Origin of the sequence: Pseudomonas sp. PIC25 (assembly GCF_002286785.1) — a bacterium.
Taxonomy (GTDB): Bacteria; Pseudomonadota; Gammaproteobacteria; order Pseudomonadales; family Pseudomonadaceae; genus Pseudomonas_M.
Map to the genome: position 1 here is coordinate 1 of NZ_MUJY01000190.1, position 82,553 is coordinate 82,553.

70 protein-coding genes and 1 riboswitch are annotated in these 82,553 nt (G+C 65.5%); of the genes, 35 read left to right on the forward strand and 35 right to left on the reverse strand.

What is annotated here, in order from left to right; translation table 11 throughout:
* The first annotated feature begins 376 nt into the window (after positions 1–376).
* A complete protein-coding gene (locus BZL41_RS26515) occupies positions 377–670 on the forward strand; it encodes a DUF3077 domain-containing protein (protein ID WP_095602029.1) in 294 nt (97 codons plus the stop codon).
* Positions 671–725: 55 nt separating this feature from the next.
* Here the strand turns inward: BZL41_RS26515 and BZL41_RS26520 are convergent, their stop codons facing one another.
* The 7 genes from BZL41_RS26520 to glcD all read right to left on the reverse strand — a co-directional run bounded on the left by BZL41_RS26520 (position 726) and on the right by glcD (position 9,385).
* On the reverse strand, positions 726–893 hold the full coding sequence (locus BZL41_RS26520; RefSeq protein ID WP_084333521.1) for a rubredoxin: 168 nt from the start codon (positions 891–893) through the stop codon (positions 726–728).
* A gap of 124 nt (positions 894–1,017) precedes the next feature.
* The gene (locus BZL41_RS26525) at positions 1,018–2,721 is read right to left on the reverse strand and encodes an L-lactate permease (protein ID WP_095602030.1); all 1,704 of its coding nucleotides are present in this window, start codon (positions 2,719–2,721) and stop codon (positions 1,018–1,020) included.
* Positions 2,722–2,907: 186 nt separating this feature from the next.
* The gene (locus BZL41_RS26530) at positions 2,908–5,085 is read right to left on the reverse strand and encodes a malate synthase G (protein WP_095602031.1); all 2,178 of its coding nucleotides are present in this window, start codon (positions 5,083–5,085) and stop codon (positions 2,908–2,910) included.
* A 39-nt stretch (positions 5,086–5,124) separates the two neighbouring features.
* Positions 5,125–5,523, reverse strand: coding sequence for a heme-binding protein (locus BZL41_RS26535; RefSeq protein WP_095602032.1), 399 nt, complete (start codon positions 5,521–5,523; stop codon positions 5,125–5,127).
* A gap of 83 nt (positions 5,524–5,606) precedes the next feature.
* A complete protein-coding gene (gene glcF / locus BZL41_RS26540; RefSeq protein ID WP_095602033.1) occupies positions 5,607–6,824 on the reverse strand; it encodes a glycolate oxidase subunit GlcF in 1,218 nt (405 codons plus the stop codon).
* Positions 6,825–6,833: 9 nt separating this feature from the next.
* A complete protein-coding gene (glcE, locus tag BZL41_RS26545) occupies positions 6,834–7,886 on the reverse strand; it encodes a glycolate oxidase subunit GlcE (protein ID WP_168191076.1) in 1,053 nt (350 codons plus the stop codon).
* On the reverse strand, positions 7,886–9,385 hold the full coding sequence (gene glcD, locus BZL41_RS26550; RefSeq protein ID WP_095602035.1) for a glycolate oxidase subunit GlcD: 1,500 nt from the start codon (positions 9,383–9,385) through the stop codon (positions 7,886–7,888). The genes glcE and glcD overlap by 1 nt, the downstream gene beginning before the upstream one ends.
* Before the next feature lie 248 nt (positions 9,386–9,633).
* Here glcD and glcC point away from each other — a divergent pair, with 248 nt between their 5' ends.
* From glcC to BZL41_RS26580, 6 genes are all read left to right on the forward strand, one after another.
* Positions 9,634–10,410, forward strand: coding sequence for a transcriptional regulator GlcC (gene glcC, locus BZL41_RS26555; protein ID WP_095602036.1), 777 nt, complete (start codon positions 9,634–9,636; stop codon positions 10,408–10,410).
* Between the two features lie 95 nt (positions 10,411–10,505).
* Positions 10,506–11,057 (forward strand): chorismate lyase, encoded by a 552-nt coding sequence (locus tag BZL41_RS26560; protein WP_095602037.1) that lies wholly within the window; start codon positions 10,506–10,508, stop codon positions 11,055–11,057.
* Positions 11,058–11,235: 178 nt separating this feature from the next.
* Positions 11,236–12,126 carry a 4-hydroxybenzoate octaprenyltransferase gene (gene ubiA / locus BZL41_RS26565; protein ID WP_095602038.1) on the forward strand — a complete coding sequence of 297 codons (891 nt, stop codon included), beginning with the start codon at positions 11,236–11,238 and terminating at the stop codon, positions 12,124–12,126.
* Between the two features lie 159 nt (positions 12,127–12,285).
* Positions 12,286–12,975: a phosphate regulon transcriptional regulator PhoB gene (gene phoB, locus BZL41_RS26570; protein ID WP_084333540.1), complete on the forward strand. Its 690-nt coding sequence runs from the start codon at positions 12,286–12,288 to the stop codon at positions 12,973–12,975.
* A 36-nt stretch (positions 12,976–13,011) separates the two neighbouring features.
* Complete coding sequence (gene phoR / locus BZL41_RS26575; RefSeq protein WP_095602039.1) at positions 13,012–14,313, forward strand: phosphate regulon sensor histidine kinase PhoR; 1,302 nt, start codon at positions 13,012–13,014, stop codon at positions 14,311–14,313.
* Positions 14,314–14,424: 111 nt separating this feature from the next.
* A complete protein-coding gene (locus BZL41_RS26580) occupies positions 14,425–15,762 on the forward strand; it encodes a hemolysin family protein (protein ID WP_095602040.1) in 1,338 nt (445 codons plus the stop codon).
* An 81-nt stretch (positions 15,763–15,843) separates the two neighbouring features.
* On the opposite strand, the gene BZL41_RS26585 is transcribed toward BZL41_RS26580, so the two are convergent.
* Together BZL41_RS26585 and BZL41_RS26590 are read right to left on the reverse strand one after the other, a co-directional pair.
* Positions 15,844–16,740 carry a peptidoglycan DD-metalloendopeptidase family protein gene (locus BZL41_RS26585; protein ID WP_084333546.1) on the reverse strand — a complete coding sequence of 299 codons (897 nt, stop codon included), beginning with the start codon at positions 16,738–16,740 and terminating at the stop codon, positions 15,844–15,846.
* A gap of 127 nt (positions 16,741–16,867) precedes the next feature.
* A complete protein-coding gene (locus BZL41_RS26590; protein ID WP_095602041.1) occupies positions 16,868–17,488 on the reverse strand; it encodes a TetR/AcrR family transcriptional regulator in 621 nt (206 codons plus the stop codon).
* A gap of 80 nt (positions 17,489–17,568) precedes the next feature.
* On the opposite strand from BZL41_RS26590, the gene BZL41_RS26595 reads away from it, so the two are divergent.
* On the forward strand, positions 17,569–18,423 hold the full coding sequence (locus BZL41_RS26595) for an oxygenase MpaB family protein (RefSeq protein WP_095602042.1): 855 nt from the start codon (positions 17,569–17,571) through the stop codon (positions 18,421–18,423).
* Between the two features lie 40 nt (positions 18,424–18,463).
* Here the strand turns inward: BZL41_RS26595 and BZL41_RS26600 are convergent, their stop codons facing one another.
* The 6 genes from BZL41_RS26600 to BZL41_RS26625 all read right to left on the reverse strand — a co-directional run bounded on the left by BZL41_RS26600 (position 18,464) and on the right by BZL41_RS26625 (position 26,344).
* Positions 18,464–19,381, reverse strand: coding sequence for a response regulator (locus BZL41_RS26600; protein ID WP_095602043.1), 918 nt, complete (start codon positions 19,379–19,381; stop codon positions 18,464–18,466).
* Between the two features lie 109 nt (positions 19,382–19,490).
* The gene (gene phoU, locus BZL41_RS26605) at positions 19,491–20,213 is read right to left on the reverse strand and encodes a phosphate signaling complex protein PhoU (RefSeq protein ID WP_084333550.1); all 723 of its coding nucleotides are present in this window, start codon (positions 20,211–20,213) and stop codon (positions 19,491–19,493) included.
* A gap of 107 nt (positions 20,214–20,320) precedes the next feature.
* A complete protein-coding gene (pstB, locus tag BZL41_RS26610) occupies positions 20,321–21,154 on the reverse strand; it encodes a phosphate ABC transporter ATP-binding protein PstB (protein WP_095602044.1) in 834 nt (277 codons plus the stop codon).
* A gap of 102 nt (positions 21,155–21,256) precedes the next feature.
* Positions 21,257–22,927: a phosphate ABC transporter permease PstA gene (gene pstA, locus BZL41_RS26615; RefSeq protein ID WP_095602045.1), complete on the reverse strand. Its 1,671-nt coding sequence runs from the start codon at positions 22,925–22,927 to the stop codon at positions 21,257–21,259.
* Between the two features lie 22 nt (positions 22,928–22,949).
* Complete coding sequence (locus BZL41_RS26620; protein ID WP_095602046.1) at positions 22,950–25,235, reverse strand: ABC transporter permease subunit; 2,286 nt, start codon at positions 25,233–25,235, stop codon at positions 22,950–22,952.
* Between the two features lie 140 nt (positions 25,236–25,375).
* Positions 25,376–26,344 carry a phosphate ABC transporter substrate-binding protein PstS gene (locus BZL41_RS26625; RefSeq protein WP_095602047.1) on the reverse strand — a complete coding sequence of 323 codons (969 nt, stop codon included), beginning with the start codon at positions 26,342–26,344 and terminating at the stop codon, positions 25,376–25,378.
* A 253-nt stretch (positions 26,345–26,597) separates the two neighbouring features.
* Between BZL41_RS26625 and BZL41_RS26630 the strand changes: the two genes are divergently transcribed.
* Positions 26,598–27,002 carry an acyl-CoA thioesterase gene (locus BZL41_RS26630; protein ID WP_084333558.1) on the forward strand — a complete coding sequence of 135 codons (405 nt, stop codon included), beginning with the start codon at positions 26,598–26,600 and terminating at the stop codon, positions 27,000–27,002.
* Between the two features lie 195 nt (positions 27,003–27,197).
* Here the strand turns inward: BZL41_RS26630 and BZL41_RS26635 are convergent, their stop codons facing one another.
* Positions 27,198–28,295, reverse strand: a complete 1,098-nt coding sequence (locus BZL41_RS26635; protein ID WP_095602048.1) for a TRAP transporter substrate-binding protein — start codon at positions 28,293–28,295, stop codon at positions 27,198–27,200.
* Between the two features lie 347 nt (positions 28,296–28,642).
* Here BZL41_RS26635 and BZL41_RS26640 point away from each other — a divergent pair, with 347 nt between their 5' ends.
* Both BZL41_RS26640 and BZL41_RS26645 read left to right on the forward strand, forming a co-directional pair.
* Positions 28,643–29,188: a TRAP transporter small permease subunit gene (locus BZL41_RS26640; protein ID WP_095602049.1), complete on the forward strand. Its 546-nt coding sequence runs from the start codon at positions 28,643–28,645 to the stop codon at positions 29,186–29,188.
* Positions 29,181–30,557, forward strand: a complete 1,377-nt coding sequence (locus BZL41_RS26645) for a TRAP transporter large permease subunit (RefSeq protein WP_095602050.1) — start codon at positions 29,181–29,183, stop codon at positions 30,555–30,557. Before BZL41_RS26640 ends, BZL41_RS26645 begins: the two co-directional genes overlap by 8 nt.
* A 49-nt stretch (positions 30,558–30,606) precedes the next feature.
* On the opposite strand, the gene BZL41_RS26650 is transcribed toward BZL41_RS26645, so the two are convergent.
* Both BZL41_RS26650 and BZL41_RS26655 read right to left on the reverse strand, forming a co-directional pair.
* Complete coding sequence (locus tag BZL41_RS26650; protein WP_095602051.1) at positions 30,607–31,356, reverse strand: general secretion pathway protein GspB; 750 nt, start codon at positions 31,354–31,356, stop codon at positions 30,607–30,609.
* Between the two features lie 3 nt (positions 31,357–31,359).
* Positions 31,360–33,108 carry an ExeA family protein gene (locus BZL41_RS26655; RefSeq protein ID WP_095602052.1) on the reverse strand — a complete coding sequence of 583 codons (1,749 nt, stop codon included), beginning with the start codon at positions 33,106–33,108 and terminating at the stop codon, positions 31,360–31,362.
* Positions 33,109–33,453: 345 nt separating this feature from the next.
* On the opposite strand from BZL41_RS26655, the gene BZL41_RS26660 reads away from it, so the two are divergent.
* From BZL41_RS26660 to BZL41_RS26670, 3 genes are all read left to right on the forward strand, one after another.
* Positions 33,454–34,812 (forward strand): sigma-54 dependent transcriptional regulator, encoded by a 1,359-nt coding sequence (locus BZL41_RS26660; protein WP_218224649.1) that lies wholly within the window; start codon positions 33,454–33,456, stop codon positions 34,810–34,812.
* A 179-nt stretch (positions 34,813–34,991) separates the two neighbouring features.
* On the forward strand, positions 34,992–35,240 hold the full coding sequence (locus tag BZL41_RS26665; RefSeq protein ID WP_095602053.1) for a hypothetical protein: 249 nt from the start codon (positions 34,992–34,994) through the stop codon (positions 35,238–35,240).
* A gap of 396 nt (positions 35,241–35,636) precedes the next feature.
* A riboswitch (cyclic di-GMP riboswitch) is annotated at positions 35,637–35,711 on the forward strand.
* Positions 35,712–35,772: 61 nt separating this feature from the next.
* The gene (locus BZL41_RS26670) at positions 35,773–38,097 is read left to right on the forward strand and encodes an Ig-like domain-containing protein (RefSeq protein ID WP_095602054.1); all 2,325 of its coding nucleotides are present in this window, start codon (positions 35,773–35,775) and stop codon (positions 38,095–38,097) included.
* Between the two features lie 643 nt (positions 38,098–38,740).
* On the opposite strand, the gene BZL41_RS26680 is transcribed toward BZL41_RS26670, so the two are convergent.
* The 17 genes from BZL41_RS26680 to BZL41_RS26760 all read right to left on the reverse strand — a co-directional run bounded on the left by BZL41_RS26680 (position 38,741) and on the right by BZL41_RS26760 (position 57,783).
* Positions 38,741–41,443 (reverse strand): hypothetical protein, encoded by a 2,703-nt coding sequence (locus BZL41_RS26680; RefSeq protein ID WP_095602056.1) that lies wholly within the window; start codon positions 41,441–41,443, stop codon positions 38,741–38,743.
* A 489-nt stretch (positions 41,444–41,932) separates the two neighbouring features.
* A complete protein-coding gene (locus BZL41_RS26685) occupies positions 41,933–42,223 on the reverse strand; it encodes a hypothetical protein (RefSeq protein WP_095602057.1) in 291 nt (96 codons plus the stop codon).
* A gap of 361 nt (positions 42,224–42,584) precedes the next feature.
* Positions 42,585–44,756: a type II secretion system secretin GspD gene (gspD, locus tag BZL41_RS26690; RefSeq protein ID WP_218224647.1), complete on the reverse strand. Its 2,172-nt coding sequence runs from the start codon at positions 44,754–44,756 to the stop codon at positions 42,585–42,587.
* A gap of 13 nt (positions 44,757–44,769) precedes the next feature.
* Positions 44,770–45,327, reverse strand: coding sequence for a hypothetical protein (locus tag BZL41_RS26695; RefSeq protein ID WP_095602058.1), 558 nt, complete (start codon positions 45,325–45,327; stop codon positions 44,770–44,772).
* Complete coding sequence (gene gspM, locus BZL41_RS26700; RefSeq protein WP_095602059.1) at positions 45,324–45,917, reverse strand: type II secretion system protein GspM; 594 nt, start codon at positions 45,915–45,917, stop codon at positions 45,324–45,326. Before gspM ends, BZL41_RS26695 begins: the two co-directional genes overlap by 4 nt.
* The gene (locus BZL41_RS26705) at positions 45,914–47,044 is read right to left on the reverse strand and encodes a PilN domain-containing protein (protein ID WP_095602060.1); all 1,131 of its coding nucleotides are present in this window, start codon (positions 47,042–47,044) and stop codon (positions 45,914–45,916) included. Before BZL41_RS26705 ends, gspM begins: the two co-directional genes overlap by 4 nt.
* Positions 47,041–47,985, reverse strand: a complete 945-nt coding sequence (locus BZL41_RS26710; RefSeq protein WP_095602061.1) for a general secretion pathway protein GspK — start codon at positions 47,983–47,985, stop codon at positions 47,041–47,043. The genes BZL41_RS26705 and BZL41_RS26710 overlap by 4 nt, the downstream gene beginning before the upstream one ends.
* A complete protein-coding gene (locus tag BZL41_RS26715; protein WP_095602062.1) occupies positions 47,963–48,628 on the reverse strand; it encodes a prepilin-type N-terminal cleavage/methylation domain-containing protein in 666 nt (221 codons plus the stop codon). Before BZL41_RS26715 ends, BZL41_RS26710 begins: the two co-directional genes overlap by 23 nt.
* The gene (gspI, locus tag BZL41_RS26720; protein WP_095602063.1) at positions 48,625–49,017 is read right to left on the reverse strand and encodes a type II secretion system minor pseudopilin GspI; all 393 of its coding nucleotides are present in this window, start codon (positions 49,015–49,017) and stop codon (positions 48,625–48,627) included. Before gspI ends, BZL41_RS26715 begins: the two co-directional genes overlap by 4 nt.
* Positions 49,010–49,489, reverse strand: a complete 480-nt coding sequence (locus BZL41_RS26725) for a GspH/FimT family protein (protein WP_095602064.1) — start codon at positions 49,487–49,489, stop codon at positions 49,010–49,012. The genes gspI and BZL41_RS26725 overlap by 8 nt, the downstream gene beginning before the upstream one ends.
* Positions 49,470–49,913, reverse strand: a complete 444-nt coding sequence (gene gspG, locus BZL41_RS26730) for a type II secretion system major pseudopilin GspG (protein ID WP_095602065.1) — start codon at positions 49,911–49,913, stop codon at positions 49,470–49,472. The genes BZL41_RS26725 and gspG overlap by 20 nt, the downstream gene beginning before the upstream one ends.
* Before the next feature lie 12 nt (positions 49,914–49,925).
* Positions 49,926–51,146 (reverse strand): type II secretion system F family protein, encoded by a 1,221-nt coding sequence (locus BZL41_RS26735; RefSeq protein ID WP_095602066.1) that lies wholly within the window; start codon positions 51,144–51,146, stop codon positions 49,926–49,928.
* 1 nt (position 51,147) lies between these two features.
* A complete protein-coding gene (gspE, locus tag BZL41_RS26740; RefSeq protein ID WP_095602092.1) occupies positions 51,148–52,866 on the reverse strand; it encodes a type II secretion system ATPase GspE in 1,719 nt (572 codons plus the stop codon).
* A gap of 456 nt (positions 52,867–53,322) precedes the next feature.
* Entirely contained in the window at positions 53,323–54,519 is a 1,197-nt protein-coding gene (locus BZL41_RS26745; RefSeq protein ID WP_095602093.1) for an ABC transporter permease, read from the reverse strand.
* A gap of 222 nt (positions 54,520–54,741) precedes the next feature.
* Positions 54,742–55,953 carry an ABC transporter permease gene (locus BZL41_RS26750; protein ID WP_095602067.1) on the reverse strand — a complete coding sequence of 404 codons (1,212 nt, stop codon included), beginning with the start codon at positions 55,951–55,953 and terminating at the stop codon, positions 54,742–54,744.
* Positions 55,940–56,635, reverse strand: coding sequence for an ABC transporter ATP-binding protein (locus BZL41_RS26755; RefSeq protein ID WP_095602068.1), 696 nt, complete (start codon positions 56,633–56,635; stop codon positions 55,940–55,942). The genes BZL41_RS26750 and BZL41_RS26755 overlap by 14 nt, the downstream gene beginning before the upstream one ends.
* The gene (locus tag BZL41_RS26760) at positions 56,632–57,783 is read right to left on the reverse strand and encodes an efflux RND transporter periplasmic adaptor subunit (protein WP_095602069.1); all 1,152 of its coding nucleotides are present in this window, start codon (positions 57,781–57,783) and stop codon (positions 56,632–56,634) included. Before BZL41_RS26760 ends, BZL41_RS26755 begins: the two co-directional genes overlap by 4 nt.
* A gap of 277 nt (positions 57,784–58,060) precedes the next feature.
* Between BZL41_RS26760 and BZL41_RS26765 the strand changes: the two genes are divergently transcribed.
* The 21 genes from BZL41_RS26765 to BZL41_RS29245 form a co-directional block, all read left to right on the forward strand.
* A complete protein-coding gene (locus tag BZL41_RS26765; RefSeq protein ID WP_095602070.1) occupies positions 58,061–58,978 on the forward strand; it encodes a D-hexose-6-phosphate mutarotase in 918 nt (305 codons plus the stop codon).
* Positions 58,979–59,410: 432 nt separating this feature from the next.
* Positions 59,411–60,973 carry a type VI secretion system protein TssA gene (gene tssA, locus BZL41_RS26770; RefSeq protein WP_095602071.1) on the forward strand — a complete coding sequence of 521 codons (1,563 nt, stop codon included), beginning with the start codon at positions 59,411–59,413 and terminating at the stop codon, positions 60,971–60,973.
* A 33-nt stretch (positions 60,974–61,006) separates the two neighbouring features.
* A complete protein-coding gene (gene tssB / locus BZL41_RS26775; RefSeq protein WP_095602072.1) occupies positions 61,007–61,513 on the forward strand; it encodes a type VI secretion system contractile sheath small subunit in 507 nt (168 codons plus the stop codon).
* A 23-nt stretch (positions 61,514–61,536) separates the two neighbouring features.
* Positions 61,537–63,012: a type VI secretion system contractile sheath large subunit gene (tssC, locus tag BZL41_RS26780; protein ID WP_095602073.1), complete on the forward strand. Its 1,476-nt coding sequence runs from the start codon at positions 61,537–61,539 to the stop codon at positions 63,010–63,012.
* A 14-nt stretch (positions 63,013–63,026) separates the two neighbouring features.
* Complete coding sequence (gene tssE, locus BZL41_RS26785; protein ID WP_095602074.1) at positions 63,027–63,434, forward strand: type VI secretion system baseplate subunit TssE; 408 nt, start codon at positions 63,027–63,029, stop codon at positions 63,432–63,434.
* An 11-nt stretch (positions 63,435–63,445) separates the two neighbouring features.
* Entirely contained in the window at positions 63,446–63,952 is a 507-nt protein-coding gene (locus tag BZL41_RS26790; RefSeq protein WP_095602075.1) for a PAAR domain-containing protein, read from the forward strand.
* 1 nt (position 63,953) lies between these two features.
* A complete protein-coding gene (locus tag BZL41_RS26795) occupies positions 63,954–64,760 on the forward strand; it encodes a hypothetical protein (protein ID WP_095602076.1) in 807 nt (268 codons plus the stop codon).
* Between the two features lie 938 nt (positions 64,761–65,698).
* The gene (locus tag BZL41_RS26815; protein ID WP_095602080.1) at positions 65,699–66,097 is read left to right on the forward strand and encodes a hypothetical protein; all 399 of its coding nucleotides are present in this window, start codon (positions 65,699–65,701) and stop codon (positions 66,095–66,097) included.
* A 14-nt stretch (positions 66,098–66,111) separates the two neighbouring features.
* Positions 66,112–67,905, forward strand: coding sequence for a type VI secretion system baseplate subunit TssF (gene tssF / locus BZL41_RS26820; RefSeq protein ID WP_095602081.1), 1,794 nt, complete (start codon positions 66,112–66,114; stop codon positions 67,903–67,905).
* Positions 67,869–68,891, forward strand: coding sequence for a type VI secretion system baseplate subunit TssG (tssG, locus tag BZL41_RS26825; RefSeq protein WP_095602082.1), 1,023 nt, complete (start codon positions 67,869–67,871; stop codon positions 68,889–68,891). Before tssF ends, tssG begins: the two co-directional genes overlap by 37 nt.
* Entirely contained in the window at positions 68,888–71,506 is a 2,619-nt protein-coding gene (gene tssH, locus BZL41_RS26830; RefSeq protein WP_095602083.1) for a type VI secretion system ATPase TssH, read from the forward strand. The genes tssG and tssH overlap by 4 nt, the downstream gene beginning before the upstream one ends.
* Positions 71,507–71,516: 10 nt before the next feature.
* Entirely contained in the window at positions 71,517–73,034 is a 1,518-nt protein-coding gene (locus BZL41_RS26835) for a sigma-54-dependent Fis family transcriptional regulator (protein WP_095602084.1), read from the forward strand.
* Positions 73,035–73,080: 46 nt separating this feature from the next.
* Complete coding sequence (locus BZL41_RS26840) at positions 73,081–73,215, forward strand: type VI secretion protein (RefSeq protein WP_084339652.1); 135 nt, start codon at positions 73,081–73,083, stop codon at positions 73,213–73,215.
* A gap of 18 nt (positions 73,216–73,233) precedes the next feature.
* Positions 73,234–74,427: a type VI secretion system-associated FHA domain protein TagH gene (gene tagH / locus BZL41_RS26845; RefSeq protein ID WP_095602085.1), complete on the forward strand. Its 1,194-nt coding sequence runs from the start codon at positions 73,234–73,236 to the stop codon at positions 74,425–74,427.
* A gap of 5 nt (positions 74,428–74,432) precedes the next feature.
* Positions 74,433–74,915, forward strand: coding sequence for a type VI secretion system lipoprotein TssJ (tssJ, locus tag BZL41_RS26850; RefSeq protein ID WP_095602094.1), 483 nt, complete (start codon positions 74,433–74,435; stop codon positions 74,913–74,915).
* A gap of 3 nt (positions 74,916–74,918) precedes the next feature.
* Positions 74,919–76,244: a type VI secretion system baseplate subunit TssK gene (gene tssK / locus BZL41_RS26855; protein ID WP_095602086.1), complete on the forward strand. Its 1,326-nt coding sequence runs from the start codon at positions 74,919–74,921 to the stop codon at positions 76,242–76,244.
* A gap of 2 nt (positions 76,245–76,246) precedes the next feature.
* A complete protein-coding gene (gene icmH, locus BZL41_RS26860; RefSeq protein ID WP_095602087.1) occupies positions 76,247–77,122 on the forward strand; it encodes a type IVB secretion system protein IcmH/DotU in 876 nt (291 codons plus the stop codon).
* A gap of 15 nt (positions 77,123–77,137) precedes the next feature.
* A complete protein-coding gene (tssM, locus tag BZL41_RS26865; protein WP_095602088.1) occupies positions 77,138–80,680 on the forward strand; it encodes a type VI secretion system membrane subunit TssM in 3,543 nt (1,180 codons plus the stop codon).
* The gene (locus tag BZL41_RS26870) at positions 80,680–81,411 is read left to right on the forward strand and encodes a PP2C family serine/threonine-protein phosphatase (protein ID WP_095602089.1); all 732 of its coding nucleotides are present in this window, start codon (positions 80,680–80,682) and stop codon (positions 81,409–81,411) included. Before tssM ends, BZL41_RS26870 begins: the two co-directional genes overlap by 1 nt.
* Positions 81,412–81,421: 10 nt before the next feature.
* Positions 81,422–82,423, forward strand: a complete 1,002-nt coding sequence (locus BZL41_RS26875) for a serine/threonine-protein kinase (protein WP_174706207.1) — start codon at positions 81,422–81,424, stop codon at positions 82,421–82,423.
* A 21-nt stretch (positions 82,424–82,444) separates the two neighbouring features.
* Positions 82,445–82,553: hypothetical protein (locus BZL41_RS29245; RefSeq protein WP_256578260.1), on the forward strand; the 109-nt coding region annotated here is incomplete at its 3' end.

Sequence of the window (82,553 nt, forward strand, 5' to 3'; positions counted from 1 at the left end):
CCGAGGACTAAACATGAGCCTCTCAAATCGTCACAGGCAGAGCCGGTGACTCATGACCACGTCCTAAGGACGTGGTTTCCCAAGTTCAAATGAATTCGCTCCCACAGAAAGGCGCGCCGTGCTTGCCCGGCTTCCTGTGTACAGCCTATAGTGCCGCCGTCGCGCATTTGCGACCGACCTTGGCCGGTCGGATCTAGGGGTGCAGCTGTTCCACATTGCAGTGTTCATCACATGCGATGTGGCGCATGGCAGCTGTGCGCGGGACACCTTCGGGTGTGCCGGGGTCCCTATTGCCCGGTCGGCCAACCCGCGTACAGTTGCCTCCAGTCTTCGCTTGGCCGCGAATGGTGGTGGCTCTTCACAATAGGAGCTTCACATGCAACCCCTCACACCTATCCCTTCACCGCTAACCACCCTGACCCCCTTCGGCCGCTACAACGATGGCCACCCATCCCTGTTCGCCGTACAACCGGGCGTACCGATCCAGGCGGCGCTGGAACACATTTCCAATCTGCTGGATATCGCCGAATCGCTGGCGTCGCAGTCGGCCCATCTCGGTGCGCCGGATAGCCAACAGCTCGGTCATGCCTGTAGCTATCTGGTCGAGATGGCCAAGGCCACGGTGGAGGCGTGTCTGGAGGGGATCGAAGGCGCCCGCCGCACATTCTGAATTGCAGAAACAAAAACGGCGGCCCTTGGGCCGCCGTTCGCAATCCATCGCTGTATCAGGCGATTTCGATCATTTCGAAATCGGCCTTGCCTACGCCGCAGTCCGGGCACAGCCATTCTTCCGGCACGTCTTCCCAGCGCGTTCCGGCCTGGATGCCCTCGTCGGGCCAGCCCAGGCTCTCGTCATAGATCAGGCCGCAGACCACACATTGCCACTTCTTCATAACTAACCTCGGTGAATCCCCAACGGGCTTGCGCGGGCAACCTATACCAATTCGCCCGCGCTCGCCAAGCCGCCGCCCGGCGGAAGCCGGCCAACCAAAGACTGGCGGGCCGGCTACTGGAACCTCAGGGATTCGGCGCCACCAGCGGGTCGCTGATCCCCAGACCATACAGCGCCAGCATGGTCAGGCTGCCGGCGAGGATCAGGTAGTAGAGGGTCGGGAGGATGGTCTTGCGCAGGGTGATGCCCTCCCGACCGAGCATGCCCACGGTGGCCGAGGCCGCTACCACGTTGTGGATGGCAATCATGTTGCCCGCCGCCGCACCCACCGATTGCGCCGCCACCAGCATGGCGCCGGACACACCGAGCAGTGTCGCGGTGTTGAACTGGAACTGCGCGAGCATCAGGTTGGACACCGTGTTGGAGCCGGCGATGAAGGCGCCCAGGGCGCCCACCGACGGAGCGAAGAACGGATAGACCGCGCCCACGCTGTCCGCCACCAGCTTGGCCATGGCCACCGGCATCGACACCAGGTCGGCGTCGTTCACCCCCGAGTTGATCAGGATGCGCACCATGGGGATGGTGAAGATCAGCACGAAGCCCGCGCCGAGCAGGGTGCGGCTGGACTCGCTGACCGCCGCCTTGAGCTCGGCGAAGCGCATGCGGTGCAGGAAGTAGGTCAGCAGCACGACGATGCAGAGAATGCCACCGGGCAGGTAGATCGGCTCCAGCGTGCCGGAAATGCCGGTCTCGCCGAGGATGTCCTTCCAGCCGAAGCTGAATGCCATCAGCGTCGCCTTGACCTCGGGGAAGGCACGGGTGATCACCAGCAGCAGCGCCAGGATGAGGTACGGCGCCCAGGCCATGGGCACGGAAATCGGCGCCTTGCCGGCCACCTCGTCGAGCTTCATCTGGATGCTGCCCATCCACTCCGCCGGCCAGTCCTTCGGGTCGGCGAAATCCCACTGTTCGCGCGGCAGCAGGAAGCCGGCCTTGGCCGCCGGCACCACGATGGCCAGGCCGACCAGGGCACCGATCATGGAGGGGAATTCCGGGCCGAGAAACACGCCCGCCGCCATGTAGGGCACGACGAAGCTGACGCCGGTGAAGAGCGCGAAGGGCGCGATGGCCAAGCCCTCCTTCCACGACTGGTTCTTGCCGAAGAAACGCACCATCACCATGACCATCACCAGCGGCATGAGGATGCCGCACAGGCCGTGGACGATCGCCACCCGCGAGGTAATGAGCTGGAAGAAGGTCTCCCAGTCGCTGCCGACGCTGGCCAACTGGGCACTGAGGCCGGTCTTGTCCAGGCCGGCGCCGACGCCCACCAGGATCGGCGTGCCCACCGCACCGAAGGACACCGGGGTGGACTGCACCATCATGCCGACCACCACCGCCGCCAGGGCCGGAAAGCCCAGGGCCACCATCAGCGGCGCGGCCACCGCTGCCGGGGTGCCGAAGCCGGAAGCGCCTTCGATGAAGCAGCCGAACAGCCAGGCGACGATCAGCGCCTGTACCCGGCGATCCGGGCTGATGCCGGAGAAGCCGCGCCGGATCGCGCTGATCCCGCCGGAATGCTTGAGGGTATTGAGCAGCAGGATCGCGCCGAAGATGATCCAGAGGATCGCCGCCGTGAGGATCAGCCCTTGCAGACTGGAGGCGATCACCCGGGTCAGCGACATATCCCAGGCGAACAGGCCGATGGCCGCGGTGAGCAGGAAGACCACCGGCATCGCGTACTTGGCCGGCCAGCGGAAGCCGACCAGCAGCACGCCGGCCAGCACCAGTGGCGAGAAGGCCAGGAGAGAGAGCAGCGTCTGATTCATGTTGGGTCCCTTGTTGTTGTTGTGAACCACTTTCCCGGGAATGCCCCGGTGCCACGCACGGGAACGCGCCGACGGTCGCCGGCTGTTCCAGAGGCGCCGGTGCGGGGATCGACCCACGTCGGCGCCAATGCTCGAAAGCCCCGGAACACTTGCGTGACCGGGGCTCGATCTATCTAGCCGTCGCCTTCACCCCCGGGCCTTGAAGCGCTGCCGCCACTGGTGCAGCAGTGGCTCGGTGTAGCCACTGGGCTGTTCGCGGCCCTTGAAAATCAGGTCGCAGGCCGCCTGGAACGCGGCGGAACCGGCATAGTCCGCGGCCATCGGGCGGTAGGCCGGGTCGCCTTCGTTCTGCCGGTCGACCACCCTGGCCATGCGCTCCAGGGTTTCGCGTACCGCCGCCTCGCTGACCACACCGTGGTGCAACCAGTTGGCGATGTGCTGGCTGGAGATACGCAGGGTGGCGCGGTCTTCCATCAGGCCGATGTTGTGGATGTCCGGCACCTTGGAGCAGCCGACGCCCTGCTCGACCCAGCGCACCACGTAGCCGAGGATGCCCTGGCAGTTGTTGTCCAGCTCTTCCTGGATTTCCTGCGGGCTCCAGTGCCGCTGGGCCACCACCGGCACGCTGAGCAGGCCCTTCAGCAGCGCGTCGCGCTCGGCGGCGAGATCGACGGCCTCCAGCTCGCGCTGGACCGCCTGCACGTCGACCTGGTGGTAGTGCAGGGCATGCAGGGTGGCGGCGGTGGGCGACGGCACCCAGGCGGTGTTGGCGCCGGCGCGGGGGTGGGCGATTTTCTGTTCGAGCATGGCCGCCATCAGGTCCGGCATGGCCCACATCCCCTTGCCGATCTGCGCCTTGCCGCGCAGCCCGCAGGCCAGCCCGACCAGCACGTTGTTGCGCTCGTAGGCCTGAATCCAGGCGCTGTTCTTCATGTCGCCCTTGCGCAGCATCGGGCCGGCTTCCATGGCGCTGTGCATCTCGTCGCCGGTGCGGTCGAGGAAGCCGGTGTTGATGAACACCACCCGCGCCGAAGCGGCGGCGATGCAGGCCTGGAGGTTGACGCTGGTGCGCCGTTCCTCGTCCATGATGCCCATCTTCAGGGTGTGGCGCGGCAGTCCGAGCAGGTCTTCGACGCGGCCGAACAGTTCGTCGGCAAAGGCCACTTCGGCGGGCCCGTGCATCTTCGGCTTGACGATGTAGACGCTGCCGGTGCGCGAGTTGCCGCGGCGCTGCAGGTCATGCAGGGCGATCAGGCTGGTCAGCACGCCGTCAAGGATGCCTTCGGGGATTTCCCGACCATCACCATCGAGGATCGCCGGGTTGGTCATCAGGTGGCCGACGTTGCGCACGAACAGCAGCGAGCGGCCGTGCAGGGTCAGCAGCGCGCCGTCGGCACCGGTGTAGGTGCGGTCAGGATTGAGCCGGCGGATGATGCGCCGGTCGCCCTTGTCCAGCTCCTCCACCAGATCGCCGCGCATCAGGCCGAGCCAATTGCGGTAGACCAGCACCTTGTCGTCGGCATCGACGGCGGCCACCGAGTCTTCGCAGTCCATGATGGTGGTCAGCGCCGCTTCCAACAGCAGGTCCTTCACGCCAGCGGCGTCGGTCCGGCCAATGGGACTGGCCGGGTCGATCTGGATCTCGACGTGCAGGCCGTTGTTCTTCAGCAGCACGGCCACGGGCTGGGCGGCATCGCCCTGGTGGCCGGCGAACTTCTCTGGCTGGGCGAGGCCGGTGCGGCTGCCGTTGTTCAGGGCAACCTGCAGGCGTCCGTCCACCACCGTGTAACCCGTGGCATCGGCATGGCTGCCGTCGGCCAGGGGTGCGGCCTGGTCGAGGAAGGCACGGGCGAAGGCGATCACCTTGGCGCCGCGCACGTCGTTGTAGCCCGGCCCTTTCTGCGCACCACCCTCTTCGCTGATGGCGTCGGTGCCATAGAGCGCGTCGTACAGCGAACCCCAGCGGGCGTTGGCGGCGTTCAGCGCGTAGCGCGCGTTCATCACCGGCACCACCAGCTGCGGACCGGCCTGTTCGGTGATCTCGCGGTCGACGTTGGCGGTGCTGACCTGCACCGAAGCGGGCGTCGGCAGCAGGTAGCCGATGGATTCGAGGAAGGCACGATAGACCGGCATGTCAGCGATCGGCCCCGGATGTTCGCGATGCCAGGTATCCAGCTCGGCCTGCAGGCGGTCGCGTTCCAGCAGCAGTTGGCGGTTCTTCGGTGCCAAGTCGTGGACCAGGGCGTCGAAGCCCTGCCAGAAGCGCTCCGGGTCCACGCCGGAACCCGGCAGGGCTTCGTCCTCGATGAAACGCAGCAGGTTGGCGGCGATGTGCAGGCGGTGGCGTTGCAAGCGTTCGGTCATTTCAGCTCTCCGGTAAGGTGAAGGTCGGCGAAAGGGCGGTCAGAGCACCGCCGTTCCCGCTTTCGCCACCTGGGCATCCTGTTCGGCTTTGACACCGGAAACGCCGACGGCACCGATCACCTGGCCGTCGACCTTGATCGGCACACCGCCTTCCAGAGAGGTCAGCAGCGGCGCGGAGAGGAAGGCGCTGCGCCCGCCGTTGACCATCTCTTCGTAGCCTTTCGATTCGCGCCGGCCGAGGGCGGCGGTGCGGGCCTTCTCGGTAGCAATGTAGGCACCGATCGGCGCACACCCATCGAGGCGCTCCAGGGCCAGCGGATGGCCACCGTCATCGACCACGGCGATGGCCACGGCCCACTGGTTGCGCTCGGCCTCGGCCCGCGCGGCGGCGAGGATTCGGCTGACTTCCTGCTGGGTCAGGACGGCTTTGCTGTACATGCGGTCTCCTTCTTCATTGTTCGATCTGCCGGGGTTCGTTGCCGGCGGTATTTTTTCGGCGGCGATACGCGTTCCGCTCCCGCTCATCCCATCGCCTCGTCCACCAACTCGATCCAGTGCCGCACCGGCGTCCGGCCCGCGCCGTCGAGGTGGGTCTGGCAGCCGATGTTGGCGGTGGCGATCACGTCCGGGTTGCCGCTTTCCAGGGCATTGAGCTTGTTGTCGCGCAACTGCCGCGACAGCTCAGGCTGGGTGATCGAGTAAGTGCCGGCCGAGCCGCAGCAGAGGTGCGCGTCGGGCACGTCGGTCAGGTGGAAACCGAGGCGGCGCAGCACGTCCTCCACCGCGCCGCCCAGCTTCTGGGCGTGCTGCAGGGTGCAGGGGCAATGGAAGGCCAGGCGCAGGTCGCCGCGCGCGCCGAGGCGCTCCAACGGCTCGGCGCGCAACACTTCCACCAGGTCCTTGGCCAGAGCGCTGACCCGCGCCGCCTTGGCCGCATAGGCCGGGTCGCTGGCGAACAGGTGGCCGTAGTCCTTGACGAAGGCACCGCAGCCGCTGGCGGTCTGCACGATGGCTTCGGCACCGGCTTCGATGGCCGGCCACCAGGCGTCGATGTTACGCCGAGCCCGTTCGAGGCCGGCGTCCTGGGCATTCAGGTGGTAGTCCACCGCCCCGCAGCAGCCGGCCTCCCGGGCCGGCGTGACAGCGATGCCGAGACGGTCGAGCACGCGGGCGGTGGCAGCGTTGGTGTTCGGCGACAGGCCCGGCTGTACGCAGCCTTCCAGCATCAGCACGCGGCGCGGATGGTCCGTCTGCGGCCTCGGCCGCGCCGGTTTCACCGCGCGCGGCAGCTTGGCCTTGAGCGCGCCCGGCAGCAGCGGGCGGAACGCCTGGCCGGTGCGCAGCAGCGCAGCGAACAGGGTCGGATTCGGCACGATCCGGCGCAGCCCCTCGCGCAGGGCCCGTTCGCCCAGCGACCGGGGCACACGCGCCTCGACATAGACGCGTCCGATGTCCAGCAGGTTGTGGTACTGCACGCCGGAGGGGCAGGTGGTTTCGCAGTTGCGGCAGGTAAGGCAGCGGTCCAGGTGCGCCTGGGTGCTCTCGCTGATGTCGCTGCCTTCCAACGCCTGCTTGATTAGGTAGATGCGCCCACGCGGGCCATCCAGCTCGTCGCCCAGTACCTGGTAGGTCGGGCAGGTGGCATTGCAGAAGCCGCAATGCACGCAACTGCGCAGGATGCGCTCGGCCTCGTCGGCGCGTGGCAGTCGCTTGGCATGTTCACTCAGGTTGGTTTGCATGACTCGACCTCAGACCTCCGCGTACATCCGCCCGGGATTGAAGATTCCCAGCGGGTCGAGTTGTGCCTTGAGCTGGCGGTGATAACGCAGCAGCGCCGGCGAAAGGGGGTGGAGCGGGCTGGCGGCCCGGCCGGGGGTGAAGCAACTGGCATGGCCGCCGACTTCGGCGACGATGGCGCGGATGACGTCCGCCTCGGCCTCGGACTTCAACCAGCGCTGGGCGCCGCCCCAGTCGATCAGTTGCGCGCCGGGCAGCGTCAGCGCCGGTGTGTGGTTGGGCAGCGACAGCCGCCACAGCGGGCGCGGGTCGTGGAAAAAGTCCAGGCGCTGCTCGCGCAGGTCGTGCCAGTAGGCATCGGGCAGTTCGTCGCCCCCCAGCCGTTCGCGGGCGGCGGCCACCGAACCTTCGCCGCCTTCCAGGCGCAGGTGCAGTGCTTGGCCGTCATGGCTGGCGGCGGTGATCGGGATCGGCTGCTGACCCCACTCGGCCAGCTTGAGCAGGGCCCGTTCGACGTCCAGCTCCAGGCGCAGGCTGAGGCGACGGCGTGGCTTGGGCAGTACTTTGAGGGAGACTTCGGTGATCACGCCGAGGCAGCCAAAGCTGCCGGCCATCAACCGCGACAGGTCGTAGCCGGCGACGTTCTTCATCACCTCGCCGCCGAAGCGCAGGTGCTTGCCCTGGCCGGTGATGAGCCGGGTGCCGAGGACGAAATCGCGCACCGCGCCGTACCAGGGCCGGCGCGGGCCGGACAGCCCGGCGGCGACCATCCCGCCCACCGTGGCGTCCCCGAAGTGCGGCGGCTCGCAGCCGAGCAACTGGCCCTGGGCGTCCAGCGCCGCTTCCAGCTCGACCAAGGGCGTACCGGCGCGGACGGTAACCACCAGCTCGGTGGGGTCATAGGTGACAATGCCCCGATGGGCGCGCAGGTCGAGCGTCTCGCCGGCCATCTCGCGGCCGAGGAAAGCCTTGCTGTCGCCACCCCGGATGCGCAGCGGCGTGCGTGCGACCAGGGCGCGATTGACCTGTTCCAGCAGGGCTTCGCTGGCGTCGTGGGCAGTCATCAGAAACGCTCCAGGTCAGGGAACGGCAACTGGCCGTGGTGGACGTGCATGGCACCGAATTCGGCGCAGCGGTGCAGGGTCGGGATGTTCTTGCCGGGATTGAGCAGGCCGGTGGCGTCGAAGGCCGCCTTCACCGCGTGGAAGGTGGTCAGCTCGTCGGCGTTGAACTGGGCGCACATCTGGTTGATTTTCTCGCGGCCGACGCCGTGCTCGCCGGTGATGCTGCCGCCTACTTTCACGCAGAGTTCGAGAATCTTGCCGCCCAGGGCTTCGGCGCGCTCCAGCTCGCCGGGCTGGTTGGCGTCGAAGAGGATCAGCGGGTGCATGTTGCCGTCGCCGGCGTGGAACACGTTGGCCACGCGCAGGCCGTATTCGGCGGACAGCTCGGCGATGCCGCGCAGCACGCCGGGCAGCTCGCGGCGCGGGATGGTGCCGTCCATGCAGTAGTAGTCCGGGGAGATGCGCCCCACCGCCGGGAAGGCGTTCTTGCGCCCGGCCCAGAAGCGCACGCGCTCGGCCTCGTCGCGGGCCAGTCGCACCTCAGTGGCGCCGGCCGCTTCCAGCACCTGGCGCACCCGCTCGCAGTCGTCGTGGACGTCGGCTTCCACGCCGTCCAGCTCGCAGAGCAGGATGGCTTCGGCGTCCACCGGGTAGCCGGCGTGGATGAAGTCCTCGGCGGCGCGGATCGCCAGGTTGTCCATCATCTCCAGGCCGCCGGGAATAATGCCGGCGGCGATGATGTCGCCCACCGCACGGCCAGCCTTTTCCACCGAATCGAAGCTGGCCAGCAGTACCTTCGCCACCTGCGGCTTGGGCAGCAGCTTGACGGTGACCTCGGTGACCACGCCGAGCATGCCTTCGGAACCGGTGAACAACGCCAGCAGGTCGAAGCCGGGGCTGTCCAGCGCATCGGAGCCGAGGGTCAGGCGCTCGCCCTCGACGGTGACGATCTCCACGCTGAGCAGGTTGTGCACGGTCAGGCCGTATTTCAGGCAGTGCACGCCCCCGGCGTTCTCCGCCACGTTGCCGCCGATGGAGCAGGCGATCTGCGAGGACGGGTCGGGCGCGTAATAAAGGCCATGGGGCGCAGCAGCCTGGGAGATCGCCAGGTTGCGCACGCCGGGCTGGACCCGCGCCAGGCGGGCCTCCGGGTCCACGTCGAGAATCCGGTTGAAGCGCGCCATCACCAACAACACGCCCTGCTCCAGCGGCAGGGCGCCGCCGGACAGGCCGGTGCCGGCGCCACGGGCGACCACCGGAACCTTGCGCCGGTGGCAAAGTTTCATAATCGCCTCGACCTCTTCCACGTGGCGCGGCAACAGCACCAGCATGGGCGTGGTGCGGTAGGCGGACAGGCCATCGCACTCGTAGGGCTTGAGGTCTTCCCGGCGGTGCAGGATTTCCAGGTCAGGCAGTTGCTGCTGCAGCTCGGCGAGCAGCACCGCCTTGTCGACCTTCGGCAGCGCGCCATCGACGCGCTCGTCGTACAGAATGCTCATGGCAGGCTCGTGTCGGAATCATTGTTGTTGTGCGCACCGCGGCAAATCCGCACGGCGCGGGATGGCCGGCATGATTAGCCCGGGCGAAGCGCTCCGTCCACGACGCGAAACACTGGTCCGACCAGTTCTTTCGCCGGGCTTTTTCGCAAACTCCGACTAAAGCCCCATGGCACCGCCCATTCAGCGGGTTAAAGTGGGTTCTCACGAACCGCTTTCAAACTGGTCCTACCAGTTCAGGAGAAGCCCTCATGCCCTTGGAAACGACACCGGAACAACGCCGCCAGCTCGCCGACGTGGTGGCCGAGCGCATCGAACGGCTGATCCTCGACGGCGTGCTCAAGGTTGGCCAGGCGCTGCCGTCGGAGCGGCGCCTGTGCGAGAAGCTGGGCATTTCCCGCTCGGCACTGCGTGAGGGGCTGCGCGTGCTGCGCGGGCGCGGCATCGTCGAGACCGCCCAGGGGCGTGGCTCCTTCGTCGCCCGCCTGACCCAGCCGAGCGACGCCAGCCCGCTGATGCACCTGTTCAGCTCGCAGCCGCGTACTCTCTACGACCTGCTGGAGGTCCGCGCGCTGCTGGAGGGCGAGTCGGCGCGCCTGGCGGCGCTGCGCGGCACCGATGCGGATTTCATCCTGCTCACCCGTCGCTATGAAGAAATGCTCGCCGCGCACGCCGAACCGCACAGCCACGACCCGCATGAACATGCCCGTCTCGACCATGCCTTTCACCTGGCGATCTGCGAGGCCTCGCACAACCCGGTGCTGGTGCACACCCTGCAATCCTTGACCGACCTGATGCTGAGCACGGTGTTCGCCTCGGTGAACAACCTCTACCACCGCCCTCCCCGGATGAAGCAGATCGACCGCCAGCACGCCCGCCTCTACCACGCGGTGATCGAGCGCCTGCCGGAACAGGCCCAGCGCGCCGCCCGCGAACATATCCACAGCATTCGCGACAACCTCAAGGAGATCGAGCAGGAAGAGCAGCGCCTGGTCCGCGCCACCATGCGCCTGGAAGGGTGGGCATAGATGCAGCGGCAAGAGAAGCCTTCGGCCTGAAGCCTGTAGCTTGAGGCTTGCCGCTGCCTTAAACTCCCGGGCTCTTCATTTGGCCTTGTCCCGCCGTGCCTGACGCCGCCCTTGCTCATCCGCCCCGCTGGCTGACCGCCGCGCAATTGCATCCCGCGCCTTGCGCCGGTGTGCGCGACTGGCTGTTCGACCAGGGGTCGCTGACCCGCCGCCTGACCGCTCTGTCCCAGGGTGCCTTCGCCGTCGAACCGCTGCTGCAAGGCTGGCAGGTGCTGCGTGCCGACGAATGCGCCGCGCTCGGCGTGCCGACCGGCAGCCAGGGCTGGGTGCGCGAGGTCTACCTGCGCGGTCACGGTGACGCCTGGGTGTTCGCCCGCAGCGTGGCCGCCCGTGGCGCCCTGGAAGGCTCCGGTCTGGCGCTCGGCGAACTGGGCAGCCGCTCCCTGGGCGAACTGCTGTTCAGCGACCGCGCCTTCGTTCGCGGTCCTATCGAAGTCACCCGCTACCCCGCCGTCTGGCTGCCCGTCGAGGTCCGCGCGGAACGTCTGTGGGGCCGTCGTTCCTGCTTCCGCCGGGGCGACCTGGGTGTGCTGGTGGCGGAAGTCTTCCTGCCGGCGCTCTGGCACAAGGCCGAACTCGACGCCTGAGTCATCGCGGCGAATTCGCCCAATACCATCTTGTAGGAGCGAGCTTGCTCGCGAAAACGGCACCACGCAAAAGCTTCGCCAGCAGAGCTGGCTCCCTACAAAAGCAGGCCGGCATGATGCCCACCGCTCCCCCGCCCAGGCCACGTATAATCCGCCGCAGTCCGCCCGGAGAAGCCGCATGTACCTGAACCTGCTGCAACAGCTCAACCGCCTGCATCCCCGCGCCTGGGACTTCATCCAATTGACGCGCCTGGACAAGCCCATCGGCATCTACCTGTTGCTGTGGCCGACCCTGTGGGCGCTGTGGGTGGCGGCCGAGGGAGTGCCGAGCGCGAAGAACCTGTTCATCTTCGTCTTCGGCGTGATCCTGATGCGCGCCGCCGGCTGCGTGATCAACGACTACGCCGACCGCGACTTCGACGGCCACGTCAACCGCACCAAGGCCCGTCCCCTGGCCAGCGGCAAGGTTCGGCCGCGCGAGGCGCTGATCCTGTTCGCCGTGCTGGTGTCACTGAGCTTCGTACTGGTGCTGTTCACCAATATGGCCACCATCTGGCTGTCGTTCGGTGGCCTGGCCCTGGCCGCCACCTACCCGTTCATGAAGCGCTACACCTTCTATCCGCAGGTGGTGCTGGGCGCGGCCTTTTCCTGGGGCATGCCGATGGCCTTCACCGCCGAAACTGGCGGCCTGCCGGCCGAAGCCTGGCTGCTGTACATCGCCAACCTGCTGTGGACGGTGGCCTATGACACCTATTACGCCATGGCCGACCGCGAGGACGATCTGAAGATCGGGGTGAAGTCCACTGCCATCCTGTTCGGCGATGCCGACCGCCTGATCATCGCCACTCTCCAGGGCATGGCACTGTTCTGCCTGCTGATGGCCGGCAGCCGCTTCCACCTGGGCCTCTGGTTCCACGCCGGCCTGCTGGTCGCCGTGGCCTGCTTCGCCTGGGAGTTCCACAGCACGCGCGGCCGCGATCCGCAGAAGTGCTTCGCCGCCTTCCTGCACAACCACTGGGCCGGGCTGGCGATCTTCGTTGGCCTGGTACTGGATTACGCGCTGCGCTGATTGCCCGCCCGGCGCGCCGTTTGCCAAGCCGTTCCGGTTTCCGGCGCGCCCTGTCTACCGTCGGGCTTTCCAACCCCGCTTGCAGCCCGCCTGTCACATCGCTGCAATAATTCCGTTATCTAATGCGGCGCAACAGAGAAAACGACCCGAGGCTCTAGCATGGTTGGCAAGAACATCCTCATCGTTGACGACGAAGCCCCAATCCGCGAAATGATCGCGGTGGCCTTGGAAATGGCCGGCTACGAGTGCCTGGAAGCGGAGAACACCCAGCAGGCCCACGCCGTGATCGTCGACCGCAAGCCCGATCTGATCCTGCTCGACTGGATGCTGCCCGGCACCTCCGGCATCGAATTGGCGCGCCGTCTGAAGCGCGACGAACTGACCGCCGGCATCCCGATCATCATGCTCACCGCCAAGGGCGAAGAGGACAACAAGATCCAGGGCCTGGAGGTCGGCGCCGACGACTACATCACCAAGCCCTTCTCGCCGCGCGAACTGGTCGCTCGCCTCAAGGCCGTGCTGCGCCGCGCCGGCCCCAGCGACACCGAGGCACCCATCGAGGTCGGCGGCCTGCTGCTCGACCCCATCAGCCACCGGGTTACCATCGACGGCAAGCCAGCCGAAATGGGCCCCACGGAATACCGCCTGTTGCAGTTCTTCATGACCCACCAGGAGCGTGCCTATACCCGCGGCCAGTTGCTCGACCAGGTCTGGGGCGGCAACGTCTACGTCGAGGAGCGCACGGTAGACGTGCACATCCGCCGCCTGCGCAAGGCGCTCGGCGATGCCTACGAGAACCTGGTGCAGACGGTGCGCGGCACCGGCTATCGTTTCTCCACCAAAAGCTGAGACCGCCCCACCGGGCCGTCGACAAGGACGCGATAGGTGAATCAAAACTGGCGCGGCGCCGTGGTGCGCCGTCTGCTGCTTCTGTTGGGCGGCTGCCTGCTGCTCGGCCTGATCACGGGGCAATACGCCTGGGCGCTGGTGATCGGCCTCGGCGCCTATCTTGGCTGGACGCTGACGCAGCTCCTGCGGTTGCACAAATGGCTGCAGGAACACAAACCCGACGAGCCGCCACCGGACGGCTACGGCCTGTGGGGCGAGGTGTTCGACAGCATCTACCACCTGCAACGCCGCGACCAGAAGGTCCGCGGGCGCCTGCAGGCGGTGATCGACCGCGTGCAGGAATCCACCGCGGCCCTGCGCGATGCGGTGATCATGCTCGACAGCGACGGCAACCTGGAGTGGTGGAACCGCGCGGCGGAAACCCTCCTCGGGTTGAAGACGCCGCAGGACAGCGGCCAGCCGATCACCAACCTGGTCCGCCATCCGCGCTTCAAGGAATACTTCGAGCAGGGCAATTACCGCGAGCCGCTGGACCTGCCCTCGCCGATCAGCGACCGCCTGCGCCTGCAATTCCTCATCACCCGCTACGGCAACCGCGAGCACCTGATGCTGGTTCGCGACGTCACCCGGCTGTACCAGTTGGAGCAGATGCGCAAGGACTTCGTCGCCAACGTCTCCCATGAGCTGCGCACGCCACTGACGGTGATCGCCGGCTACCTGGAAACCCTGGTGGACAACGTCGAGGACGTGAATCCGCGCTGGCTGCGCGCATTGCAGCAGATGCAGCAGCAGGCCGGACGCATGCAGAACCTGCTCAACGACCTGCTCCTGCTGGCCAAGCTGGAGGCCACCGATTACCCGTCTGACAGCCAGCCGGTGGCCGTCGATCTACTGCTGCTCTCCATCAAGAACGATGCCCAGGCCCTGTCCGGCGAGCGTAACCACCGCATCAGCCTGGAGGCCGACCCGCACCTGCGCCTCAAGGGCAGCGAGGCGGAGCTGCGCAGCGCCTTCTCCAATCTGGTCTTCAATGCAGTGAAGTACACCCCGAGCGAAGGCGAGATCCGCATCCGCTGGTGGGGCGACGACCAGGGCGCGCACCTCGCCGTACAGGATTCCGGCATCGGCATCGAAGCCAAGCACCTGCCGCGCCTGACCGAGCGCTTCTACCGGGTCGACTCCAGCCGCGCCAGCAACACCGGCGGCACCGGGCTGGGACTGGCCATCGTCAAGCACGTGCTGATCCGCCATCGCGCGCGCCTGGACATCAGCAGCGTACTCGGCAAGGGCAGCACCTTCACCTGCCATTTTCCGGCGCAACAGGTGGTCAAGCGCTGACCGGCTCCCACTCGGGCCTGGGCAAGTCAGCCACCTGCGGTTAGTCTGCGGGGCTTGAGATACGTTTTCCCGTCCCCATCTATCTGGAATCACAAGACACAAACCGCCCCCATGGACCCTTCCGGTTTTAGCGCCAGCGCCTATTTCGCCGAATTCGGCCTGATTCTCTTCGCCCTCTTCCTCGTTCTGCTCAACGGTTTCTTCGTCGCCGCCGAGTTCGCCATGGTCAAGCTGCGCGGCACCCGCGTGGAGACCATCGCCGACCTGCACGGCTGGCGCGGCAGCCTGCTGCGCCGCGTGCACAGCCAGCTCGACGCCTACCTGTCGGCCTGCCAGTTGGGCATCACCCTCGCCTCCCTCGGCCTCGGCTGGGTCGGCGAACCGGCCTTCGCCCACCTGCTCGAACCCCTGCTGACTTCCCTCGGCATCGGCTCGCCGGCGCTGATCCACGGCATCGCCTTCTTCAGCGCCTTCTTCATCATTTCCTACCTGCACATCGTGATCGGCGAGCTGGCACCCAAGTCCTGGGCGATCCGCAAGCCCGAGTTGCTCTCGCTGTGGACGGCCGCACCGTTGTACGCCTTCTACTGGCTGATGTACCCGGCGATCTGGCTGCTCAACGCCAGTGCCAACGCCATCCTGCGCATCGCCGGCCAGGGCGAGCCCGGCCCGCACCACGAGCATCACTACAGCCGCGACGAGCTGAAGCTGATCCTGCACTCCAGCCGCGCCCGCGACCCCAGCGACCAAGACATGCGCGTGCTGGCCTCGGCCGTGGAGCTGGGCGAACTGGAAGTGGTGGACTGGGCCAACTCCCGCGAGGACTTGGTCTACCTCGAACGCAACGCGCCGCTGCACGAAGTGTTCAGCGTGTTCCGCCGGCACAAGTACAGCCGCTACCCGGTGTACGACGAGGAAGCCGGCCAGTTCATCGGCCTGCTGCACATCAAGGACCTGCTGCTGCAACTGTCGCTGCTGGAAATGCTGCCCTCGGCGCTCAAGCTCAGCGACCTGATCCACCCCATCGAGCACGTGTCCAAGCACATGCCGCTGTCGCGCCTGCTGGAGCAGTTCCGCAAGGGCGGTTCGCACTTCGCCCTGGTCGAGGAAGCCGACGGCAAGGTGATCGGCTACCTGACCATGGAAGACGTTCTGGAAGTGCTGGTCGGCGATATCCAGGACGAACACCGCAAGGCCGAGCGCGGCATCCTCGCCTACCAGCCGGGTCGCCTGCTGGTACGTGGCGACACCCCGCTGTTCAAGGTGGAACGCCTGCTCGGCCTCAACCTCGACCACATCGAAGCGGAAACCCTGGCCGGGCTGGTCTATGAGACCCTCAAGCGCATGCCGGAAGAAGAAGAAGTGGTGGAGACCGAAGGCCTGCGCATCGTCATCAAGAAGATGAAAGGCCCGAAGATCGTCCTGGCCAAGGTCCTCAAGCTAGCTTAAAGCGGCCGCAAGCGCCAAGCCTCAAGCGGCAAGTAAAGGCAGCACTGAGTCGCTTGCAGCTTATGGCTTGCCGCTGCTTTTTTATTCGCCGCCAACTGCAAAGTTGGGCAGGCTGTCCACCGGCTGAGCGAACTGGAAGGGGATAGACTCCAAGGCCAAGCCGACGTTGCGCTGGACCACGAAGTGCAGGTGTGGCCCGGTGCTGTTGCCGGTGTTGCCGGAGCGGGCGATGAAACTGCCGGCCTCCACTCGCTGGCCTTCGCGGACGCTGACCGAACCTTTCATCAGGTGCAGGTAGACGCCCATGGTGCCGTCGTCGTGGAGGATGCGCACGTAGTTGCCGGAAGGGTTGTTGCCGCGCCCGCTCTGCCCGTTCTCGATCTTCACCACCATCCCGCTGCGCGCGGCAACGATGGGCGTGCCTTCGGGCATGGCGATGTCCATGGCATAGCGGCCCTTCGGGGTGAAGTGGCTGTACTTGCCGTTGGCGCCCTGGGTCAGGCGGAACGGGCCGCCGCGCCAAGGCAGCGGATAACGGTGCAAGGAGGGTTTCAGGCGGGGGTCACCCATGGCGTAGCGCAGCTTGGGCGTATAGCGCATCGGCTTGTCGGCATCGCGGGGCGCCAGGGTGGCGAGGCGGATATTGCTGCGCGGCGGCAGCACCCAGCGAATCGGCTTCTCCGGCGCGCCGAGGGCGTTCTCCACGCCTTTGAGGCTCAACTCGACTTCCACCGGTGCATAGAGATCGTTACGCACCAGCAGCGTCTCGCCGGCGTCGTGCTTCTTGGTCTCCAGCTTCACCAGGTTGTCCAGCCGCTCGACCATGCGGTCGCGGAAGACGAACACCTCTGCCCCTGCCACGGCTTTGTCGCTATAAGTGACCACGCCGTTGGCATCGGTGTACTTGTAGATGGTCAGGGCCGCGACCGGCGCGGTCGCGGTCAACAAACCGCAGAGAAGAATCAGGCGCCCTAGCATAACGTCACGGATCTAGTACTTATGAGTATCCGGGCTGATAAGACTAGCAGCGCGCACACGGCCCCGCGAGGCACGCCCGTCGCGGTTGTGCGACAGTCCTCACTGGCACGAATTTTCCGACAGGCGGTCAGGATTCCGGAGCACGGCTGCCCGTTGCGGCAACCAGATAAGCGGCCAGCATATCGGCAAGGCCGTCGACCAACTCTTCTTCGCTCAACGGCGGCTCGTCCAGGGACAGGTAGCGAACCAGGGTCATCAGGGTAGCGTTGATCATGACGAACAGCATGGGGGTGGGGTTGTCGAGGGGAAACTGGTGCATGTGACGCAGCAGGTAACGGCGACAGGTTTCGGCCAAGTGTCGCTCCAATCGGTCGACCACGTGCAGGGCCTGTAATTGTTGCCAGTGACGAACCAGTACCCGGTAGCGGCCATCGCCCCTGCGGATGAACGCGAGCACCTCGGTGATCAGTATTTTCACTGCCGTCCTGGCGTCGGCTTCCAGCAATTGCGGCAGGCGACCATCGATCAGGCGCGTGATATCGAATGCCATGCGATCGAGCAGGGCTTCGAGCAGTTCCTGCTTATTGGCAAAGTACTGGTACAGAGAACCCACGCTCACGCCCGCCTCGGCCGCGACGCGGTTGGTGGTCAGACTGCCCAGGCCCTGACGCTCGATCACTCGGCCACTGGCCTCCAGGAGGATTTCCACCATCTGCTGCGAACGCTGCTGACTGGGGCGCTTGCGCATGACCGCTCCATTGCGAGTTTAATGCGAGCAGATACTCGCATTAGCATGGGTGGCAGGCAATCTTCCAGGAGCCACCAAACATGCAGGCAACGCATCCCGTTTCGGCCGAACAGCCAACACACCCACTGGGGCCGAATTCGCTGACCTGGCGCTATTTCGGCGATCTGCGTGGATTGCTGCTGATCAGCCGCGTTGGCCTGCTACAGAACTTGCATCCGGGCCTGGCAGCCGGCGTGCTGGAGCATTCCGATCTGTTCCGAAATCCTTGGAACCGCCTGCTCCGCTCCATCCCGCCGATTCTCGCGGTGGTTTACGGCGGCACACGGGCGCCAGGTATCGGTTTACAGATTCGCGACTGGCATCGCTCCATCAAAGGCCAGGACGCCCGGGGACGCCGCTACCATGCCCTGAGCCCGGAGCTTTTCTACTGGGCACACGCCACTTTCTTCGAAGGGCAGATCGCCGTGCAGGCCCTGTTCGGCACACCACTCGACGAGGCCAGGCAGGAGCGCCTGTACCAGGAGTCGATCCAGTGGTACTCCCTTTATGGACTGCCAATGACGGCGGTTCCGCCCGACTATGCGGCGTTCAGGGCCTACTGGCAGGAGATGTTGGAGAACCGGCTGGAGCTGACCGAGGTGGCGCGCTGGTACCTTGCCGGCAACAGGAACCTGCCGCCGCCCTATGCCTGGATGCGCGGTCCCCTATGGTGGTTATTGCGCCCGTTGTTCGATCGGGGCGGCCGCTGGTTGGCGGTGGGCACCCTGCCCGCGCCGCTACGTGAACGCCTGGGCCTGCCATGGACGCCGAAAGACCAACGCCGCCTGGATGGCCTGGCGCGGGTCGTCAGAGCGCTATGGAAAGTATTACCCCTGCGCTGGCGCTACTTCCCCCCGGCTTACGCCGCCATATGCCAGGAGCGAAAGCACGATTGAACCTTGAGGTCGGAGCGACGGGAAGCCAGTTCCCGGGCGATCAGGCGCCGGGCACGAAGTGCTTCTGCGCGGTGCCGCGGGCGATCAGGCGGGACAGGTAGTCGAGCTTTTGCGGATCGCGGTCGACGAAGCGGAAGGTCAGTTGCAGCCAGTCGCTGTCAGGCTTGGGCTCCAGCGCGGCAACGGCGTGGAGGTAGCCGTTCAAGCGCGCCACTTCGGCGCTTTCACCCTGCTCCAGGTCGAGTACGGCGCTTTCCAGTACCTGGGGCAGCGGATCGCCGCGGCGTACCACCAGCAGGGCTTCCTTGAGGCTGAGGGCCTTGATCACGCAGGCCATGTTGCCGCCCGGCAGGCGCAGTTGTCCCTGGCCACGACCGCCGGGCGCCTGTGCAGCCGGCTTGGCCGAAGCCGCCGGAACGGGGGCGGGGGCGGGGGCGGGGGCGGAACGGGGTGCGGGTTCCGGTGCCGTGGGCTTGATCACCTCGGCCTTGCCGCCGGTCAGCGCGGCCAGCGAATCGTTCGGCAGGCCGCCGGCGAGGCTGCGTGCCGGGGCGCTGGCAGCCAGGGCTTCGAGGCGCCCGGCGCGGTGCAGGGCCTTTTTCACCTTGGTGATCAACTGGTCATTGGAGAAGGGTTTGCCGATGTAATCGGAGACGCCCGCCTGGATGGCCTGGACCACGTTCTCCTTGTCGCCGCGGCTGGTGACCATGATGAAGGGAACGCCTTTCAGCTCGGCCTGTTCGCGGCACCAGACGAGCAATTCCAGACCCGACATCTCCGGCATTTCCCAGTCGCAGAGGATCAGGTCGACCGGCTGACGGGACAGCATCTGCTGGGCCTTGCGCCCATTGATCGCTTCTTCGATCTGGATGCCGGGAAAGTGGTCGCGCAGCCCTTTTTTCACCAGATCGCGAATAAAGGACGCGTCATCCACCACCAACACACGGACTTTAGTCATTGGCCACTCCTGAAGAATGGCCTAAGCATAGCCTTGGACACTGGCCAAAGGCCAACGGAAGCGGGACATCGATCTTGCCGGTATCGAGCACCGTTTCCGCCGCCGGGGCTTATTCCTTGCCCTGCACTTCTTCCTGCATGCGCGCCAGCCCCATGTGGCGGACGTCGGTACCACGCACCAGATAGATGACCAGTTCGGCGATGTTGCGCGCATGATCGCCGATGCGTTCCAGCGAACGCAGCACCCAGATCACGTTGAGTACGCGGGAGATCGAACGCGGGTCTTCCATCATGTAGGTGACCAGTTCGCGCAAGGCGGTCTTGTATTCGCGATCAACGGTCTTGTCGTACTGCGCCACCGACAGCGCCAGGTCGGCATCGAAGCGGGCGAAGGCATCCAGCGCCTCCTGCACCATCCTGCGCACCTGGTCGCCGATGTGGCGGACCTCGACGTAGCCGCGCGGAGATTCGCCTTCCTCGCAGAGCTGGATGGCGCGGCGGGCGATCTTCGAGGCTTCGTCGCCGATGCGCTCAAGATCGATCACCGACTTCGACACGCTGATGATCAGGCGCAGATCGGAAGCCGCCGGCTGGCGACGGGCGAGGATGCGGACGCACTCCTCGTCGATGTTGCGCTCCATCTGGTTGATCTGGTCGTCGATTTCGCGTACCTGCTGGGCCAGGCCGGAGTCGGCGTCGATCAGCGCGGTGACGGCGTCGTTGACCTGCTTCTCGACCAGCCCGCCCATGGCCAGGAGGTGGCTGCGCACTTCCTCCAGCTCGGCGTTGAATTGCTGGGAGATATGGTGGGTAAGGCTGTCTTTATCGATCATGTTCGCTCCGCGAAAGCCTCAAGCTGCAAGCCTTAAGCTGCAAGCTGAGTATCGTGCACTGGTTGCTCTTGCTTGCCGCTTGAAACTTGCGGCTTGTCGCTGTCTTTTTAGCCATAGCGCCCGGTGATGTAGTCTTCGGTCTGCTTCTTCGCCGGGTTGGTGAACAGCGTATCGGTGTCGCCGAACTCGATCAGCTTGCCCATGTACATGAACGCCGTGTAGTCGGACACCCGGGCGGCCTGTTGCATGTTATGGGTCACGATGACGATGGTGTACTTGGATTTCAGTTCGTAGATCAGCTCTTCCACCTTGAGGGTGGAGATCGGGTCCAGTGCCGAGCAGGGTTCGTCGAGCAGCAGGACTTCCGGCTCCACGGCGATGGTACGGGCGATCACCAGACGCTGCTGCTGGCCGCCGGAGAGGCCGAGGGCGGACTCGTGCAGGCGGTCCTTGACCTCGTCCCAGAGTGCAGCGCCCTTGAGGGCCCACTCGACCGCTTCGTCGAGCACGCGCTTCTTGTTGATGCCCTGGATGCGCAGGCCGTAGACCACGTTTTCATAGATGCTCTTGGGGAACGGGTTGGGCTTCTGGAACACCATGCCGACGCGGCGACGCAGCTCGGCGACGTCCTCACCCTTGCGGTAGATGTTGCGGCCGTCCAGGTTGATCTCGCCTTCCACTCGGCAGCCGTCCACCAGGTCATTCATTCGATTGAAGCAGCGCAGCAAGGTCGACTTACCGCAGCCGGACGGACCGATGAAGGCGGTGACACGCTGCTTCGGGATGTTCATCGACACGCCGTGCAGCGCCTGTTTGTCGCCGTAGAACAGGTTCAGGCCGGGCACTTCGATGGCCACGGTTTCTTCGGCCAGACGCAGGTTCTGCTTGTCGCGGCCAAGGGCGGCGATGTCGATGCCATGGCTGTGGGTTTCGTGTTGCATATGCTCACTCCGTTCGCAGCGGCAAGCTGCAAGCTATGAGCTGCAAGCCCATCGCCGCAGGCTTCCACTTGGAGCTTGCGGCTTGAGGCTTGCGGCTCAGATTCAATGGTCCAGGGCCTTGTATTTCTCGCGCAGGTGGTTGCGCATGTACACCGCGCTGAAGTTCAGCAGTGCGATCACCACCACCAGCAGCAGCGCGGTGGCGTATACCAGCGGCCGCGCGGCCTCGACGTTGGGGCTTTGGAAGCCGACGTCGTAGATATGGAAGCCCAGGTGCATGATCTTCTGGTCCAGGTGCAGGTACGGGTAGTTACCGTCCAGCGGCAGGCTCGGCGCCAGCTTGACCACACCGACCAGCATCAGCGGTGCCACTTCGCCGGCAGCACGCGCCACGGCGAGGATCAGGCCGGTCATCATCGCCGGGCTGGCCATGGGAATGACTACGTTCCACAGGGTTTCGATCTTGGTCGCGCCCAGGGCCAGGGAGCCTTCGCGCACCGCACGGGGAATCCGCGCCAGGCCTTCTTCGGTGGCGACGATCACCACCGGCAGGGTGAGGATGGCCAGGGTCAGCGAGGCCCACATCAGGCCGGGGGTGCCGAAGGTCGGCGCCGGCGCGGCCTCGGGGAAGAACAGCCGGTCCAGCGAGCCGCCCAGGACATAGACGAAGAAGCCCAGGCCGAATACGCCGTAGACGATCGACGGCACACCCGCGAGGTTGTTCACGGCGATGCGGATGACACGGGTCAGCGGGCCCTGACGGGCATATTCGCGCAGGTAGACCGCCGCGATCACACCGAACGGCGTCACCAGCACGGCCATCAGCAACACCATCATCACGGTGCCGAAAATCGCCGGAAAGATGCCGCCTTCGGTGTTTGCTTCACGCGGGTCGTCGCTGACGAACTCCCAGAGCTTGCCGAAGTAGAAGCCGAACTTTTGCAGCATGGACATCGCGTTCGGCCGGTAGGCACGGACCACCTTGCCCATGTTCAGCTCGATCTCGCGGCCATCGCTCACCTTCACGGTGACGCTGTCGCGCTGGAACTGCTGGTGCAGGTCGGCGAGCTGGCTCTCCAGCACCTTGTACCCGGCATCCAGTTCGGCGCGCTCGGCGTCCAGCTCGGCCTGCGCAACGGCGTCCAGGCGTCCTTGCAGTTCCAGCTTGCGGGTCTTCAGGCGCAGGCGTTCGAGGCCGGCGTTGATACGGCCGATGTCCTTCTTCTCCAGACGCTCGATTTGCGTATGCAGCAGGTCCACGCGCTCGATACGCTTCTGGAACTCGTCCCAGGCGCCCTCACCCTCGGCCACTACCTGGCCGCTTTCCTTGACGTTGACCAGATAGCCGTAGAAGTTGCCCCACTCGCGGCGCTCGATGGCCATCAGCTCGGCCGGGCGGCGCACGTCGCTCAGCCACTCGCCGATCACCCAGCTGAAGTCGGCACCGAAGATTTCGCGGTTGCCCACCTTGAGCAGCTCGCGGGTCATGAATTCGCCGCCTTCCACGTTCACCGGCAGACCCGAGGCCGCCAGGCGCGCACGCGGCACCTCTTCGGCCTGGACCACTTCACCGGCCAGGGTCTTCGCCGGTTCGCCGGGAATCTGGTAGGTGCCTTCGATGATATTGGCCGGCCAGAAGTGGCCCAGGCCGCGCACGGCGATCAGCGCCAGCAGCCCCAGAGTCATGATGATGGCGATCGACACCGCGCCGCCATTCAGCCAGACCCAGGGAGAGCCGCTCTTGAACCAGGTTTTCAGGGTTTGCTGTTTCACGGACGTCTACCTTTCCAAGCCGTTAGAGCGACGCATACTTGCCGCGCAACCGCTGACGAATCAGCTCGGCCAGCGTATTCATCACGAAGGTGAACAACAGCAGCACCAGCGCGGCGAGGAACAGCACGCGGTAGTGGGTGCTGCCCACCTCGGACTCCGGCATTTCCACCGCCACGTTGGCGGCGAGGGTACGCAGGCCCTCGAAGATGTTCGCTTCCATGATCGGCGTGTTGCCGGTGGCCATCAGCACGATCATGGTCTCGCCGACGGCACGGCCCATGCCGATCATCAGCGCTGAGAAGATGCCGGGGCTGGCGGTGAGGATCACCACGCGGGTGAGCGTCTGCCAGGGCGTGGCGCCCAAGGCCAGGGAGCCGAAGGTGAGGCTCTTCGGCACACTGAACACGGCGTCTTCGGCGATCGAATAGATGTTCGGGATCACCGCGAAGCCCATGGCCAGGCCGACCACCAGGGCGTTGCGCTGGTCGAAGGGAATGCCCAGGTCGTTGGACAGCCACAGGCGCATGTTGCCGTCGAACAGCCAGTTCTCCAGGTGTCCGCTCATGCCTAGGGCGAACCAGCCAACCGCCAATACCACCGGGATCAGCAGCGCCGCTTCCCAGCCGTCCGGCACGCGCAGGCGCACCGACTCGGGCAGGCGGCTCCAGACGTAGCCGGCGAGCAGGATGCCCAGCGGCGTCAGCAGCAGGAGACTGAAGATGCCGGGCAGGTGGTTCTCCAAGTAGGGCGCCAGGAACAGGCCGGCGAAGAAGCCGAGGATGACCGTCGGCAGCGCTTCCATCAGCTCAATTACCGGCTTGACCTTGCGGCGCATCGCCGGGGCCATGAAGTAAGCGGTGTAGATCGCCGCGGCAATTGCCAGCGGGGCCGCCAGCAGCATGGCGTAGAAGGCCGCCTTCAACGTGCCGAAGGCCAGCGGCGAAAGGCTCAGCTTGGGCTCGAAATCCGAGTTGGCTGCCGTGGACTGCCAGACGTACTTGGGCTCGTCGTAACTCTCGTACCAGACCTTGCCCCAGAGCGCGCTCCAGGAAATTTCCGGGTGTGGGTTATCGATCAGGAAACGCTGGAACTGCCCCTTGGACTCCACTATCAGGCGGTTCGCTCGCGGCGACAGCGCGGCGATGGCGGCACCTTCAGCCACCGGCTCGATGAGCAGGGTCCGGTGGGCGGTGCTATGGAAAATCCCCAGGGTGCCGGTGGCGTCCAGGGCGACGAAACCCTTGCGGCGCTCTTCCGGAAGCACTTGGGTGATGGCGGCGTTGCCCAGTTGGAAGCTGCGGATGCTCTTCAGCTCCGCCTTGCCGTTGGGGTCGCGGACCATGAACCACTGCTGGATACCGCCCTTGGAGTCGCCAACCATCAGGGAAATACCGCCCAGCAGCGCGGACACGCTGGAGACCTCGGCCTGGGGGTCCTGCAGCAGGGTATAGCGGCCGTTCAGCACCCGCTTGCGCAGGTCGAACACGTCGGCGGTGGCGCGGCCATTGAAGACATAGAGCCAGAGCTGGCGCGGGTCGATCAGCAGTTGCTTGATCGGATCGGCGATCTGCGGGAGCGCGATGCGCTCCTCTTCCAGGTTGACCTCGCCGGTCAGCAGGTTCTCTTCGCGGCTCAGGCTGATCAGATGCACTTCGCTGCCGGTGGAACCCGCCAGCATCAGACCGGAACTGCTCTCGCTGATGGCTACGTGATCGAGCGCATTGCCGCGCGGGTCCAGGACGATAGGCGTTTCGCCGTAGGGATATTCGATCTGCGGACTGATGGTTTTCTTGTTGTCCGGATAGGTCACCTTGTACACGTGCCGGAGCACCAGTACTTGGCCGTTGGACAGACCGAGAACGACACGGTTGCTGCCGGGAACGTCCTGGCCAACCGAGGCGACCTCTACGCCTTGCGGGATCGCCAATTCGATGCGAGTCAGCGGCGCGGCGCTCTTCACGTCGAAGAACTGAACCTGGCCGTTGCGGCTGAGGCGCATGGCGACTTGGTTCTGCTCCTCGATGGCCAGCAGCAGGGGCTCGCCCGCCTCGGCCAGCCAGGCCGCCGACTGCGGCTTGCGTGCGGTCATTTCGGCGCCCTGGAACATGGGCAGGACCACGTGGGCCAGATAGAAGAAGATCAGCGTGATGGCCCCGAGCACGGCCAGGCCACCGATCGACACGCACCAGCGGGCCAGACGGTCTTTCAGGGCACGGATGCGGCGCTTGCGCTGCAGGGCCGGGGTATTGAAGTCCAGCCGGTGCGAATTCGAGGAAGCGGTCATGGAAGCGTTAGCCAAGTCATTCATGCGCACACCCTAGCGGCCATGTGTGACAGAAAAGTTACAGCGTGGTGACGCAGCGACGCCCGCCCATCGAAAACGAGAGGCGGGCTACACTGTGGCGTCAGGCTTTCGCCCGCGGCGTCCCTGCCGCAGCCATTACCGGATCAGAGACCCAGTTCCTTCATGGTCTTGTCGATCACTTTCTTCGGCAGCGGGATGTAGCCATCCTTCACCACCACTTCCTGACCTTGCTTGGACAGGACCAGCTTGACGAACTCGGCGTCCAGCGGGCTCAGCGGCTTGTTCGGCGCCTTGTTGACGTAGACGTAGAAGAAGCGGGCCAGCGGGAACTTACCGGCCAGGGCGTTCTCTTCGTTGGCCTCGTAGGCTTCGCCGCCTTTCTTCGACAGCGGCACGGCGCGGACGCTGGAGGTCTTGTAGCCGATGCCCGAGTAACCGATGGCGTTCAGGGTGCTGGAGATGGACTGCACCACGGAAGCCGAACCCGGCTGCTCGTTGACGTTGGATTTGAAGTCACCTTTGCACAGGGCCTCTTCCTTGAAGTAGCCGTAGGTACCGGATACCGAGTTGCGACCGAACAGTTGAATCGGCTTGTTCGCCCACTCGCCGGTCAGGCCCAGGTCGCCCCAGGTCTTGATGTCCTTCTCGCCACCGCACAGGCGGGTGCTGGAGAAGATGGCGTCGACCTGGGCGATATCCAGGGACTTGATCGGGTTGTCCTTGTGCACGAACACAGCCAGGGCATCGATGGCCACCGGGATGGCGGTCGGCTTGTAGCCATACTTCTCTTCGAAGGCCTGCAGCTCGTTATCCTTCATGGCGCGGCTCATCGGGCCGAGGTTGGCGGTGCCTTCGGTCAGGGCCGGCGGCGCGGTGGAGGAGCCGGCAGCCTGAATCTGGATGTTGACGTTCGGGTAGTTACGCTTGAACTCTTCGGCCCAGAGCGTCATCAGGTTGGCCAGAGAGTCGGAGCCGACGCTGGACAGGTTACCGGAAACGCCGGAAGTCTTTTCGTAGTTCGGCAGGGCCGGATCGACAGAGGCGATCGCGGTTGCGGCACTCACGCCAGCGGCGACGAAAGTCAGGGCCGCCATCAAACGCTTCAGTTTCATGCCATGCTCCTAGCAAGGATTGTGATTGGTTGGCGCCGGCCAGTATCGGGAGGCCGTGTGACCACTCTATGAACTCAATGTGACAATTGCGTGACGTGCGAACGACGTCCTTTCCCCTAAGGGTGCGGCAACATATCCTGACGTTTTCGACGGCCTCGCAGTCGTCGGCCGACCTGCCAGTCGGTATAATCGCCGGCCCGCCACCACGCGGGTTCTGCGCACAGAACAACAACCGCGCCGCGAGCCTCCGACCATGAACGATTTAGAACAGGAAGACCCGATCCCCCAAGGCGATCTGGCCTTGCAGATCACCGCACTGCCGCGCGAAACCAACGGTTTCGGCGATATCTACGGTGGCTGGCTGGTATCTCAGATGGACCTGGCCGGCACCGCCATGGCCAGCAAGGTGGCCGGCGGTCGTGTCGCCACGGTGGCCATCGACCGCATGGCGTTCCTGGTTCCGGTGGCGGTGGGGGCGCAATTGTCCTTCTACACCCAGACCCTGGAGATCGGCCGCAGCTCGATCCAGATGCTGGTCGAGGTATGGAGCGACGACCCGCTCTCCAGCGAATGGCGCAAGGTCACCGAGGCGGTGTTCGTCTTCGTCGCCATCGACGGCAGTGGTCGTACCCGTCCGGTTCCGCCGCGGCGCAGCTGAGTCTGCGGGAACGCACCACACCAGACCGCCTTGTAGGAGCCAGCTCTGCTGGCGAAGCTTTTTTGTTACCCCATTCGCGAGCAGAGCTCGCTCCTACAGGGACCCAGGCCGCCGCATACGGATTCGCCCAACGATCCTCGACCCCGGAAAGCAGAACGCCGGCTTTGCGCCGGCGCTCCTTTCAACTACAGGGCATCAGCTGCGGCGGATGTTGTAGATATCCCGTTCGTTGACTTCCGCGTAGTCGGACAAGCGCTGGAGATAGGCCTTCTGCTGTTCCCAGACCTTGGTCGCCACCGGGTCGGCGGCGGCGGTGGCATCCACCACCTCGGCCGCGACTTCGCGCAGCTTGGCCAGCACTTCGTCGGGCAGGCGGCGCACATCCACGCCTTCCTTCTTCAACGTTTCCATCGCTTCCATGTTGCGCGCGTTGTAGTCATCCAGCATGTCGCCGTTGACGTCGCGGGCTGCCGCGCGAACGATGGCCTGCAGGTCCGCCGGCAGGGTTTCCCAGGCCTTGATGTTGACGTCCAGTTCGAAGGTGACGTTCGGCTCCTGCCAGCCCGGGGTGTAGTAGTACTTGGCAGCCTTGTGCAGGCCCAGGGCCAGGTCGTTGTACGGGCCGATCCACTCAGTGGCGTCGATGGCACCGGTCTGCAGGGCAGTGAAAATCTCGCCGGCCGGCATGTTGACCACGGTACCGCCCATGCGGGTCAGCACTTCGCCACCCAGGCCCGGGGTACGCATCTTCAGACCCTTGAAGTCGTCGACCGAGTTGATTTCCTTGTTGAACCAACCGGCGGTCTGCACGCCGGTGGCGCCACAGGCCATCGGCAGTACGCCGAACGGCTTGTACACCTCTTCCCACAGCTGGATGCCGCCGCCCTTATGCAGCCAGGCGTTCATTTCCTGGGCATTCGGACCGAACGGCAGGGCACAGAAGAACTGCGCGGCCGGGACCTTGCCTTTCCAGTAATAGGGAGCACCGTGCCCCATTTCGGCGGTGCCACGGGAAACCGCGTCGAAGACTTCAAGCGCCGGAACCAGTTCGCCAGCCGCGTAGACCTTGATCTTCAGGCGGCCGTTGCTCATTTCATCGACCAGCTTGGCGAAGCGTTCGGCCCCCACGCCGACACCGGGGAAGTTCTTCGGCCAGGAAGTGACCATCTTCCAGTTGAAGGTCTGACCAGTGCTTTGCTGTTCGCATGCGGTCTCGGTCTGCTTTTGGCAACCGGCCAGCGCAGTGGCGGCCAGACCGACCCCGGCGGCGGTGAGTATGTCGCGACGTTTCATGCAGTACTCCTTGTTGTTGTAGTGGTCTGACCAACGGGATCACCGATGGACAAACGTGGCATTGCTAGCATACGGGGGACGTGACTCTCAAGCGTAGCCGGTACGACTAAAGTTGCAGCGGCATTGCTGCGATCACTTCGCCATGCCTAGAATCCCGCGCCGGCCGCGCGAAGAACCTTACTCGTAATGGCGGGCCGAGTCGCGCAGACAGACAGGAAAATACGTGCCATCGCTCAGTATGCGTGCTGCGGACATGGCATTTTGGCGCCGCTGGATGCGGTACTACACCGTGGCGGCCCCACAAAGGCCGTCGTGTCCCCTTATCCATAAGAAAAAAAGGGCCCCCGATGTCCGATAAAGTCCCTCCCTTGCTCCGCGTCGCGCACGGGCTCGATGCGATCAACTCCCTGTTCGGCCGAGGCTGCGCCTGGCTGACCCTGTTCCTGGTCCTGGGCACGGCGGTAGTCGTGGTGTTGCGCTACGGCTTCGGCATCGGCGCGACCGCCCTCCAGGAGGCGGTGCTCTATGCCCATGCCCTGGTGTTCATGGGTGCCGCCGCCTGGACGCTGCAACGCGGCGCCCACGTGCGGGTGGACATCTTCTACCAGAAGTTTTCCGGACGCCGCCAGGCGCTGGTGGAGATCGTCGGCAACCTGCTGTTCCTGATCCCGGTGTGTCTGTTTCTCGGCTGGAACAGCTGGGACTACGTGACCACCTCCTGGGCGACCGCAGAGAAATCCAACGAGGCCGGCGGTCTCGCCTTCGTCTACCTGCAGAAGAGCATCATCCTGGTTCTGGTCGTCAGCCTGCTGCTGCAGAGCGTGGCCGAGCTGATCAAGGCCGGCTACCTGCTCACCGGCCGCCAGCCCGTCACGGAGGTGAAGCATGGCTGAGTTGATGGCGATCCTGCTGTTCGTCAGCATCTGCGTCGCGCTGATGGCAGGCTACCCGGTAGCCTTCACCCTTGGCGGCATGGCCCTGGCCTTCGCCGGTATCGGCGTCCTCACCGGCACCTTCGACGCCGGCTTCCTGCACGCCCTGCCGAACCGCCTGTTCGGCATCATGAACAACCAGACCATGCTGGCCGTGCCGCTGTTCGTGTTCATGGGGGTGATGCTGGAGAAATCACGGGTCGCGGAAGACCTGCTGGAATCCATGTCGCGGCTGTTCGGCACCCTGCGCGGCGGCCTGGCCATCTCCGTCTGCGTGGTCGGTGCGCTGCTCGCCGCCAGCACCGGCATTGTCGGCGCCACCGTGGTAACCATGGGCCTGCTGGCGCTGCCGACCATGCTGCGCCGCGGCTACGACCCGGCGGTGGCCACCGGCACCCTGGCGGCCACCGGTACCCTGGGCCAGATCATCCCGCCGTCGATCATCCTGGTCCTGCTCGGCGACGTGATGTCCAGCGCCTACCAGCAGGCCCAGTTGAAGATGGGCATCTACTCGCCGAAGACCGTTTCCGTGGGCGACCTGTTCGTCGGCGCGCTGATTCCCGGCCTGGTGCTGGTCGGCCTGTACATCCTCTACCTGATCTTCGTTGCCGTGACCCAGCCGAAGAAGCTGCCGGCCCTGCCCCAGGAAGAACTCGGCCCGATCGAATGGGGCAAGCTGTTCAGCGCCCTGATGCCGCCGCTGATCCTGATCGCCGCCGTGCTCGGCTCGATCCTCGCCGGCTACGCCACGCCCACCGAGGCAGCGGCGCTCGGCGCCCTCGGCGCGATGCTGCTGGCGCTGCTCAAGCGCAAGCTGAGCCTCACACAGCTTCGCGAAGTCGCCTATGGCACTACCGAGATCACCTCGATGGTGTTCCTGATCCTGATCGGCGCCTCGCTGTTCTCCCTGGTGTTCCGTGGTTTCGGCGGCGAAGTGCTGATCGAGGACGTGTTCGAGCAACTGCCCGGCGGCGTGTTCGGCGCCTTCTTCGTGGTGATGCTGGTGATCTTCCTGCTCGGCTTCATCCTCGACTTCATCGAGATCACCTTCGTCGTCGTGCCCATCGTCGGCCCGGTGCTGCTGGCCATGGGCCTGGACCCGGTATGGCTCGGCGTGATGATCGCGCTGAACCTGCAGACCTCGTTCCTCACGCCGCCCTTCGGCTTCTCGCTGTTCTACCTGCGCGGGGTCACGCCCAGCTCGGTGCCGACCAGCACCATGTACAAGGGCGTGGTGCCGTTCATCCTGATCCAGCTCGGCATGCTGGTGATCGCCTACCTCTGGCCGTCGATCATCACCTGGCTACCGAGTGTGGTGTACGCCAAGTGACACAAGAAAAGGGCCGCTCAGCGGCCCTTTTCATTTTCCGCTCCCCGCCTCAATTCAAACGCAGCCAGTAGCGCCCGTTCCGGTAGGTGAACACCAGGCCGTCGCGGGTGATCTGTTGCAGGTGCAGCTCGGCGTTCAACGCATCGCCCTCACGCAGCGTCCGGCCGCTGACGCGGATGAAACGCGACGACGGGTTCGCCGAATAGACATGGGCGTTGAATGCCATGTCGCGCAACTGTTTCTGAATCGCCGAGGGCAGCTTCTTCCAGTGCTGTGCATCGCCCAGCTCGTCCGCCGACGCTTCGACCGCATCCGCAGGAGGCGAGACGGCAACCGGCGGCGCTACCTGCCCTTGTGCCGGCGCAGATACGGCCGCCGGGACACGTCCGGCCCGCACCGGTAATTCGAGGGCCAGCGGCGCGGCCTGGGTTTCTTCGTCCTCGACCTGGATGCGCACCCCGACCATCCCTTGCAACGTGGCCGCTCCCGGTGCGGACTCTGCGGGCGAAGCGGGTTCGTCGATCACGGCTGTCGGAGCCAGAGGCGGAGCTTCCTTCGCGACGGACGCCATCGGCACGGGTGCGGGTGCAACCGGTTCATCCGGTGGGCTGCGCAACAACCATGCGGCCAGGCTCGCCAGCAGCGCGCCCGCGGCCAGCAGCGCCAGCCCTTTCCAATGGCGGTCCTCCATTCGCTGCTGGTGCAGCTCGACGAATTCCTGCTGGGTATCGATGTGCGGAACGTCACTGCGGGTCCGCAGGCTTTCCGAATGCTTGAGGGCGTTGAGGATGTAGGACATGGGTCACTCCCATTCTGACTCCGTGGCCGTCAGCCGCGGGATGTCCGGCTCGGTCAGGGCACTCAGCTGGATCAGCGTCTGCGGCCCCACCACCGCGTCGGTGACCAACTGGTAATGGTGCTGGAAGGACAGCACCAGCAATTGCAGTTCCTCGTCGTAGCGCTCGCCCTTCAAGGCGCGCGGCGGCCGCTTCTGCAACTGTGCGAAACGCTGGTCGAGCCACCCCACCAGGGGGCTGCTGGCCTCCGGACGCAACGGTGCCTGGTAACCCGGCGGCAAGCGCCAGAGCACCAGTTGACGATCGTTCAACCAGACGCGCAGCTCGGCCAGGTCGACCTCGCGGTTCTCCCCGGCGACCTCCAGGGTGGCGACACCGGTCTGGGTATCGATGCGCAGCAGGGTGGCGAAGAATCGCTGCCCCACCGAGTTGTTCAGGCTGACCACCGCCGGCTGGTTCAACTTGAGCAGTTCGTCCAGGTCCACTGGCTGCAACAGGCAACCGAGCTGATGGCTGCGGGCGAAGCGACAGACCACCGGTGCCGAGGTCGGGTCATAGGCGATCCCCCAGGCACGGAACAGCGCCTGATAAGCCATCGGCTCGGTGGCGGCGAGATCGGTGCCCTCGGGCCAGTGCCAGTCACCCGGGCCGCTGCGCGAAGGCATCGGTTCGGAGGACGCGGGCGTCAGTCCCTCGGCAGGTCCCGCCGCAGTCGGCTCCAGCGAGGCGACCAGCAGGTCCGGCTCGACCTCCGGTACGGAAACCGGCGCCACGCTCGCTTCCGGTACCGGGGCGGGCATGGCGGCCGGCGCGGGCGTCTCCTGGCCAGGCAGATGCACCAGGGCAGCGATGTCGCGCCCACCCGGATAGAGAAAGCCGGCCAGCAACAGCACCAGGAGAAACAGCGAAAACAGCGCCATCCGCCAGACCGGCATCGGCCTCGGACGGCTGCCCAGGACCTCACGCGCCGCCTGATTGACGATCCGCCAGCCGACCTTGTTGCGGCGCTCGACGAAAGCACCGAGCAAGGCGCGGTCGCAGAGAATGTTCACCATTCGCGGCACGCCACGGGTCAGCCGGTGCAACCGGCGCAGCGCGGCACGGCTGAACAGCGGCGCATCACTGCCGCCCACCGCCAGGCGGTGGCTGACGTAGGCATCCAGCTCGGCGCGGGTCAGCGCGTTGAGGTGATAGCGCGCGGTGATGCGCTGGTCGAGCTGGCGCAGTTCCGGCCGGGCCAGCTTGTCCAGCAGCTCCGGCTGGCCGATCAGGATGATTTGCAGGAGCTTCTGGCTGCTGGTTTCCAGGTTGGTCAGCAGGCGGATCTGCTCCAGCACGTCGAGGCCGAGGTTCTGAGCCTCGTCGATGATCAGCACGGTGTTCACACCACGGGCATGGGCCGCCAACAGGTGCGCATTGAGGGCGTCGATGTAGCCCTTGATGCGGTTGCGGCTGTGCTGGTAGTCGATCTTCAACTCGTCGCAGATCGCTTCCAGCAGCTCGGTGATGCCGTACTTCGGGTTGAGGATGAAGGCCACTTCGGTCGAGACCGGCAACTGTTCGAGCAGGCAGCGGCAGACAGTGGTCTTGCCTGTACCGACATCGCCGGTGAGCAGCACGAAACCACCGTTGCAATTGATGCCGTAGAGCAGGTTGGCCAGGGCTTCGCGGTGCTGTGCGCTGAGGTACAGGTAGCGTGGGTCCGGGGCGATGGTGAAGGGCAGTTCGGTGAAGCCGAAATAGTGACTGTACATGGCGATGTACCTCGCACGTCTATCAGGCCATTGAAAAACTACCTGCGTTGCCGATAAGGCGTTAAAAACAGCCTCGGATGCGAGCCCAGTCAAAATGCTCTTTTACAGCACGTAAACTGCGCTTTCTCGGCTGCCTCGCCTACGTTTTTCAACGGCCTGCTACAGCTGACTATAGAGGCCCGAGGTGCGGTTTCCAGTTCGTTACAGTGCATCCGATGAGTGGTGGCGCCGCGCCATACCTTTCGTCGTCAAGACAGGCGACTGTCACCGCTGATCTACACTCAAGCATGGGGCGCACCGGCTCGCATGAGCTTCTTTAGGCCAAGTGTTTCAAGGACTTAACAAATGTCCGCGACAGCCCGTCCATTGCCAGAATCACCCCGCCGCGCCCTTCTTCTCGATCTGCCCGGCGATGAACATCTGCATGCAGATTTGCAGATTCCAGATTGGGTCTTCGATCGCGCCAACGGCACCGCCATGGCCCAGTCGCTGCTCAAGCAGCACACCTACCGCGTGGGTGTCGCCCTGCTGCGCGGGGTCAACGAGGAACGCTACGAACAGCTCGAGGAACTCCTGGCCGCCGACGAGCATGTCTCCTGGCTCGCCCTGACCCGCCCGGAAGACCTGCAGAACCTCGACTTCCGCCGCCTGATCTACGAGCACTTCTACGACTATTTCACCCTGCCGCTGAGCGACAACACCCACCTCAAGTGCGCCCTCGGCCACCTGCACGGCATGTCCCGGCTCCGCGATCTGGAGCAGAACGTGCTGATGCCGGTGGAAGAGTTCCACATGGTCGGCGGCAGCAAGCAGTTCCTGGCGATCTTCGACCAGATCCGCCGGGTCTCCGCCGTCGATGCGCCGGTGCTGATCCGGGGCGAGACCGGCGTTGGCAAGGAAATGATCGCCCGTGCCATCCACCAGCGCTCCCAGCAACGTAGCGGGCCCTTCGTCGCGGTGAACTGCGGCGCGCTGCCGGAAACACTGATCCATGCCGAGTTGTTCGGCTACGAGAAGGGCTCCTTCACCGGCGCCTACAAGCGCAAGATCGGGCGCATCGAGGCCGCGCAGAACGGCACCATCTTCCTCGACGAGATCGGCGACCTGCCGCCGCAGTTGCAGGTCTACCTGTTGCGCTTTCTCGAACAGAAGACCATCGAGCGCCTCGGCGGCAACCAGAGTTTGACCAGCAACGCGCGGGTGATCGCCGCCACCCACGCCAACCTGGAACGCGCCGTCGACGAGGGACGCTTCCGCGAGGACCTCTACTACCGCCTCAACGTGCTCAATATCAATGTCCCGCGCCTGGCCGAACGCGGCAGCGACATCGAGCTGCTGGCGCTCTACTTCCTGCACAAGTTCGGCAAGGAATACGGCACCAGCGCACGCGGCTTCACCCGCCAGGCCATGTCCGCCATGCTGCAATACAAATGGCCGGGGAATGTCCGGGAAATGATCAACCGCATCCGCCGCGCCCTGGTGATGAGCGAAAACCGCATGATCACGCCGAAGGACCTCGGCCTGGAGGAAAGCAAGCCGGAGGAAAAGGTGGTCCCCCTCGAACAAGCACGCGCCCATGCCGAAGAACTCGCGGTGCGCAGTTGCCTGGGCCACGCCATGAACAATGTCTCGCAGGCCGCCAAGATGCTCGGCGTTTCCCGCGTCACGCTCTACCGCATGATGGAGAAGTACGGCATCCGCTAGTCAAGATGCCTGTAAGCCGGGTGCAACAAATCCACCGCCGCCTCTCCCCCGCTCTCGCCAAAAGCCTTGTCGATCAAGGCGATACGGCGATGGCGCGGCCTTTGCTATTCATTCTTCACCCCTGACTCGAACGATTCGGTCAGGTAATCGCGGCAGCGCTCTTTTCGGAGCAACCCGTCATGATCGAAAGCGGACGCAGGTCATCCGACCATCCACCGCCGGCCTCAACCGGTCGATGCGACGCCGGGTCGAACACCGGGAAAACGGACAACAACGGTCTGACCGTTTTTCCCCTGTTCGGCGACGCCCCCTTCCTCGCCTGGCAACATCTGCATCGCAAGACGCGGGTCCTGCAGCATATCCACCCCAGCGGCAAACCGGTGATCCTGCTGTGGGACGAAGTCGACGACACCGACCTGCTGCCCTGAGCGCAATGTGACCGCCCTCACGATCCCTGCATCGAGGGGATGAGCGGTCGTTTCCCCTTATCAACTGTTCATTTTTTAACCAGATGCTCTAGCGTCGCCGTTTCGCTTGTTCGACGAAAAAGTTCCAGATCATTTTTTAACCAAACGAAGCGGCACCTATGCCATATATGTATAAAAAATGATCAAACCCCATGATAGATTCCGCACCCATTACGCATGTACGCAAAACTGAACACCGCGAATGCGTATGTGAAACAGGAAATTCCCCGCTGCTTCGGCAGTGAACACTGAGGTTTTCAAGGTCGGATTTCGGGCGTCAAAGCCTGCACCCTGATCGAGGGGCTTTAACCGGGTAGTTCGCTACCCCTGTTGTAACAGCAAGACAGAAAGCTCCTCTCCCGACAAAGGCAAAGCCAGGGCAACCTGGCGACGCAAAGTCACGGGTCCCACCGGGATCGCCGAACTGCCGAAGGAGAACTCCTATGGACAGCCGTGAAGAGGACTTTCTTCTGACTCGATTCAGGAGAGACCCATGCGCCTGTCCCGGCCCTTCGCCGCGTCCCTGCTCTGCACCTGCGTGCTCGTCGCCAGCACGTCCCTCGCCGCAGCCGCTTCCCACACGGACCATGAGCACACCGCCACCGCGGCCCACGTCAGCGAGGCCCGCGAGGCCGCCAGCGCACGCACCACGGAACTCCTGACCCAGTACAAGCGCTGGCTGAAAGCCGATGCCAGCCAGCGCACCAGCCTGCGCCAGCAGCTCGCCGCCAAGGCCGAACAGCGTCGCCAACTGCTCGGCGAACTGGTCCAGAGCCATCCGGCCGAGGTGCTGCGCGTGGTTATTCCGGAAGACCGCCAGGGCGGCATGCCGGCCGAGGTGCTCGCCAAGCTGGAACAGCGCGTGGAGCTGGAAGGCGAACTGGACGTCCTCTACGAAGACTACGAGGACGGCTCCCACAAGCTGCGCCACTTCCTCAAGACGCCCTTCGGCGAACGCTTCGAGCTGCACTTCGCCCGTCGCGACAAGGAATGGCAGAGCGGCACCCCGGTGCGCGCCCAGGGCTGGCTGCTGGAAAGCGCCCAGCCCGGTATCGACCCGATCCAGGGCGACCTGGTGATCGCCGACGACAGCACCCTGCTGCTCGCCGATGGCGCCACCACGACCACCACCTCCACCGGCACCACCAGCGCCCTGCCCAACACCCTGGGCGCCCAGCGCACCCTGGCCATCCTGGTCAACTTCCAGGATGCGCCGAGCGACAAGCCGTGGACCGCCAGCCAGGCCAGTAGCCTGTTGTTCGGTGCCGGCGGCGTCAGCGATTTCTTCAAGGAAAACTCCAACCAGCAGACCTGGCTCACTGGCACAGTCGCCGGCTGGTACACCATTCCGGTCAGCAGCACCGTGTGCGACGGCTTCGCCATCGAGAAGTACGCCAAGGAAGCGGCCCAGGCCTCTGGCTACACCCTGGCCAACTACGACCGCTTCGTCTATGTCTTCCCGAAGAACGCCTGCGGCTACAGCGGCATGGGCCAGGTCGGCACCAAGCCTTCCGCCGCCTGGATCCATAACAGCCTGATCCTGCGCACCGTCGCCCACGAGATGGGCCATAACCTCGGCCTGCACCACGCCCACGCGCTGGATTGCGGCGACACCAGCCTGGGCAGCACCTGCACCGCCCAGGAATACGGCGACACCCTCGACATCATGGGTTACTCCGGCACCGTCGGGCACTTCAACGGCTTCGCCAAGGAGCGCCTGGGTTGGCTGGCCAGCGGCAACCTGATCACCGTCGGCAGCGCCGGCAGCTTCTACCTCAAGCCCATGAGCAGCGCCACCAGCAGCGCGAAGATCCTGAAGATCGCCAACGGCACCGACGCCAGCGGCCAGCCCAGCTATTTCTACGTGGAATTCCGCCAGCCGGTCGGCTTCGACGCACAGCTCACCGACCGCGGCGTGGTCGACGTGAACAATGTGTTCAAGGGCGTCTCCGTGCGCCAAGCCAGCCCGGCCAACGGCAACAGCGGCTACCTGCTGGACATGACCGCCGGCAGCAACTTCGTCGACATGAAGGATGCCGCCCTGGTCGGCGGCCGCAGCTTCAGCGCCAACGGCATGACCCTCACCACCCAGTGGACCGACGCCAGCCAGGCCCTGGTCAGCGTCGACTTCGGCGGCAGCGCCGCAGTCCCCACCTGCACCCGTGCCGCACCGAGCATCAGCGTCACCCCCGGCCAGAGCACCTGGCTGCCGGCCGGCAGCAGCTACACCTACACTGTCAGCGTGACCAACAAGGACAGCGCCGGCTGCGCCAGCAGCAGCTTCAGCCTGAGCGCCAACAAGCCGAGCGGCTGGAGCGCCGGCCTGGGCAGCGCCAGCCTCAGCCTGGCTCCTGGCGCAACCGCCAGCACCACCCTGCAGGTCAGCGCAGCGAGCACCGCCGTCGACGGCTTCTACAGCGTCGGTGCCACCGCCACGGCCAACGGCCTGTCCGCCACCGGCAGCGCCAGCTTCGTGGTGGACAACCCGTCCAGCGTCGCCAACCAGGCGCCGAAGGCGGTGAACGACAGCGCCACCCTGGCCAGCGTCTCCGCCGTGACCATCGCCGTCATGGCCAACGACAGCGACCCGGATGGCGATGCGATCAACGTCGTCACCTTCACCCAGGGCGGCAAGGGCAGCGTCAAGCTGAACAGCAACGGCACCCTGACCTACACCCCGGCCAAGGGCTTCAAGTCCAGCGACCAGTTCAGCTACACCATCAGCGACGGCAAGAACAGCGCCTCGGCCACCGTCAGCGTCAGCCTGTCCGGCAGCAGCACCACTACCAGCGGTGGCAAGGGGAACGGCAACCGCTGATCGGGGCGGACAGGGATGTCCGAAGCTCCTGTAGGGGCGAATGAATGGGCTCTGGCTACATCAAGCATTGCTGAAAGCTCCTGAGCCCAACCGACTACCGAGTTCACTAGAGACTTCTTGTTTCGCCCCCCGGCGAGTTACTTCTGGCAGTCGCCCCAGAAGGTAACCAAGAGGGCTTGCCCCGGCATCCGAACTAGGCGTCCCCGCCCGGCTGCGCCGGGGTTCCCTCCCTCCATCGCCGTTCCGGGGGCCCGGCGCGAAGGGCCATCCCTGGCCAATCGCGCCTCTCGCGACATCCATGCCGCTCGTCCCCCTACACGACGATTCCGCTCGGCCTCCTGACGGGGGCGTCGGAGTTGGCCCAACCTTTTCTACAAGCCTTCTGGCAATGCCAAAGCGTCAGGATTACCGCGCTGCGCCGGGCGGCACGAACTCCCCTCTCCCGTTTACGGGAGAGGGGCGGGGGAGAGGGGTTTTGCCTCGCCCAGAAGAAAGGTTGTGCCCAGAGGGCTTCATCCAAAGCCACAACAACTAACACAGATAAAACCGATAAATTCGCAGCACAAAAAAACGCAGGGCACTGGCCCTGCGCTTTCGTTTTCCCCTCACCCGGCGCCCTCCCTGTCGCCGGGCTCAAGTACGATCAGAACGAATTGTCATTCGCCAGATCGCATCCCAGGTTGTTGTCGGCATCCAGCGCCGCTGCCAGGGCCAGGATCGTTGCCCGATCCTTGGTGGCCAGGGCCGCGTTGACGTCGGCGATCACCGAAGCCGCCGTCCGTGGGTAATCCACGTCAGGATGGCTGGCGTTGAGCACTGCCGCGACCGCCGCGCGCAGGAGAATCTGCGCGGAGCCGAGCAGGTTGGTACCACCGGCATAGTTCAGCGCTTGGATCAGGCTGTTGCCGCCGAGCTGGTTGGCCAACTGGCCGCTGGGCAGGCTGAACACCGAACCCACAGTCTGGTTCGGGCTGTAGCCGGTCGGGCCCCAACTGCCGGGGCTGTTCTTCCAGAAGCCCGGGGTGCAGCCTTCGCCTTCCGGCGGCGGCGGGACCTCGCAGGTGGCGTCCGCACTGCTCGACACCGGCGAGCTTTCCACGGCGTCTTCGGCGGTGGCCACCACGGTGTTGGTGTAGAAGCCGGCCAGGCTCGGCGTATAGGCGCCGTTGTAGTTGGCCGCGGCTCCCGGAGCCAGGTCACCGAGGTTGAAGGTCACGTCGTCCGAGGTATCCCCCGGTGTACCGTTGTCGTCCACCACCGTCACGTTCAGCAGCGCGACGTTGCCGGTGTTGGTCACCGTGCCGTCGAACAGGATCGCCTGGCCGAAGGCCGGCGCGTCCGTGCACTGCTTGGTGACCTCGATGGCCGGTGTCACATCCGCACTGCACGACGCGGAGGCTTGGGCTTCCACCGGGCTCTGGGTCAGCACATCGGCACCGCTTGCCGTCACCGTGTCGGTGGAGCTGGAACCACTGGCGCTGAAGCCGCCGTTGTAGTTCGCCGACTCCCCGGGAGCGAGGCTGATCGGGCCGAGCACCGTGACGTCATCGCTGGAGTCGCCCGGCGTACCGTTGTCATCCATCACCGTGACGTTGCCGAGGGCGACGTTGCCGGTGTTGGTCACCGTACCGTTGAACAGCACATCGATACCCGTACCGCCGGTATTGATGTTCGCGCTGCACTGCTTGGTGACTTCGATGGCCGGTGTCACATCCGCCTCGCAGGTCGCTTGCGCCGTGGCCTCGACCGGGCTCTGGGTGAGCACGTCGGAGCCGGTGGCGGTTACGGTGTCGGTGGAGCTGTTGCTGCCACTGGCACTGAAGCTGCCGTTGTACGGCATCGACTGGCCGGCGTTCAGGGTGACCGGGCCGAGCACCGTCACATCGTCGCTGGTGTCGCCCGGCGTGCCGCCGTCATCCACCACCATGACATTTTCCAATGCCACGTTACCGGTGTTGGTCACCGTGCCGTTGAACAGCACATCGATGCCCGCACCGCCCGAGGCGATGTTCGCGGTGCATGCCTTGTCCACCGCCAGGGCTGGAGTAACCGTCGGCGAGCAGGACGCTTCCGCCGTGGCTTCCACCGACGTGCCGTTGCGATGGCCCACCGCGGTCACCTCGTCCGTGGCCGGGATGGACAGGGTGCTGTAGCTGCCGTTGTACGGCTGCGACTCGCCCGGTTGCAGAGTGGCCGGTCCGAAGACCACCACGTCGTCGGCGGTATCCGTGGTGCCCATGTCATCGGTCACTGTCACGTCGAACAGCGGCAGGCCGCCGTCGTTGGTCACGGTACCGCTGTAGTTGACCAGCACGCTGTTGCCGCCATCGCCCGCATCCACCGCTGCCGTGCACTGCTTGGTCACCGCGATGCTGCAGAGGTTGAAGTCGCCTAGCACGAAGTCCTTCAACTGTGCGGTTTCCGAACGCGACGAGCGGGTTTCCGCGAGGAAGCTGCTGAAGCAGGGTACGTCGCCGCCCAGCAATTTCGACACGTTGATGCCGCCTTCGAAGAAGCTCTCGAAGGGAATGCCGGCAAAGCCGTTCTTCGGCGTGTAGGGCCATTCCGGAGCACCCGGCAGGTTGGCCACGTTGGTGATGGCGCAAGCCAGCTTGTCGCCGGTGCCGTCGCACTTGGCGTTGGCCGAGCTGTAACGCTCGTCCAGGTTGGATGCCACGTTGTCATGATCCAAGTCCAGCGGGTCCCATTCGTAGACCTTGATTTCCGGCTGGGCATTGGCGCCCTGCGGGTACTCGACCAGCACCAGCAAGTCCCCCGGCACGTACCCCGGCTGGCCTTCCATGCCCTGGCGGGCGACGTGCTGGCCGTTGAAGCGGCCGTTGGCGCCCAGGGTGACGTTGTTCTGGAAGAACCAGAAACCAGCGAAGGCATCGCCATTATTGGCGAAGCGATCCAGCCCGAAGTAGATGATCAGGTCACCCGCCGCGTGTACCACCTGACTGTTATGTGTCACATCGGCCGGGTTCACGTAGGCCGTAGCGTAGGCGTTGGTGATGTCGTCCTTGTCCGGCACCGAGCCATTGGTGTAGCGCCATTGGGTGACGTCGTTGACATCCTTCGATCCACCCTGGGTATAGATGGTGACCGGTGCCGGGTCCGACAGGATCCCGGTGAAGGCCGCCGGCGAACCCGCCTGGTTGCCCAGGTGCAGGCTGCCCCAGTCATCACCGGCTGCGGCGGCGTCGACCGTGTTGCCATCCAGTTCGAACAGTCCTGGCGGTGCGCCGTCGACGGCATAGACTCCCGCCGTGGACGCCATCCCCGCCACCAGCGCCGCACTCAGCAAACAGCGCGGCAGCGATTGCAATAACTGATGCGTGTGCATAGCCATGCTCCTCCCCCCGACTGGCCATCCCGCCGCCGGGAGACGTTGGAACCGCGCAATGCCGGCCAGGGAACTCGCTCCCCATACCTGAACCGGAACCCGATCCGTAGCGATTGCGCGGCCTGTTTGTCATCGCTTTTCCGGCGGTGCTGCAACGGCCACCGGACAAGGCGAACCGGAACCCCTCGGGATTCCTCGACCGACACGTATTCAATTACCGGGCCACACACATAAGCTATTGATATAAATGGATTTTATTGGGATATCGGAAGATACCCGGAAGAACCTTTCCACCGGCCATACGGAAATCGCCTTCGGCTGTCCATTCGCTGAAACACACCTGCCCAACGGGCATCCCCGACCAGGCGGAAAGCCCCGTGGTTACGGGCTCGCGGGCCATGGCCGGGCAACATCCTGCGTTCACGAGGTGATACAAACATGAAAAAGGGCGCTCCTGCAGCGCCCTTGTCTGTCTTCCAGCCCGTTTCGTCACTCGCTATGCAGCAGGCACAGCTCGCAACTGGCATCGTCGCTGAGCGGGCCGATGGGCAACCCACTGAGCACTCCAGTGCCCTGGGCGCTGGCGAGGTTGTTGAAGGCCGGCTCGCCGGCACTGACCAGGCCATCGCCGTTGGTATCGCGGACCACAGTCAATTGCGCCGCGCTGAACACGCTGTCGCTCAGGACCACGTCGACCAGCTTGACGTTATCGGCGTTGCGTACCGTGCCGACGGTATCGGCGACGAAGGTGGTGCCGTCTCCATGCGAGGAATGACGCAATCCTTGGTCACGGAGGCGCCGCAGACATAGAAATTGCCGGCGGCGAAATCCTTCAGGGTCGCTGTTTCCGAACGGGAGGCGCGGGTCTCGGCGAGGAGCGCAGAAAAGCACGTGGGTGCTGCCCAGCAGACGGGTGACGTTGATGCCGCCCTCGAAGCAGCGCGGAACGCGAGGTCTCGGGTCGGCAGAACGGTTGTGAACTATCGGTGCAGGCAGGCCCGGACTGTTTTCTCAAGGGTGTCCAAGCCTTTTCCGGAGGACCGCTCGCTCTCCTCGCCAGGGCAGAAACGCATGATTCACCGCCACAGAAGCGGGAGCAACCTTGGGAGCGCATGCATTCGCGAATGGCGGCGCGGCAGGGCTATAACTGCCGCCCCTGTCGCAACCAGGCATCCTGGGGCAGGCTCACATCCTTGAGCTTGTTGCGGTATTCCCGGGTCACTTCGCGCGCTTCGTCGAGCTTGGTCACGGCCGTCGGCGTGATCATTACCACCAGTTCGGTGCGGCTCAGGCTCTTGCCCTTGCTGCCGAAGGCCCAGCCGAGCACCGGGACGTGGCGCAAGTAAGGCAGCCCTTCGTTGGTCCGTCCGTTGTTTTCCTTGATCAGCCCGCCGAGCACCAGGGTTTCGCCGCTCTGGATGGCGACGCTGGTGTTGATCCGCCGCTGGGTGATGGTGGGCGAGTCGATGCCGGAGGTGGTGGTCGGCTTGACGTCATTCACTTCCTGGGTGATTTCCAGGGCGATCATGCCGCCGGCGTTGATCCGCGGCTTCACCTCCAGCAGCACGCCGGTGTCGCGGAACTGGATGGTGCTGGTCACCAGCGCCGAATCCTCGCCCACGGTACCGCTGGTATTGGTGGTTTCCGAAGTGCGCACCGGCACCTGGTCGCCGACGCGGATGGTGGCGGTGCGGTTGTCCTGTACCAGCAGGGTCGGCGAGGAAATCACGTTGATCTTCGAGTCGGACGCCAGCAGGTCGAGCAACACCCGCGCGCCGGCCGCGTCGAACAGGGTCAGCGATCCGGTGGGCGTGAGGTCGGCCGGCGTGGTCAGCGGGAAACGTCCCAGGGTGCCGCGCAGGGTCTTGCCGTCGATGGAGTTCTTGAAGAACCACTGCAGGCCGTAGCGCAGTTCGTCTTCCAGGTTGACCTCGACGATGGTGGCCTCGACCAGCACCTGCAACGGCAGCACGTCGAGCTTCTGGATCGCCCGCATGACCTTCTCGTAGTCGATCGGCGAGGCCATGATCAGCAGGGCATTGTTTTCGTCGTCGGCGATGATGCTGACCTCGCCGACTTCCAGGCTGGTGCCGTCGCCGCCGGGCGCGACCAGCACCGGCTCGGTACCGGCGGCCACCTCGCCCGCGGCCGGCACCGGTGGCGGCGGCGTTACAGTGGGCCGGCCGCCCTCCCCGGCGGGCTTCTGCCGTTCGAAGAGCTGGCTGAGGATTTCGGCCATGCGCTCGGCCTTGCCGTTCTGCACGTAGTAGACGTACATGTTCGAGCCCTGGCCGCCCTCGGTACGGTCGAGGCGCTCGACCCATTGGCGGGCGTCGTCGAGGTACTTGGCCTGGGGCGTGATCACCAGCAAGGCGTTGAGCCGCTCGATGGGCAGGAAGCGCACCATGCCGGCCAGCGGCCCGCTGGCGGCATCGCCGAAGATCGTCTCCAGCTCCTTGAGCACCACCCGCGCGTCCACCGTTTCCAGGCGGAACAGGCCGACGGACATGCCGCGCAACTGGTCCACGTCGAACACCCGCACGGTCTCGCGGATGTTGTTCAGCTCTTCCTGGGTGCCGGCCACCATCAGCAGGTTGCGCCGCTCGTCGACGTTCATCAGGCCCTTCGCCGGCTTCATCGGTTCGAGGATTTTCTGCAACTCGCCCGCCGAGATGTAGCGCAACGGCACCACCAGCAATTGATAGCCGCGCATGTCCGCGACATGCAGGCGCGGCACCAGCGCCGCCGACGGCGCGGCCTCGATCGGCACCACTTCGTAGAAGTTGCGCGACTTGACCAGCGCCGCGCCGTTGACCTGCAACAGCGTCTCCAGGGTCGGCAGCAGGGCGTCGCGGGTCAGCGGCCGGCTGGTCTGCAGGTTGACCGTGCCGGTCACGTTCTTGTCCAGCACGTAGTTCACCCCGAGGATTTCACCGAGGATGATCTTCACCACCTCGGCGATCTCCATCTGCTGGAAGTTGAGGGTGATCTCGCCCTCCTCGGCCGCCGGCTCGGCGACGCCGCTGCCGAGATCGACCAGGCTGCCGGAGCCCCGGTAGATCTCCGCGCGCGGGCCGCTGGCGGTGCGCGCGGCCGGCAACACGTTGTCGCGGCGCAGCAGCTCGGCCGGCGTCGGACCGGCCGCCCTCGCCGAGGCGGGAACCGGGGCCTCGGCCGGCGCGGCCTCGTCGCCGCGGACCCAAGGGTTGTCGAAGGTGGCGCGGTCGCTGCCGGGCATGGTCGCGCAGGACACCAGCAGCAGGTAGTAGCCGCCGATCTGGCAGGACCGGCCGAAACGCGTGAAAGTCTTCATCTGCATGCTCCTCTCAGCCCTGCTTGGCCGGTTCGGCCGGTGCCGGCTTTTCCGCCGGCGGGGACTGTTCCCCGCCGGTCGCTGGCGCGTTCCGCTCCGGCTGGTCGGCCGCCGCCGGCAGGGCCGGTGGCGTCTCCGCAGCGGTCGGTTCGCGCAGAATCATTTCCACCTGGGCGATGCCGTTGCCGAGCAGCACCTGATCGCGCTCGATGCGCTCCAGGCGCCAGTCGTCCACCAGCACCATGCCCACCTCCAGGCGTAGCCGCTGATCGCCCTGGCGCTGGCTGAAGGTCGCCAGCTGGCGGCCGTCCTGCAGGACGATGCCGGTCAGGCGCCAGGCTTCGCGCAATTGCCTGGCGTCGAGGTTTTCCTGGGCTTCGCCGAGCAGCACTGGCGGGCGGCGGGTGCTGCTGAACAGCGGTCGTTCGAGCATTTCGCGAAATTCGCCGAAAGGCGGCGCCCCCGTGGCGGAGGCCGTGTCCGGCGCGGGCGGCGGGTCCTCGGCCCTTGCCAGGGAGGCCAGCGCCAGACCGCCGAGCAGCACGCGCCGAAGATACGGAAGCCAGCTCATGGCTTGGCCTCCTTGGCGATGAACGCCTTGACGTCGAAGCTGATGTCCAGCGACGGCACCGCCTGGAGGTCTTCCGGCCGGCGCAGGCGCTGCATGTCGACGCGCGGGTTGCTCAGCACCACCAGGTTTTCCACCAGCAGCAGCGGCTCGTGGTAGGCGAGGTCGTAGAGCAGGCGCACCAGTTGCTCGTTCTCGCCGCGCATGTGCACCTTGAGCCCCACCGCCGGGAGCGGCGATTCGGCCTCCGCCCGGCTGACGATCTGGGTGCTCACCACCTGTGCCCCCACCCCGCCGATCAGATGGCCGATCAGTTGCTGCAAGCCGGCGCCGGCCAGCGCCGGGCGGCTCTCCGCCACCACCAGACGGCTCATCGGATCGCTGCGCTGCAATTCGACCAGGCGCGCTTCCTGGGCGGGCAGTTCATGGGCCAGACGCTGGTAAACCTCCAGGCGGTGGCTGAGGCTGTCGATGCTTTCCTCGTCGCTGAGGAAGCGCTCGACCAGCGGGCCGAGCACCAGGCCGATCACCGCGACAAGCAGCACCAGGAGGATCAGCAGCGCCAGCAACTGGCGCAGACGCAGCGGGATCATGGCGTCCCCTCCGCCGGCGATCGGCGCTCGGCAACCAGGCTGAAGCGGTCTCTCTGGGTTCGCGGGTTGCTGGTAACCGGCGAGGCGAAGCTGACGTTCTGCAGCATCCGCGACTGTTCGAGCAGGCCGATCAGCGCCGACGCCTCGGTCGATTCGCCCTCCATCCGCACCCGTTCGCCGATCAGCTCGAAACGGCTGAGCCAGGTACCGTCCGGCAACAACCCGGTCAGTTCCTTGAGCAGCAGCAGGGGCTCCGTGGCGCGCATGCGCTGGGCCTGGAGATAGTCGCGCCCGCTTTCCAGGCGCTGGATGTCGTCGCGTACCTTCGCCGCCCGCTCGGCCACCGCTTGCGGCCCGCTCAGCGCATCGTTCAGGCTGGCAGTCCGCTGGCGTTGCAGCAGCAGCGGGAAGGCCACCAGCAGCGCGACGATCACCAGGCCGGCGATCGCCTGCAAACGCGGATTGCCGCGCCAGCGCCCCGGGCGCCCGTGGCGGCGGCTGCCCGGCAGCAGGTTGACCGCATCGCCGCTCCAGCGCCCGTCGTCATTGCCGAGGGTCACCAGCGAGGGGCGCACGCCAAGGCTGTCGAGGTGCTTGAGCAGACCGTCGAGGTATTCGCGCAGGACCACCAGCAGCTCCACCTGGAGGCGCTGGCGGGCACGGTCGCGTTCGAGGATGCGGTAGCCGAAATAGACCTGCTCGCTGCTGAACGGGGTGTGCCGGTCCATCTCGAAACGCAGCACGTTTTCCAGGCCGCTCTCGGTGGCCGACGGCAGGCCGATGACCTTGCGCAGCACCTTTCCGGGTGGCAGCAAGAGGATCACCCGGTCGGCCTTCGGCGCGCGTTCGAGCAGGGTGGCGGCGAGGGTCGGCGGCCATTCGCCGTCGGTGCCGAACGGGCTGCTGATCGCCGTTTCGGTCTGCGTGTAGGTGCCGCAACGGATGTCGCAGTGGGTGTCGTGCAGGGCGATGAGCAGGAGGTTGCCGCGGCGCCGCAGGCGCTCGCGCCAAGCCGGCGGGATCAGGCCGAGCAGTTCCTGGCTCCACCAGAGCCAGAAGCGTTGCGCCAGGGTGGTCAGCGAGCTGACCGTGGGGCCGAGCGCTCCCCATTGGACGTGGTTCGTCATGGAACGTCCCTTTTATCGAAGGAACCTTCAACAGTGATTGCCCCATCGCCCAGCGGAGCGGTCTGCAGGATATCGAAGCCTTGCCCGCGGCCGCGCAGATTGACCACTACCTGCTGCCCGACCCGTGCGCCTGCACCCACGGCTGTATGCGTAACGATAGAGTAGTTCACTCCCGGCGCATTGGGAGCCAGCAACCGCGAATCGACCCCACCGAGCATCGGCGGACGCTGGCCGCTCTCGAAATTGCGCCGGCGCTCTTCGATGAAGCGGTCGACGCTGGCCGGGTCCACGCCGGGCAGTGCCAGCAGCACCTCGCGCGGCGCCACCAGCGGATTGATCTCGGCCTTGTTGGAATACAGGGTCAGCGCCGGCAACACCTGCCGGTACAGGGCCTCGCTCATGCCGAGCACCTTGCGCAAATCCTCCAGCCGCTCGAACGGGCCGTTGCCCGGACCGAGCAGGCCGGCCGCCTTGTACGCCTCCTCCTCGGCGCCCTGCGGCCGCACCAACGAGTCCTCGTCGCGCCAGTCGAGTACCGCGTCGGTCAGGGCCAGGGCGGCCTTTTCATCCAGACCCACGGACTGGAAGAGCCCTTGCAACAGCAACGGGTCGCCTTCGTTGAGGTCGATCTTGCCCTGCTCGTCGAACAGCGCGACCTCTACGCTGTAGCCGTCGAGCGCCAGGGTCCGGCTGCTGCCGTCCGCCAGCCAGCCGGCACCGTCCGCCTGCATCAGACTCCACAGGCCCCAACTCACCCCCGCGTCGGCGGCGAGACGGGCACCAGCGGCCAGGCGCAGATTGCCGGCCAGTTGCAGTTCGGTACGGCTGCCGACGGAGAGATTGAGCGCCAGCAGCGACACCAGCACCAGCAGCCAGAGCACGCTGACCAGGGCGACGCCACCGTCGCGGCGGACAATTTCAACGGCTGCCGAGGATCGCATGGGCGCGCTCCCGGGGTGCCACCACCAGCTCTCCCACCGCCTCGCCACGGCGCCTGGCCGGCGTGAGCCGGATCAGCATCGGCAGGTCGCCGCGCTGCCGCCACTCCGTCAGCCATTCGCTGCCGCGTTCCGCGCGCGGGTCGAGGTAGGCGAAACGCCAGGCTCTGGGCATGCCATCGAGCAGCACCCGCGGCTCGGCGCTGTCAACCAGGGCCTGCTCCAGCACTGTCCAGTTCAGCGTCTGGCTCTCTTCGAACGGCAGGTAGCGCATGAGCAGGCGCCAACGCAGCCCCTTGGGCGTCAGTTGTTTTTCCTGGGCAAGCTGAATCCAGTAGAGCCGCTCGCCCTGGTCCAGGGCTGGCAGGCGCGCGACGAAGAGCAGCGTCCCCTCGTCGCCCCGGAAGGCGGCCTGGGCCACCTCTTCGTCGTCGGTCACGCTGAACGGCACCGGGCTTTCCAACAGCCGGCGCAGCAGGGATTGCGACAGCGAGCGCAGTTCCATCGCCTGCTGCCGGGCCTCCGCCCGCCGCCAACTGTCCAGGGTGATCTGCAACCCACCGTAGGCGAGCATCGCCACCAGCGTGGTGAGGGTCAGGGCGACCATCAGCTCGATCAGGGTGAAGCCCCGCGTCCGGTATTTCATGGCGTCTCCCGGACCAGGCGAACGGTGCTCAAGGTGACCCGCTCGCCCGGACGCCGGCCCCAGCTCACCGAGACACGAATCTGCCAGGGCGCGATGCTGTAGCGCTCGCCGGCTTCCTGGTTGTCGAAGCGGAACGGCTCGATTTCGCTGCGCCAGCGGTAGCCGCCGCTCAGCCGCCCTTCCTGGGTGCCGCGGTCTTCCGGACGGAAACGGGCGATCACTTCCACCAGCCGGGATTCAGCCAGTTGCAGAGCGACCTGGTGCCGCTCGGCCCGCCCGAGCACGTCGAGCCCCTGGGAAACGATGCGCATCAGCACGGCCATGCTCAGGGCGAGGATGAGGAAGGCGACCAGCACTTCGAGCAGCGTAAAACCGCTTTCCTTATTCATCGTCGTTCGCCTTGGCCGCGCTGCGCAGCACCCGGCCGCTCAGCCAGTCGACCTCGATCAATTGGCCGCGTCCTTCTTCGCCCTCCAGGTTGAGGCTGCCGCCGGACGAGTCGCCTTGTGGATAGAAGAGGATGCGCGTGCTGCCCATCTGCTCGCTGTCGCCACCGGGGCCGCCTTCCAGACTCAGGGTCAGGTGCGCCGGCAGGCGATAGGGCTGCTCCCGGTAGCTCAGGCGCAGGCCGCCGGTCTCGGGGTCCTGGCTGATCGCCACCGGCACGCCGCTGAGGATCGCCTGGCTGCGCGCATGCCGCAGCAGTGCCGCCACCTTGCGCCCTTCGGTCTCCAGTTGGAGGCCCGGCAGCAGCCGCTGGAACGCCGGGCCGACCAGGCCCATGGCCAGGCTGGCGACCACCAGCACCACTAGCAGCTCCAGCAGGGTGAAGCCACGGCTGTCAGTCCCAACTGTGCACATCGCGGTTTTCCCCGTCGCCACCCTCGCGGTTGTCGGCGCCCAGGCTCCACAGGTCGAACTCGCCGTTCTCGCCCGGCGAGCGGTACTGGTAGTCGTTGCCCCAGGGGTCCTTGCGAATCACGCTTTTCTTCAGGTACGGGCCGTTCCAGTTGTCCAGGTTGCGCGGCTTGGTGATCAGCGCCTCCAGGCCCAGCTCGGTGGTGGGGTAGCTGCCCAGCTCCAGGCGGTAGAGGTCCAGCGCGGCGCTCAGCTCCTGGATCTGCAACGCCGCCGCCTTGGTCTTGGAGCCGCTCAGTTGCTTGAACACCTGCGGGCCGACCAGGCTCGCCATGAGGCCGAGGATGACCAGTACCACGAGGATTTCCAGGAGGGTGAAACCCGCGTGACGGTGGCACGGGGACGAGGGGCGCGGTTCAGGGTTCATGCGGGTTCCCCTTCAGATCGGTAGTTCGGTGATGCTCATGATGGCCACCAGCACCGACAGGATGATGCCGGCGATCAGCAGGCCCAGGCCGACGATCAGCAGCGGTTCGAGCACCGCCAGCAGGCGCTGCATCGATATCTCCACTTCGCGGTCGTAGGTGTCCGCCACCTTCAGCAGCATCTCGTCGAGATGGCCGGTTTCCTCGCCCACCTGGATCATCTGCATCGCCAGCGCCGGGAACAGCCCGGTGGCGAGCAGCGGCGCCGCCAGTTGACGGCCCTGCTTGAGGCTCTCCGCGGCGATGCCCACCTGCTCCAGCATCAACTGGTTGCCGAGGGTCTGGCGGGCGATGTTCAGGGCCTGCAACAGGGCCACGCCGCCTTTCAGCAGGGTGCCCAGGCTGCGGGTGAAGCGAGCGGTTTCGATGCGTCGGCGCAGGCTGCCGAGCAACGGCAGGCGCAGCACGGCCTGGTCCCAGCGGCGGCGGTAATCCGGCTGGCGGAGCGCCCGGCGCACACCCCAGGCGGCGGCCAGCGCCGCCAACAGCAGCCAGGGTCCGGCCACGCGCAAGCCTTCGGCGAGGCCGATCACCACCTGGGTGGAAAACGGCAGGCTGGCCCCCATGTCGTCGAACAACTGGCGGAACTGCGGGATGACATAGACGAGGATGACCAGCAACGAAGTGGCCGAAACACCGAGCAGGATCAGCGGGTAGATCAGCGCGGAGACCAGCTTGTCGCGCAGCGATTTGCTGCGCTCCAGGTAATAGGCCAGGCTGCCCAACCCTTCCGCCAGGTCGCCGGCCACTTCGGCGGCCTGCACCAGGCTGATGTAGAAGCCGGAAAACAGCTCCGGACGCTCGCCGAGCACCCGCGACAGACTGGCGCCCCGCCGCACACCCTCCTGGATCGGCGCGATCAGTTGCTGCATCGGCAGGTCGGCGCTGACCCGCTGCATGATCTCCAGCGAGCGGTCCAGCGGCACGCCCGCCTGCAGCAGCAAGGCCAACTGCTGGGTGAACAGCAGCACCAGCCGGTGCCCGCGCGAGCGTTGCAGCAGCGTGCCGACGTCCACCTGCAACCAGTCCTGCCAGCCGCGCCGGTTGCCGATCTCGATAGGGATCAGGCTGCGCGCACGCAACTGCTCGAGCACGGCCTGTTCGTCGACCGCTTCCACCTGGCCCTGCTGGACCTCGCCGCTGTCGCTCACCGCGCGGTAATGGAAGAGCGCCATCTCAGGACTCCTGAGTGACACGAATCACTTCCTCGAGGTTGGTGACCCCGGCCAGCGCCTTCAGGCAGCCGTCCTCGTACATGGTCAACATGCCCTCTTCGCGGGCGCAGAGCATCAGGCTGCCGGCGTCGGCGTGCTGAAGGATCAAGCGGCGCAGCGTATCGCTGAGGGTCAGCACCTCGATGATGGCGATGCGGCCGTGGTAGCCGGTGCCGTTGCAGATCGGGCAGCCACGGGCGTGGTAGAGCGTCACCGGCTGGCCGGCGGCGAACGCCTCCAGGCGCATCTCGCGGAGCATCTCCGGCAACGGCTGATAGGGCTCGCGGCAGTGCACGCAGAGCTTGCGCACCAGGCGCTGGGCAAGCACGGCATTGAGGGTGGAGGTCAGCAGATAGTCCTCCACGCCCATCTCCAGCAGGCGGGCGATGCTGCTCGGCGCGTCGTTGGTGTGCAGGGTGGAGAGCACCAGGTGGCCGGTCAGCGCCGACTGGATACAAATACGCGCGGTTTCCAGGTCGCGCATCTCGCCGACCATGATCACGTCCGGGTCCTGGCGGACGATGGCGCGCAGGGCGTTGGCGAAGGTCAGGCCGATGGCGGGCTTGACCTGGATTTGGTTGACCCCTTCGAGCTGGTACTCCACCGGGTCTTCCACGGTGATCAGCTTGCTCTCGCTGGTGTTCAGGGTGTTCAGCGCGGTGTAGAGGGTGGTGGTCTTGCCGCTGCCGGTGGGCCCGGTGACCAGCAGCACCCCGTGGGGAATCCGCAGCACGCTGCGCAACCGTTGCAACGGCTGCTCGCTGAAGCCAAGGGCAGCAAAATCCAGTACCACGCTCTCGCGGTTGAGCAGGCGCAGCACCACGCTCTCGCCGTGCATGGTCGGCACCGTGGAGACGCGAATGTCCAAGTCGTTGCCCTGCACACGCATCTCGATGCGGCCATCCTGCGGCAGGCGCCGTTCGGCGATGTTCAGCCGCGCCATCAGCTTGATCCGCGAGATCACCGCCGGCGACAACTGCACCGGCGGCGCTTCGGTTTCCTGCAACACGCCGTCGATGCGATAGCGCACCTTCAGGCGGCTTTCGAAGGGCTCGACGTGGATATCCGAGGCGCGCCGCTCCACCGCGCGCTGGATGATCAGGTTGACCAGGCGGATGACCGGCGCCTCGCTGGCGCGGTCGCGCAGTTGCTCGACGTCCTCGACGCGGTCCTGCTCGGCCGGCTCGACCTTGGACAGGATATCGCCCATCTGGCTCTTGCCCTGCCCGTGGATACGTTCGATGGCGGCCTCGATCTCCGAGCCCAGGGCGACGCGCGGCGCGATCCGGCAACCCGCCGCCAGCGCCAGCGCCTCGCGGACGAAGCGGTCCTGCGGGTCGGCCATGGCCACCAGCAGCTCGCCGTCATTGAGTTCCAGGGGCAGCGCCCGGCATTCCTTGAGGAAGCGATAAGACAAGCGCTCCCCCAGCAGCGGCGCCACCGGGAACTCCGCCGCATCCACCAGCGGCACACCCAGCAGCTCGGCCAGTTGCTGGGCGATATCGCGCTCGGAGACCAATCCGAGACGGTTGAGCAGCGTCGCCAGCGGCGGTCCATCGTCCTGCGCGGCCTGCATGCGTCGCACGCGGTTGTAATCCGCCTCCGACAAACGCCCGGCCCGGACCAGGGCGAGCCCGAGGTCGGACTGTTCCGTGGCGGGCACAATGTGCTCAGCGGCCATCATCGTCAGTGTGCCTCGGGTGTCGGCCTGTAAGCGCGGTTGTCTCACCGTCGAAACACCCTTAGAAACTGTAGGGAAACTGATATCACTATAGTTTCCCCGCGCCAGCATTCCGGCCAGGCGACGAACGTAACGATGGTGTGGTTTTGTCCGTTATTTGGCGTCAGAAGGTGATCGGATCGCAGCAGGTTGGCGGTGTTCGATCTATGGGTGGGTTGGTGCTTTTCGGGGTGATTTCATCCGAGAGTGATGGCATATCAAGGGGGGGTTGTGGATTGGATTGTTTCCTCCGCCTCCTCTCCGCAAAGGGGCGAGGGAGCGGTCCGGGTGGGTTCGCAAGTCCATGCGAACATCAAAGCAGTGGCGAATCGCGAGGCAACGCCATGCAGGGACGGTCCCCTCTACTCATTTGGGAGAGGCTGAGGGGCGGACTCAAGCCCACCCCGCCTCAACGCTTCACTCATCCCTCAACGCCTCCACCGGATGCAACCGTGCCGCCCGCCGCGCCGGGGCCAGGCCGGCGAGGATGCCGATCAGCGCCGACAACACCAGCGCCAGGAGCAGAAACAGCGGTTGCAGACTGAGCGGCAACGCCGGCACGCCCAGGTGCAGGGCGAGCAGCAGCAGGCCCATCGCGCCCAAGCCGAGCACGCCGCCAGCCAGGGACAGCAGGGTCGCTTCGGCGAGGAACAGCCCGAGCACCTGCCTTGGGCTCGCGCCGATGGCGCGCAACAGGCCGATCTCGGCGGTGCGCTCGCCAACGGTGGTGGTCATGATGGTGAGGATGCCCACCGCCCCCACCAGCAGGGAGATGCCGCCAAGGGCGCCGATGGCGATGGTCAGGGTGCCGAGGATGCGGTTCAGGCTGCCGAGCATGTCGTCCTGGGTGGTGAGGTTGAAATCCTCTTCGCCATGCCGCTCGATCAGCAGCCGGCGAATGCGCTCGGCCATCTGTGCCGAACCGATGCCGGCGTTGAACACCACGTCGATTTCCATCAGCCCCTCGCGGTTGAACAGGCTCTGCGCCCAGTCCACCGGGATGTAGGCGATGTCGTCGAGGTCGAAGCCGAGCAACTGACCCTTCTTCTCCATTACGCCGATCACCCGGAAGCGCGTGCCGCCGACCCGCACCAGCTCGCCCAGTGGGTTTTCCTCGCCGAACAGCTCGGTGCGCAGCTTGTGGCCCAGCACCACGTAGGGCGGCGAGCGGCCGTCGCGGGCCGGCGGGAGGAACTGCCCGAGCGCCAGCTTGAAGCGCCAGGCCTCGGCCAACTGGTGGCCGCCGCCAATGACATCGCTGCGCCGGCTGAGCTGGCCGAACTGGACGTCGCCGCTGCCCTGAATGATCGGCACCACCGCCTCGACATGGCCGAGCCGGCGCAAGGCATCGGCGTCGGCGATGCTCAGCGGACGCACGCTGCTGAGTAGGCCGCCGAGTCCACCGGTCTGGGTCCTGCCCGGATGGATGGCGACGATGCGTGTGCCGAACTGGGAGAAGTTGTCCAGCACATAGCTACGCAGCCCCTCGCCTATCGCCGTGAGCAGCGCTACCGCCGCGATGCCGATAGCCACGCCGAGCAACGTCAGGATGCTACGCAGCGGGCGGCTGACCAGCGCCGACGCAGTGAGCCGGAAGCCATCCTCCCAGCGCATCATGGCCTTACCGCCCCCACCGTTCAGCGACACGCCGCACCTGCTCTTCGTAGGCGCCCGCTTGCTGGCGAGCAGCTTCGCGAGCAACGCGCGCGCCTACAAGAGCACGCCGGGTACCAATCCTTCGGACAACCCCGCCCGTAGCCCGGATAAGCGCAGCGCTATCCGGGAAAGGCCAGGCACATCGAGCCCTGCCCGTTCCTATAAAGAAGAAGGTATTCATCAACGCGCCCCCGCCGGTCGCAGCGCTACCACCGGCTCCAACTTCGCCGCGCGGCTGGCCGGCAGCCAGGCGAACAACAGCGCGGTGAACAACGCCAGCAGCACCGCACTGACCCGCGCCCAGAGCGGCGCATGCAGCGGCAGGCCCCAGGCCTGGCGGCCGAGCCAGAGCAGCGCTTCGCCGAGCAGCAGTCCCGCCAGCGCACCGCTGAGGGCGAGCAGCGCCGCCTCGCCGAGAAACAGCAGCCGCACCTGCCCGGCCGTGGCGCCGATGGCCTTGAGCAGGCCGATCTCCGCCGTGCGCTGGCTCACCGCGATCCAGGTGACGTTCATGATCAGGATGCCCGCCACCAGCAGGCTGATGGCGGCGATCCCGGCCACCGCCAGGGTCAGCGCGGCGAGGATGTCGTCGAAGGCGGCGAGCATACTGTCCTGGCTGATCACGGTGATATCTTCCTTGCCTTCGTGGCGCTCCTTGATCGTCGCCAGGATCTGCCGCTTGCCGCTCTCGACGAAGGCCGGCCCGCGCACCTCGGCGAATACCCGGAACAGCCCTTCGCGGTTGAACAGCGCCTGGGCGTTGGCCAAGGGAATGATGAGCATCTCGCCGAAGTCCATGCCCAACGACTCGCCGCGCTCGCTGAGCACGCCGACCACGCGGAAACGCCGGTCGCCGGCGCGCAGCCATTCGCCGAGGGCCTGGCGGTCACCGAACAGCTCGCGCTTGAGCTTGCCGCCGATCACGCAGACCGACTCCGCCCGGCCCATCTCCATCGCCGGCAGCGGCTGGCCCTGGGCGACGTCGAGCTGGCGGATGGCGAAGAAATCATGGGTGGTGCCCATGGTGAAGGCTTCACGGTTGCGGTTGCCGACCACCACTTCCATCTGCCCGGCCTGCAACGGCGCGACCCGGCGAATGCCGGGCAGGCGGGCGATGGCCTCGGCGTCCTGGATGCTCAGATCGCGAGGCGCCAGGCCGGTGATCGGCGGCATGCCGCCGGTGGTTTCCTTGCGTCCGGGCAGTATGATCAGCGTATTGCGCCCGAGCACGGAGAACTCGCCGAGCACGAAGGTCCGTGCGCCTTCGCCGAGGCCGGTGAGCAGGTTCACTGCGATCACACCGATGCCCACCGCCAGCAGTAGCATCAGGCTGCGCGAACGGTGCCCGCGCAGGCCGCCGAGGCAGAACGCAAAGACATCAGCCGCGCGCATCGCACCGCTCCCGCTGGATATCTTCGATGATCCGGCCGTCGCGCATGTTCAACTGGCGCGCCGCGCGCTGGCCGAGGGATGGATCGTGGGTCACCACGATCAGGGTCAGGCCCTCGCCGTTCAGCTCTTCCAGCAAGGCCACCACCTCGGCGCCGGAGCGGCTATCGAGGTTGCCGGTGGGCTCGTCGGCGAGCAGCAGCGAGGGCTGCATGATCATCGCCCGGGCAATCGCCACCCGCTGGCGCTGGCCGCCGGACAGCTCGCCCGGCCGGTGGGCAATGCGGTCGCCGAGGCCGAGCCGCTCGACCAACGCGCTGCTGCGCCGACGCCGCTCGGCGGGGTCGATGCCGGCCAGCAGCATCGGCAACTCGATGTTTTCCAGCGCGGTCAGACGCGGGATCAGGTGGTAGGACTGGAAGATGAAGCCGATCAACCGGCTGCGCAGCTCGGCCCGGCGCCCCTCGCTGAGCCCGGCGGTGGCCTCTCCCTGCAGCCAGTATTCGCCGGCGTCCGGCGCGTCCAGCAGGCCGAGCACGTTGAGCAGGGTCGACTTGCCGGAACCGGACGGCCCCATGACCGCCACGTAGTCGCCCGCCGCCACGTCCAGGTCGACATCGTCCAACCCCATCACCCGTTGCTCGCCGAGCTGGAAGCAGCGGGTCACGCCGCGCAGACGGATCATCGCGGCCGCTCCCCGGCGTCCTCCGCAATCACCTTCACGCCATCCTCGACGCCTTCCTGGTCGAGGCTGGAGAGGATGCGCACGCCCGGTTCCAGACCGGCGGTCACCTCGGTCCAGCGCCAGTTGGCCAGGCCGGTTTCCACCGATACTTCGCGCAACACGCCGTCAGCCGGCTCGTAGCGCAGCACCTTGCGCCCTTCCAGCAGGGTCTCGGTGGGGATGCGCAGGGCGTCGGGCTTCTGCTCGAGGAGGATTTCCACGTCGGCGCTGTAGCCGGTGAGCAGGGCCACGTCCGTCGGCGGTTGGTCGAAGCGCACTTCCACGTCCACGGTGCGCGCCTGCTTTTCCAGGTCGCGGACGAAGGGCGCGATGCGGCTCACCTTGCCGTCGAAATGGCGCCCGCGGAACGCATCCAGGCTGATCCGCACCGGCATGCCGAGGCGCACGCGGGCGGCGTCCACCTCGTCGACGGGCGCTTCCACATACAGGCAACTGTCGTCGATCAGGTCGATGGCCGGCGGGGTCGGGATGCCCGGCGGCGACGGCGTGACGAACTCCCCCACCTCGCCGTTGATCTCGGCGACGATACCGTCGAAGGGCGCGCGCAGCACCGTCTGGTCGAACAGGGAGCGCTGCAAGGCCAGGCTCGCCTCGGCCTCGCGGATCAACACATCGCTGGCGGCGCAGGCCAATTGCGAGAGACGCGCCTTGGTCTCGGCCTGGTCGAGACGGTCGGCGGCGGCCAGCTTTCGCTCGGCCAGATGACGCAGGCGCTGCAGGTCGCGCTTGTCCAGGCTGGCCTGGTGACAGCGCTGCTCGCGGTTGTTGCGCTGGGCATCGAGGCGCGCCTCGGCCTCGCGTACCCGGGCCTGCTGCTCGTCCTGCCGCAGGTGCATCAGGACGTCGCCGGTGGCGACCCGCTGCCCTTCATCCACCCGCCGCTCGGTCACCTGGCCGCCGAGGTTGAAGGACAGGTGCGTGCGCCGGCAGGGCTTGAGCGTGCCGGCGCGGGTGTTGGCGACCAGGGTTTCCACCGCGCCCCGCTCCACCTCGGCGAGCCGCACAGTCAAGGGTTGCGGCCGCTGCCACCACCAGATCAGTGCGCCGAGTAGCAGAGAAAGTGTGACGACGATCAGCAACTTGCGCATTCGCGGCTCCATCCGTCAGCAGAAAACTAATGGTAGGTGTCGATCAGAATCACGGCCAACCTGTCCAAGCGGGCATTGGCCTTTATCGTCATCCCGTTTCTAGGCTCTGTACGAAAAGTGCCTGCGCTCGGTGATGCGTCGTTAAAAATCGGTTCGGAATGCTCATTTACAACTTGTAAACTCCGCTTCCTCACCGATTTTTGCCTAGCCTGACCTTCGCTCGACGACTTTTCGTACAGACCCTAATGCGCTCATTACCCAGCAAGGAGTCCTCGCCATGAACCCCTCCCGCACATCCCCGCAGATCGAGCGGGTCGAGATGGACGAACTGGTCTGCTGGCGCGTCCGCACCGACGCCGCCGAGCTGCTGGTCGCCCAGCAGGGCGCGCAGGTCCTAAGCTACCAGCGCGATGGCCAGCCGCCGTTGATCTGGCTCAGTGAGCAGGCCGGCTTCAGAAAGGGCCAGTCGGTACGCGGCGGCATCCCGGTGTGCTGGCCCTGGTTCGGCGACCTGGCGCGCAATCCCCTGGCCGTCCAGGCGATGCGCCGCAGCGAGCAACCGGCCCCGGCCCACGGCGAAGTCCGCGGGCTGGACTGGGAACTGCTCGGCGCCAATGCGGAAGAGGGCGCGGTGCGCCTGGAGTTCGCCTTCATCCAGCCGGAAGGCGGCCTGCCGGATTGGCCGCATCCGGTCGCCCTGACGCTCGCCATCCAGCTCGACGAACGCCTGACCCTCACCTTGACCAGTCACAACCAGGGCAACATGCCGGTGTCCCTGACCCAGGCGCTGCACAGCTACTTCGCAGTCAGCGACATCCACCAGGTGCGCGTCGAGGGGCTGACCGGCAAGCGCTATATCGAAACCCTGGAGAACTGGCAGGAGCGCCACCAGGACAGCGACCTGCGCTTCACCGGCGAGACCGACCGCATCTATCTGGACACGCCGGCGCGGATCGCCATCCTCGATCCGGGCTGGCAGCGCAGCATCCAGCTCGAAGCCAGCGGCTCGCACTCGGCGGTGGTGTGGAACCCGTGGATCGACAAGGCGCGGCGGCTTTCCCAGTTCGCCGACGATGCCTGGCAACGGATGCTCTGCATCGAAACGGCCAACCTGCTGGACGACGCCGTGCACCTGGCGCCTGGCGAACGCCACAGCCTGACCGTCAGCCTCTGGTCCGAAGCCCTCGCGAACTGATATCACTCTCACCGGCCTGCCTGGCGAAGCGGGCCGGTTTTCGCCGCATAGTCTTTACAAGTTCCTTACATATATTTCGAACTTGAAACAGATAATAGCAATTGGCTAGCAAGCCATTGCTTACATGCAAATCGCTTATTTCCTACACGTTTCTTAGGCGATCTCAGGATTGTTCTCATTCGATTTTATTTATTGAGAACTTCTTCACTGAGAAATTGTCTGCCCAACCCACTTATTGTTACCCAATTCACATTTTGATGGGTTGCCGGCACGTTGCCATGCGTCTAGGATGCCGCTCCCATAAGGATTATGCGCAACTTGTTGCACACGACAGTTGCGCAAAAAGTTGCGCAGTTCGCTCTTCCGCTTCGTTGTAACGGTAATTAAAAGAAGCGTGGCAAGAGTGACGAATTAACTTTTTCGAGTCACGGAATGACGTATTCAAGCAAACTCACCGCGCATTATCTCGAGCTGGCAAAGTCCCCTGTTTCGGAGGGGAATTTCGCTGGCGAAGATGTGCGTTATTCCCCCGAATACGAGTTGCTCGAAACGGAGCTGGGCAAGGCTTCGTCGCTGCACGAAACCGGCGGCATCGACTGGCAGAAGATCCGCGAAGGCAGCGAGACGCTGCTCCGCCTGCATTCGAAGGATCTGCGCGCCGCCACCTGGCTGACCTGGAGCCTGCATCAGCGCGAATCCTTCGTCGGCCTGCAGGCAGGCCTGGCCCTGCTGCATCACCTCTGTGCCCAACACTGGGCCGACCTTCACCCCCGCAAGCCCCGCACCCGCATCGCCGCATTCAACTGGCTGCTGCCGCGCCTGGAACAGGCCCTGGCCGAACACGTGCCGGTGAGCGAGCAACTGCCGCTGTTCCGGGCCTTGGGCGAGCACCTGCGCGGCCTGGAAACCTGCCTTTCCGGACATCTGGGCGAAGAGGCCCCGCTGCTGCTGCCGCTCTGCCGCCGCGTCGAAGAGATGGTCAATCGCGCCAGCCAGGGCCAGCCGGAGCCCGGCACCGTCGGCGCCGCCATTGCCCAGGTCAAGCAGGTCGCCACTCAAATCCTCACCAGCAACACGCCGATCGACAACGAGAAGGACGCCCACAAAGGCCTGCGCCAACTGCAGGACCAGGCCCGTCCGCTGTGCGCCTGGTGGCTCAAGCAGAAGGCCAGCGACCTGCGCGCCCTGCGCCTGTCACGAACCCTGCTGTGGCTGCCGATCGACAGCCTGCCGGAACGCAACGCCGAACAGATCACCGCCCTGCGCAACCTGCCGGCGGACAAGCTGGCCAGCTACCGTGAGCGTTTCCAGCAGGGCCAGTACGCCGACCTGCTGGTGGACCTGGAAGCCAGCATCGCCCGCGCGCCGTTCTGGCTCGACGGCCAGCGCCTGGTCTGGGAATGCCTGCAGGAACTGAACGCCGAACAGGCCATGCGCGAAGTGGAAATCCAGCTCGGCCTGTTTCTCGAACGCGTGCCCGGTCTCGAAGAATTGCGCTTCCACGACGGACAACCGTTCGCCGACGCCGAGACCCGGGCCTGGATCGGCGGCTACGTCATGCCCCACCTGCAAGCGCCGGAAGCCGTGCGCGACAGCGCGCCCGCCGAGCAAGGCGCGGCGCCCGCCTGGGAAGAAGCGCTGCAACAGGTCCTGCCGCAGTTGCGCAAGGACGGTCTCAAGCCCGCCGTGCAGAAACTCAAGCAAGGCCTGGCCCAGGCCCGCGGCGGCCGCGAGCGTTTCTTCTGGCAACTCACCCTGGCCCGCCTCTGCTACCAGGCGAAGAAGTACGAACTGGCCAAGACCCAACTCGAATCCCTCGATCAGACGCTCGAAGCCTCCGGCCTCGGCGCCTGGGAACCCGATCTCGCCCTGGAAGTGCTGCGCCTCCTGCACAGCTGCTGTGAGCTGCTGCCGCAGAACCACGCGGTGCGTGAACGCAAGGAAGAGATCTATCGAAGACTGTGCCACCTCGACCTTGAAGTGGTGCTCGATTAGGCCTCCGGGCCGTAAACGCAAAGGAGAACACCCATGGCCAAAGAAGGCTCGGTTGCCCCCAAGGAACGCATCAACGTCACTTTCAAGCCGGCCACCGGTAACGCTCAGGAAGAGATCGAACTCCCCCTGAAACTGATGGTGCTCGGCGATTTCACCCAGCGCGCCGACGATCGCAAGATCGAAGACCGCAAGCCGATCAGCATCGACAAGAACAACTTCGACGAAGTCCTGGCCAAGCAGGAGCTGAACCTGACCTTCGGCGTGCCCAACCGCCTGCAGGACGAAGCCACCGACGACGAACTGGCCGTGCAGCTGAAGATCAACTCCATGAAGGACTTCAACCCGGCCAACCTGGTCGACCAGGTCCCCGAGCTGAAGAAGCTGATGGAGCTGCGCGACGCCCTGGTCGCCCTGAAAGGCCCGCTGGGCAACGCCCCGGCCTTCCGCAAGGCGATCGAGAGCGTGCTCGCCGACGACGTCTCGCGCGATCGCGTGCTCGGCGAACTCGGCCTCGCCGCCAAAGACAAGCTGGACGCCTGAACCGTTAACAAGGAAGCCAACACATGAGCACTAGCGCAGCAGTGGAAAGCGGCCGCAGCGCGGCCGAACTCGGCATTCTCGACCGCATCATCGCCGAAACCAAACTGACCCCGGACGACGAGGCCTACGACATCGCCAAGCGCGGCGTCTCCGCCTTCATCGAAGAACTGCTCAAGCCGCAGAACGACGGCGAGCCAGTGAAGAAGGCCATGGTCGACCGCATGATCGCGGAGATCGACGCCAAGCTCAGCCGGCAGATGGACGAGATTCTCCACCACCCGCAATTCCAGGCCCTGGAATCCTCCTGGCGCGGCCTGAAGCTACTGGTGGACCGCACCAACTTCCGCGAGAACATCAAGCTGGAAATCCTCAACGCCTCCAAGCAGGACCTGCTGGATGACTTCGAGGACAGCCCGGAAATCGTCCAGTCCGGCCTTTACAAGCACATCTACACCGCCGAGTACGGCCAGTTCGGCGGCCAGCCGGTTGGCGCCCTGATCGCCAACTACTTCTTCGATCCGAGTGCCCCGGACGTGAAGACCCTGCAGTACGTCGCCAGCGTCGCCTGCATGTCCCACGCCCCGTTCATCGCCGCCGCCGGCCCGAAGTTCTTCGGCCTGGAAAGCTTCACCGGCCTGCCGGACCTGAAGGACCTCAAGGACCACTTCGAAGGCCCGCAATTCGCCAAGTGGCAGAGCTTCCGCGAACAGGAAGACGCCCGCTACGTCGGCCTGACCGTACCGCGCTTCCTCCTGCGCAACCCGTACGATCCGGAAGACAACCCCGTGAAGACCTTCGTCTACAAGGAAAACGTGGCCAACAGCCACGAGCACTACCTGTGGGGCAACACCGCTTACGCCTTCGCCAGCCGCCTGACCGACAGCTTCGCCAAGTTCCGCTGGTGCCCGAACATCATCGGCCCGCAGAGCGGTGGCGCGGTGGAAGACCTGCCGCTGCATCACTTCGAGAGCATGGGCGAGATCGAGACCAAGATCCCGACCGAAGTGCTGGTCTCCGACCGTCGCGAATACGAGCTGGCCGAAGAAGGCTTCATCGCCCTGACCATGCGCAAGGGCAGCGACAACGCCGCGTTCTTCTCCGCCAACTCCACCCAGAAGCCGAAGTTCTTCGGCATCAGCGAGGAAGGCAAGACCGCGGAACTGAACTACAAGCTCGGCACCCAACTGCCCTACCTGTTCATCGTCAACCGCCTGGCGCACTACCTGAAGGTGCTGCAGCGCGAGCAGATCGGCGCCTGGAAAGAGCGCACCGACCTCGAGCTGGAGCTCAACAAGTGGATTCGCCAGTACGTGGCCGACCAGGAGAACCCCAGCGCTGAAGTCCGCAGCCGCCGCCCGCTGCGCGCCGCCCAGGTGATCGTCAGCGACGTGGAAGGCGAGCCGGGCTGGTACCGCGTCAGCCTCAGCGTGCGCCCGCACTTCAAGTACATGGGTGCGGACTTCACCCTGTCGCTGGTCGGCAAGCTGGACAAAGAGTGAGCAGGAGCTGAGCCATGAACGGATACGGCAGCCTTTTCGAACGCCTCGGTGGCGAAGCCGGCCAGCGCGCTGGCTGGAGCCGCGAGGTCGCCGTCATGGCGTCGGTGGCTGCCCATCTGGCCAAGATGCTCAGCACCCGTGCGGGCAGCGTGCAGACGCTGCCCGACTACGGGTTGCCCGATCTGAACGATATGCGCCTGTCGCTGCACGACGCCTTGCAACAGGCCCGCAGCGCCATCGAAAGCTTCATCGAAAAATACGAACCGCGCCTGAGCCAGGTCCGGGTGGTTTCACTGCCCCGCGACCACGACCCGCTGACCCTCGCCTTTTCCATCGAGGGCCTGCTGGAAGTCGATGGCTTCAAGCGCCAGGTCAGCTTCTCCGCGCGCCTGGATGGCAGCGGACAGGTCAAGGTGAACTAAGGAGAGCCGCAATGTCCGGAAAACCCGCCGCCCGTCTCGGAGACCCCACCGCCTGCCCGGTCCCCGGCCACGGCACCAACCCTATCGTCGCCGGCTCGCCCAACGTCCTCTTCGACGGCAAGCCCGCCGCCCGCCAGGGCGACCCCACCGCCTGCGGCAGCGCCCTGGCCAGCGCGACGATCCCCAACGTGCTGATCAACGGCATGCCCGCCACCACCATCGGGACCGTGGGCAGCCACGGCAATACCGTGGTCGCGGGGTCGGGGACGGTGTTGATTGGGACCACTTTTACTCCAGCGCCTTTCACGCCACCAAAAGCCTTGGCTATCGCTAACCATAGCCAGTGCATCTTGATCGAAGATCAGGATGGCAATCCACTACAGGGCATTCCATACCGGCTGCGTAGTCCCCAAGGTGAGTGGATCGAGAGCTACTCAGATTCTGCAGGGAAGAGCCAAACGGTATTTGGGAATGCGGGCGATTCGATCGACTTCTTCACCGCAATCTTGGAGGGGTAGCATGAGTTCCGATGTTCTTACCTCTCTCACCGCACGCGCCATTGCGCTTTCCCCTAACTCTCAGAATTCCGTTAAGAAAATTAAGCTCAAGGTATTCTGGAAAACAATAAATTTCTGGACCGATGCTTACATCAATGAGTATCACAATGCTGCCCTATCTATCGCCGAACGGCTTGTGGCAGAACAGTATTGGGACAGAAACGGAAATATCAGAAACAACCGTTTTACCTGTGAAGACTTTGCTATTCGTCTGCTATGTGAATTCGCCTCGGCACGCCAGCTTCCGGTCAAGCTGAAAACCGGAACGAGGGAATATCGAAACATGGAGATATATCAGCCAGATGAGCATGATCGCTATCTGAGCCACATGTATGGGTTCACCGAAATGGTTATGCTGACATATGGTGCCCCCGATATGCAGCGTGTCGGTGAGAATGTGGTTGCAGTCGCCACTGCGGCAGAACTGAAGCCTGGCGATATATTAGCTCAAGCACATGATCGACCAGGCGACGTGGCTCACCATATACAGGTTGCAATGAGCGTCAGCCCTCAGCAAATAGAGATTAAACAAGGCAATACTAGTGGCATAAGTGTCCGACCATTCACTACGGTACGTCGCTTGCTTGGTTCCAACATGGCAGATCCACAGAATGACGGGTACGCCGGCATGCCTATTGAGAGTGGAGTTTATGAGAAGCAAAGCGCAGGTTGGAATTATAAAAACCTGACAACGGGGTCGACCCGTGAGGATTTTCTGAAAATCTTTCAGCTCTATCGCTGGAACTTTATGGAGTTCAATCGAGCATGAGTCTTTCAGGTTACCTATCTGTATTGGCAGATAGCGATCTATTTGGCCTATTAGCTATTTATTGCCTAGCGGTAGCAATAACTGGATTATTCGAAAAACCTAGGAACACCCTGACATATCGTGCTCTTGCTTTCTGCGGCCTACTAGTAGTTCCCGTACTGCATGCCATCGGCACTTATTTTCTGAATCAAGCACCAGCCTGATCAATTGGCGGTCATGGGGCTGAGCAGTTACCAATATACGAGACAAAAAGATGGAAAGTTCGAAGATGAACCGTCAGCGAATCAGGGCATTAGGGTGCCACGCTGCCGCGTGCCTGCTGTTCCCAGTAGGCACCATCCTCGGCTTTCAAATCTCTGCCAGATGGTTCGGTTCGCCGTTCGCCAAGGGCATTGCAATTGGACTTGCCGTCCAGCTCATTTTCATCGCCTTCATCTTGGCGAACATTCTAATCGCCTTGGTATCCAGCATGGAAACGAAGGCAGTACTCTCCTGCGTGCTAGCCGCCGCAGTGCTTATTATCTGCTTCCGGAGCATCCATTGCGGGGGTGTTTCTTTGCGGGTCTCTCCGGTTGCTTGTCACTTGCAGCCATCTACGCGTCTAGAAAGCTTGCGCAAATGGGCAAGAACACATGATGAATCATTTCCCAGTCCGAGGAACGTTATGGGCCGTCGGCATGTTCTCAGCCTTGGCGCTCATAGTTGGGTGGCGGATAAATGACTTTATCAATAGCCAAACCAACGATTCGCTCATGAATGGATCAGGCCGCTATCTAATTGGAATGCCGGAGTGGAAGGAGCATTGGCTCAATTACTTCATCAGCAATACGTCTTATGAGGTCATTGATAATGATTAACCCCACCTTAGTGTCGTCACTGATGTATAAACCAGGCCAACCAGTCGCCCGCCCAACTTTTGAGCCAACCGGAAGGCACTGATGAAAAATAAAATAAGGGTCTGCGCTATAAACCTATGCATACACAGTGCAGCCTTCGCCCTGCTGGTCGGACTCAACGATATCGCGCATAAACTCTATAAAGCCTGGATCGGCGATTTCGGCTCAAGAGGCATAGCGCCCGGTTCCGTTACTCTACTGGTGATTCTGCTTTTTATTGTATTCGACGCTTCCGCGGCGATTATTCCGCTCAAAGCAGTGAAGATTTCACTGGGCGTGGCATTTGTTCTGACTACCGCCTGGTTTTTATTGCCAAGCCACCCATTGCGTGCGGCGTTCTATTGCGTTGCCGGTGGGTTGCTGACGTTTGCCTCAATTTCCGCAGCGTCGCGGCTCAATGACCTCATCTTTCGCACGGGCCACCCCACCAGCGCCGACTGATCAAGGACCGATACATGTCTTTCAACCACTACTACCAGAGCGAACTCACCGCCCTGCGCCAGCTCGGCAAGCGCTTTGCCGAGCGTAGCCCGGCGCTGGCGCCGTTCCTGGGGCAGAGCGGGCGCGATCCGGATGTGGAGCGTCTGCTGGAGGGTTTCGCCTTCCTCACCGGCCGGTTGCGACAGAAGCTGGACGACGAGTTGCCGGAGCTGACCCATTCGCTGATGCATCTGCTCTGGCCCAACTACATGCGGCCGCTGCCGTCGTTCAGCATGCTGCAGTTCGAGCCGCTGCAGCGCCCCGGGTCGGCCTTGAAGGTGCCGCGTGGCACGCCGGTGGAATCCGAGCCGATCCAGGGCGTGAAGTGCCGTTTCCGCACCTGCTACCCCACCGATGTCCTGCCGCTGGATCTGACCGGCCTGAACTACTCGGCGAAAGGCGACGGCGCGCTGCTCGACCTGCGCCTGACGATGACCGCCAAGGGCCACGTCAACGATCTGGAACTGAAGCAACTGCGCCTGCATCTGCATGGCGAGCGCTACATTGCCCAACTGCTCTACCTGAGCCTGCTGCGCTACCTCGGCAGGATCGAAGTGGTGCTGCTGGATGCCGAGGGCCAGCCGCTGAGCAAGGATGCCAACGGCAACGCCCAGGCCGACCTGACTCTCGGCGCCGACAAGGTGAGCCCGGTGGGTTTCGCCGAAGACGAAGCGCTCATTCCGTATCCGCTGAACACCTTCCGCGGCTACCGCTTCCTACAGGAGTACTACGCCTTCCAGGATAAATTCCTGTTCGTCGATATCGGCGGCCTGGAAGCGATCCAGCGATTGCCCGAGGCGCTGCTCGAAAAAACCCAGGGGCTGCTGCTGCGCTTCCACATCCACAAGGCCGGCGCGCAGCGCATCCGCCCCACGCGGGACAACGTGCGCCTGTACTGCACGCCGGTGGCGAACCTGTTCAGCCACGATGCCATCCCGATCCGCCTGGACGGCAAACAGGACCAGTACCTGCTGCTGCCGGCGGAGTTCGACTCGCGCCACTGCGGCGTGTTCTCGGTGGATCGCGTCACCGGCTGGAAGCCCGGCGGCACCGGCTACGAGGAGTACGTGCCGTTCGAATCCTTCGAGCACGACCGGAGCTTCGACGTCCCGGTGGCGCGGCCGCACTACAGCGTGCGCCAGCAACCATCCATGCTCGGCGACGGCCTGGAGACCTACCTGAGCTTCGGCCTGCGCGACCTGGAGCAGCACGAAACGCTGTCCATCGAGCTGACCTGCACCAACCAGAACCTGCCAAGCCAGTTGAAGGAAGGTGCGATCTGCGAGGCCAGCGAAGGCACCCCGGAGTTTCTCAAGTTCCGCAACATCTGCCCGGCGACGCCGAGTTACGCGCCGCCGCTGCACCGCGACTTCCTCTGGAAGCTGATCAGCAACATGTCGCTGAACTACCTGTCGCTGGCCAACGTCGAGGCGCTCAAGGTGATCCTCGAGACCTACGACCTGCCGCGCTACTACGACCAGAAGGCCGCCAGGGTCAGCCGCAAGCAGCTCGACGGGCTGATGAGCATCCGCCACCAGCACGTCGACCGCCTGTACCGCGGCCTGCCGGTGCGCGGCGTGCGCACCGAGCTGGAAATCGACCCGCAGGGCTATATCGGCGAAGGCGACGTGTTCGTCTTCGCGTCGGTACTCAATGAATTCTTCGCCCTTTACGCCAGCCTCAACTCCTACCACGAGCTGCGCGTGAAGAGCACCCAAGGAGAGGTATACGAATGGACGCCACGCATGGGCATGCAACCCCTGCTCTGAGCCGGCTCAGCCAAGGCATCCGCGAGTACAACCTGTTCCAGGGTGTGCTGCTGGTGCTGGACCGGCTGCGCCGGGAAGACCGCAATGATGCCGACGAAGAGACGCTGTACGAGCGCATCGAATTCCAGGCCAACCCCAGCCTGGGCTTCCCCGGCAGCGATATCGATCGCGTGCAATTTTTCACCGAGCACGGCGAGACCCGCGCGCGCCTGCGCATCAACCTGGTGAGCCTGTTCGGCGCCGGTTCGCCGCTGCCTGCCTTCTATGGCGAACAGGCTTTGGGCGACAGCGCCGAAGGCGGCAATCCGACGCGCGACTTCCTCGACCTGTTCAACAACCGCCTGCAACGCCTGATGTTGCCGATCTGGCAGAAGTACCGCTACCGCGTGCAGTTCCGCAGCGGCGCCAAGGACCCGTTCTCCGAGCACCTGTTCGCCCTGATCGGCCTTGGCGGCGAGACGCTGCGCGAAGCGAAAGAGCTGAACTGGAAGCGCCTGCTGCCCTACCTCGGGCTGCTCAGCCTGCGTGCCCACTCGGCGGCGCTGATCGAATCGGTGCTGCGCTACTACTTCAAGCACGCCGAGCTGAACATCGAGCAGTGCCTGGAGCGCCGGGTGGCGATCATTCCGGCGCAGCGCAACCGCCTCGGCCGCGCCAACAGCCAGCTCAGCGAAAGCCTGGTACTCGGCGAGCGGGTCCGCGATCGCGGCGGCAAGTTCCGCATCCACATCCGCCAGCTCAGCTGGGAGCGTTTCCACGAATTCCTGCCGATCGGCACGGGCTACCAGCCGCTCTGCGCGCTGGTGCGCTTCACCCTGCGCGATCCGCTCGACTACGACCTGCGCCTGGAGCTGCGTCCGGAAGAAATCCGCGACCAGCGCATCGGCGCGGAAAACCCCTGCCGCCTCGGCTGGACCAGCTGGCTCGGTCGCGAACGCGCCGACGGCCTGGTCACCCTGGGCCATTCAAGGACCGAAAAACGATGATCAATGTCGATTTGCAACAACTGGTACAGGCCCTGGACGCCGAAACCCGCCGCGACCTGGAAGCCGCCGCCGAACGCTGCGTAATCCGTGGCGGCAGCAAGATTCTCGTCGAGGATCTGCTGCTCGGCCTGCTGGAGCGCCCGGAAAGCCTGCTGACCCGAGCCCTACAGGATGCCGAAGTGGAACCCGGCGAGCTGGCCAAGGCACTGCAACCGCGCGGCGAACACAGCGAATCGCGCAACCCGGTGTTCTCCACCGAGCTGGTGCAATGGCTGCAGGACGCCCTGCTGGTGGCCAGCCTCGAACTCGGCCAGAGCCAGATCGACCAAGCCGCGCTGATCCTCGCCCTGCTGCGCAACCCGCTGCGCTACGCCGGCAGCCACTACCAGCCACTGCTGGCGCGGATCAACGTCGAGCGCCTGCGCGAATTCGCCCTGGCCCAGCAGCCGCAGCAGGCCACCGGCAAGCCTGCCGCCGGCGGTGAATCCAACCTGGCGCGCTTCACCCACAACTTCACCCAGCAAGCCCGCGACGGCAAGCTGGACCCGGTGCTCTGCCGCGACGCGGCGATCCGCCAGATGATCGACATCCTCGCCCGTCGGCGGAAGAACAACCCGATCGTGGTCGGCGAGGCCGGCGTCGGCAAAACCGCCATCGTCGAGGGCCTGGCCCTGCGCATTGCCAACGGCGAGGTGCCGGAGGTGCTCAAGGGCGTCGAACTGCTCTGCCTGGACCTCGGCCTGCTGCAAGCCGGCGCCAGCGTGAAGGGCGAGTTCGAACGGCGCCTGCAAGGCGTGATCGACGAGGTGAAGGGCTCGCCGAAGCCGATCATCCTGTTCATCGACGAAGCCCACACCCTGATCGGCGCCGGTGGCCAGGCCGGCGGCTCGGACGCCGCCAACCTGCTCAAGCCGGCCCTGGCCCGGGGCGAGCTGCGTACCATCGCCGCTACCACCTGGAGCGAATACAAGAAGTACTTCGAGAAAGACCCGGCCCTGGCCCGGCGCTTCCAGCCCGTGCAACTGCACGAGCCGACCGTGGACGAAGCGGTCACCATCCTGCGCGGCCTGGCGCCGGTCTACGAGAAGAGCCACGGCATCTACCTGCGCGACGACGCGGTGGTCGCCGCCGCCGAGCTGTCCGCCCGCTACCTTGCCGGCCGCCAGTTGCCGGATAAGGCGGTCGACGTGCTCGACACCGCCTGCGCCCGCGTGCGCATCAGCCTGGCCGCCGCGCCGGAAGCCCTGGAACGCCTGCGCGGCGAGATCGCCGAGGGCGAGCGCCAGCGCGAAGCCGTGCGCCGCGACCTGGATGCCGGCCTGAAGATCGACGAAGAAGCCCTGGCGCACCTGGAAACCCGCCTCGCCGAAGCCCGTGCCGAACTGGAACAACTGGAAACCCGCTGGAGCCGGCAGCGCGAGCTGGCCGAGCGCCTGCTCGATCTGCGTAAGCGCTGCGCCACCGCGCGCCAGGCGCCGGCCGTGGACGTCCAGGAAGAAGAAACCACCGAGAGCGAGGAGCAGCCGGGCCTGGCGCAACTGGAAGCCGAGCTGCGCGAAGCCCAGGCTGAACTGGCCGCTGCCCAGGCCAACGAACGCCTGGTCAGCCATGAAGTCTGCCCGCGCCTGGTCGCCGAAGTGATCAGCCACTGGACCGGCGTGCCGCTGTCGCAACTGGCCCGCGAGCACAACAGCAAGATCGTCACCTTCGCCAGCGACCTGCGCCAGCGCGTGCGTGGCCAGGAGCAGGCCATCGCCGCCCTCGACCGCGCCATGCGTGCCACCGCCGCCGGGCTGAACCGTCCCGATGCGCCTGTCGGCGTGTTCCTGCTGGTCGGCCCGAGCGGCGTCGGCAAGACCGAAACCGCCCTGGCCCTGGCCGACCTGCTGTACGGCGGCGAGCGTTTCCTTACCACCATCAACATGTCCGAGTTCCAGGAAAAACACACCGTCTCCCGCCTGATCGGCGCGCCTCCGGGCTACGTCGGCTATGGCGAGGGCGGCATGCTCACCGAGGCGGTGCGGCAGAAGCCCTACTCGGTGGTACTGCTGGACGAGGTGGAAAAGGCCGACCCGGACGTGATGAACGTCTTCTACCAGATCTTCGACAAGGGCGTGGCCAACGACGGCGAAGGGCGTGAGATCAACTTCCGCAACACCCTGATCCTGATGACCTCCAACCTGGCCAGCGAGCGCATCGCCAGCCTCTGCCAGGGCGGCCAGCGCCCGGCGGCGGAAGACCTGGAACTGGCGATACGCCCGGTGCTCAGCCAGCACTTCAAGCCGGCGCTGCTCGGCCGCATGCGCGTGGTGCCCTACTACCCGGTGGACGGCGAAGTACTGCGCGAGCTGGTCGCGCTCAAGCTGGCCCGCTTCGGCGAACGCCTGGAGCGCCGGCAGTTGCAGTTCAGCCACTGCGAAGCCCTGGTGGACAACCTCGCCGAGCGCTGCACCCACGCCGACAGCGGTGCGCGGCTGATCGACCACCTGATCGACCAACACCTGCAACCGCTGGTGGTGGACCGTCTGCTCGACGCCATGGCGGCGGGCGAATCCCTGCAGCGCGTACACGCCACCCTCGATGGCGAAGGTTCGGTGGTCTGTGAGTTCGCTTAAGGTCCCGCCGATGTTCGCCCAGGTCCCCCAGCCGCTGCGCTATGCCGAGACCCTGCTCGAATGCTTCGCCAGCCTGGCCCGGGCGGCGGATGCCGACAGCCTGCTCGGCCGCCTGGTGGAAGCGTCGGCGCAACTGTGCGGCTGCGAGCTGAGCCAACTCTACCTGCTGGACGACACCCACACGCGCCTGATGCTCAGCGCGGCGTGGCACGACGGCCGGCTGCAACCGTGCGAGGCCAGCCTGTCCAGCGACTTCGACGGTTACGACAGCGAGCAACTGCTGCAGTACTGCCTGCGCCAGAATCAGGTGCTGAGCCTGGCGGAATTGGAGCCGGGCCTGCATGAGACGGGCTTTCTCCCGGAAACCGCATACCCCTGGCGCAGCCTGCTGTGCATACCGCTGCATGACGAACAGGGCCACGTCAGCGGATTGCTGCTGGCCGCCGCCCAGACCTCCCGCGAGCTCGGCGTGTTCGCCGATTCGCTCGGCCGCCTCGGCGCCTTCGTCGTCGCCCAGCATCACCTGCTGCTGCGCCTGCGCGCCCCGCGTGACGAAGCACCCAGCCAGCCGGCCGCGCAAGTCGGCGGCAACGCCTACGGCCTGATCGGCGACAGCGCCAGCATGCGCGCCGTCTACCAGTTGATCGGCAAGGTCCTGCACAGCCCGGTCAACGTACTGCTTACCGGCGAGACCGGCACCGGCAAGGAGCTGGTGGCCCGCGCCATTCACGATTGCGGCCCGCGGCGGAGCAAGCCCTTCGTCGTGCAGAACTGCGCGTCGCTGCCGGAACACCTGCTGGAGAGCGAGCTGTTCGGCTATCGCAAGGGCGCCTTCACCGGCGCCGACCGTGACCGCCCCGGCCTGTTCGACGCGGCCAACGGCGGCACCCTGTTCCTCGACGAGATCGGCGACATGCCCCTGCCGTTGCAAGCCAAGCTGCTGCGCGTGCTGCAGGAAGGCGAAGTACGTCCGCTGGGCTCCTCCGAGACGCACAGGGTGGACGTGCGCATCGTCGCCGCCACCCACCGCGACCTGCACACCCTGACCGAGGAAGGCCAGTTCCGCGAGGACCTGTTCTATCGCCTGTCGCACTTCCCCATCGAGCTGCCGCCGCTGCGCGAGCGCGAGGAGGACATCCTCCACCTCGCCCGGCATTTCGCCGACAAGGCCTGCGCCTTCCTCCAGCGCGACCTCTGCCGCTGGTCCGACGCGGCGCTGGAGCACCTGGCCGGCTACGCCTTCCCAGGCAACGTGCGCGAACTCAAGGGCCTGGTCGAGCGCGCCGTGCTGCTCTGCGAGGGCGGCGAGCTGCTGCCCGAACACTTCAGCCTGCGCCAGGAGCTGATCGCCACCGATTGCAGCCTGAACCTGCGCGAACGCCTGGAACGTGTCGAACGCAACCTGCTGGTGGACTGCCTGCGCAAGAACCGCGGCAACCAGACCAGCGCCGCCCAGGAACTGGGCCTGCCGCGCCGCACCCTGCTGTACCGCATGCAGCGCCTGCGCATCAGCCCGGCCGATCTCTGAGACGAACCGAATGAACCCCTTATCCCCTAACCACGGAGGCCCCCACATGCAGTACCGCCACTGGCCCGCCGCCCTGTTGATCCTGGCCCTGTCCCTGGCCGGTTGCAGCGGCAACTACAAGTTCAACGACGACGAATACCGCCCGCTGGGCGATCCGCAAGCGGTCAACCGCGGCAACTGACGCGAGGAGCGACACACCATGGAACTGGTCTTCGATATGGTCGGCGCGCAGCAATTCGTGCCCGGCCTGCTGACGACGAAAACCTTCAAGCAGGCGGGCGGCGTGATCGGCCGTGCCGAGGATTGCGACTGGGTGATCCCCGATCGCAAGAACGTGGTGTCCAAGCACCACGCCCAGGTCAGCTACCGCGATGGCGCGTTCTACCTGACCGACACCAGCAGCAACGGCATCCAGCTCAAGGACAGCGGCGCCAGCCTGCAACGCGGCCGTCCGCAGCGCATCGAGCACGGCGGCGTCTATTGCCTGGGCGACTTCGAGATTCGCGCACGGCTGATCCAGGACCCGGCGTCGTTCGAAGGCGACATCGGCCGCCCGCAGCCCGCCGGCAGCATCATCCCCGACGATGCCTTCCTCGATCTCGACCCGCTGACCGCCCTCGACCAGCAGGAGCGCGTCTACGCCGAGGTGGACGAACTGATCGCCCTGACCACGCCGCGCCAGCAGCCGGCGCAGCAGCGCGACTACGCGCGCATCGATATGGAAAGCCTGCCGGTCCCCGAGCTGGTGATGCCGGAAGCGGCGCCCACGCCGAAGCCCGCCCCCGAACCGGAGCGCCTGCCGCCGAGTTTCTGGGAACGCTTCGGCGAGGCCCTCGGCGTGCATCTCGACGACCTCGATGACGACGCCCGCGAAGCCCTGGCGCTGAACGCCGCCCGGTTGCTGCGCCTCTGCGTCGGCAACCTGCAGCAAAGCCTGCGCACCCGCGCCGAGCTGAAGAACGAAATGCGCCTGGGCCTGACCACCGTGCAGAGCGCCGGCAACAACCCGCTCAAGCACAGCAGCGACGCCCGCGAGGCGCTGAACGTACTGCTGCGCGGCGGCAAGCCCGGCCAACTGCCTGCCGAACAGGCCATTGGCCGCGCCTTCCGCGACCTGCAGGCGCACCAGGTGGCGCTGGTCGCCGCCAGCCGCGCGGCGGTCAAGGCGATGCTCGAACAGCTCTCGCCGGAACAGCTCAGCCTGCGCTTCGAGCGCGAGAGCAAACCGCTGGTCGCCACCGCCGGCAGCCGCTGGCGCGCCTACCGCCGCCTGCACGACGCCATGCAACGCGACGACGACTGGAGCGAACGCCTGTTCGCCCGCGACTTCGCCCAAGCCTACGAAGAACAGGTGCGCCTGATCGCCACCCTCGACACGAACCTCCAAGGATGATCGCCATGTCCCGCCTCATCACCCTGGCCCTGCTCGCCACCCTGTCCGCCCTCGGCGGCTGCTCCGCGCTGTCGCCCTACTCGGACCTCACCAAGCTGGACCTGCAACTGGCCGGCAGCGAGCGGCTCAACCCCGACCTCAACGGCCGGCCCTCGCCCATCGTCGTGCGGCTGATCGAACTCAAGCACCCGGTGGCCTTCGAGAACGCCGATTTCTTCTCGCTCTACCAGCGTCCGAAGGAAGCCCTGTCGCCCGACCTGGTAACCCAGGAAGAACTGGAGCTGCGTCCCGGCGAGACGCGCGAACTGAAGCTCACCACCCAGGAGGGCAGCCGCTACGTCGGCGTGCTGGCGGCCTACCGCGATCTGCCGGAGGCCAACTGGCGCTTCGTCATCCCGATCGAGGCCAAGGCGCTCAACCGTGCCGAACTGAGCCTCGACGAGCGTGGCATCCATGCCGTCGACCCGCTCGCCAAGAAGGACGACTAAGCCATGACCATGCACAAAGTGATCTGGCAGGAAGGCATGCTGCTGCGTCCCCAGCACTTCCAGCAGAGCGACCGCTATTACGACTACCAGCTCAAAACCCGCACCCGCACGCTGGAACCTTATGCCTGGGGTTTCTTCGATCTGGAGATCGACAAGCAGTCCCTGCGTAATGGCCAACTGGTCCTCAACCAGGCCAGCGGCATCCTGCCGGACGGCACCCTGTTCGAACTCGACCGCAAGGCGATTGCCATCGACGTGCCGCCGAACACCAGCAACACACCGGTCTACCTGGCGCTGCCGCTGGCCACCGGCAACAACATCGAGGCCCGCCGGGGCGAGCAGAAAGACGTCCTGGCGCGCTACATCGCCCGCGACCAGGAGGTCTACGACTCCAACGCCGGCGAAGACAGCGCCAGCCAGGTGAGCATCGGCCAGTTGGACTTCCGCCTGCTGCTGGGCGAGCAGCAGAGCGACCAGGCCTACGTGAAACTCCAGCTTTGCAGCATCCAGGACACCACCCTGGACAAGGAAATCCACCTCGACGGCAGCTATCTGGCGACCTTCATCGATTTCCAGGCCTCCGACGTACTGGTGTCCTACCTGAAGGAAGTGATCAGCATGCTCGGCCATCGCGGCGACGTGCTCGCCGAACGTATCCGCGCCACCGGCAAGGTGGGCGGCGCCGAGGTCGGCGACTTCATGATGCTGCAGCTGATCAACCGCTACGAGCCGGTGCTGCGGCACTACCTGGGCGTCGAGCGGGTCCACCCGGAGCAGATCTACCGCGAACTGCTCGGCCTGCTCGGCGAGCTGGCGACCTTCGCCAGCGAGACCAAGCGCCCGCGCCTGAATAGCCGCTACCAGCACAGCGACCAGGGCCTGTCGTTCCGCACGCTGATGGACGCTATCCGCCAAGTGCTGTCGATGGTGCTCGAACAACACGCCATCGAACTGCTCCTGCAACAGCGCCAGTACGGCATCCAGGTTTCCCCGCTGCACGACCACAAGCTGCTCGGCTCGGCCTCCTTCGTACTCGCCGCCAGCGCCGAGTGCGACTCCGAGGAGCTGCGCAACCGCCTGCCGGCGCACCTCAAGGTCGGCCCGGTGGAGCGCATCCGCCAACTGGTCAACCTGCACCTGCCGGGCATCAAGGTGAAACCGCTACCGGTGGCGCCGCGGCAGATTCCGTTCCATTCCGGAAAGACCTACTTCGCCCTGGAACTCGGCTCCGAGGACCTGGCGCAACTGGAAGGCTCCGGCGGCTTCGCCTTCCACGTGTCCGGCGAGTTCTCCGGGCTTGAGCTGAAATTCTGGGCAATCAGGAACTGACTATGACCACCAAGGAAATGGAATACGGCCAGGATGACAAGACAGTCATCCTCAACCGCAAGGGCGAGGCCCCGGCGCAGAGCCCGCTGACCGATTTCGCCGCCGCACCGAAGTTCGAGCAGTTGGAAGAGCGCATGATCTACGCCGCCCGCCTGCGCCCGGCGGAAACCTTCAACATCAGTCTGAACCCGCTGGTCGCCGCCGCCGCCCCGCTGCTGTCGGAAGTGGTGCGGCTCAAGCACAGCCAGGGGACCGAGGACCTGCGTGCTCTCAACGCGACCCTGAGCAGCGCGATCAAGCTGTTCGAGCACCATGCCCTGCATGACGGTGCCGAGAGCAGCCAGGTGATGGCCGCACGCTACGTACTCTGCACCGTGGTGGACGAAGCGGTGGTCACCACCCCCGGCGGCGACGAAAGCACCTGGTCGCAGATGAGTCTGCTGTCGAGCTTCCACAACGAAACCTTCGGCGGCGAGAAGTTCTTCCAGTTGCTCGAACGCCTCTCGCGCAACCCGGTCAAGCACCTGCCGATGCTGGAGCTGATGTACCTTTGCCTGTCCCTGGGCTTCGAGGGCAAGTACCGCGTACAGCCACGCGGCATGCTCGAACTGGAAGCCGTGCGCGACAGCCTCTACCGGCAAATCCGCCAGTTGCGCGGCGACGTTCCGCGGGAAGTCTCGCCGCACTGGCAGGGCCTGAAGGACACCCGCCGACGCCTAGTGCGCATCGTGCCCTGGTGGCTGGTCGCCCTGTTCACCCTGGTCTGCCTGGGCGTGATGCACGCCGGCTTCGCCTGGGTCCTCGATCAGCAGCGCGACACCGTTCTGCAACCGTACCAGCCCGTCGACCCGACCGCCCAGGTCGAGCAACAGCCGTAACTAGGACGTAACGCCATGAAGGATTTCTTCGGCAAGCTTGCCGCCTTTTTCCGCAAGACCTGGGTCTGGAGCCTGTGCCTGCTGCTGGTACTGTCGCTGCTGATCTGGTTCGTCGGCCCGCTGTTCGCGGTCAACGACTACAAGTTCTGGGAATCCCCGACCAGCCGCCTGCTGACCATCGCCGCGCTGTGCCTGGCCTGGGGCCTGTTCATCGTCTTCAGCAGCTGGCGCGCCACCCGTCGCAAGCAGGCCGAGGCCAGCGACGAGGAGGCCCAGGAACGCCAGCGCCGCGAGGGTCTGATTACTGAAGAACAGAGCATCCTCACCCGTCGCTTCAAGGACGCCCTCGTCACCCTGCGCAGCTCCAGCCTCTACCGTGGCCGCAGCGAACGCTGGCGCAACGAGCTGCCCTGGTACCTGGTGATCGGCCCCGCGAAGAGCGGCAAGACCAGCCTGCTGGACTTCTCCGGCCTGGACTTCCCGCTCAATCGCGGCGCCAGCGAGCGCCTGACCAAGGACGTCTCGGGCACCCGCTACGCCGACTGGTACTTCGCCGACCACGCGGTGCTGATCGACACGGCCGGCCGCTACCTGACCCAGCCCGACAAGCAGGTCGACGGCCGCGCCTGGGACACCCTGCTCGGCCTGCTGCGCCGCCGCCGCGCCCGTCCGCTCAACGGCGTGCTGGTGAACATTCCGGTGGAAATGCTGCGCCACGGCACCGAGGCCGAACAGGAAACCCTGGCCAACCAGGTCCGCCAGCGCTTGCAGGAAATCCGCCAGCGCCTCGGCGCCGACGTACCGGTCTATCTGGTGATCAGCAAGGCCGACCAGCTGCTCGGCTTCGACGAGTTCTTCGACCAGCTGTCCCGCGAGGAGAGCGACCAAGTGCTCGGCGTCAGCTTCCGCAAGGAGCAGAACGGCACCGACGCCGGCGTGGTGCGCCAGGAGTTCGAAGAACTGCTGCGCCGCCTGAACAGCCAGGTCATCCTGCGCATGCACCAGGAGCGCGACACCCAGCGCCGTGGCCGCATCCTCGACTTCCCGCACCAGCTCGGGAAGATCGGCGAATCCCTGTGCCTGTTCATCGAACTGGCCTTTTCCGGCAACCGCTACCAGCAGGAAAGCCAACTGCGCGGCTTCTACCTGACCACCGCGCCCTACCTCACCAAGGCACTCGACGAGGAAACCGCCGCCCTGGGCGACAACCTGGGCGGCTTTGCCACCAAGGCCCTGCCGATGCTGCGCGCCGGCCGTGCCCGTTTCATTAACCACCTGCTAAGCCGGGTGATCTTCCCCGAAGCCGACCTCGCCGGGCTGGACCAGAAGGAAGTCCGCCGCATCGACTGGGGCCAGCGCGCCCTCTATGCCGGTGCCTTCGCCTGCCTGGTGCTGTTCGGCCTGTTCTGGGCCAACGGCTTCTCGGCCAACCACGACCGCCTCGAACAACTGCGCGACATCGCCCAGAAGCTCGGCCGCGAGCGCCAGGCGATCGACCCGCAGGACGACGCCCTGCAGACCCTCAAGGCCCTGGACAGCAGCTACGCTGCGACTCAGGTCTTCCCGCCTAAGGCTGACGTCTCCTACCTGCAACGCGGCGGCTTCTACCAAGGCGAGCAGGTCGACCCGACCGTCCACCAGGCCTACCGCCGGCAACTGGAAGAATTGCTCCTGACCCGCGTCGGCCGGCAGCTCGAAGCGCAGATTCGCGCCAACCTGAACGACCGCGAGCGCCTGCTCGGCAGCCTGCGCGCCTACCTCATGCTGAACCTGGAAGAGCGCCGCGACGCAGGCTTCCTCAAGGAATGGCTGGCCGCCGACTGGTCCCTGCGCTACGCCGGCAACGCGGTGGCGCAGAACGGCCTGAACAGCCACTTCGACCGCCTGCTCGGCGAGTCCTTCACGCCCTACCCGCTCAACGCCCCGCTGGTCGCCCAGGCGCGCCAAGTGCTGCGCAGCGAATCGCTGGCCAACGTGGTCTACCGCATGCTCCGCGACCAGGCCCGCAGCCTGCCGGACTACCGCCTGAGCCAGCGCCTCGGCCCGCAGGGCGCGCTGTTCGTCGGTGCCGACTACGCCATCCCCGGCTTCTACACCCAGAACGGCTACCAGAAGTTCTACGTCGCCCAAGGTGCCGACCTGGTGCGCGAAATCCTGCGCGACAACTGGGTCCTGGGCGAAGGCGACAGCCTCAGCGCCAACGACCTTGGCCGCCTGATGGTGGAGATGGAGCAACTGTACTTCCGCGACTACGCCAACTATTGGGGCGAAGCCCTGTCGCAACTGGCGCTGGAGCCTATCGGCAACGCGGCGCAGGGCGCCCTGCAACTGACCGGACTGACCGCGGCCAACTCGCCGCTGCTGCAACTGCTGGTGGAAATCCGCGACAACACCCGCTTCGCTGGTCTGGCCGAAGCCGCGGACAGCGCCGGCGAAGCCGCCGGTGCGCTGGAAGGCGCCAAGGGCAAGCTCGGCAAGGCCGCCAAACTGGCCAGCGCCGCCGCCGAACAGGCCCAGGCCGCCCTGGCGAAGAACGTCCCCGACACCGCACGCAAAACCCTGGAACGTCGCTTCGAACCGCTGCACCGTCTGCTCGACGACAACGGCGGTGCCTCCGCCGAACTGGCGCCGACCCTGCAAGCTCTCGACGCCCTGCAACTGCAACTGGCCGGCCTCGCCCATGCCAGCGCGCCGGACCAGGCCGCCTTCGAACTGGCCAAGGCCCGCATGGGCGGTCAGCGCGACGCCATCAACCAGTTGCGCAACAGCGCCGCGCGCCTGCCGCAGCCGGTCGGCAACTGGCTCGGCCTGCTCGCCGAAGACAGTTGGATGCTGGTGCTCAACGACGCCTACCACTACCTGAACCAGCGCTACCAGAGCGAGCTGTACGCCTTCTACAAAAGCTCCCTGCGCCAGCGTTACCCGTTCAGCGCCCACAGCGCGAGCGACGTGGCAATCGCCGACTTCCGCGAGTTCTTCAAGGCCCAGGGGGTCGCCGACAGCTTCTTCGACCGCTACCTGAAGCCCTTCGTCAGTGGCAGCGCCGGCGAATATCAACTGCGCCGCGTCGACGGCCGCGGCCTGCCGCTGTCGCGCGAGTTCCTCGCCCAGATGAGCCACGCGCAGACCATCCGCCGCAGCTTCTTCGCCGAGAACCCGAACGAGCCGCTGGTGCTGTTCAAGCTGGAACCCTACTCGCTGGACTCCAGCCTCGGCCGCGCCGACTTCCGCTTCGGCGACCAGCAACTGGAATACCGTCACGGCCCCATCGTGCAGACCGCGTTCCGCTGGCCCGCCGAAGGCAGCGACGGGCGCACCAGCCTGGTGGTGGAAGAACTGGGCGGACGCAAGGTGGGCATCGAGAAGAACACCGGCCCCTGGTCGCTGTTCCGCCTGCTCGACCTGATGCAGGTGGACTACCACAGCGGTCGCGACGTGCTGATCCTCAAGGCAGACCTCGGCGGCCTGCGCGCCAACTACCTGCTGCACAGCCAGCGCTCGCCGAACCCGTTCGACATCGCCCTGCTGCGCGACTTCAAACTGCCGGCGACGCTCTGATGGAAATCAGTGTCAGCCCCTGGCGCAGCGCTGCCCGCACGGACACCGGCAAGGTCCGTGCGGGCAACGAAGACGCGTTCCTCGACCTGCCCGACCAGGGCCTGTGGGTGGTCGCCGACGGCATGGGGGGCCACCAGAACGGCGCCCTGGCCAGCCGGTTGATCGTCGAGAACCTCGCCGAGCTGCCGGCCGATGGCGGATTGGAAGAGCGTGTCGGGCGGGTACGCCAGTGCCTGCACCACCTCAACCGCCGGCTCGGCCAGGAGCTCACGGTAACGGCCGAGCGCCCCGACCCGGTGATCGGCAGCACCGTGGTCGCCCTGCTGACGGACAACCAGCGCGCCGCCTGCATCTGGGCCGGCGACAGCCGCTGCTACCTCTGGCGGCGCGGCCGGCTCTACCAGCTCTCGCGCGACCACTCGCTGGTCCAGCAGTTGATCGACGAAAACCAGCTCAGCCCCGAAGAAGCGGCGCGCCATCCCGCCGCCCACGCGCTGACCCGCGCCGTGGGCGCCAGCGAGCATCTGGTGCTGGACATCCTCGAATTCGACACCTACCCCGGCGACACCCTGCTGCTGTGCAGCGACGGCCTCTACCAGAGCCTGTCGCCGGACGCCCTCGGCGCCGCCCTCAACCTGCCGTCCACCGGCATGGCTTTGCAGCGCCTGTTCGACCTGGCGCTGGACGGCCCGGCCCGCGACAACCTCAGCGCGGTGGTGATCCGCCGATGAGAGAACCCGGATGAGCGATCCCTTGCTGGCTTCCGCGGAAGCCTCCGACCTGACCTACTTCGCCTTCGCCGCCAGCGCCGTCGACAAACCGGTCGCACGGGCGGAGCCAGAGACGACCCGCACCGCCCCCGGCGAACTGCCGGAGGTGCTCGGCGGGCGCTACCGCATCGAGCGCCTGCTCGGCGTCGGCGGCATGGGCGCGGTGTATCGCGCACGCGACCTGCTGCGCGAGCAGTTCGGCGACCCGGAGCCCTACGTGGCGCTGAAAACCCTCAGCGAAGACTTCGCCGAATACCCCGACGCCAACGCCCTGCTCTACAGCGAATTCGCCCTCACCGCACGGCTCAGCCATCGGCATGTGGTGCGCCTGTTCGGCTTCGAGGTGGACACCGCTTGCCAGCGCGCCTTCATCACTCTCGAGCTGCTCAAGGGCCCCACCCTCGACCAGTTGCTCAGCGAGCGCACCGGTGGCCTGCCCTGGCAGGAGCTGAGCGAGATCGTCATCCCGCTGCTGGAGGCCCTGGCCTACTCCCACAGCCTCGGCGTGCTGCACGGCGATCTCAAACCCAGCAATGTGATGCTCGCCGCCGACGGCCTGCGGCTGTTCGACTATGGTCTCGGCCAGCCGCTCGACGGCGTACTGCCCGGCTTGCCGCGCCTGTGCCGCAGCCGCTTCGCCGCCTGGACGCCACGCTATGCCGCCCTGGAATTGCTGGAAGGCGCGCCGCTCACTGCCGCCGCCGACGTCTACGCACTGGCCTGCGTGATCTACGAACTGAGCAGCGGCAGCCACCCGTTCCGCCGCCTCAGTGCCAAGCAGGCCAAGGCGATGGAACTGGACCGCGAACTGCAACGCCCGGCGAACCTGCCGGCGCACTGCTGGCCGGCGCTGCGCACCGCCCTGGCGTTCGACGAAGCCCGGCGCGACATCGACGCCGCCGGCCTGCTGGAAGCTTTCCGACGCCCCGCACCGGGGCTGCTGCAGCGGTTGCTGCGGCGTACCAATGGATGAGACGAGGACAAGGAAACCGCCATGTTCAATCCCGCCAACGAAACCCACTTCAGCCTCGCCATCGACGGCCTCGAACACGACCTGCAAGTGCTCGAATTCCGGGGCAAGGAGGCCATCAGTACGCCCTACC

Coding starts and splice junctions, on each gene's coding strand:
- BZL41_RS26515 (WP_095602029.1), top strand. CDS start 377: ATGCAACCCCTCACACCTATCCCTTCACCGCTAACCACCCTGACCCCC.
- BZL41_RS26520 (WP_084333521.1), bottom strand. CDS start 893: ATGAAGAAGTGGCAATGTGTGGTCTGCGGCCTGATCTATGACGAGAGC.
- BZL41_RS26525 (WP_095602030.1), bottom strand. CDS start 2,721: ATGAATCAGACGCTGCTCTCTCTCCTGGCCTTCTCGCCACTGGTGCTG.
- BZL41_RS26530 (WP_095602031.1), bottom strand. CDS start 5,085: ATGACCGAACGCTTGCAACGCCACCGCCTGCACATCGCCGCCAACCTG.
- BZL41_RS26535 (WP_095602032.1), bottom strand. CDS start 5,523: ATGTACAGCAAAGCCGTCCTGACCCAGCAGGAAGTCAGCCGAATCCTC.
- glcF (WP_095602033.1), bottom strand. CDS start 6,824: ATGCAAACCAACCTGAGTGAACATGCCAAGCGACTGCCACGCGCCGAC.
- glcE (WP_168191076.1), bottom strand. CDS start 7,886: ATGACTGCCCACGACGCCAGCGAAGCCCTGCTGGAACAGGTCAATCGC.
- glcD (WP_095602035.1), bottom strand. CDS start 9,385: ATGAGCATTCTGTACGACGAGCGCGTCGATGGCGCGCTGCCGAAGGTC.
- glcC (WP_095602036.1), top strand. CDS start 9,634: ATGCCCTTGGAAACGACACCGGAACAACGCCGCCAGCTCGCCGACGTG.
- ubiA (WP_095602038.1), top strand. CDS start 11,236: ATGTACCTGAACCTGCTGCAACAGCTCAACCGCCTGCATCCCCGCGCC.
- phoB (WP_084333540.1), top strand. CDS start 12,286: ATGGTTGGCAAGAACATCCTCATCGTTGACGACGAAGCCCCAATCCGC.
- BZL41_RS26580 (WP_095602040.1), top strand. CDS start 14,425: ATGGACCCTTCCGGTTTTAGCGCCAGCGCCTATTTCGCCGAATTCGGC.
- BZL41_RS26585 (WP_084333546.1), bottom strand. CDS start 16,740: ATGCTAGGGCGCCTGATTCTTCTCTGCGGTTTGTTGACCGCGACCGCG.
- BZL41_RS26590 (WP_095602041.1), bottom strand. CDS start 17,488: ATGCGCAAGCGCCCCAGTCAGCAGCGTTCGCAGCAGATGGTGGAAATC.
- BZL41_RS26595 (WP_095602042.1), top strand. CDS start 17,569: ATGCAGGCAACGCATCCCGTTTCGGCCGAACAGCCAACACACCCACTG.
- BZL41_RS26600 (WP_095602043.1), bottom strand. CDS start 19,381: ATGACTAAAGTCCGTGTGTTGGTGGTGGATGACGCGTCCTTTATTCGC.
- phoU (WP_084333550.1), bottom strand. CDS start 20,213: ATGATCGATAAAGACAGCCTTACCCACCATATCTCCCAGCAATTCAAC.
- pstB (WP_095602044.1), bottom strand. CDS start 21,154: ATGCAACACGAAACCCACAGCCATGGCATCGACATCGCCGCCCTTGGC.
- BZL41_RS26620 (WP_095602046.1), bottom strand. CDS start 25,235: ATGAATGACTTGGCTAACGCTTCCATGACCGCTTCCTCGAATTCGCAC.
- BZL41_RS26625 (WP_095602047.1), bottom strand. CDS start 26,344: ATGAAACTGAAGCGTTTGATGGCGGCCCTGACTTTCGTCGCCGCTGGC.
- BZL41_RS26630 (WP_084333558.1), top strand. CDS start 26,598: ATGAACGATTTAGAACAGGAAGACCCGATCCCCCAAGGCGATCTGGCC.
- BZL41_RS26635 (WP_095602048.1), bottom strand. CDS start 28,295: ATGAAACGTCGCGACATACTCACCGCCGCCGGGGTCGGTCTGGCCGCC.
- BZL41_RS26640 (WP_095602049.1), top strand. CDS start 28,643: ATGTCCGATAAAGTCCCTCCCTTGCTCCGCGTCGCGCACGGGCTCGAT.
- BZL41_RS26645 (WP_095602050.1), top strand. CDS start 29,181: ATGGCTGAGTTGATGGCGATCCTGCTGTTCGTCAGCATCTGCGTCGCG.
- BZL41_RS26650 (WP_095602051.1), bottom strand. CDS start 31,356: ATGTCCTACATCCTCAACGCCCTCAAGCATTCGGAAAGCCTGCGGACC.
- BZL41_RS26655 (WP_095602052.1), bottom strand. CDS start 33,108: ATGTACAGTCACTATTTCGGCTTCACCGAACTGCCCTTCACCATCGCC.
- BZL41_RS26660 (WP_218224649.1), top strand. CDS start 33,454: ATGTCCGCGACAGCCCGTCCATTGCCAGAATCACCCCGCCGCGCCCTT.
- BZL41_RS26665 (WP_095602053.1), top strand. CDS start 34,992: ATGATCGAAAGCGGACGCAGGTCATCCGACCATCCACCGCCGGCCTCA.
- BZL41_RS26670 (WP_095602054.1), top strand. CDS start 35,773: ATGCGCCTGTCCCGGCCCTTCGCCGCGTCCCTGCTCTGCACCTGCGTG.
- BZL41_RS26680 (WP_095602056.1), bottom strand. CDS start 41,443: ATGCACACGCATCAGTTATTGCAATCGCTGCCGCGCTGTTTGCTGAGT.
- gspD (WP_218224647.1), bottom strand. CDS start 44,756: ATGAAGACTTTCACGCGTTTCGGCCGGTCCTGCCAGATCGGCGGCTAC.
- BZL41_RS26695 (WP_095602058.1), bottom strand. CDS start 45,327: ATGAGCTGGCTTCCGTATCTTCGGCGCGTGCTGCTCGGCGGTCTGGCG.
- gspM (WP_095602059.1), bottom strand. CDS start 45,917: ATGATCCCGCTGCGTCTGCGCCAGTTGCTGGCGCTGCTGATCCTCCTG.
- BZL41_RS26705 (WP_095602060.1), bottom strand. CDS start 47,044: ATGACGAACCACGTCCAATGGGGAGCGCTCGGCCCCACGGTCAGCTCG.
- BZL41_RS26710 (WP_095602061.1), bottom strand. CDS start 47,985: ATGCGATCCTCGGCAGCCGTTGAAATTGTCCGCCGCGACGGTGGCGTC.
- BZL41_RS26715 (WP_095602062.1), bottom strand. CDS start 48,628: ATGAAATACCGGACGCGGGGCTTCACCCTGATCGAGCTGATGGTCGCC.
- gspI (WP_095602063.1), bottom strand. CDS start 49,017: ATGAATAAGGAAAGCGGTTTTACGCTGCTCGAAGTGCTGGTCGCCTTC.
- BZL41_RS26725 (WP_095602064.1), bottom strand. CDS start 49,489: ATGTGCACAGTTGGGACTGACAGCCGTGGCTTCACCCTGCTGGAGCTG.
- gspG (WP_095602065.1), bottom strand. CDS start 49,913: ATGAACCCTGAACCGCGCCCCTCGTCCCCGTGCCACCGTCACGCGGGT.
- BZL41_RS26735 (WP_095602066.1), bottom strand. CDS start 51,146: ATGGCGCTCTTCCATTACCGCGCGGTGAGCGACAGCGGCGAGGTCCAG.
- gspE (WP_095602092.1), bottom strand. CDS start 52,866: ATGGCCGCTGAGCACATTGTGCCCGCCACGGAACAGTCCGACCTCGGG.
- BZL41_RS26745 (WP_095602093.1), bottom strand. CDS start 54,519: ATGCGCTGGGAGGATGGCTTCCGGCTCACTGCGTCGGCGCTGGTCAGC.
- BZL41_RS26750 (WP_095602067.1), bottom strand. CDS start 55,953: ATGCGCGCGGCTGATGTCTTTGCGTTCTGCCTCGGCGGCCTGCGCGGG.
- BZL41_RS26755 (WP_095602068.1), bottom strand. CDS start 56,635: ATGATCCGTCTGCGCGGCGTGACCCGCTGCTTCCAGCTCGGCGAGCAA.
- BZL41_RS26760 (WP_095602069.1), bottom strand. CDS start 57,783: ATGCGCAAGTTGCTGATCGTCGTCACACTTTCTCTGCTACTCGGCGCA.
- BZL41_RS26765 (WP_095602070.1), top strand. CDS start 58,061: ATGAACCCCTCCCGCACATCCCCGCAGATCGAGCGGGTCGAGATGGAC.
- tssA (WP_095602071.1), top strand. CDS start 59,411: ATGACGTATTCAAGCAAACTCACCGCGCATTATCTCGAGCTGGCAAAG.
- tssB (WP_095602072.1), top strand. CDS start 61,007: ATGGCCAAAGAAGGCTCGGTTGCCCCCAAGGAACGCATCAACGTCACT.
- tssC (WP_095602073.1), top strand. CDS start 61,537: ATGAGCACTAGCGCAGCAGTGGAAAGCGGCCGCAGCGCGGCCGAACTC.
- tssE (WP_095602074.1), top strand. CDS start 63,027: ATGAACGGATACGGCAGCCTTTTCGAACGCCTCGGTGGCGAAGCCGGC.
- BZL41_RS26790 (WP_095602075.1), top strand. CDS start 63,446: ATGTCCGGAAAACCCGCCGCCCGTCTCGGAGACCCCACCGCCTGCCCG.
- BZL41_RS26795 (WP_095602076.1), top strand. CDS start 63,954: ATGAGTTCCGATGTTCTTACCTCTCTCACCGCACGCGCCATTGCGCTT.
- BZL41_RS26815 (WP_095602080.1), top strand. CDS start 65,699: ATGAAAAATAAAATAAGGGTCTGCGCTATAAACCTATGCATACACAGT.
- tssF (WP_095602081.1), top strand. CDS start 66,112: ATGTCTTTCAACCACTACTACCAGAGCGAACTCACCGCCCTGCGCCAG.
- tssG (WP_095602082.1), top strand. CDS start 67,869: ATGGACGCCACGCATGGGCATGCAACCCCTGCTCTGAGCCGGCTCAGC.
- tssH (WP_095602083.1), top strand. CDS start 68,888: ATGATCAATGTCGATTTGCAACAACTGGTACAGGCCCTGGACGCCGAA.
- BZL41_RS26835 (WP_095602084.1), top strand. CDS start 71,517: ATGTTCGCCCAGGTCCCCCAGCCGCTGCGCTATGCCGAGACCCTGCTC.
- BZL41_RS26840 (WP_084339652.1), top strand. CDS start 73,081: ATGCAGTACCGCCACTGGCCCGCCGCCCTGTTGATCCTGGCCCTGTCC.
- tagH (WP_095602085.1), top strand. CDS start 73,234: ATGGAACTGGTCTTCGATATGGTCGGCGCGCAGCAATTCGTGCCCGGC.
- tssJ (WP_095602094.1), top strand. CDS start 74,433: ATGTCCCGCCTCATCACCCTGGCCCTGCTCGCCACCCTGTCCGCCCTC.
- tssK (WP_095602086.1), top strand. CDS start 74,919: ATGACCATGCACAAAGTGATCTGGCAGGAAGGCATGCTGCTGCGTCCC.
- icmH (WP_095602087.1), top strand. CDS start 76,247: ATGACCACCAAGGAAATGGAATACGGCCAGGATGACAAGACAGTCATC.
- tssM (WP_095602088.1), top strand. CDS start 77,138: ATGAAGGATTTCTTCGGCAAGCTTGCCGCCTTTTTCCGCAAGACCTGG.
- BZL41_RS26870 (WP_095602089.1), top strand. CDS start 80,680: ATGGAAATCAGTGTCAGCCCCTGGCGCAGCGCTGCCCGCACGGACACC.
- BZL41_RS26875 (WP_174706207.1), top strand. CDS start 81,422: ATGAGCGATCCCTTGCTGGCTTCCGCGGAAGCCTCCGACCTGACCTAC.